At 59.7% G+C, this 115,343-nt stretch carries 104 protein-coding genes, 1 tRNA gene and 2 pseudogenes (1 of these 107 running past the window's edge); 51 read left to right on the plus strand and 56 right to left on the minus strand.

Annotated features, from left to right (window positions below; translation table 11 throughout):
• Positions 1-94: 94 nt before the first annotated feature.
• The gene (locus AC07YV_RS02860) at positions 95-958 is read right to left on the minus strand and encodes a DNA-3-methyladenine glycosylase family protein (protein WP_102698361.1); all 864 of its coding nucleotides are present in this window, start codon (positions 956-958) and stop codon (positions 95-97) included.
• The gene (gene arcD, locus AC07YV_RS02865) at positions 955-2,382 is read right to left on the minus strand and encodes an arginine-ornithine antiporter (protein WP_102698362.1); all 1,428 of its coding nucleotides are present in this window, start codon (positions 2,380-2,382) and stop codon (positions 955-957) included. The genes AC07YV_RS02860 and arcD (AC07YV_RS02865) overlap by 4 nt, the downstream gene beginning before the upstream one ends.
• Positions 2,383-2,825: 443 nt before the next feature.
• Here arcD (AC07YV_RS02865) and arcD (AC07YV_RS02870) point away from each other — a divergent pair, with 443 nt between their 5' ends.
• From arcD (AC07YV_RS02870) to AC07YV_RS02930, 13 genes and pseudogenes are all read left to right on the plus strand, one after another.
• Positions 2,826-4,253 (plus strand): arginine-ornithine antiporter, encoded by a 1,428-nt coding sequence (gene arcD / locus AC07YV_RS02870; protein ID WP_102698363.1) that lies wholly within the window; start codon positions 2,826-2,828, stop codon positions 4,251-4,253.
• Positions 4,254-4,286: 33 nt separating this feature from the next.
• Positions 4,287-5,543: an arginine deiminase gene (arcA, locus tag AC07YV_RS02875; protein WP_015096588.1), complete on the plus strand. Its 1,257-nt coding sequence runs from the start codon at positions 4,287-4,289 to the stop codon at positions 5,541-5,543.
• A gap of 68 nt (positions 5,544-5,611) precedes the next feature.
• Positions 5,612-6,622, plus strand: a complete 1,011-nt coding sequence (locus tag AC07YV_RS02880) for an ornithine carbamoyltransferase (protein WP_007974406.1) — start codon at positions 5,612-5,614, stop codon at positions 6,620-6,622.
• 191 nt (positions 6,623-6,813) lie between these two features.
• On the plus strand, positions 6,814-7,743 hold the full coding sequence (gene arcC, locus AC07YV_RS02885; protein WP_102698364.1) for a carbamate kinase: 930 nt from the start codon (positions 6,814-6,816) through the stop codon (positions 7,741-7,743).
• 12 nt (positions 7,744-7,755) lie between these two features.
• Positions 7,756-8,118, plus strand: a complete 363-nt coding sequence (locus AC07YV_RS02890) for a DUF5064 family protein (protein WP_102698365.1) — start codon at positions 7,756-7,758, stop codon at positions 8,116-8,118.
• 12 nt (positions 8,119-8,130) lie between these two features.
• Positions 8,131-8,220: pseudogene (locus AC07YV_RS02895) on the plus strand (metal ABC transporter ATP-binding protein); the annotation flags it as partial.
• Between the two features lie 99 nt (positions 8,221-8,319).
• Positions 8,320-9,828: a transcriptional regulator GcsR gene (gene gcsR, locus AC07YV_RS02900; RefSeq protein ID WP_102698366.1), complete on the plus strand. Its 1,509-nt coding sequence runs from the start codon at positions 8,320-8,322 to the stop codon at positions 9,826-9,828.
• A 431-nt stretch (positions 9,829-10,259) separates the two neighbouring features.
• Positions 10,260-10,643: a glycine cleavage system protein GcvH gene (gene gcvH / locus AC07YV_RS02905; RefSeq protein WP_007977291.1), complete on the plus strand. Its 384-nt coding sequence runs from the start codon at positions 10,260-10,262 to the stop codon at positions 10,641-10,643.
• A gap of 11 nt (positions 10,644-10,654) precedes the next feature.
• Positions 10,655-13,507, plus strand: a complete 2,853-nt coding sequence (gene gcvP / locus AC07YV_RS02910; RefSeq protein WP_102698367.1) for an aminomethyl-transferring glycine dehydrogenase — start codon at positions 10,655-10,657, stop codon at positions 13,505-13,507.
• Between the two features lie 205 nt (positions 13,508-13,712).
• The gene (locus AC07YV_RS02915; RefSeq protein ID WP_015096592.1) at positions 13,713-15,089 is read left to right on the plus strand and encodes an L-serine ammonia-lyase; all 1,377 of its coding nucleotides are present in this window, start codon (positions 13,713-13,715) and stop codon (positions 15,087-15,089) included.
• Between the two features lie 36 nt (positions 15,090-15,125).
• The gene (gcvT, locus tag AC07YV_RS02920; RefSeq protein WP_102698368.1) at positions 15,126-16,250 is read left to right on the plus strand and encodes a glycine cleavage system aminomethyltransferase GcvT; all 1,125 of its coding nucleotides are present in this window, start codon (positions 15,126-15,128) and stop codon (positions 16,248-16,250) included.
• A 403-nt stretch (positions 16,251-16,653) separates the two neighbouring features.
• Entirely contained in the window at positions 16,654-16,866 is a 213-nt protein-coding gene (locus AC07YV_RS02925; RefSeq protein WP_007977299.1) for a cold-shock protein, read from the plus strand.
• A gap of 95 nt (positions 16,867-16,961) precedes the next feature.
• The gene (locus AC07YV_RS02930; protein ID WP_102698369.1) at positions 16,962-17,450 is read left to right on the plus strand and encodes an RDD family protein; all 489 of its coding nucleotides are present in this window, start codon (positions 16,962-16,964) and stop codon (positions 17,448-17,450) included.
• 97 nt (positions 17,451-17,547) lie between these two features.
• Here the strand turns inward: AC07YV_RS02930 and nadA are convergent, their stop codons facing one another.
• The 18 genes from nadA to AC07YV_RS03020 form a co-directional block, all read right to left on the minus strand.
• A complete protein-coding gene (nadA, locus tag AC07YV_RS02935) occupies positions 17,548-18,606 on the minus strand; it encodes a quinolinate synthase NadA (protein ID WP_007995624.1) in 1,059 nt (352 codons plus the stop codon).
• Between the two features lie 270 nt (positions 18,607-18,876).
• Positions 18,877-18,952 (minus strand) — tRNA-Lys (locus tag AC07YV_RS02940).
• A 63-nt stretch (positions 18,953-19,015) separates the two neighbouring features.
• Positions 19,016-19,708 carry a 7-cyano-7-deazaguanine synthase QueC gene (queC, locus tag AC07YV_RS02945; protein ID WP_102698370.1) on the minus strand — a complete coding sequence of 231 codons (693 nt, stop codon included), beginning with the start codon at positions 19,706-19,708 and terminating at the stop codon, positions 19,016-19,018.
• Position 19,709: 1 nt separating this feature from the next.
• A complete protein-coding gene (queE, locus tag AC07YV_RS02950) occupies positions 19,710-20,357 on the minus strand; it encodes a 7-carboxy-7-deazaguanine synthase QueE (protein ID WP_102698371.1) in 648 nt (215 codons plus the stop codon).
• A 166-nt stretch (positions 20,358-20,523) separates the two neighbouring features.
• Positions 20,524-21,363, minus strand: a complete 840-nt coding sequence (ybgF, locus tag AC07YV_RS02955) for a tol-pal system protein YbgF (protein WP_102698372.1) — start codon at positions 21,361-21,363, stop codon at positions 20,524-20,526.
• A gap of 6 nt (positions 21,364-21,369) precedes the next feature.
• A complete protein-coding gene (gene pal / locus AC07YV_RS02960) occupies positions 21,370-21,867 on the minus strand; it encodes a peptidoglycan-associated lipoprotein Pal (RefSeq protein WP_003178634.1) in 498 nt (165 codons plus the stop codon).
• A gap of 52 nt (positions 21,868-21,919) precedes the next feature.
• Positions 21,920-23,200, minus strand: a complete 1,281-nt coding sequence (tolB, locus tag AC07YV_RS02965) for a Tol-Pal system beta propeller repeat protein TolB (RefSeq protein WP_256358771.1) — start codon at positions 23,198-23,200, stop codon at positions 21,920-21,922.
• Positions 23,201-23,217: 17 nt separating this feature from the next.
• Positions 23,218-24,297 (minus strand): cell envelope integrity protein TolA, encoded by a 1,080-nt coding sequence (gene tolA / locus AC07YV_RS02970; RefSeq protein WP_102698374.1) that lies wholly within the window; start codon positions 24,295-24,297, stop codon positions 23,218-23,220.
• Entirely contained in the window at positions 24,297-24,749 is a 453-nt protein-coding gene (gene tolR / locus AC07YV_RS02975) for a protein TolR (RefSeq protein ID WP_162130292.1), read from the minus strand. The genes tolA and tolR overlap by 1 nt, the downstream gene beginning before the upstream one ends.
• A 23-nt stretch (positions 24,750-24,772) precedes the next feature.
• Positions 24,773-25,468: a protein TolQ gene (gene tolQ, locus AC07YV_RS02980; RefSeq protein WP_007977321.1), complete on the minus strand. Its 696-nt coding sequence runs from the start codon at positions 25,466-25,468 to the stop codon at positions 24,773-24,775.
• Positions 25,458-25,925, minus strand: coding sequence for a tol-pal system-associated acyl-CoA thioesterase (gene ybgC, locus AC07YV_RS02985; protein WP_007990726.1), 468 nt, complete (start codon positions 25,923-25,925; stop codon positions 25,458-25,460). Before ybgC ends, tolQ begins: the two co-directional genes overlap by 11 nt.
• 127 nt (positions 25,926-26,052) lie before the next feature.
• The gene (gene ruvB / locus AC07YV_RS02990; RefSeq protein ID WP_015096600.1) at positions 26,053-27,114 is read right to left on the minus strand and encodes a Holliday junction branch migration DNA helicase RuvB; all 1,062 of its coding nucleotides are present in this window, start codon (positions 27,112-27,114) and stop codon (positions 26,053-26,055) included.
• Positions 27,115-27,723: a Holliday junction branch migration protein RuvA gene (gene ruvA / locus AC07YV_RS02995; protein WP_007995640.1), complete on the minus strand. Its 609-nt coding sequence runs from the start codon at positions 27,721-27,723 to the stop codon at positions 27,115-27,117.
• Positions 27,724-27,837: 114 nt separating this feature from the next.
• Positions 27,838-28,362, minus strand: a complete 525-nt coding sequence (ruvC, locus tag AC07YV_RS03000; RefSeq protein ID WP_102698375.1) for a crossover junction endodeoxyribonuclease RuvC — start codon at positions 28,360-28,362, stop codon at positions 27,838-27,840.
• Positions 28,363-28,504: 142 nt separating this feature from the next.
• Positions 28,505-29,251 carry a YebC/PmpR family DNA-binding transcriptional regulator gene (locus tag AC07YV_RS03005; protein ID WP_007977329.1) on the minus strand — a complete coding sequence of 249 codons (747 nt, stop codon included), beginning with the start codon at positions 29,249-29,251 and terminating at the stop codon, positions 28,505-28,507.
• Between the two features lie 128 nt (positions 29,252-29,379).
• Positions 29,380-31,155, minus strand: a complete 1,776-nt coding sequence (aspS, locus tag AC07YV_RS03010; RefSeq protein ID WP_102698376.1) for an aspartate--tRNA ligase — start codon at positions 31,153-31,155, stop codon at positions 29,380-29,382.
• 121 nt (positions 31,156-31,276) lie between these two features.
• Positions 31,277-31,498 (minus strand): FmdB family zinc ribbon protein, encoded by a 222-nt coding sequence (locus AC07YV_RS03015; protein WP_007977333.1) that lies wholly within the window; start codon positions 31,496-31,498, stop codon positions 31,277-31,279.
• A gap of 136 nt (positions 31,499-31,634) precedes the next feature.
• On the minus strand, positions 31,635-31,970 hold the full coding sequence (locus AC07YV_RS03020) for a ribbon-helix-helix domain-containing protein (RefSeq protein WP_102698377.1): 336 nt from the start codon (positions 31,968-31,970) through the stop codon (positions 31,635-31,637).
• 529 nt (positions 31,971-32,499) lie between these two features.
• Here AC07YV_RS03020 and AC07YV_RS03025 point away from each other — a divergent pair.
• Entirely contained in the window at positions 32,500-33,102 is a 603-nt protein-coding gene (locus AC07YV_RS03025) for a cold-shock protein (RefSeq protein ID WP_095965394.1), read from the plus strand.
• Between the two features lie 65 nt (positions 33,103-33,167).
• On the opposite strand, the gene AC07YV_RS03030 is transcribed toward AC07YV_RS03025, so the two are convergent.
• Entirely contained in the window at positions 33,168-33,374 is a 207-nt protein-coding gene (locus AC07YV_RS03030; protein WP_007977339.1) for a SlyX family protein, read from the minus strand.
• Positions 33,375-33,377: 3 nt separating this feature from the next.
• Complete coding sequence (locus AC07YV_RS03035) at positions 33,378-33,803, minus strand: HIT domain-containing protein (RefSeq protein WP_102698378.1); 426 nt, start codon at positions 33,801-33,803, stop codon at positions 33,378-33,380.
• Between the two features lie 908 nt (positions 33,804-34,711).
• On the opposite strand from AC07YV_RS03035, the gene AC07YV_RS03040 reads away from it, so the two are divergent.
• Positions 34,712-36,040 (plus strand): OprD family porin, encoded by a 1,329-nt coding sequence (locus AC07YV_RS03040; RefSeq protein WP_095965396.1) that lies wholly within the window; start codon positions 34,712-34,714, stop codon positions 36,038-36,040.
• Between the two features lie 141 nt (positions 36,041-36,181).
• On the opposite strand, the gene AC07YV_RS03045 is transcribed toward AC07YV_RS03040, so the two are convergent.
• Together AC07YV_RS03045 and AC07YV_RS03050 are read right to left on the minus strand one after the other, a co-directional pair.
• Positions 36,182-37,024 (minus strand): mechanosensitive ion channel family protein, encoded by an 843-nt coding sequence (locus tag AC07YV_RS03045; RefSeq protein WP_102698379.1) that lies wholly within the window; start codon positions 37,022-37,024, stop codon positions 36,182-36,184.
• Between the two features lie 138 nt (positions 37,025-37,162).
• Positions 37,163-37,648: a YajQ family cyclic di-GMP-binding protein gene (locus AC07YV_RS03050; RefSeq protein ID WP_007977344.1), complete on the minus strand. Its 486-nt coding sequence runs from the start codon at positions 37,646-37,648 to the stop codon at positions 37,163-37,165.
• Positions 37,649-37,783: 135 nt separating this feature from the next.
• On the opposite strand from AC07YV_RS03050, the gene AC07YV_RS03055 reads away from it, so the two are divergent.
• Genes AC07YV_RS03055 through AC07YV_RS03065 form a run of 3 tightly spaced genes read left to right on the plus strand, consistent with a single transcriptional unit; the run spans position 37,784 to position 41,367 of the window.
• Entirely contained in the window at positions 37,784-38,701 is a 918-nt protein-coding gene (locus AC07YV_RS03055; protein ID WP_102698380.1) for a putative 2-dehydropantoate 2-reductase, read from the plus strand.
• A gap of 45 nt (positions 38,702-38,746) precedes the next feature.
• Positions 38,747-40,783: a sensor histidine kinase gene (locus AC07YV_RS03060; RefSeq protein ID WP_102698381.1), complete on the plus strand. Its 2,037-nt coding sequence runs from the start codon at positions 38,747-38,749 to the stop codon at positions 40,781-40,783.
• A gap of 2 nt (positions 40,784-40,785) precedes the next feature.
• Positions 40,786-41,367 carry a cob(I)yrinic acid a,c-diamide adenosyltransferase gene (locus tag AC07YV_RS03065; protein WP_102698382.1) on the plus strand — a complete coding sequence of 194 codons (582 nt, stop codon included), beginning with the start codon at positions 40,786-40,788 and terminating at the stop codon, positions 41,365-41,367.
• Positions 41,368-41,494: 127 nt separating this feature from the next.
• Here the strand turns inward: AC07YV_RS03065 and AC07YV_RS03070 are convergent, their stop codons facing one another.
• The 4 genes from AC07YV_RS03070 to secA all read right to left on the minus strand — a co-directional run bounded on the left by AC07YV_RS03070 (position 41,495) and on the right by secA (position 47,282).
• Positions 41,495-42,439 carry a Nudix family hydrolase gene (locus AC07YV_RS03070; protein WP_102698383.1) on the minus strand — a complete coding sequence of 315 codons (945 nt, stop codon included), beginning with the start codon at positions 42,437-42,439 and terminating at the stop codon, positions 41,495-41,497.
• Entirely contained in the window at positions 42,436-43,068 is a 633-nt protein-coding gene (locus AC07YV_RS03075; protein WP_102698384.1) for a glutathione S-transferase family protein, read from the minus strand. Before AC07YV_RS03075 ends, AC07YV_RS03070 begins: the two co-directional genes overlap by 4 nt.
• A gap of 140 nt (positions 43,069-43,208) precedes the next feature.
• Positions 43,209-44,426 carry a bifunctional glutamate N-acetyltransferase/amino-acid acetyltransferase ArgJ gene (argJ, locus tag AC07YV_RS03080; protein ID WP_102698385.1) on the minus strand — a complete coding sequence of 406 codons (1,218 nt, stop codon included), beginning with the start codon at positions 44,424-44,426 and terminating at the stop codon, positions 43,209-43,211.
• A gap of 120 nt (positions 44,427-44,546) precedes the next feature.
• Positions 44,547-47,282: a preprotein translocase subunit SecA gene (gene secA, locus AC07YV_RS03085; RefSeq protein WP_102698386.1), complete on the minus strand. Its 2,736-nt coding sequence runs from the start codon at positions 47,280-47,282 to the stop codon at positions 44,547-44,549.
• A 307-nt stretch (positions 47,283-47,589) separates the two neighbouring features.
• Between secA and AC07YV_RS03090 the strand changes: the two genes are divergently transcribed.
• Positions 47,590-48,048 carry a DUF721 domain-containing protein gene (locus AC07YV_RS03090; RefSeq protein WP_102698387.1) on the plus strand — a complete coding sequence of 153 codons (459 nt, stop codon included), beginning with the start codon at positions 47,590-47,592 and terminating at the stop codon, positions 48,046-48,048.
• Positions 48,049-48,164: 116 nt separating this feature from the next.
• Here the strand turns inward: AC07YV_RS03090 and AC07YV_RS03095 are convergent, their stop codons facing one another.
• Positions 48,165-49,643, minus strand: coding sequence for a helicase HerA-like domain-containing protein (locus tag AC07YV_RS03095; protein ID WP_102698531.1), 1,479 nt, complete (start codon positions 49,641-49,643; stop codon positions 48,165-48,167).
• 188 nt (positions 49,644-49,831) lie between these two features.
• Between AC07YV_RS03095 and AC07YV_RS03100 the strand changes: the two are divergent.
• The 5 genes and pseudogenes from AC07YV_RS03100 to gpgF form a co-directional block, all read left to right on the plus strand.
• Positions 49,832-50,863 (plus strand): annotated as a pseudogene (locus AC07YV_RS03100) (HAMP domain-containing protein); the annotation flags it as partial.
• A 93-nt stretch (positions 50,864-50,956) separates the two neighbouring features.
• Entirely contained in the window at positions 50,957-51,721 is a 765-nt protein-coding gene (locus AC07YV_RS03105; protein ID WP_494990265.1) for a methyl-accepting chemotaxis protein, read from the plus strand.
• A 226-nt stretch (positions 51,722-51,947) separates the two neighbouring features.
• Positions 51,948-53,060, plus strand: coding sequence for an N-acetylglucosaminyl phosphatidylglycerol synthase (gene gpgS / locus AC07YV_RS03110; RefSeq protein ID WP_102698389.1), 1,113 nt, complete (start codon positions 51,948-51,950; stop codon positions 53,058-53,060).
• A complete protein-coding gene (gene gpgD / locus AC07YV_RS03115; protein ID WP_102698390.1) occupies positions 53,053-53,829 on the plus strand; it encodes an N-acetylglucosaminyl phosphatidylglycerol deacetylase in 777 nt (258 codons plus the stop codon). Before gpgS ends, gpgD begins: the two co-directional genes overlap by 8 nt.
• Positions 53,826-54,821, plus strand: coding sequence for a glucosaminyl phosphatidylglycerol flippase (gpgF, locus tag AC07YV_RS03120; RefSeq protein ID WP_102698391.1), 996 nt, complete (start codon positions 53,826-53,828; stop codon positions 54,819-54,821). Before gpgD ends, gpgF begins: the two co-directional genes overlap by 4 nt.
• On the opposite strand, the gene AC07YV_RS03125 is transcribed toward gpgF, so the two are convergent.
• Together AC07YV_RS03125 and purU are read right to left on the minus strand one after the other, a co-directional pair.
• Positions 54,808-55,035 carry a hypothetical protein gene (locus AC07YV_RS03125; RefSeq protein ID WP_102698392.1) on the minus strand — a complete coding sequence of 76 codons (228 nt, stop codon included), beginning with the start codon at positions 55,033-55,035 and terminating at the stop codon, positions 54,808-54,810. The genes gpgF and AC07YV_RS03125 overlap by 14 nt on opposite strands.
• A gap of 86 nt (positions 55,036-55,121) precedes the next feature.
• On the minus strand, positions 55,122-55,970 hold the full coding sequence (gene purU / locus AC07YV_RS03130; RefSeq protein WP_007993692.1) for a formyltetrahydrofolate deformylase: 849 nt from the start codon (positions 55,968-55,970) through the stop codon (positions 55,122-55,124).
• Between the two features lie 337 nt (positions 55,971-56,307).
• Between purU and mvaT the strand changes: the two genes are divergently transcribed.
• The gene (mvaT, locus tag AC07YV_RS03135) at positions 56,308-56,685 is read left to right on the plus strand and encodes a histone-like nucleoid-structuring protein MvaT (protein WP_007933316.1); all 378 of its coding nucleotides are present in this window, start codon (positions 56,308-56,310) and stop codon (positions 56,683-56,685) included.
• Positions 56,686-56,785: 100 nt separating this feature from the next.
• On the opposite strand, the gene sbcB is transcribed toward mvaT, so the two are convergent.
• Positions 56,786-58,216, minus strand: a complete 1,431-nt coding sequence (gene sbcB / locus AC07YV_RS03140; RefSeq protein WP_102698393.1) for an exodeoxyribonuclease I — start codon at positions 58,214-58,216, stop codon at positions 56,786-56,788.
• Between the two features lie 200 nt (positions 58,217-58,416).
• Between sbcB and AC07YV_RS03145 the strand changes: the two genes are divergently transcribed.
• The 4 genes from AC07YV_RS03145 to AC07YV_RS03160 are packed head-to-tail and all read left to right on the plus strand — an operon-like array spanning position 58,417 to position 62,807.
• Positions 58,417-59,142: an RDD family protein gene (locus AC07YV_RS03145; RefSeq protein ID WP_102698394.1), complete on the plus strand. Its 726-nt coding sequence runs from the start codon at positions 58,417-58,419 to the stop codon at positions 59,140-59,142.
• Positions 59,139-60,116 (plus strand): stage II sporulation protein M, encoded by a 978-nt coding sequence (locus AC07YV_RS03150; protein WP_102698395.1) that lies wholly within the window; start codon positions 59,139-59,141, stop codon positions 60,114-60,116. Before AC07YV_RS03145 ends, AC07YV_RS03150 begins: the two co-directional genes overlap by 4 nt.
• Complete coding sequence (locus AC07YV_RS03155; RefSeq protein WP_102698396.1) at positions 60,103-61,647, plus strand: DUF4129 domain-containing protein; 1,545 nt, start codon at positions 60,103-60,105, stop codon at positions 61,645-61,647. The genes AC07YV_RS03150 and AC07YV_RS03155 overlap by 14 nt, the downstream gene beginning before the upstream one ends.
• Positions 61,644-62,807: a DUF4350 domain-containing protein gene (locus tag AC07YV_RS03160; protein ID WP_102698397.1), complete on the plus strand. Its 1,164-nt coding sequence runs from the start codon at positions 61,644-61,646 to the stop codon at positions 62,805-62,807. Before AC07YV_RS03155 ends, AC07YV_RS03160 begins: the two co-directional genes overlap by 4 nt.
• A gap of 65 nt (positions 62,808-62,872) precedes the next feature.
• Here the strand turns inward: AC07YV_RS03160 and AC07YV_RS03165 are convergent, their stop codons facing one another.
• Both AC07YV_RS03165 and AC07YV_RS03170 read right to left on the minus strand, forming a co-directional pair.
• Complete coding sequence (locus tag AC07YV_RS03165) at positions 62,873-65,383, minus strand: putative bifunctional diguanylate cyclase/phosphodiesterase (RefSeq protein WP_102698532.1); 2,511 nt, start codon at positions 65,381-65,383, stop codon at positions 62,873-62,875.
• A gap of 84 nt (positions 65,384-65,467) precedes the next feature.
• The gene (locus AC07YV_RS03170) at positions 65,468-65,761 is read right to left on the minus strand and encodes a hypothetical protein (protein WP_146025332.1); all 294 of its coding nucleotides are present in this window, start codon (positions 65,759-65,761) and stop codon (positions 65,468-65,470) included.
• Positions 65,762-65,975: 214 nt separating this feature from the next.
• Here AC07YV_RS03170 and AC07YV_RS03175 point away from each other — a divergent pair, with 214 nt between their 5' ends.
• Positions 65,976-66,977, plus strand: coding sequence for an AAA family ATPase (locus AC07YV_RS03175; RefSeq protein WP_102698398.1), 1,002 nt, complete (start codon positions 65,976-65,978; stop codon positions 66,975-66,977).
• Between the two features lie 102 nt (positions 66,978-67,079).
• Complete coding sequence (locus AC07YV_RS03180) at positions 67,080-68,402, plus strand: DUF58 domain-containing protein (RefSeq protein WP_102698399.1); 1,323 nt, start codon at positions 67,080-67,082, stop codon at positions 68,400-68,402.
• A 12-nt stretch (positions 68,403-68,414) separates the two neighbouring features.
• Here AC07YV_RS03180 and AC07YV_RS03185 read toward each other — a convergent pair whose 3' ends face one another.
• Positions 68,415-68,774 carry a PilZ domain-containing protein gene (locus AC07YV_RS03185; protein ID WP_102698400.1) on the minus strand — a complete coding sequence of 120 codons (360 nt, stop codon included), beginning with the start codon at positions 68,772-68,774 and terminating at the stop codon, positions 68,415-68,417.
• 234 nt (positions 68,775-69,008) lie between these two features.
• Positions 69,009-69,392 (minus strand): tetratricopeptide repeat protein, encoded by a 384-nt coding sequence (locus AC07YV_RS03190; RefSeq protein ID WP_102698401.1) that lies wholly within the window; start codon positions 69,390-69,392, stop codon positions 69,009-69,011.
• 170 nt (positions 69,393-69,562) lie between these two features.
• Here AC07YV_RS03190 and pyk point away from each other — a divergent pair, with 170 nt between their 5' ends.
• From pyk to AC07YV_RS03205, 3 genes are all read left to right on the plus strand, one after another.
• Positions 69,563-71,014, plus strand: a complete 1,452-nt coding sequence (gene pyk, locus AC07YV_RS03195; protein WP_008052494.1) for a pyruvate kinase — start codon at positions 69,563-69,565, stop codon at positions 71,012-71,014.
• A 234-nt stretch (positions 71,015-71,248) separates the two neighbouring features.
• Complete coding sequence (locus AC07YV_RS03200) at positions 71,249-72,577, plus strand: NHL repeat-containing protein (RefSeq protein ID WP_102698402.1); 1,329 nt, start codon at positions 71,249-71,251, stop codon at positions 72,575-72,577.
• 265 nt (positions 72,578-72,842) lie between these two features.
• Positions 72,843-74,153, plus strand: a complete 1,311-nt coding sequence (locus AC07YV_RS03205) for a hypothetical protein (RefSeq protein ID WP_102698403.1) — start codon at positions 72,843-72,845, stop codon at positions 74,151-74,153.
• Between the two features lie 43 nt (positions 74,154-74,196).
• On the opposite strand, the gene AC07YV_RS03210 is transcribed toward AC07YV_RS03205, so the two are convergent.
• The 3 genes from AC07YV_RS03210 to AC07YV_RS03220 form a co-directional block, all read right to left on the minus strand.
• Positions 74,197-74,943 (minus strand): enoyl-CoA hydratase-related protein, encoded by a 747-nt coding sequence (locus AC07YV_RS03210; protein ID WP_102698404.1) that lies wholly within the window; start codon positions 74,941-74,943, stop codon positions 74,197-74,199.
• Positions 74,944-75,089: 146 nt separating this feature from the next.
• A complete protein-coding gene (locus AC07YV_RS03215; protein WP_102698405.1) occupies positions 75,090-76,025 on the minus strand; it encodes an iron-sulfur-binding ferredoxin reductase in 936 nt (311 codons plus the stop codon).
• Entirely contained in the window at positions 76,018-77,124 is a 1,107-nt protein-coding gene (locus AC07YV_RS03220; RefSeq protein ID WP_102698406.1) for a GGDEF domain-containing protein, read from the minus strand. The genes AC07YV_RS03215 and AC07YV_RS03220 overlap by 8 nt, the downstream gene beginning before the upstream one ends.
• Before the next feature lie 385 nt (positions 77,125-77,509).
• Here AC07YV_RS03220 and AC07YV_RS03225 point away from each other — a divergent pair, with 385 nt between their 5' ends.
• The 6 genes from AC07YV_RS03225 to AC07YV_RS03250 all read left to right on the plus strand — a co-directional run bounded on the left by AC07YV_RS03225 (position 77,510) and on the right by AC07YV_RS03250 (position 85,192).
• Positions 77,510-79,033, plus strand: coding sequence for a fumarate hydratase (locus AC07YV_RS03225; RefSeq protein ID WP_007993671.1), 1,524 nt, complete (start codon positions 77,510-77,512; stop codon positions 79,031-79,033).
• A gap of 145 nt (positions 79,034-79,178) precedes the next feature.
• Positions 79,179-80,945 (plus strand): sensor histidine kinase, encoded by a 1,767-nt coding sequence (locus tag AC07YV_RS03230; RefSeq protein WP_102698407.1) that lies wholly within the window; start codon positions 79,179-79,181, stop codon positions 80,943-80,945.
• A complete protein-coding gene (locus tag AC07YV_RS03235; protein ID WP_102698408.1) occupies positions 80,939-82,264 on the plus strand; it encodes a sigma-54-dependent transcriptional regulator in 1,326 nt (441 codons plus the stop codon). Before AC07YV_RS03230 ends, AC07YV_RS03235 begins: the two co-directional genes overlap by 7 nt.
• 292 nt (positions 82,265-82,556) lie before the next feature.
• Complete coding sequence (locus AC07YV_RS03240; protein ID WP_007978480.1) at positions 82,557-83,876, plus strand: MFS transporter; 1,320 nt, start codon at positions 82,557-82,559, stop codon at positions 83,874-83,876.
• A 223-nt stretch (positions 83,877-84,099) separates the two neighbouring features.
• Positions 84,100-84,291: a hypothetical protein gene (locus AC07YV_RS03245; protein ID WP_007978482.1), complete on the plus strand. Its 192-nt coding sequence runs from the start codon at positions 84,100-84,102 to the stop codon at positions 84,289-84,291.
• A 271-nt stretch (positions 84,292-84,562) separates the two neighbouring features.
• Positions 84,563-85,192, plus strand: a complete 630-nt coding sequence (locus AC07YV_RS03250) for a flavin reductase family protein (RefSeq protein ID WP_095965424.1) — start codon at positions 84,563-84,565, stop codon at positions 85,190-85,192.
• Here the strand turns inward: AC07YV_RS03250 and AC07YV_RS03255 are convergent, their stop codons facing one another.
• A complete protein-coding gene (locus AC07YV_RS03255; RefSeq protein WP_102698409.1) occupies positions 85,193-85,423 on the minus strand; it encodes a hypothetical protein in 231 nt (76 codons plus the stop codon).
• 41 nt (positions 85,424-85,464) lie between these two features.
• Entirely contained in the window at positions 85,465-85,818 is a 354-nt protein-coding gene (locus tag AC07YV_RS03260; RefSeq protein ID WP_102698410.1) for a putative quinol monooxygenase, read from the minus strand.
• 362 nt (positions 85,819-86,180) lie between these two features.
• Here AC07YV_RS03260 and AC07YV_RS03265 point away from each other — a divergent pair, with 362 nt between their 5' ends.
• The gene (locus AC07YV_RS03265) at positions 86,181-87,110 is read left to right on the plus strand and encodes an AraC family transcriptional regulator (RefSeq protein ID WP_102698411.1); all 930 of its coding nucleotides are present in this window, start codon (positions 86,181-86,183) and stop codon (positions 87,108-87,110) included.
• 130 nt (positions 87,111-87,240) lie between these two features.
• Here AC07YV_RS03265 and AC07YV_RS03270 read toward each other — a convergent pair whose 3' ends face one another.
• From AC07YV_RS03270 to AC07YV_RS03295, 6 genes are all read right to left on the minus strand, one after another.
• Complete coding sequence (locus tag AC07YV_RS03270; RefSeq protein ID WP_102698412.1) at positions 87,241-88,296, minus strand: ABC transporter ATP-binding protein; 1,056 nt, start codon at positions 88,294-88,296, stop codon at positions 87,241-87,243.
• Positions 88,297-88,314: 18 nt separating this feature from the next.
• Complete coding sequence (locus AC07YV_RS03275; protein WP_007978496.1) at positions 88,315-89,163, minus strand: ABC transporter permease; 849 nt, start codon at positions 89,161-89,163, stop codon at positions 88,315-88,317.
• Positions 89,160-90,068 (minus strand): ABC transporter permease, encoded by a 909-nt coding sequence (locus AC07YV_RS03280; RefSeq protein WP_102698413.1) that lies wholly within the window; start codon positions 90,066-90,068, stop codon positions 89,160-89,162. The genes AC07YV_RS03275 and AC07YV_RS03280 overlap by 4 nt, the downstream gene beginning before the upstream one ends.
• Positions 90,069-90,274: 206 nt before the next feature.
• On the minus strand, positions 90,275-91,378 hold the full coding sequence (locus tag AC07YV_RS03285; RefSeq protein WP_007978499.1) for an extracellular solute-binding protein: 1,104 nt from the start codon (positions 91,376-91,378) through the stop codon (positions 90,275-90,277).
• Positions 91,379-91,697: 319 nt separating this feature from the next.
• A complete protein-coding gene (locus AC07YV_RS03290) occupies positions 91,698-93,146 on the minus strand; it encodes an aldehyde dehydrogenase family protein (protein WP_102698533.1) in 1,449 nt (482 codons plus the stop codon).
• The gene (locus AC07YV_RS03295; protein ID WP_102698414.1) at positions 93,143-94,780 is read right to left on the minus strand and encodes a 5-guanidino-2-oxopentanoate decarboxylase; all 1,638 of its coding nucleotides are present in this window, start codon (positions 94,778-94,780) and stop codon (positions 93,143-93,145) included. Before AC07YV_RS03295 ends, AC07YV_RS03290 begins: the two co-directional genes overlap by 4 nt.
• 159 nt (positions 94,781-94,939) lie before the next feature.
• Between AC07YV_RS03295 and AC07YV_RS03300 the strand changes: the two genes are divergently transcribed.
• The gene (locus AC07YV_RS03300) at positions 94,940-95,815 is read left to right on the plus strand and encodes a LysR substrate-binding domain-containing protein (protein WP_102698415.1); all 876 of its coding nucleotides are present in this window, start codon (positions 94,940-94,942) and stop codon (positions 95,813-95,815) included.
• Positions 95,816-95,883: 68 nt separating this feature from the next.
• On the opposite strand, the gene AC07YV_RS03305 is transcribed toward AC07YV_RS03300, so the two are convergent.
• The 3 genes from AC07YV_RS03305 to AC07YV_RS03315 all read right to left on the minus strand — a co-directional run bounded on the left by AC07YV_RS03305 (position 95,884) and on the right by AC07YV_RS03315 (position 99,461).
• Positions 95,884-96,906, minus strand: a complete 1,023-nt coding sequence (locus AC07YV_RS03305; protein ID WP_102698416.1) for an alpha-xenorhabdolysin family binary toxin subunit B — start codon at positions 96,904-96,906, stop codon at positions 95,884-95,886.
• A gap of 28 nt (positions 96,907-96,934) precedes the next feature.
• A complete protein-coding gene (locus tag AC07YV_RS03310) occupies positions 96,935-98,164 on the minus strand; it encodes an alpha-xenorhabdolysin family binary toxin subunit A (RefSeq protein WP_102698417.1) in 1,230 nt (409 codons plus the stop codon).
• A 418-nt stretch (positions 98,165-98,582) separates the two neighbouring features.
• Entirely contained in the window at positions 98,583-99,461 is an 879-nt protein-coding gene (locus AC07YV_RS03315) for an MBL fold metallo-hydrolase (RefSeq protein ID WP_102698418.1), read from the minus strand.
• A 240-nt stretch (positions 99,462-99,701) separates the two neighbouring features.
• Between AC07YV_RS03315 and AC07YV_RS03320 the strand changes: the two genes are divergently transcribed.
• The gene (locus AC07YV_RS03320) at positions 99,702-100,607 is read left to right on the plus strand and encodes a LysR family transcriptional regulator (protein ID WP_102698419.1); all 906 of its coding nucleotides are present in this window, start codon (positions 99,702-99,704) and stop codon (positions 100,605-100,607) included.
• Positions 100,608-100,760: 153 nt separating this feature from the next.
• Positions 100,761-100,937 (plus strand): hypothetical protein, encoded by a 177-nt coding sequence (locus AC07YV_RS03325; RefSeq protein ID WP_172435705.1) that lies wholly within the window; start codon positions 100,761-100,763, stop codon positions 100,935-100,937.
• Positions 100,938-100,946: 9 nt separating this feature from the next.
• On the opposite strand, the gene AC07YV_RS03330 is transcribed toward AC07YV_RS03325, so the two are convergent.
• Positions 100,947-101,843 (minus strand): helix-turn-helix domain-containing protein, encoded by an 897-nt coding sequence (locus AC07YV_RS03330; RefSeq protein ID WP_102698421.1) that lies wholly within the window; start codon positions 101,841-101,843, stop codon positions 100,947-100,949.
• A gap of 182 nt (positions 101,844-102,025) precedes the next feature.
• Here AC07YV_RS03330 and pobA point away from each other — a divergent pair, with 182 nt between their 5' ends.
• Complete coding sequence (gene pobA, locus AC07YV_RS03335) at positions 102,026-103,219, plus strand: 4-hydroxybenzoate 3-monooxygenase (protein WP_102698422.1); 1,194 nt, start codon at positions 102,026-102,028, stop codon at positions 103,217-103,219.
• Between the two features lie 78 nt (positions 103,220-103,297).
• Positions 103,298-104,815, plus strand: a complete 1,518-nt coding sequence (locus AC07YV_RS03340; RefSeq protein WP_102698423.1) for an MDR family MFS transporter — start codon at positions 103,298-103,300, stop codon at positions 104,813-104,815.
• A 124-nt stretch (positions 104,816-104,939) separates the two neighbouring features.
• On the opposite strand, the gene AC07YV_RS03345 is transcribed toward AC07YV_RS03340, so the two are convergent.
• The 4 genes from AC07YV_RS03345 to AC07YV_RS03360 all read right to left on the minus strand — a co-directional run bounded on the left by AC07YV_RS03345 (position 104,940) and on the right by AC07YV_RS03360 (position 108,973).
• Positions 104,940-105,788 (minus strand): cache domain-containing protein, encoded by an 849-nt coding sequence (locus AC07YV_RS03345; protein ID WP_102698424.1) that lies wholly within the window; start codon positions 105,786-105,788, stop codon positions 104,940-104,942.
• Between the two features lie 255 nt (positions 105,789-106,043).
• A complete protein-coding gene (locus AC07YV_RS03350; RefSeq protein WP_102698425.1) occupies positions 106,044-106,916 on the minus strand; it encodes an ATPase in 873 nt (290 codons plus the stop codon).
• A gap of 116 nt (positions 106,917-107,032) precedes the next feature.
• On the minus strand, positions 107,033-108,025 hold the full coding sequence (locus AC07YV_RS03355; protein WP_102698426.1) for an NAD-dependent epimerase/dehydratase family protein: 993 nt from the start codon (positions 108,023-108,025) through the stop codon (positions 107,033-107,035).
• A 54-nt stretch (positions 108,026-108,079) separates the two neighbouring features.
• The gene (locus tag AC07YV_RS03360; RefSeq protein WP_102698427.1) at positions 108,080-108,973 is read right to left on the minus strand and encodes a LysR family transcriptional regulator ArgP; all 894 of its coding nucleotides are present in this window, start codon (positions 108,971-108,973) and stop codon (positions 108,080-108,082) included.
• A 96-nt stretch (positions 108,974-109,069) separates the two neighbouring features.
• Between AC07YV_RS03360 and AC07YV_RS03365 the strand changes: the two genes are divergently transcribed.
• The 3 genes from AC07YV_RS03365 to AC07YV_RS03375 all read left to right on the plus strand — a co-directional run bounded on the left by AC07YV_RS03365 (position 109,070) and on the right by AC07YV_RS03375 (position 110,841).
• Entirely contained in the window at positions 109,070-109,471 is a 402-nt protein-coding gene (locus tag AC07YV_RS03365; RefSeq protein ID WP_102698428.1) for an ACT domain-containing protein, read from the plus strand.
• Positions 109,472-109,477: 6 nt separating this feature from the next.
• On the plus strand, positions 109,478-110,080 hold the full coding sequence (locus AC07YV_RS03370) for a LysE/ArgO family amino acid transporter (protein ID WP_015096661.1): 603 nt from the start codon (positions 109,478-109,480) through the stop codon (positions 110,078-110,080).
• A 164-nt stretch (positions 110,081-110,244) separates the two neighbouring features.
• Positions 110,245-110,841: a superoxide dismutase gene (locus AC07YV_RS03375; protein ID WP_008022038.1), complete on the plus strand. Its 597-nt coding sequence runs from the start codon at positions 110,245-110,247 to the stop codon at positions 110,839-110,841.
• A gap of 204 nt (positions 110,842-111,045) precedes the next feature.
• On the opposite strand, the gene AC07YV_RS03380 is transcribed toward AC07YV_RS03375, so the two are convergent.
• Positions 111,046-111,312 (minus strand): DUF6124 family protein, encoded by a 267-nt coding sequence (locus AC07YV_RS03380; protein ID WP_102698535.1) that lies wholly within the window; start codon positions 111,310-111,312, stop codon positions 111,046-111,048.
• A gap of 1,153 nt (positions 111,313-112,465) precedes the next feature.
• Between AC07YV_RS03380 and AC07YV_RS03385 the strand changes: the two genes are divergently transcribed.
• The gene (locus AC07YV_RS03385; RefSeq protein ID WP_102698430.1) at positions 112,466-114,517 is read left to right on the plus strand and encodes a putative bifunctional diguanylate cyclase/phosphodiesterase; all 2,052 of its coding nucleotides are present in this window, start codon (positions 112,466-112,468) and stop codon (positions 114,515-114,517) included.
• 231 nt (positions 114,518-114,748) lie between these two features.
• Positions 114,749-115,343 carry the beginning of an imelysin family protein gene (locus AC07YV_RS03390; RefSeq protein WP_102698431.1) on the plus strand. 755 nt of this gene lie beyond the right edge of the window, so 595 of the gene's 1,350 nt are visible here — the first part of the coding sequence; its start codon is at positions 114,749-114,751; the stop codon falls past the right edge of the window.

Genomic DNA, 115,343 nt, shown 5'->3' on the forward strand with positions numbered 1-115,343 from the left:
GAGCAAGCCCGCTCCCACAGGTGACCGCGATCAAATGTGGGAGCGGGCTTGCTCGCGAAGGCGTCAAGACTATCGATACAAATTCCGGATCAACTCAATCCACCCGACTCAATGAAGTCCACAGCACCTGCGCCGCATACCCTCGATAAGGCCGCCACCCTTCAGCCCGCGCCAACAGCTGCTTCGCCGTCACCGGCCCACCCTCCAGCGCCACCAACGCATTGACCAGCCCTACATCGCCATTGGGAAATCCATCCATCTCCCGCAACTGGCGCAACGCAATGTATTGCGCCGTCCAGTCACCAATCCCGTGCAACGCCAGCAACCGCGCTACGCCCGCCTCCCGGCCGGGCTCGAACAATCGCGGGTCATCGAGCCATGCCTGAGCCACACCCGACAAGGTCCGCCCCCGGCTTTTCGGCATGCCCAACGCAGCCAGATCGGCCTGCGCCAACACCTGCGCCGTGGGGAACACATGACTCAAACCCGCTAACGGCTTACCCAGTGGCACGCCATATTGCGCCACCAGTTTCCCCGCGAGGCGAATCGCCGCGACCACCGTAATCTGCTGCCCCAGCACCGCGCGGATCGCCAGTTCCAGCCCGTCCCACGCCCCCGGCACACGCAGCCCGGGACGCTCGGCAATCAACCGGGCCATCAGCGGATCACCCGCTAAATGCCGATGGATGGTGGCGAGATCGGCATCAAGATCGAACATCCGTCGCACGCTTGCGACGATGTCGGGCACGGCGCTCGGGTCGGGAAAATCCAGCGTCAGCTCAAGGGCGTCAGACGTGGCAGGCCGGATAGAAAAGCTGCCGTGCATCCCCTTCAGATCGATGCTGCGCGAGTAGACGCCGTCGGCCACAGTTTCAAGTCCCGCAATCGCCCGTGCCGACAAAAATCCCAGCATCGCCGGCCAGTCATAGGGTGGCTGATACGCCAGCAACAGCTTCACAGACTCAGCAACCCGCTATACAGCCCATAAGCCGCCAGACCGGCGCCGCTGATGACCGCGGTGAAGATGCCTTTCTCGAGCGTCGTGAACAATGGCATGCCCTGTTCATGGCGGGCCTTGGCAAACAGGATCACACCCGGCGCATACAACAACGCCGACAGCAGCAAATACTTCAAGCCGCCGGCGTACAGCAACCACACCGCGTAACTCAAGGCGATGACGCCAACCAGCAAATCCTTGCTCCGCTCGGCGCTTGCCTGCTGGTAGGTTTCCCCGCGCACGCACAACAACACCGCATAGGCCGCCGACCACAGGTACGGCACCAGAATCATCGATGACGCCAGGTAAATCAGACTGGTGTAGGTGCCGGCGGAAAACAACGTGATCAGCAGGAACAGCTGGATCATCGAGTTGGTCAGCCACATTGCATTGACCGGCACACGGTTGGCGTTTTCCCTGGTCAGGAATGCCGGCATGGTCTTGTCTTTCGCCGTGGCGAACAGGATTTCGGCGCACAGCAGCGCCCAGGACAGCAACGCCCCCAACAGCGAGATCGCCAGGCCGACGCTGATCAGCACTGCCCCCCAGTGGCCGACGATATGCTCAAGCACCGCCGCCAACGAGGGGTTCTGCAGTTTCGCCAGTTCCGGCTGGGTCATGATCCCCAGCGACAACACGTTCACCAGCACCAACAGTGCCAATACCCCAATGAACCCGATCACCGTCGCCCGGCCCACGTCGGAACGTTTCTCCGCCCGGGCCGAATAGACACTGGCCCCCTCGATCCCGATGAACACGAACACGGTGACCAGCATCATGTGCCGAACCTGATTCATCACACTGCCGAATTCCGGGTTGTTACGCCCCCAGATATCGAGGGTAAAGATGTCCGCCTTGAACGCCACGGCGGCGATCACGATGAACATGATCAACGGCACGATCTTGGCCACGGTGGTCACCTGGTTGATGAACGCCGCCTCCTTGATCCCGCGCATCACCACAAAATGCACGGTCCAGAGCAGCACCGAAGCGCAGGCGATGGCGATTGGCGTGTTGCCTTCGCCAAAGACCGGAACGAAATAACCCAGGGTGCTGAACAGCAGTACGAAATAGCCGACGTTGCCCAGCCAGGCGCTGATCCAGTACCCCCAGGCGGACGAGAAGCCCATGTAGTCGCCGAACCCGGCCTTGGCATAGGCATACACCCCGGACTCCAGCTCCGGCTTGCGATTGGCCAGGGTCTGGAACACGAACGCCAGGGTCAGCATGCCAACGGCGGTGATCGCCCAACCGATCAGGATCGCCCCGGCATCGGCCCTGGCGGCCATGTTTTGCGGCAGGGAAAAGATCCCGCCACCGATCATCGAACCCACCACCAGGGCGATCAATGCGCTCAGGCGAAGCTTGCTCGGTGATTGCGACATCGTTGCATCTCCATTTTTTCGGGGGGCGACAACTGCCGCGAGATCGTCACATATCGGGCGTCAACTAAACTGTTGAAGCGTAATAACGTTTATTGGATAACGCCAACCTATGTCTTTTTACTTGCACAAAACGGCTATTAGAGGCGCCGATATAATCATTAGTTGTATACGTTTTTCCAATACATCCATTTCGTACAAAAAACCCGTGAGGAAGATTGGCGAATTCTGAAAAACCAACTAGCGTCATAATTCGAAACAAAGTACAAAAGTACTGAAATTATTCACAGAAAGGCTCTAGATCAAGCATTACAAGCAGCCGCCTTGCAAGTGATAGCACTCCGCCACGAAACTGGGAACGCTTTCATTTAGTGATCCAAGTCAGCTGATTGGATAGCCAACGGAATTAGTCTGTTGCCTCTCTTCTCCTGCATTGGAGTCATGCAATGTCTGAAGCTCCCGGAAAACTCAAACTCGGCGCACTGGTTGCATTAGTCGTCGGTTCGATGATTGGTGGCGGGATCTTTTCCTTGCCGCAAAACATGGCCGCCAGTGCCGATGTCGGTGCCATTCTGATCGGTTGGGCAATCACCGCCGTCGGCATGCTCACCCTGGCATTCGTGTTCCAGACCCTGGCCAATCGCAAACCCGACCTGGACGGCGGGGTCTACGCCTACGCCAAGGCCGGTTTCGGCGACTACATGGGCTTCTCGTCCGCCTGGGGGTACTGGATCAGTGCCTGGCTGGGCAACGTCGGTTACTTCGTCCTGTTGTTCAGCACACTCGGCTACTTCTTTCCGATATTCGGGGAGGGGAATACCCCTGCCGCCGTGATCGGTGCCTCGGTGCTGCTCTGGGCCGTGCATTTCCTCGTACTGCGAGGCATCAAGGAAGCGGCGTTCATCAACCTGGTGACCACCGTCGCCAAGATCGTGCCGCTGGTGCTGTTCATGTTGATCGCGTTGTTCGCCTTCAAACTGGACATCTTCACCGCTGACATCTGGGGCCTCAAGAACCCGGACCTGGGCAGCGTGATGGATCAGGTGCGCAAGATGATGCTGGTCACCGTGTGGGTGTTCATCGGCATCGAAGGCGCGAGCATCTTTTCGGCCCGGGCGGAAAAACGCAGCGACGTGGGTAAAGCCACCGTGATCGGCTTTGTCACCGTGCTGCTGTTCCTGGTGCTGGTGAACGTGCTGTCGCTGGGGATCATGACCCAGCCGGAACTGGCCAAATTGCAGAACCCGTCGATGGCGGCGGTGCTGGAGCATGTGGTCGGCCACTGGGGTGCAGTGCTGATCAGCGTCGGCCTGATCATCTCGCTGTTGGGGGCTTTGCTGTCGTGGGTGCTGCTGTGTGCGGAGATCATGTTCGCCGCTGCCAAGGACCACACCATGCCAGCGTTCCTGCGCAAGGAAAACGCCAACCATGTACCGGTCAATGCCCTGTGGCTGACCAACGCCATGGTGCAGATCTTCCTGATCATCACCTTGTTCTCGGCCAGTACCTACCTGTCGCTGATCTACCTCGCCACCTCGATGATCCTGGTGCCGTACCTGTGGTCGGCGGCCTATGCCTTGCTGCTGGCCGTGCGGGGCGAAACCTACGAGGGCGCATCAGGCGGTCGGCAGAAAGATCTCATCATCGGCGCCGTGGCCCTGGTCTATGCGGTCTGGCTGCTCTACGCCGGCGGCATCAAATACCTGTTGCTGTCCGCCCTGCTCTACGCCCCCGGCGTGATCCTGTTCGCCAAGGCCAAGCTGGAAATCAACAAACCGGTTTTCACCAACGTCGAGAAGCTGATTTTCGCTGCGGTGGTCGTCGGCGCCGTGGTGGCGGCCTACGGTCTCTACGACGGCTTCCTGACCCTGTAATGCACTTGTTTTGTCATCTGGAGGATCACTGTAATGACCACGGAAAAAGTTAAGTACGGCGTCCATTCCGAAGCCGGCAAACTGCGCAAAGTCATGGTTTGCTCCCCTGGACTTGCCCATCAGCGGCTGACCCCGAACAACTGCGATGAACTGCTGTTCGATGATGTGCTGTGGGTGGCCCAGGCCAAGCGCGACCACTTCGACTTCGTCACCAAGATGCGCGAACGTAACGTCGATGTGCTGGAAATGCACAACCTGCTGACCGACATCGTCGCCATTCCCGAAGCCCTGGACTGGATTCTGGAACGCAAGATCACCGCCAACTCGGTGGGCCTGGGCCTGATCAACGAAACCGCGTCGTGGCTGCGCAGCCTGGAGCCACGTCACATCGCCGAGTTCCTGATCGGCGGCGTATCGGGCGACGACTTGCCCACCAGTTTCGGCGGCAAGGCCATCGAGATGTTCCGCGACTTCCTCGGCCACTCCAGCTTCATCCTGCCGCCGCTGCCCAACACCCAGTTCACCCGCGATACCACCTGCTGGATCTATGGTGGCGTCACCCTCAACCCGATGTACTGGCCGGCGCGCCGCCAGGAGACCCTGCTGACCACCGCCATCTACAAATTCCACCCCGAGTTCACCAACGCCGACTTCCAGATCTGGTACGGCGACCCGGACAAGGACCACGGCAACGCCACCCTTGAGGGCGGTGATGTGATGCCGATCGGTAACGGCGTGGTGTTGATCGGCATGGGCGAACGCTCCTCGCGCCAGGCCATTGCCCAACTGGCGGTGAACCTGTTCAAGAACAAGGCCGTCGAGAAAGTGATTGTCGCCGGCCTGCCGAAATCCCGCGCGGCGATGCACCTGGACACCGTGTTCAGCTTCTGCGATCGCGACCTCGTCACCATTTTCCCGGAAGTGGTGAACCAGATTGTCGCCTTCACCCTGCGTCCCGATGAAAGCAAGGCCGGCGGCATCGACATCCGACGCGAAGAAACCAACTTCCTCGACACCGTGGCCCAGGCCCTCAACCTCAAAGCGTTGCGCGTGGTGGAAACCGGCGGCAACAGCTTCGCCGCCGAACGCGAGCAATGGGACGACGGTAACAACGTGGTGGCCGTGGAGCCGGGCGTGGTCATCGGCTACGACCGCAATACCTACACCAATACCCTGCTGCGCAAGGCCGGGGTGGAGGTCATCACCATCAGCGCCGGCGAACTCGGCCGGGGACGGGGCGGCGGCCATTGCATGACCTGCCCGATCATCCGCGATCCGATCGACTACTAACCTATTACCTTGGCCCGCACTTACCGAGTTCGGGCCAAGGGGATAACCGACACCTTAGGAGATCCAAAATGGCGTTCAACATCCATAACCGCAATCTGCTGAGCCTGGAACACCACACCCCTCGCGAATTGCGCTACCTGCTCGACCTGTCCCGCGACCTTAAGCGTGCCAAGTACACCGGCACCGAACAGCAGCATCTCAAGGGCAACAACATCGCGCTGATCTTCGAAAAAACCTCGACCCGCACCCGCTGCGCGTTCGAAGTTGCAGCCTATGACCAGGGCGCCAACGTCACCTACATCGACCCGAACTCCTCGCAGATCGGTCACAAGGAAAGCATGAAGGACACCGCCCGCGTGCTCGGGCGCATGTACGACGCCATCGAGTACCGTGGCTTCAAACAGGAAATCGTCGAGGAGCTGGCCAAGTTCGCCGGCGTCCCCGTGTTCAACGGCCTGACCGACGAGTATCACCCGACACAAATGATCGCCGACGTGCTGACCATGCGTGAACACGCCGACAAACCGATCCACGAAATCAGCTACGCCTACCTCGGCGACGCGCGCAACAACATGGGCAACTCGCTGTTGCTGATCGGCGCCAAGCTCGGCATGGACGTGCGCATCTGCGCGCCAAAAGCCCTGTGGCCGGCGGACGACCTGGTCGCCCGCTGCAAACAGTACGGTGAAGAAAGCGGCGCACGCATCACCCTCACCGAAGACCCGAAAGCGGCGGTCAAGGGCGTCGACTTCATCCACACCGATGTCTGGGTATCGATGGGCGAACCGGTTGAAGCCTGGGCCGAACGCATCCAGCAACTGCTGCCGTACCAGGTCAACGCCGAACTGATGAAAGCCACCGGCAACCCGCGCACCAAGTTCATGCACTGCCTGCCGGCGTTCCACAACTGTGATACCAAGGTCGGCAAGCAGATTGCCGAGCAGTACCCACACCTGAGCAACGGCATCGAAGTGACCGATGACGTGTTCGAGTCGCCGGCCTGCATCGCCTTCGAGCAAGCGGAAAACCGCATGCACACCATCAAGGCGATTCTGGTGTCGACGCTGGCTGATCTTTAACGGCTGACTCGGCTCCCACTGACGGAACACGCCCCCCTGTGGGAGCGGGCTTGCTCGCGAAAGCGGAGTGTCAGTCGACATCGAAGTTGACTGATGCACCGTCTTCGCGAGCAAGCCCGCTCCCACACTGGTCCGGGTTCCACAGATAGACCGCGTTGCTTGCAACCTCTTTGCTTAGAAGGACTGACACCATGCGTATCGTCGTTGCTCTGGGCGGTAATGCCCTGCTCCGCCGCGGCGAACCGATGACCGCTGACAACCAGCGCGCCAACATCCGGATCGCCACCGAACAGATCGCCAAGATCCATCCCGGCAACCAACTGGTCATCGCCCACGGCAATGGCCCCCAGGTCGGCCTGCTGTCATTGCAGGCAGCGGCCTACACCTCGGTTTCGCCCTACCCGCTGGACGTGCTCGGTGCCGAGACCGAAGGCATGATCGGCTACATCATCGAACAGGAACTGGGCAATCTGCTGGACTTCGAAGTGCCCTTCGCGACCCTGCTGACCCAGGTCGAAGTCGATGCCAATGACCCGGCCTTCAAGAACCCGACCAAGCCCATCGGCCCGGTCTACAGCAAGGCCGAGGCGGAGAAGCTCGCCGCCGAAAAAGGCTGGGCCATTGCCCCGGACGGCGACAAATACCGTCGCGTGGTCGCCAGCCCGAAACCCAAGCGCATCTTCGAAATCCGTCCGATCAAATGGCTGCTGGAAAAAAGCAGCATCGTGATCTGCGCCGGCGGCGGCGGCATTCCGACCATGTATACCTCGCCCGGCAAACTCGAGGGCGTCGAAGCGGTCATCGACAAGGATCTGTGCTCGGCGCTGCTGGCCGAACAGCTTGAAGCCGATCTACTGGTGATCGCCACCGACGTCAACGCCGCTTTCATCGACTTTGGCAAACCCACGCAGAAAGCCATCGCCCAGGCGCACCCCGACGAAATGGAAAAACTCGGCTTCGCCGCCGGCTCCATGGGACCGAAGGTGCAGGCGGCCTGCGAATTCGCGCGCCATACTGGAAAAGTGGCGGTGATTGGCTCGCTCGCGGACATCGAAGCGATCGTCCAGGGCAAGGCCGGCACGCGCATCAGCACGGCGACCGCCGGCATTACTTACTTGTAGAGAGAGGCGTTTATGGCAACGTTTGATCCAGGTCACTTGCACATCGAGCGCCATGCGCTGAACAAGGATGATGTGAGCTACAACATCCACCTAGACTATGAAGTCAGCAAGAACCCCAAAGGGGAAAAAGGCATTCAGTTCACCATGCATGGCAGCATTCAGGGCAAGGACCTGAAGGAGCCCTTCTTCCTGCCCAAGGAGGAAGCCTACAACTTCGCCAGCAATGTGACGAAAATCGCCGAGAAATATGGCATTCCCAAAGAAAAAATCGCCATTGGTTCGTCACACGAACATTACGACCTGATGTTCGAAGACATCCGCACGCAACTGAATATGAAATCCGGCGACCCGATAGATCTCGAGAAATTCGAGTAGCCCACATTCCCTGTGGGAGCGGGCTTGCTCGCGAAAGCGGAGTGTCAGACACCATCGTTGGCAACTGATACACCGCTTTCGCGAGCAAGCCCGCTCCCACAAAGGGATTATCGCCCTATGGAAGTCCGCGCAGGATTTCACCATTAGCCCGCCCCAAGGCATACTTGCCACCCTCCGCACTGCAGACCCCGAAACCGCCCCATGCGTATCCACGTCAGCTTCATCGACCGCGTCGGTATCACCCAGGAAGTCCTGGCCCTGCTTGGCGGGCGCAATCTGAACCTGGATGCGGTGGAAATGGTCCCGCCCAATGTTTATATCGACGCCCCGACCCTGAGCCCGCAAGTCCTTGAGGAACTGCGCGATGCCCTGTTCAGCGTGCGTGGCGTGCAAGCGGTGACGGTGGTCGACATCCTGCCCGGCCAGCGTCGGCACTTGCAGCTCGATGCGTTGCTGGCCGCCATGACCGACCCGGTGCTGGCACTGGACAGCGACGGCAAGGTGCTGCTGGCCAACCCGGCGTTGATCGCCCTGTACGGCCGCGAACCGAATGGTGAAAGTGTGGCCGAGCTGTTTGCCGACCCGGCCTTGCTCGACGCCCTGCTCGAACACGGCTTTCGCCTGCCCCTGCGGGAAATCATCGTCAATGGCCAGACCTTCCTGCTCGACGCCACACCGATCACTGACGCCGGCGCCCTGCTGACCCTGTACCAGCCGAACCGCATCGGCGAACGCCTGTCCGCACTGCACCATGACCACGCCGAAGGTTTCGATGCACTGCTCGGCGAGTCCCCGGTGATCCGCACCCTCAAGGCTCGCGCCCAGCGGGTGGCGGCCCTCGATGCACCGCTGCTGATCCAGGGCGAAACCGGCACCGGCAAGGAACTGGTGGCCCGTGCCTGTCACGCCATCAGCGCCCGGCACAGTTCACCCTTTCTGGCGTTGAACTGCGCGGCATTACCGGAGAACCTCGCCGAAAGTGAACTGTTCGGCTACGCCCCCGGCGCTTTCACCGGCGCGCAACGCGGTGGCAAGCCAGGGCTGATGGAGCTGGCCAACCAGGGCACGGTGTTTCTCGATGAAATCGGCGAGATGTCGCTGTATTTGCAGGCCAAGCTGCTGCGTTTCCTCAACGACGGCAGTTTTCGCCGGGTCGGCGGTGACCGTGAGGTCAAGGTCAACGTGCGGATCCTCAGCGCCACCCACCGCGACCTGGAAAAAATGGTCAGCGAAGGCCTGTTCCGCGAAGACCTGTTCTATCGCCTCAACGTCCTGAATGTTGAAGTGCCGCCGTTGCGCGAGCGCGGCCAGGACATTCTGCTGCTGGCCCGCTACTTCATGCAGCAGGCCTGTGCGCAGATCCAGCGCCCGATCTGTCGCCTGGCACCAGGCACTTACCCGGCGCTGCTGGGCAACCGCTGGCCGGGCAACGTGCGGCAATTGCAGAACGTGATCTTCCGCGCCGCGGCGATTTGCGAAAGCAGCCTGGTGGACATTGGCGACCTCGACATCGCCGGCACCTCGGTGGCCCGCCAGGGCGACCATGACGTCGACAGCCTGGAACAGGCCATGGATGAATTCGAGAAGACCCTGCTGGAAAAACTCTACGTCAGCTATCCCTCGACCCGGCAACTGGCGACCCGCCTGCAAACCTCCCACACCGCGATTGCCCATCGGTTGCGCAAGTACGGCATTCCAGGCAAGGCCTGAGGCCTGACACCGAACAACTGTGGGAGCGAGCTTGCTCGCGATTGCGGAGTCACATTCAACAAAAATGTCGACTGACACGCCCTCATCGCGAGCAAGCTCGCTCCCACAGTTTTTTGTGTTCGACATGAAATCGCGCCAAAAACGACCTCCACCTGTACTGAAAGCGCTACAGCGGAACGATATCGCTACACCCCTCTCCGATCACGGCTGTGCAAGGCTTTGATCCACCTCGGCTTTTATCATTGACATATGCCGTATCGATTTCGCTACAACGAATGAATTTCAGCCTTTGTCAAAACCGCCTAAATCATTGATCAATAACAACAAAAACAACGTTGGCCGCGTTCTTGCTATGTAGTTCTCCATAACCAGGGCATCGCCCAAGCATTCAATCGCGTCCACCAGACGAGTCTGGCCCCTTAGGAGTTTCCATGAGCGAGTTGCGTTTTACTGAAGATCACGAATGGCTGCGCACCGAAGCTGACGGCAGCGTCACGGTCGGCATCACCGCTTTCGCACAGAACGCCCTGGGCGACGTGGTTTTCGTTCAACTGCCTGAGCTGCAGTCCTACGACAAAGGCGCCGAAGCCGCCACCGTGGAATCGGTAAAGGCTGCCAGCGGCGTGTACATGCCATTGGACGGCGAAGTGCTGGAAGTGAACCCGGCGCTGGACAGCAGCCCTGAACTGGTCAACGAAGATCCGCTGGGCGAAGGCTGGTTCTTCCGTTTCAAACCTGCCGATGCCTCCGCTGTCGGCCAACTGCTGGACCAGGACGCCTACGACCGCCTGATCAAAGCCCAAGCCGAAGCCTGAGGAGCACTGACATGACCCAGATCAATCTGACCACTGCCAACGAATTCATCGCCCGTCACATCGGCCCGCGTGCCGGCGACGAGCAAGCCATGCTCAACAGCCTCGGTTTCGACTCCCTGGAAGCCCTGAGCGCCAGCGTGATTCCCGACAGCATCAAGGGCACCAGCGTCCTCGGCCTGGAAGACGGCTTGAGCGAAGCCGATGCCCTGGCCTTGATCAAGTCCATCGCGAGCAAAAACCAGCTGTTCAAGACCTTCATCGGCCAGGGCTACTACGGCACCCACACGCCGTCGCCGATCCTGCGCAACCTGCTGGAAAACCCGGCCTGGTACACCGCCTACACCCCGTACCAGCCAGAAATCTCCCAGGGCCGTCTCGAAGCGCTGCTGAACTTCCAGACCCTGATCAGCGACCTCACCGGCCTGCCGATCGCCAACGCCTCGCTGCTCGACGAAGCCACCGCCGCTGCCGAAGCCATGACCTTCTGCAAACGCCTGAGCAAGAACAAAGGCAGCCATCAATTCTTCGCCTCCGTGCATTGCCACCCGCAGACCCTCGACGTCCTGCGCACCCGTGCCGAGCCTCTGGGCATCGACGTGGTGGTTGGCGACGAGCTTGAATTGACCGACGTGACGCCGTTCTTCGGCGCCCTGTTGCAATACCCGGCAAGCAACGGTGACGTGTTCGACTACCGCGAGCTGACCGAACGCTTCCACGCCGCCAACGCCCTGGTCGCCGTGGCGGCCGACCTGCTGGCTCTGACCGTGCTGACCGCACCGGGTGAATTCGGTGCCGACGTGGCCATCGGCAGCGCACAACGCTTCGGCGTGCCGCTGGGCTTCGGTGGCCCGCACGCGGCCTACTTCTCCACCAAGGATGCCTTCAAGCGTGACATGCCGGGCCGCCTGGTCGGTGTTTCCGTAGACCGTTTCGGCAACCCGGCCCTGCGTTTGGCCATGCAGACCCGCGAACAACACATCCGTCGCGAGAAGGCCACGTCGAACATCTGCACCGCGCAAGTGCTGCTGGCCAACATCGCCAGCATGTACGCCGTGTACCACGGTCCGAAAGGCCTGACGCAGATCGCCAATCGCGTGCACCACCTGACTGCAATCCTGGCCAAAGGCTTGAGCGCATTGGGTCTGAACGTCGAGCAAGCGAACTTCTTCGACACCCTGACCGTGAAGACCGGCGCTCAAACTGCCGCCCTGCACGACAAGGCGCACGCCCAGCGCATCAACCTGCGCGTGGTCGATGGCGAACGCCTGGGCCTGTCCCTGGACGAAACCACCACTCAGGCCGACGTTGAAATCCTGTGGAGCCTGCTGTCCGACGGCAAGGCCCTGCCGGACTTCGCCGCCCTCGCCGCCTCGGTGCAGAGCGCCATCCCGGCCGCGCTGGTACGTCAGTCGCCAATCCTCAGCCACCCGGTGTTCAACCGCTATCACTCGGAAACCGAGCTGATGCGTTACCTGCGCAAACTGGCGGACAAGGACCTGGCGCTGGACCGCACCATGATCCCGCTGGGTTCGTGCACCATGAAGCTCAACGCCGCCAGCGAAATGATCCCGGTGACCTGGGCCGAGTTCGGTGCCCTGCACCCGTTCGCCCCGGCCGAGCAAAGCGCCGGTTATCAGCAATTGACCGACGAACTGGAAGCCATGCTGTGCGCTGCGACCGGCTACGACTCGGTTTCGCTGCAACCGAACGCCGGTTCCCAGGGTGAATACGCCGGCCTGCTGGCGATCCGCGCCTACCACCAGAGCCGTGGCGAAGACCGCCGCGACATCTGCCTGATCCCGTCGTCGGCCCACGGCACCAACCCGGCCACCGCTCAGATGGCCGGTATGCGTGTGGTCGTGACCGCGTGCGATGCCCGTGGCAACGTCGACATCGAAGACCTGCGCGCCAAGGCCATCGAGCACCGCGAGCACCTCGCCGCGCTGATGATCACCTACCCGTCGACCCACGGCGTGTTCGAAGAAGGCATCCGCGAAATCTGCGGCATCGTTCATGACAACGGCGGCCAGGTGTACATCGACGGCGCCAACATGAACGCCATGGTCGGCCTCTGCGCGCCGGGCAAGTTCGGTGGCGATGTGTCGCACCTGAACCTGCACAAGACCTTCTGCATCCCCCACGGCGGTGGCGGCCCGGGCGTCGGCCCGATCGGTGTGAAATCGCACCTGGCGCCGTTCCTGCCGGGCCACGCACAGATGGAGCGCAAGGAAGGCGCCGTTTGCGCGGCACCGTTCGGCAGCGCGAGCATTCTGCCGATCACCTGGATGTACATTCGTATGATGGGTGGCGCGGGCCTCAAGCGTGCTTCGCAGCTGGCGATCCTCAATGCCAACTACATCTCCCGTCGCCTTGAAGAGCACTATCCAGTGCTGTACACCGGCAGCAACGGCCTGGTGGCGCACGAATGCATCCTCGACCTGCGTCCATTGAAAGACAGCAGCGGCATCAGCGTCGATGACGTGGCCAAGCGCCTGATCGACTTCGGCTTCCACGCGCCGACCATGTCGTTCCCGGTAGCCGGCACGCTGATGATCGAGCCGACCGAAAGCGAATCCAAGGAAGAACTGGACCGCTTCTGCGACGCCATGATCCGCATCCGCGAAGAAATCCGCGCGGTGGAAAACGGCACCCTGGACAAGGACGACAACCCGCTGAAAAACGCTCCACACACCGCCAAGGAACTGGTGGGCGAGTGGTCGCACCCGTACAGCCGCGAGCAAGCGGTTTACCCGGTTGCGTCGCTGATCGAAGGCAAGTACTGGCCGCCGGTCGGTCGCGTCGACAACGTGTTCGGCGACCGCAACCTGGTCTGCGCCTGCCCGTCGATCGAAAGCTACGCTTAAACCAATGAGGGGGCGGTTGATCCCGCCCCCCTTTTGCAAAAACACCACAGTCCCCTGTGGGAGCGAGCTTGCTCGCGATAGCGGTCTTTCAGTCGACATCCATGGTGAATGTCAGACCGTCATCGCGAGCAAGCTCGCTCCCACAGTGAATTGCGCCAACCTTCCGATTCCGTGAATTCCTATAACAAGAAACCGGAGAACCACCATGTCGTTAAGCGTGTTCGACCTGTTCAAGATTGGCATCGGCCCCTCCAGCTCCCACACCGTCGGCCCGATGCGCGCCGCTGTGCGTTTCGTCGAAGGCCTGCGCCGTGAAGGGCTGCTGACGGCCACCACCTGCGTCAAGGTCGAGCTGTACGGCTCGCTCGGCGCCACCGGCAAAGGCCACGGCAGTGACAAGGCTGTGCTGCTGGGCCTGGAAGGCGAACACCCGGACACCGTGGACACCGAAACCGTCGCTGCGCGCCTGCAAGAGATTCGCAGCAACGCACGCTTGAACCTGCTCGGCGAACACAGCATTGCGTTCAACGAGAAAGAACACCTGGCGATGATTCGCAAACCCTTGCCCTATCACCCCAACGGCATGATTTTTCGCGCCTTCGACGCGGCGGGTTTGCAGATCCGCAGCCGCGAGTACTACTCGGTCGGCGGCGGTTTTGTGGTCGATGAGGACGCTGCCGGCGCCGATCGCATCGTCGAAGATGCCACGCCCCTGACCTTCCCTTTCAAAAGCGCCAAGGACCTACTCGCTCATTGCGCCAAATACGGCCTGTCGATCAGCCAGGTGATGTTGACGAATGAAAGCGCCTGGCGCCCGGAAGCGGAAACCCGCGCCGGCCTGCTGAAAATCTGGCAGGTCATGCAGGACTGTGTCGCCGCCGGTTGCCGTAATGAAGGCATCCTGCCCGGTGGCTTGAAGGTCAAACGCCGGGCGGCAGCACTGCATCGGCAATTGTGCAGCAACCCTGAATCCTCCTTGCGCGATCCGCTGTCAGTGCTGGACTGGGTCAACCTGTACGCCCTGGCCGTCAACGAAGAAAACGCCAACGGCGGCCGCGTGGTCACGGCCCCCACCAACGGTGCGGCCGGGATCATTCCGGCGGTGCTGCATTACTACATGCGGTTTATTCCCGGCGCCAATGACGACGGGGTGGTGCGCTTTCTGCTGACTGCCGCCGCCATCGGCATTCTGTACAAGGAAAACGCCTCGATTTCCGGCGCCGAAGTCGGCTGTCAGGGTGAAGTCGGCGTCGCCTGCTCGATGGCCGCCGGCGCCTTGTGCGAAGTGCTCGGTGGCAGCGTGCAACAAGTGGAGAACGCCGCGGAAATCGGCATGGAACACAACCTCGGGCTGACCTGCGACCCGATTGGCGGGCTGGTGCAGGTGCCTTGCATCGAGCGCAACGCCATGGGTTCGGTCAAGGCCATCAATGCCGTGCGCATGGCCATGCGCGGCGACGGGCAACACTTCGTCTCCCTCGACAAGGTCATCCGCACCATGCGCCAGACCGGCGCCGACATGAAAAGCAAATACAAGGAAACCGCCCGTGGCGGTTTGGCGGTCAACATTATCGAGTGCTGATGCGCGCTCATCTGCACCCTTCTTCAGGAGCTGAATATGTCCACCGAACAACTGTTGAAAACCCCGTTGCACGCACTGCACATCGAACTCGGCGCGCGCATGGTGCCGTTCGCCGGCTATGACATGCCGGTGCAATACCCGCTGGGCGTGATGAAAGAACACCAGCACACCCGCGACCAGGCCGGGCTGTTCGATGTCTCGCACATGGGCCAGATCCGCCTGACCGGCGCCGATGCCGCCAAGGCCCTGGAAACCCTGGTACCGGTGGACATCGTCGACCTGCCGGTGGGCATGCAGCGTTACGCGATGTTCACCAATGCGACGGGCGGCATCCTCGATGACCTGATGGTCGCCAACCTGGGCAACGACGAACTGTTCCTGGTGGTCAACGCCGCTTGCAAGGATCAGGACCTGGCCCACCTGCGCAAGCACATCGGTGAGCAGTGCACGATCGAGCCGCTGTTCGAAGAGCGTGCCCTGCTTGCTCTGCAAGGCCCGGCTGCAGTGACCGTGCTGGCACGCCTGGCCCCGGAAGTTGCGAAGATGACCTTCATGCAGTTCGCCCGCGTGAAGCTGCTGGGCGTGGACTGTTTTGTCAGCCGCTCGGGCTACACCGGCGAAGACGGTTTCGAAATTTCCGTCCCCGCCGCCAACGCCGAAGCCCTGGCTCGCGCCCTGCTGGCCGAACCGGAAGTGGCCGCCATCGGCCTCGGCGCCCGCGACTCCCTGCGTCTTGAGGCGGGCCTGTGCCTGTACGGGCATGACATGAACACCGAGACCAGCCCGATCGAAGCGAGCCTGCTGTGGGCGATCTCCAAGCCGCGTCGCGCCGATGGCGCTCGGGCCGGCGGCTTCCCTGGCGCCGAAACCGTGTTCGCCCAGCAACAGGCAGGTGTCAGCCGCAAACGCGTCGGCCTGTTACCGCAGGAACGCACGCCGGTGCGCGAGGGTGCGGAGATCGTCAACGAAGCCGGCGACATCATCGGTAGCGTCTGCAGCGGCGGTTTCGGGCCGACCCTGGGCGGCCCGCTGGCCATGGGTTATGTCGACAGCGCCTATATCGCACTGGACACACCCGTCTGGGCGATTGTGCGTGGGAAAAAGGTACCTTTGCTTGTAAGCAAAATGCCATTTGTTCCACAACGCTACTATCGCGGCTGATTGAATGTTCCTATAAGTAACGCGGTTGCGTTAACTGTGCACTAATGTGTAACGCAACCGCCATAAAATAGTGCATTGTTTGGCTCTAAGCTTCGATTATGAACTTTGCTTATAACGATCGAAAACATTTGAACAGCGCTCGCGTATAAGGCCCCACTAGTGGACTGACTTTGCCATCAACCTGAGGAAATACGGGGCCTTCACAGGGCTTGTTTTTTCTCCTGTAGTTGGCGTAGAGTTTGTTCACTGTGTTTGCATGGGTCGCTTGGAATCGTGACCTGGGCAGTAGCCTACAAGTTAGCTACATCCCGTTCGACGTCTTCTTACTCTCCTGCAACCAGCCCCAGTACTCTTTCATGAGAAGGAGACTGTCATTAATTTTTTGCGTCAAAGGAAATAAGAAATGTCCCAACGTCAGAGCGGTACCGTCAAGTGGTTTAACGACGAGAAAGGTTTTGGTTTTATCACTCCTGAAAGCGGTCCGGATCTGTTCGTGCATTTCCGCGCCATCCAGGGCAACGGCTTCAAGAGCCTGAAAGAAGGCCAGAAAGTGACTTTCATCGCCGTGCAGGGCCAGAAAGGCATGCAGGCTGACGAAGTACAAGCAGAAGCCTAATCTTCTGTAACGAAAAAGCCCCTGATGCTGACATCAGGGGCTTTTTTGTGCGCGTAAATCCGTAAAATGGCTTCTTTTTCCGCCGAGAGCCTGCCATGTCGAAACACCTGCTTACTCCCCAGGGCGACTTTCCTGCCGCTGGCCTGGGTCGTCGCCTGGCAGCCATGTTCTATGATTTCCTGCTGTGCACCGCGCTGCTGATCGTCACCAGCGGCATCTACAAGATGATCCAGATGGCGATCATCGGCGAAGAAAGGATGCGCACCCTGACCGAAGCCGGCGCGCTGGACGGCGACCCCCTGCTCTCCACCGTCCTGCTGTTCGTACTGTTCGGCTTCTTCGCCAAATTCTGGACCTGGTCGGGTCAGACCCTGGGCATGCAGGTCTGGTGCATTCGCGTCCAGAACGCCGACGGCTCATCCATCAGCCTGTGGCAGGCGCTGTTGCGCTTTGTGGTGTCGATCGCTTCCTTGCTGTGTGTTGGCCTTGGGTTCTTCTGGTCGCTGTTCGACAAACAGCAACGCAGCTGGCATGACATCTATTCCAACACGCAACTGGTGCGGATTCCAAAGAAGACCAAGTAACACCCACAAAAAAGATCGCAGCCTTCGGCAGCTCCTACAGGGTTTCGTTTACACCTGTAGGAGCTGCCGAAGGCTGCGATCTTTTGCTTTCTGGCTTTTAAGCGTTCCCGGCCAGTTTCATCCGCGCCGCCTGGGTGAAGTCCAGCATGCGCTTGAGCGGTCGAATTGCCTGCGGGATCAGCGCCGGATCGACAAAGATCTCGTTCGCGCCTTCTTTCAACGCCTTGAGCGTGCGCTCAAGGGTGTTCATGGCCATCCACGGGCAATGTGCACAACTGCGGCACGCCGCACCGTTACCCGCCGTTGGGGCTTCGATAAAGACCTTGTCCGGGCACAGCTGCTGCATCTTGTAGAAGATGCCGCGGTCGGTGGCAACGATCAGCGTCTTGTTCGGCAGGCTCTGAGCCGCCGCGATCAACTGGCTGGTGGAGCCCACGGCGTCGGCCAGTTCAATCACCGAAGTCGGCGACTCCGGGTGCACCAGGATCGCCGCATCCGGGTACAGCGCCTTCATGTCCTCAAGCTGCTTGGACTTGAACTCTTCGTGAACGATGCAGGCACCGTCCCACAGCAGCATGTCGGCACCGGTCTGGCGCTGGATGTAGGTCCCCAGGTGCTTGTCCGGGCCCCAGATGATGGTCTCGCCGTTGTCCATCAGGCTTTCGACGATTTCCAGCGCACAGCTTGAAGTCACCACCCAATCCGCGCGGGCTTTTACCGCAGCGGAAGTATTGGCGTACACCACGACCGTGCGCTCCGGGTGTTGATCGCAGAACGCGGAAAACTCGTCCACCGGACACCCCAGGTCGAGCGAACAGGTCGCTTCGAGGGTCGGCATCAGCACGCGTTTTTCCGGATTGAGGATCTTGGCAGTCTCCCCCATGAACTTCACGCCGGCGACCACCACGGTCTTGGCCGGATGGGCGTTGCCGAAGCGGGCCATCTCCAGCGAGTCGGAGACACAGCCACCCGTCTCTTCGGCCAACGCCTGAATGACAGGGTCACAATAGAAGTGGGCCACCAGTACCGCGTCCTGAGCCTTGAGCTCGGCAGCGATGGCGGCACGGTAGTAAGCCTCTTCATCGGCGGTCAGCGGTTTGGGCTGTTTGGCGTCGAGGTGGGCTTGAACCAGAAGACGTTCGGATATTTGCGTCATGTTCGCAAGACCTGCAAGCGCATTCGCGCGAAAGTCGAGTATACACCCGGCTCCGGACCCTTCAGGGTACCGCCGGGAAAGTGAGTATTCATCAGGCACGGACAGCGTTGAAGCTGCGCAAGGCTACAGAATATCCGACAGATGCAAAAGATGATTCTGACCTGCGCCTTGCGCAGCAGCCCGGAGCGAGGCGGACGTTAATCGCGGGCAAAAAAAAACCCGGAAATCCTCACTTTCGTGGGCCTTCCGGATTTTCTAAACCGCCAAAAATGGTGGGTCGTGTGGGATTCGAACCTACGACCAATTGGTTAAAAGCCAACTGCTCTACCAACTGAGCTAACGACCCGCTGTGTGGTGGCGCGTATAATACTGATTTTTAAGGACTATTCAACACCTATTTTAAAAAAAATCAAAAATAAGGTGTTGGATCGCTGATTCCGGCCGCCGCAAAGCCTTCTGCGCGCAGTCGGCAGCTGTCGCATTTGCCGCACGCACGGCCATCATCGTCGGCCTGATAGCAGGAAACGGTCAGCCCGTAGTTCACGCCAAGCTTCACGCCCGCCTGGACGATCTGCGCCTTGCTGAGGTTTTGCAGCGGCGCCTGGATGCGGAAGCCATTGCCTTCCACGCCGGCTTTGGTCGCCAGGTTGGCCATGCGCTCGAACGATTCGATGAACTCGGGGCGGCAGTCCGGGTAACCGGAGTAATCCACTGCATTGACGCCAATGAAGATGTCCCGCGCACCGAGCACTTCAGCCCAGCCCAGGGCCAGGGACAGGAACACCGTGTTACGCGCAGGCACGTAAGTGACAGGAATGCCCTCACCCAGCTCCTCCGGAATATCGATGCTGCTGTCGGTCAGCGCCGAACCGCCCATGCCGTTCAGGTTCAGGCCGATCACCTTGTGCTCGACCACACCCAGGTCCCGCGCCACGCGCTCGGCGGCGTGCAGTTCGGCGTGAGAGCGCTGACCGTAGTCGAAGCTCATGGTGTAGCAGCTGTAGCCTTCAGCGCGCGCCATGGCTACCACGGTCGCCGAGTCCAGGCCACCGGACAGCAGGATGACCGCCCGTTTTTCAGCGGTGTTGAGTTGTTCAGTCATTTCAGCGCCCCGGCTCGTCATTCCATAGATATTTATGCAGCTGCAATTGCAAACGCACTGGCAGGTTGTCCGCCACCACCCAGTCCGCCAGGTCCCGGGCGTTGAGATCATGGTGGCTTGGCGAAAACAGGACTTCGCCGGCGCGCTGGTCCAGACCGTACTGGATCAACTTGGATACGGACCAGTCATAGTCCTCCCGCGAACAGATGACAAACTTCACCTGATCGTTGGGCGTGAGCAGCTCGATGTTTTCGTAGCGATTGCGGTGCGCTTCTTTCGAACCCGGGGTTTTCAGGTCGACAACGCGACTGACCCGGGAATCTACCGGCGAGATATCGATAGAGCCACTGGTTTCCAGTGACACTTCGTAACCGGCATCGCACAAGCGCTTGAGCAAGGGAACGGCGTTGGGTTGCGCCAGGGGCTCGCCGCCCGTGACACAAACATAACGCGGGCGGAAACCGGCGACCTGCTCGAGGATGTCGTCGAGGGTGCGAATGGTTCCGCCGGTGAACGCGTAGGCGCTGTCACAGTATTGGCAACGCAACGGGCAACCGGTCAGGCGCACAAAAACCGTGGGCAGGCCGGCAGTCCGAGTTTCACCCTGCAACGAGTAGAAAACTTCGGTGATTCTCAATGTGTCTTGCATAGTCGCCACGGGCGTAACAGCTAAACAGGCTGTCCGCCTCCGTCAGGCACTTCAAGGGACCCCGGCAATGCGCAGATCCCAAAAAGCGTGTTTCAGAAAAAGGGGGTGAATTCTAACGAAAAAACCCGCGACAAGCGCGGGTTTCTTTGAAACGGCTCAAGCCGCCTTACATTTTCTGCAGATCACGCTGTGCCAGCTGAGCAGCGGAAGTGCCCGGATACTGGGACACGACCTGCTGCAGAATGCCCTTGACCCGGTCGGTATGACCGAGACGGCGCTCTACATCAGCGAGCTTGTACAGCGAATCAGGCACCTTGGCGTGCTTGGGATACAGCTGCGAAACCTTGGCAAACGCCTGACCTGCACCTTGCAGATCGCCTTTGGCCAGGTTCACTTCGCCCAGCCAGTACTGGGCGTTGCCCGCGTACTGACTGTTCGGGTATTTGCGCAGGAATGCGGCGAAAGCCTGGCTGGCTTTGTCGAAATCCTTGGCCTTGATCAGGTCGAAGGCAGCATCGTAATAGAGCTTTTCCTTCGCCGGATCTGCCGGTTCGCTACCCGCGGCAGGTGCTTGAGCGGCGGCTGCGCCAGCTGCTGCACCTGCGGCTGCACCGGGGGCGTTCGTTTCACCACCGGTGGAAGAATTTTCAGGAGTCGCGGCTGGTGCAACGCCGGTTCCTATGCGCCGATCAAGATCCTGGTATCGCTCCAGGTTTTCCTGCTTCATGCGCGCTACATCATTTTGCAGTTCTTCGATCACACCCTGTTGGCGCGAGATCTGCTCCTGCATTTGTTGCAGTTGGTTGAACAGCTGGCCCTGTGCCGAGACAGGGGTCGAAACCCCTCCCCCGGCATAGGCGCCGTTCGTACCGTAACCTGCAGGCGGATAACTGCTCCCGCTATTGTTATAGCCGGAGTCATTATCGACCACAGGAACCGCAGCCCACGCCGCAAGCGGCGCGAGGCTGAGAGCCAGAACAGTTACAGCACGACGGCACGTTCGCATGACGAATTACTTACGCAGTTCGACGCGACGGTTTTGAGCCCAGGACTGCTCGTCGTTGCCGGTAGCAACTGGACGCTCTTCGCCGTAGGAAACCAGTTCCAGCTGAGCTGGGGAAACACCTTGCAGTACCAGGTAGCGCTGAACGGCTTTCGCACGACGCTCGCCCAGTGCCATGTTGTACTCACGAGTACCACGTTCGTCGGTGTTGCCTTCCAGAACAACGCGAGCGCCGTTTGCTTTCAGGTCTTTGGCGTGAACGTCCAGAGCGCGCATGGCTTCTGGCTTCAGGTCCGAACTGTCGTATTCGAAGTAGAAAGTGGTGATAGCGCGCAGTGCAGCTTCTTCGCTCAGGGAGCCGTCAACTGCACCAGTGTTTGCGCCGTAACCAGCGTTTGGATCTACCGCGCCTTCACCGGCATTGTCGCCGCCTTTGGACGAGCAACCTACAGCTACAGCCATGGCCAGTGCCAGCGCAGCAAATTTACCAAACTTCAGCATTTCCATCGTGAAACTCCTAATGAACCCCAGTGTGTTAAGTAAAACGTATAGCGCCGCGTCAGTTCAGGTAAGGGGACCAGGAAGGTTCTCTGACTTCGCCTTGTGCGGTAGGAAGCGGGAGCCTTACGCGTCCATTGATGGACACGAGCATCAAGACTCCCCGGCCCTGCTGGCGGGTGGCGTAGATTACCATGGTGCCGTTGGGCGCGACAGTAGGCGACTCGTCCAGAGTGCTATCAGTGAGGATTTTTACACTACCGCGCTGCAAATCCTGGGCCGCCACCTTGAAATTGGTGAAGCCATCCTGACGGTGAATCATGACAAGCGTCTTTTCATCAGCCGACAATTTAGGATTGGCGTTGTAGTTACCGACGAAAGTCACGCGTTCGGCACCGCCGCCACCTGCGCTGGTCTTGTAGATCTGCGGTTTGCCGCCACGGTCGGAAGTGAAGTAGATGGTCGAGCCATCCTTGCCCCAGAACGGTTCGGTGTTGATACCAGGACCGTTAGTGACACGGCTGATCTGACGCGAGCCCAGGTTCATCACATAGATGTCCGGGTTGCCGTCCTTGGACAGCACGAACGCCAGGCGATTGCCATCCGGAGACCAGGCAGGTGCACCGTTCAGGCCTTCGAAGTTGGTGATCTGCTCACGGCGACCGGTGTCGATGTTCTGCATGAAGATACGCGGACGCTTCTGCTCGAAGGAGACATAAGCGATGCGCTTGCCATCCGGTGCGAAACGCGGCGACAGGATCGGCTCACGCGATTGCAGCAGGGTCACGGCGCGGGCACCGTCGTAGTCCGAACGCTGCAGGGTGTAGCGAGTGTTGTTCTCGGAGAAACGCTCGGCCGTTACATACAGCAGGCGAGTCGAGAAGGCACCCTTGATACCCGTGAGTTTTTCGAACGACTGGTCAGAGATGTAGTGCGCCATGTCGCGCAACTGATCGACACCGCCCGACACGCTGCCGGTCAGCACTTGCTGCTCGGTGGCTACGTTGAACAGTGCATATTGCACCTGCAGGCGACCGCCCGCCGGAACAATGCTGCCGACCATGACGTACTGGGCACCCAGTGCCTTGAAGTCACGGAAGATGATTTCGCCGGCCTGGCTCGGCTGGCTGATCATGTTCTGCTTTGGAATCGGCGAGTAGTAACCCGAGTTGCGCAGGTCGTTACCGATGATTTCCGCCATGTCGTCCGGCAGCACGCTACCGCCCTGGAAGCCGAACGGTACAACGGCGATCGGGGTCGCCCGATCGCTGCCGCTGGTAACCAGAATGTTTTTCTCATCTGCCATCGCCATCCCTGCCAAGCAGCAGATAGCGACCAGCATTCCTCGAAGAAGGTTTCTCACAAGGCTAGATCCTCAGGTGTGAATGTCATCTTGAATGAACGATACGGAGCGAAATCACTCGGCTTCATTCCCTGCATTTCTGTCAAACGTCCAATATTCTTCACTGCTGCAACAGCCGAGGCGTCAAACGGGCCGTCGCCACTGGACTTGGACACGCTGACCGAGGTCACCGTACCGTCCGGCAACATGCCGATTTGCAACACGACCGTCATGCCTTTGCGTGCCGAAGGTGGACGAGCCCAGCCTTCCGCTGCACGCGCACGAATCAGGTCATCGAAACTGCCGGCGACTTCGTCGCCCTGCTCATCGGCCAAGGCCTGCTGACGCTGCGGCGTGTCGGAAAGCAAATCTGCCAGGGCCTGAGCCTTTTTGTCTTCGGCGGATTTACGTGCCGCGTCCTGCGATTTCTTCTTCGCAGCATCGGCAGCAGCTTTCTTCTTCGCTTCCTCGGCGACTTTCTTCTTCGCCTCTTCAGCCTCGGCTTTCTTCTTGGCGTCTTCCGCGGCTTTCTTCTTCGCGTCTTCGACGATCTTTTTCTTGGCTTCTTCAGCGGCCGCTTTCTTGGCCTCTTCTTCAGCAGCCTTCTTGGCTTCTTCTTCAGATTTCTTCTTGGCTATATCAGCCAATTGTTTCTCTTCTGCCTTCTTGGCTTCCGCGGCTTTCTTCGCGTCGTCGGCTTTCTTGGCTTCATCAGCCTTTTTCGCCTCGTCCGCTTTCTTCGCCTCGTCGGCCTTCTTGGCTTCCTCGGCCTTTTGAGCCGCCTCTTCTTTCTTTTGTTCCGCAGCCTTCACCGCTTCCTGCTCGACCTTTTTCTGCTCCATCTGCTCGACTTCGGTCTGACGTGCAGCAGATTTCTGCGCCTCACCGGCAATCTTCTGATTGGTCTGGGTGGTCGCCCGACTTTTCGATTTCAGCTGGTACAAGGTCGCCTGGACAATCGGCTTGGCCGGCGGCAGCTCCGGGGTAAAGGCAAAACTGACGAACAACATGCCGAACACCAGCACGTGCAAGCCAATCGCCCAGACACTAGGCCAGAAGTAGCTTTCCGAGGCGGACGGCTCTCGCTGTTGCTGCATCAGGGCGCCTCGGTAATCAAGCCAACATTACCGACCCCGGCTTTCTGCAACCCGCCCATGGCCCCCATGACGGAACCGTAATCGACGGATTTGTCGCCGCGAATGAAGACCTGGGTGTGCTTGCCGTTTTCATTGCCGACGCGAATGATCTTGGTCACGGCGTCAGTCATCTGCGGCAACGTCATGGCCCGGTCCTGCTGCTTGTCCGTGTCGACTTCGCTGCCAAGGTTCCAGTAGTAGGTCTTGTCGGATTTGATGGAAATGGTCAGGACCTGGGTGTTGTTGTCCTGCGGCAAGGCTTCGCTGGAAACCTTGGGCAGATCAACTTTCACGCCCTGATTGAGCATCGGCGCGGTCACCATGAAGATGACCAGCAGCACCAACATCACGTCGATGTAGGGCACCACGTTCATCTCGGCGACCGGCTTGCGCTTTTTGCGAGCTCGAGCGATTAAAGCCATTGGGAATTACCTGCTTATTCTTCGCTGGTGTGCACTTTGCGGTGCAGGATCGCCTGGAACTCGTCGGCGAAGGTGTAGTAGCGGCCCAGCAGGGTTTCGCTGCGAGCAGCAAAACGGTTGTAAGCGATAACGGCTGGAATGGCCGCGAACAGACCGATGGCCGTGGCGATCAGTGCTTCGGCGATACCCGGGGCCACAGTGGCCAGGGTCGCTTGCTGAGCGGTGGCCAGGCCACGGAAGGAGTTCATGATCCCCCAGACGGTACCGAACAGACCGATGTAGGGGCTGACGGAACCGACAGTGGCGAGGAAGGGCAGGCTCTGCTCGAGCTTTTCTTCCTCGCGGGAAATCGCAACGCGCATGGCACGGGCCACGCCTTCCATGACCGCTTCCGGGTCAACGCCTGACTGCTGGCGCAGGCGGGAGAATTCCTTGAAACCGGCGCGGAAGATTTGCTCGACACCCGAATCAGGGTCCGGGTTGCTGCCGGCTTGACGGTACAGCTTGGACAGGTCGATACCCGACCAGAAGCGCTCTTCAAAGCTCTCCAGGGCACGTCGACCGGCGCGCAGCAAGTTGCTGCGCTGAAAGATCATGATCCACGAGGTCACCGATGCGGCTACCAGGGTCAGCATTACCAGTTGCACCACGATACTGGCATTGCTGACCAGGCTCCACATGGAGGAATGGTCGACGACGTTAGCTTCCACGCTTTATCTCCTGCTTTGAGTGTGTACCCGCGCCGCTCACGTCGGCAAAGGCCGCTCGTAGAGCTTCGGGAATGGCCCGGGGTTTCAAACTTTCAGTGCGCACACAGGCCACCAGAAACTGCCCTTCGCAGAGCAGCACATTATCCGTTGCCCGCCTGACCTGCTGCTTGAAGCGCAGGCTGGCACGGTTCAATTCGATTACTTCAGCGCTTACCAGCAGTTCGTCGTCCAGTCGCGCCGGCGCGTGGTAGCGCGCTTCGCTGGAATGCACGACGAACAACAGGTCCTCCCCTGCCAGTTGCGATTGGGCAAAGCCCAGGTCTCGCAGCCGCTCGGTTCGAGCCCGTTCCATAAACTTGAGGTAATTGACGTAATACACGATGCCGCCCGCATCGGTGTCCTCGTAATAAACGCGACACCGATGTGCGAAAGGCTCAAGCCCGTTTTGCGCGCGCATACTCTAGTGCTTACTCCTCAGGTTGCCAATCCGGCCAGGCAACTGTTTTTCATTGATCTGCGGCTTTCTTGCGAAAGTACGGTGCTGGGACCCTACATTGCCCGAAAAAATCAGCACGCAACGTTAATTAATCGTCACTGGCACCGAGGAACTCGTCTGCCACGGGCATTTCGCCCAATCGTGACGGAATGTTTAAACCAAAATGCAGATAGGCATGCCGCGTCACCACTCGCCCCCTTGGCGTGCGCATGATGTAACCCTGCTGGATCAGGTAAGGCTCAAGTACGTCTTCAATGGTGTGACGCTCTTCGCTGATGGCGGCGGCCAGGCTGTCGACCCCGACCGGCCCGCCGTCGAACTTCTCGATCATGGTCAGCAACAGACGCCGGTCCTGGTGATCGAAGCCGCGTTCGTCGACGTCCAGCAGGTTCAGCGCCAGGTCGGCAATCGGCTTGGTGATATGCCCCTTGGCGCGAACTTCGGCGAAATCACGCACCCGGCGCAACAGTCGATTGGCAATCCGGGGCGTGCCACGGGCACGGCGGGCGATCTCAAAGGCGCCTTCCGGGTCAAGCGGCAAACCGAGGATGCTCGCCGAGCGACTGACAATCGTCGACAGGTCGGCGTTATTGTAGAACTCAAGACGCTGAACGATACCGAAACGGTCACGCAACGGGTTGGTGAGCATCCCCGCCCGGGTCGTTGCGCCGACCAGGGTGAACGGCGGCAGATCCAGCTTGATCGACCGCGCGGCCGGGCCTTCACCGATCATGATGTCGAGCTGGAAATCCTCCATGGCCGGGTACAGCACTTCTTCAACGATGGGCGACAGGCGATGAATTTCGTCGATGAACAGCACATCGTGAGGCTCAAGGTTGGTCAACAGTGCGGCGAGATCACCCGGACGCTCCAGCACCGGCCCCGAAGTACTCTTGATCGACACCCCCATTTCCTGGGCGATGATGTTGGCGAGGGTGGTCTTGCCCAGGCCCGGCGGCCCGAAGATCAGCGTGTGATCCAGGGACTCGTTACGACCGCGAGCGGCCTGGATGAACAACTCCATCTGCTCGCGAACGGTCGGCTGGCCAATGTACTCCGCCAGGCTGACCGGGCGGATCGCCCGGTCCTGGACTTCTTCGCGCTCACGCGGACTGTGCGTGGCTGCGATCAGACGATCAGCTTCAATCACTTAGATCATTCCCTTCAAGGCGCGACGGATCATGTCTTCACTGCTCAAGCCTTTTTCCTTGATCGCAGATACCGCCTTGCTGGCTTCCTGCGGTTTGTAGCCCAGGGAGATCAAGGCGCTGACGGCGTCATTTTCAGCCGTGTTCACCGGGGCCGGTCCATCCGGCTGGTTCGGCACCAGGGCGAACATGGCCGGTACGGTTTCCCAGGCCTTGAAGCGATCCTTGAGTTCCACCAGCAAACGCTCGGCGGTTTTCTTGCCCACACCTGGCACCTTGGTCAGCGCTGAAGTGTCCTGGGACTGCACGCAACGAACCAGTTCGTCGACTTCCAGGCTCGACATCAAGGCCAGCGCCAGTTTCGGCCCGACACCATTAAGGCGGATCAACTCGCGGAAAAAATCGCGCTCACGCTTGCCGACAAAACCATAGAGTAACTGTGCGTCTTCACGCACGACCAAATGAGTGTGCAACGTCAGCGGCTCACCGACCGACGGCAAGCGATAGAGGGTCGTCATCGGCACTTCGAGTTCATAACCCAGGCCGTTTACATCCAGAATCAGGTGTGGAGGCTGCTTCTCAGCCAGGGTGCCGCGCAAACGTCCAATCACGTTACAAATCCTTGAGCGTTGGCCAGCTCTGGGCCAGCGACTGATAGAGCAAGGGAGTAGCGCCGACAACCCAGGCGAAACGCCCTCACCCCATGAAAATGATTGCTGATGCTATCAGAGACGCAGGCGCCCGCCACGACTGCGTGCCGCCCCGAGGCCATGGGGCAGCAGACTGGAGCGGGTATGAGCATGGCAGATGGCAATGGCCAGGGCGTCCGAAGCATCGATCTGTGGTTTGCTGGTCAGCTTGAGCATGTGCATGACCATCATCTGCACCTGCTCCTTATTGGCCGCGCCGGTACCGACCACCGCCTGCTTGACCTGGGTTGCGCTGTATTCGGCAATTTCCAGGCTTTCCTCGGCACCCGCCACGATCGCTGCGCCACGGGCCTGCCCCAGTTTCAGGGCGGAATCGGCGTTACGGGCCATGAACACCTTTTCGATCCCCATGGTCACCGGATGGTAGGTCTGAATGATCTCCCGCACCCCGCGATAGACAATCTGCAGTCGCTCAGCCAGCTCGCCGGCACCGGTGCGGATACAACCGGAGGCGACGTACTCGCAGCCACGGCCGGTATCACGAACCACACCGTAACCGGTGATGCGCGAACCGGGGTCGATACCAAGAATTAAAGTCATAACGCCTGCAAAAGGAATTCGCGGTTGCCTGAGGATAACCGTGTAGGAGCTGCCGAAGGCTGCGATCTTTTGATTTTAAAAGCGAAGATCAAAAGATCGCAGCCTGCGGCAGCTCCTACAGGGCTGCGATCTTTATCGACCATCAACCGAGCTGCGCGGCCACCGATTCCGGGATTTCCGCGTTGGAGTAGACGTTTTGCACGTCATCCAGGTCTTCGAGCATGTCGATCAGCTTGAGGACTTTCTCGGCGCCTTCCAGATCGAGCTCGGCGCTGGTGGTCGGCAGCATGACGATTTCCGCGTCGTCACCCTTGAAACCCGCCGCTTCCAGTGCGTTACGCACGGAATAGAATCCGGCAAACGAGGTGAACACATCGATCGAACCGTCTTCGTTGGTCACCACGTCATCGGCGTCGGCCTCCATGGCCGCTTCCATCAGCGCGTCTTCGTCAACGCCGGCGGCGAAAGAGATCTGCCCCTTGCGTTCGAACAGATAGGCCACCGAACCGTCAGTCCCGAGGTTGCCACCGCACTTGCTGAACGCATGGCGAACCGCGGCGGCGGTGCGATTACGGTTGTCGGTCATGCATTCGACCATCACCGCCACGCCACCAGGACCGTAACCTTCGTAGGTCAGCTCGACCACGTCGTCGGTGTCGGCAGCGCCGGTACCGCGGGCGATGGCACGATCGATGATGTCACGGCTCATGTTCGCACCCAGAGCCTTGTCCAGGGCCAGGCGCAGACGCGGATTGGAGCCTGGATCACCACCACCCTGACGGGCAGCGACGGTCAGCTCACGAATCCACTTGGTGAAGATCTTGCCCCTCTTGGCATCCTGACGTTCTTTGCGGTGCTTGATGTTCGCCCACTTGGAATGACCTGCCATAACTCGCTCCGAATTCTCTTTGAAACATTGCCCGCTGCGCTGTATTGCGCCGGCCGGCAAACAAAAATCTTGAACAGCTCTGCCTATAAAGAAAGGGCGCATCCGCAGATGCGCCCTTCGGGTCAGCCTTACTCGGCCTTAGGCGTTTCACGCAGACGAATGTGCAACTCGCGCAATGCCTTGGCATCCACCTGGCCCGGCGCCTGGGTCATGACATCGGCCGCGCTCTGGGTTTTCGGGAAGGCGATCACTTCACGGATCGACTGGGCGCCGGTCATCAGCATCACCAGACGGTCCAGACCGAAGGCCAGGCCACCGTGCGGCGGTGCGCCGTATTTCAGGGCGTCGAGCAGGAAGCCGAATTTCTCTTCCTGTTCCGCTTCGTTGATGCCCAGCAGACGGAAGACCGCCTGTTGCATCTCTTTGCGGTGGATACGAATCGAACCGCCACCCAGCTCGGTGCCGTTCAACACCATGTCATAGGCACGGGACAGAGCGCCCGCCGGGTTGGCTTCCAACTCCGCCGGGGAGCACTTCGGCGCGGTGAACGGGTGGTGCAAGGCGCTGAAGCTGCCGTCGTCGTTCTCTTCGAACATCGGGAAGTCAACGACCCACATCGGAGCCCATTCGCAGGTCAGCAGGCTCAGGTCGTGACCGAGCTTGATGCGCAATGCACCCAGCGCTTCGCTGACGATCTTGGCCTTGTCGGCACCGAAGAACACGATGTCGCCGTCAACTGCACCAACACGATCCAGGATCACGTTGAGGTTGGCTTCAGGGATGTTCTTCACGATCGGCGATTGCAGACCGTCAACGCCATTCGCGCGCTCGTTGACCTTGATGTACGCCAGGCCCTTGGCACCGTAGATGCCGACAAACTTGGTGTAGTCGTCGATCTGCTTGCGCGGCATGCTCGCGCCGCCAGGCACGCGCAGGGCGGCAATGCGGCATTTCGGGTCGTTGGCCGGGCCGCTGAACACCTTGAAGTCGACTTCCTTGAGCTGGTCGGCCACGTCAACCAGTTCCAGCGGGTTACGCAGGTCTGGCTTGTCGGAACCGTAGCGGCGCATGGCTTCTTCGAAGGTCATGTGCGGGAACTCGCCGAATTCCAGGCCCAGCACTTCCTTGAACAGGTTGCGGATCATTTGCTCGGTCAGGCCCATGATCTCTTTTTCATCGAGGAAGCTGGTTTCGATGTCGATCTGGGTGAATTCCGGCTGGCGGTCGGCGCGCAGGTCTTCGTCGCGGAAGCACTTGGCGATCTGGTAGTAACGGTCGAAGCCGGCCACCATCAGCAGTTGCTTGAACAGCTGCGGCGATTGCGGCAAGGCGAAGAACGAACCGGCATGCGTACGGCTCGGCACCAGGTAGTCGCGCGCGCCTTCCGGGGTAGCACGGGTCAGGATCGGCGTCTCGACGTCGAGGAAGCCGTTCTCGTCCAGGAAGCGACGGATGCTGGTGGTCATGCGCGAACGCAGACGCAGCTTCTCGGCCATTTCCGGGCGACGCAGGTCGAGGAAGCGATAGCGCAGGCGGGTTTCTTCGCCGACGTCGGAGAACTCGTTCAGCGGGAACGGCGGGGTTTCCGATTCGTTCAGCACTTCCAGTTCGTAGCCGAGGACTTCGATCATGCCCGACGCCATGTTGGCGTTGGTCGCACCGGCCGGACGCAGGCGAACCTTGCCGGTGATCTTCACGACGTACTCGCTACGCACGCGATCGGCTGCGGCGAAGGTTTCAGCGCGGTCCGGATCGAACACGACCTGGGCCAGACCATCACGATCACGGATATCGAGGAAAATCACCCCACCGTGGTCACGGCGACGGTGAACCCATCCGCAAAGGGTAATTTCCTGGCCGTCCAGGCTTTCGTTCAGTTGGCCGCAATAATGGCTGCGCATCATGGTCGTGGTTTCACTTCTCGTAATTCGAAATTCGGTTGGAGATCCTACAGCAGCCCCGCCTTTGAAAAGTCGCCGGGTGATGCAAGAACTCGCGTGTGTCGTTCAATTCAGGTTCAGGACCTTAGTCAGCTTTGTCGCCGCCGGCCAGGTTCTTCTTGGAACCGGTCTTGAAATCGGTTTCGTACCAACCCGTGCCGCTGAGGCGAAAGCCCGGCATGGACAGCATTTTCTTAAGCTCTGGCGCCTGACAGGCAGGGCAGTCGACCAGCGGTGCATCGCTGATCTTTTGAATGGCTTCCAACTGATGACCACAGGAAGCACATTGATAATCGTACATCGGCATGGAGGTTGTCTCGGCGATCAGATTGCTACCGCACACGCTGGGTTTCGCGGCAAAGAGCGGGATTATATCCATTAAATGCGGCCTGTGCAGCCGTAAGACTGCACAGACCGACACTCTGCCGTTTTCACCGCCCAGACTAGGCAGTGACGATGCAACCCCCTTCCTTGAGGCTGTGTACGACACAGACGACCCGCACCAATCCACTGAAATTCCTTACTCCGCCATGCCGCAAGTGGACTTCGCGATCCACATGGGATAGCAGGCGACTGACCGAGCAACCGTTGGCCCGGGCCATCGCTCCCAAAATATCCCAATAAACCTGCTCAAGCCGCAAACAGGTAGCAAAGCCATTCAATCGTACGGAGCGGGACAACGGCTGGGCCAATCCCATATCGAACTCACGAACAAACGGATCAACCCTTACATCCCTGTGCGAACCGTATCGCCCCTCTTCTTGCCTCTCATAAACCATAACGCTGACACTCCTTTGCCATCCTGGTTTCTTAAAGCGCAACTGCCTGTCGACTTATAAAAACGCAGGTGCAAAGGTGTTTTCCAGCCGACTTTATGACCCTCGGCGTAGGATAAGCCAACAACTTATGGCAGACCCTGGAGATCGTCCTACTCCGGACGTTTTCCCACACAGCGAAGCGATGCCCCCTTCAGAAGCACCTACGGAACGGCGTAGGAAAGAAGAGCACCATGCATCCACGCCACTTTTTCATGCACCTGCCTACGCGGATCAGCAAGTCACTTGCCTTACGCCGCCCCGGAACTTCGGGCAACCTGCGGCAAACGACCGCCAAAGAGCCACCGGACGCCCTGATTTGAGTAGCCTGCGGCTTTGCTGTTAAATAGACGACGTGTCGCCAGTGCCTATTTTTCCGGGCCTGGCGCATAGGCTGATAACGGGCACGTGTCCAACGCCTCTTTATTGTCTTGAAGCGAACCGTGCGCCATCAGCTCTTCCTTGTGAGCTGTCTTAACGTGAGTTAATCAAAATGTTGAAAATCGTCCATCTGTTGATAGGCGCAGCAGCCTTGCTGCTGTCCTTCATCCCTAGCCTGCACCCTGAAGCCTTGCCTTACCTGCAACAACCTGACGCGCTGTACCTGGCCTTTTTCGGCCTGCTCAATCTCACGCTTGCACCTGTCATCCCTTACTGGAACAAAGGTCCGCGCCACCAACTGCAAAACCTGGTCAGCGTCCTGCTGGCTCTGGCGGTAGTCCTGCAGACCCTGACGCTGATCGCGCCGATGCCTGTCATCGCCGGTCAACCTGCCGTTCTGTTCAGCCTGGTCGCCGCCCTGATCGCTGTTGCCCTGCATCTGGGCATCAGCTTCTACAAATCGTCACCGGTCGCTGCCTCGCCAAGCTACGACATGAGCAACCGCGATACCGGCACCGTCAAGTGGTTCAACACATCCAAGGGCTTCGGCTTCATTTCCCGCGACTCCGGCGACGATATCTTCGTCCACTTCCGGGCCATTCGCGGTGAAGGCCACCGCGTCCTGGTAGAAGGCCAGCGCGTGGAGTTCTCTGTCATGAATCGTGACAAGGGCCTGCAAGCCGAAGATGTGATCGCCGCACTGCCGCGTCGCTGATTCAAGGCTGAAAAAAAACCGCGCACAGCCTGGCTGTACGCGGTTTTTTCATGCCTGCACATTGATTAGTAGTGCGGCGGTGGCGCTTCCTCTTCGAACGATTCGAACTGGCCGACCATTTCCTCCTGCCGCTTGAGCAACGCAGCCATTTGCAGTTGAAGACGCTCGACCACCCGCTGCTGCGCGACCAGCACATCATTCAATGCCTGGATGGTGTCATCCTGAAAGGCCAGGCGACTTTCAAGGTCGGTAACGCGTTCTTCCAGGCTCATGGTTCAGCCCTCCAGAAACGTAAAGTCATCGGTCAATATCAGGCGCAAACGCTCGCGAATGGCGGCAACCTGCTCCGAACCGTAGGGTTTTGCCGGGTGCCGGCCCCAAACGGGTGCTGGCCAGGCGGCATCTTCACGCTTGCGCACAATCACGTGCATGTGCAACTGGCTGACGACATTGCCCAGCGCCGCAACATTCAATTTGTCCGCATCGAACGAGTCCTTGAGCACTTGCGAAAGCGCCGTCGTCTCTTGCCAAAGTTGTCGCTGGTCCGCGACATCCAACTGAAACATCTCGCTGATAGCCTCACGACGAGGTACCAGGATGAACCAGGGATAGTTCGAGTCGTTGGACAACAGCAACCGACAGAGCGGAAAGTCCCCTATCGGTAACGTGTCTTGTTGAAGTCGTGGATCTAGAGCGAACACTGCGCGTACTCCCGCCGGGTCATCAATTTCAGCTTAGCGTCCATCCAGAGGAGCAGCGCACCAAGCGACCGGACGGCAGCATACCTGTGAACGGCGCATGCTTCACGGCGAACCTTGCACTGACGCCACGAATACCAGCGTAAAGCTGACAGCCCGCCCCCGGATGAGACACTTTTCGACGCCACGCACCAGCACAGAACCGGCCGACCGAAAAAAACACCGAAATGACTGATTAACAACGAAGAGTTCGCGCCAGACACACGATCAACAGGAATGAATTCAGCACAAGGTTAAAATTTTTTGCACCAAAACCGCACAGTGGGTCTACGCTGGATGCTTCGACATCCGCCATTTACTCACTGGCGGGGTGAACCGGTAACATTTTTGGTTGTCAGGCAGTCGACCAGAAGGGTGCAACATGATGAGAGGCAAAGCGTCAAGCCCACACCAAGGACGCTTGAACCCCCCGGTTTTATGAGGTTTTTACAGCGCCAGACAATCAATTTTAAAAAACCGTAGCAAAACATGATTTTGTGCACGCTTGTTGCATACGTACCCAACATCACCTGAGTGACACCCGCTGGAAGTGGGGGGCATTCAGGCAAAAAAGACAGTGGCAAGGTAGCCCGATGGAGATTCAAACGTTTCACCAGGACTCTTTTTACCGACACCAAGGCTCAGAAAACAGCATTAAAGTTGTCAGCCCGGTTGCGTCGGAGCTCGAAATTTGCGACATCTACCTCGCTGTTTGCGACATGGTCGTAAAGAACGCGAAAGGTTAGATACGCAAGTATCGCCAACATTGTCGGCGTGATATAAGTTTGCGCCGACACAAAAAGAAAGAGCCGCCCAGATAATAAAACAGGTGGGACGGCAGTACTCTTCTAAAACCAAAGGAGCAAATCACGATGCGCGTGATGAAGTGGAGCATGATCGCACTGGCAGTTGCAGCAGCAGCCAGTACCCAATTGGCTACGGCCGCCCCTTTCGTAAGTGACCAGGCTGAAGCCAAAGGTATTGTTGAAGACAGCACCCTGAACTTGCTGGTTCGCAACTACTACTTCAACCGTGATAACAAAGATGGTGCCAACGACCAGAAAGACTGGACCCAAGGCATCTGGGGCAATTTCAGCTCCGGTTACACCCAAGGCCTGATCGGTGTTGGCGTTGACGCTTTCGGTTACCTGGCAATCAAACTGGACGGCGGTGATGGCACCGGCGGCACCGGCAACATGAGCCGCGACGCCGATGGCGAAGTTAACGACAGCCAGGGTAAAGCCGGCGGCGCCGTTAAATTCCGCGTATCGAAAACCGAGCTGAAAGTCGGCGACATGCAGCCAAGCACTGCTCCAGTGTTCGCTGTTGGCGGTTCCCGTATCCTTCCTCAAACTGCCAGCGGTATCCAACTGCAAAGCAGCGAAGTCAAAGACCTTGACCTCGAAGCCGGTCACTTCTACTCGGCGACCAGCCAGGACCGTAACGCTCGTGACGGCGGCCTGTTTGCAACCTACGCTGGCGTAGAAGCCAACTCCATCGACTACTTCGGTGGCAAATACGGCATCACCGACAACCTGTCGGCATCGCTGTACGGCGCCAAGCTGGAAGACATCTGGAACCAGTACTACGCCAACCTGAACTACACCATCCCGCTGGGCGGCGACGAGTCGCTGAACCTGGACGGTAACATCTACAACACCAAAGACACTGGTGATGCCAAAGCGGGCGAGATCAGCAACACCGCTTACTCCCTGGCAGCCGCTTTCTCGTTCATGAAAGCGCACACCATCACCCTCGCCTTCCAGAAGATCAACGGTGACACTCCGTTCGACTACATCGGTGTGGGCAAAAACAACCGCGGCGGCGACTCGATCTTCCTCGCCAACTCCATCCAGTACTCTGACTTCAACGCTCCGAACGAGAAGTCTGCCCAGGTTCGTTACGACCTGAAAATGGCTGAGTACGGCGTTCCAGGTCTGAGCTTCATGACCCGTTACGTGAAAGGTTGGGACATCGACGGCACCAAAGCCCCAGTTGGCGGCGCTTACGAAGGCATCTACGGTGCAGACGGCAAGCACAACGAAACCAACTTCGAAGCCAAGTACGTTGTTCAGACTGGCCCGGCAAAAGACCTGTCCTTCCGTATTCGTCAAGCATGGCACTTCGCTAACGCTGACGAAGGTGAAGGCGACGTGAAAGAGTTCCGTTTCATCGTCGACTACCCGCTGTCGGTTTTGTAATCGCATCCAGTTAGTTTGCGGTAACAAAATAAAAGGCCCATCTTCCGATGGGCCTTTTTTGTTGCCTGTGCAAATTGTTCAATTATTGAACAGTAACCCCACATGCCTGACCGAAAAGTCAGACATATATGGCAAAGTCAATCACTGCACTGCGGACTCCTGAACCACGCGAATAACCCGCTGTGGAAATGGAATATCGATGCCGGCCTCTCTCAGGCGATCACGGGACAGTTCGTTGAACATGAACATCACATCCCAATAATCCGCTGTCTTCACCCAGACACGCAGGGAAACAGTGATAGAACTGTCACCCAATGTCGAAATGACTGCCTGAGGTTCCGGATCAGTCAATACACGCGGATCCTTGGCCAACTCCAGCAACACCTGCCGGGCTTTCTGCAAGTCCGCTTCATAATCGACGCCTACATCAAACACGACTTTGCGGGTCGGCTGGCGATTGGTGTTGGTGATAATGCCGTTGGACAGATTACCGTTGGGCACGATGATGGTCTTGTTGTCACCGGTGCGCAGTACGGTATGGAAAATCTGGATGCTGTCGACGGTGCCGGCAATCCCCTGGGCTTCGATCCAGTCACCGATACGAAACGGACGGAACAGCAAAATCAACACGCCGCCAGCGAAGTTCGCCAGGCTGCCCTGCAATGCAAGGCCAATGGCCAGGCCCGCCGCACCAATCGCTGCCACAAACGAAGTGGTTTCCACACCGATCATCGAGGCCACGCTGACGACCAGCAGGATCTTGAGGATGATGTTCGCCAGGCTGCTGATAAAGCCCTGCAACGCCAGGTCGGCATTGCGCAATGCAATCAGACCGCCGAGCTTTTTCGTGACTTTGTTGATCAGCCACCAGCCGATGGCCAGGGTGATGACCGCCAGCAGTACGCGACTGCCGTATTCCATGATCATCGGGATCCAGGTTTGGGATACCTTGACCAGGTTGTCTACCTCAGCGCTTAAGTCCATCTACTTTCTCCTGTTTTTCCGGCTATGCGGCATGCGTAAAAAAAGCGGCAGAAAGATCGAACCGCGACGGGTTCAATCGTTTCTGCCGTTGCTTGGGCCTCCGACGTCACAAACGCCAGGAGGTTCCCGCTTTCAAGATCAGTCGCGGAAGTTGTTGAACTGCAGCGGCATTCCGAACTCCTTGGCCCGCAGCACAGCAATGGCTTCTTGCAGGTCATCGCGCTTCTTGCCGGTAATACGAACCTGCTCGCCCTGAATGGCCGCCTGGACCTTGAGCTTGGCATCTTTGACGTGAGCAACGATTTTCTTCGCCAGCTCCTTGTCGATGCCTTCCTTGAGGACGGCTTCCTGCTTCATCAGCTTGCCCGACGCGAAGGCATCCTTGACTTCGAGGCACTGCACGTCGATCTTGCGCTTGACCAGAGCCAGCTTGAGGATCTCAATCATCGCTTCGAGCTGGAAATCCGCTTCTGCGGTCAGGTTGACGGTCAGGTCTTTTTCCTTGAACTCGAAGCTGCCTTTGCCTTTCAGGTCATAACGACGATCGAGTTCCTTGACGGCGTTCTCGACCGCGTTGGTGACTTCGTGTTTGTCCAGTTCGGATACCACGTCGAACGACGGCATGTAATCTCTCCAAATTTAAAGGCGCACCGATGGAGCGCGCCTGGCTTGCGGTTAAAATCCGCGCTGATTATAACGGGTCTTTCCCATCATTCACTGTGAGCTGCCGATGCACGCCATAAACAGAGCAAAAAGCTGATGTCCACCACCTGGCATGTACTCGGCGCCGGCAGCCTCGGCACTTTATGGGCGACTCGCCTGGCCCGGGCTGGCGTGCCGGTCAGGCTGATCCTGCGGGACACCGCGAGACTGCAGGCCTATGAGACTGCAGGCGGATTGACACTGGTGGAACACGGCCAGGCGCAACACTACGCCGTGCCCGCCGAAACAGCGGACAGCCGCCAGCCGATCAACCGCCTGTTGGTGGCGTGCAAGGCCTACGATACCGAGAGCGCGGTGGCCCGACTGGCGTCACGCCTGGCCCCCGGCGCCGAACTGATCCTGCTGCAAAATGGCCTGGGCAGTCAGGACGCGGTGGCCGCACAGGTTCCCCAGGCACGCTGCATCTATGCCTCGAGCACCGAAGGCGCCTTCCGTGATGGCGATTGGCGCGTGGTGTTTGCTGGACATGGCTTCACCTGGCTGGGGGATGCGAGCCATCCCGTCGCGCCGATCTGGCTCGATGACTTGAGCGCTGCCGGCATCCCTCACGAGTGGAGCACCGATATTCTGACCAGGCTGTGGCGCAAGCTGGCGCTCAACTGTGCGATCAACCCGCTGACGGTGCTGCACGATTGCCGCAACGGCGGTTTGCAGCAACATCAATGCGAAGTGGCCACCCTGTGCGGTGAACTGGTGGAGTTACTTGAGCGTTGCGGTCAGCCGGCGGCGGGCGAAAACCTGCAGCAAGAGGTCGAACGGGTGATTCACGCCACCGCGGCCAACTACTCGTCGATGCATCAGGACGTCACGAGCCAGCGCCGCACGGAAATCAGCTACCTGCTGGGCTACGCCTGCAAAGTGGCCGGGCGTCATCAACTGAACCTGCCTCACCTCAATCAACTTCAGGCAAGGTTGATCGCTCGCCTGCAAAGCCTTGGATTGCCCAGCGACTGAGCAGCGGCTACGCTGGCCACTTGTTCCTTGTCTGCGATGAATCCGATGCCATTGCGCCAGCGCCTTGAAAACCTGCCCGTCGGCCAGAAACTGCTGGCCGCCCTGCTGGTACTGATGGTCACCGTCCTGCTGGTTGCCAACCTGACCTTTATCAGCGCCGCGTACTACATCTCCCAGGAAAGCATGGCGCCCCAGGCCCTGCAGACCATCGGCCGGCTGGTATCCAACCCCAGCCTGGCCTCCGAAGCCCTGGCGTCCCCCCAAAGCGCCGAGCGCCTGCTGAATGAACTCAATAGCTATTCGCCGTTGCGCGCGGCCGCCCTGTATGACGCAAAGGGTGAGCGGTTGGCGCAATTGCAGCATGGCGACAATCTCGAGCTACCCAAACATTTCCGGCATATCGAAGACTGGCAGGTCACCGAGTTTCGCACCAATCAAGTCATCACCTTGGCCCGCCCCGGCGCTGCACCGGGACATTTGCTGCTGGTCGCCAGCAGTGAACTGCCCGTGGCGTTCTACACCGGGACCCTGACGGCCAGCCTGGGCATTCTGATCTTCAGTGTGCTGCTGTGGCTGATCATTGCCCGCCAGATCAAGCGCCTGATCACCCGGCCGATCCACCAGCTTGAAGAGTTGTCGCGGCAGGTCACCCGTGAAGAAAACTACGCACTGCGTGCTTCGCGAGGGAACCACGATGAAATCGGCAGCCTGGCCGAGGCATTCAACACCATGCTCTCGCGGATCGAGGCCAGGGAGCAGCAACTCAAGCGGGCTCGGGACGACTCCCAGGCCGCATACGACCAGGCCCAGGGCCTGGCGGAAGAAACCCGTCATACCAACCGCAAACTGGAGCTCGAAGTCCAGGTGCGCAGCAAGATCGAGAAAAAGCTCACCGGCTTCCAGAACTACCTCAACAGCATCATCGACTCCATGCCGTCGGCGCTGATCGCCCTCGACGAACAGCTCTACGTGACTCAATGGAACCAGGAAGCCAGCGCCCTGTCCGGCACACGCCTCGATGAAGCCCTGAACCAGCCCATCTTCCTCGCCTTCGAACCGCTCAAGCCGTTCTTGCCGCAACTCAAGGAAACGGTCGAACAGCATACGGTGGCCAAAATCGAACGTGTCACCTGGCTCAAGGACGACGAGCCCCGCCACTACGCCCTGACTTTCTATCCACTGATGGGCGGTGCCGGGCGTGGCGTGGTGATCCGGATCGACGACATCACCCAGCGCCTGTCCCTGGAAGAAATGATGGTGCAGTCGGAGAAAATGCTGTCGGTCGGCGGTCTTGCCGCTGGCATGGCCCACGAGATCAACAACCCGCTGGGTGCGATCCTGCACAACGTGCAAAACATTCGCCGACGCCTGTCCCCCGACCTGCCGAAGAACCTTGAGGTCGCCGAACAGGCTGGTATCGAACTGGCGACGGTCAATCAGTATCTGAAAATCCGCGAAGTGCCACAGTTGCTCGACGGTATCCAGCAGGCCGGTGCCCGGGCCGCCAAAATCGTCACCCACATGCTCAGTTTCAGCCGTCGCAGCACCCGCCAGATGGCCCCGTGCGATCTGCCCGCCCTGATTGATCAGGCAGTGGAAATCGCCGGCAACGATTTCGACCTGGCGATCGGCTTCGACTTCAAGGGCCAGGCCATCATTCGTCAGTTCGACCCGGCGCTGGGCCCGGTCCCCGGCACCGCCAACGAACTGGAGCAAGTACTGCTCAACCTGCTGAAAAACGCTGCGCAAGCCATTCACCAGCGCGAAGACGACAGCGAGCCAGGGCGGATCATTCTGCGCACCCGGCTGAACCCGCCGTGGGCGGAAATCCAGGTCGAGGACAACGGCATCGGCATGAGTGAAAACGTGCGCAAACGGACTTTCGAACCCTTCTTCACCACCAAGGAAATCGGCCAGGGCACCGGACTTGGGCTGTCAGTGTCGTACTTCATCATCACCAATAACCACAAGGGGCAGATGGAAGTGCAATCGACCCTGGGCCAAGGCACTTGCTTCACCTTGCGCCTGCCCCTGGCGAGCACGGCACCTGTCGCGCAAGAACTCAATCTGCTATCGAGGTAACCATGGGCTTTCGTTTGTCGAAGATTTACACCCGCACTGGCGACAAAGGCGAGACCGGGCTGGGCGATGGCCGTCGCGTCCCCAAGGATCACCCGCGGATCGAGGCCATTGGCGAAGTCGATACGCTGAACAGTCAGGTGGGCGTGTTGCTGGCCGGGTTGGCGGCACAAACGGATACTTTTGCAGGCCTGCAGGAAGTGGTCGAGGTTTTGGCGCCTTGCCAGCATCGATTGTTTGATCTGGGTGGTGAGCTGGCAATGCCGGTGTATCAGGCCTTGAATGCAGCGGAAATCGAGCGCCTGGAAGCGGCGATCGATGTGTGGAATGAAGAGCTGGGACCACTGGAAAATTTCATCTTGCCCGGCGGTTCGGCGCTGATTGCCCAGGCCCATGTCTGCCGTAGCCTGGCGCGCAGTGCCGAGCGGCGGTGTCAGCAATTGAATGCGATTGAGCCGTTGACCGGGGTTGGCCTGGCGTACATCAATCGGTTGTCGGATTTGTTGTTCGTGGTGGCGCGGCTGATTGCCAAGCGTCAGGGCGTGGCCGAGATTCTATGGCAGCCGGCGGCGAAGCCTGAGATTTAGCCGGCGTCTGTCAGGACCCCTTCGCGAGCAGGCTCGCTCCCACAGGTGACCGCATTGTTACTGAAGAAATGCGATCAAATGTGGGAGCGAGCCTGCTCGCGAAGGCGTCAGAAGCTACAGCACAGAATCAGCCCTCAGGCCAAAACGCCCGAATCCCCGCCACACCCTGCGCGCCGGCAGCCCAGGCTTTCTCGACCTCGGCCGGGCCAACGCCACCCAGCAGGAACACCGGCTTGCTGAAGCCCTCGATCAAACTCGACGCCTGCTCCCATCCCAACGGCTCGACACCCGGGTGAGTCAGAGTGGGTTGCACCGGCGACAGGGTCACAAAGTCCACCCCCATCTGTTCGGCCAGCACCAGTTCTTCAGCGTTATGGCACGACGCCGCCAGCCAGCGCGATGCCGGTAGCGGTCGGCCAGCCGCTGCGTATTTGCGCAACTGCGCCGAGGTGATGTGCCAACCCGCGGACGGGAAGTCGCCCAACCACTCGAACGGCCCCTTGAGCATCAATTGGGCCTTGCCGGCACACAGGCCCACCGCATCGACAGCCAGGTCGCGATATTTGGGATCGTAACCATTCGGTGCACGCAGCTGGATCAGCTTGATGCCACCGGCAATGGCTTTCTGGATGCCACGCAGCAACGCCGGGGTTTCCAGATCTTCCGGGGTAATCAGGTACTGCGATGACAATCGGGCCGCCGCGACGATCGGCTGATTGGCCGCCGGGAACTCGTAATCTGGCAGATCACGGGGCGACACCCAGGCCAGCGGTTGGCCTTCGGCGCCGTGGGGCTCGCCGCTAAACGCCGAGACCTCCCAGACATCCAGCAACACCTGCTTGTCCGGATAATCGTGCCGGACCTTGATCAGCGGGCGCGCCGCATCGACCACGATGCCCAGCTCCTCATGGAGCTCGCGGGCCAGTGCGGTTTCGACCGACTCGTCGGCCTCGACCTTGCCCCCCGGAAACTCCCACAGGCCGCCCTGGTGCTGTGAATCGGCACGGCGGGCGATCAGGATCTGGCCACTGCCATCGCGGATGACGGCGGCGGCGACATGGACTCGCTTCACTTTTCCAACTCCTCCAGTCCGGCCTTCTGCCAGGCCTTGAACGCCGGCCATTGGTAGAGGGTTTCAACATAGGCTTCGTCAGCCGCGGACAGCTTCACCCGATAGGTGCGCAGGCGTACGGCGATGGGTGCAAAAAACGCGTCGGCCAACGTGAGGCGGCCAAACAGGTACGGACCGCTCTCGGTCGCAGCGGCACGACACTCGGCCCACAACGCCGACATGCGCTCGATGTCCGCCTGGACATCGGCCGGGACCGGCGACAGCGCTGCGTCATGGCTCAGGTCGAACGGCATGTTGCCACGCATGGCGAAAAAGCCACTGTGCATCTGCGCGCACGCCGAACGCGCCTGGGCACGGGCGGCGGTGTCTTTGGGCCACAGGTTCGCATCGGGGAACCGTTCTGCCAGGTATTCGGCAATCGCCAGGGAGTCGGCGATGGTGCCGTGTTCGGTCTTCAGCAGCGGGACCTTGGCGGTCGGCGAATGCTTGAGCAGACGCTCGCGGGTGTCCGGCTGGTTCAGCTTGATCAGTTCTTCGGTGTAGGAGGCGCCAGCCAGATCGAGGGCCAGAGCGCCGCGCAGGGACCAGGAGGAATGCAGTTTGTCGCCGATGATCAGGTGCAGGCTCATGTGCGGGGTGCCTTCTCGTCAGGGTAACAAGCCAGAATATCTAGCGTCTGGTCGTCAGCCTTCGCGAGCAAGCCCGCTCCCACAGTGTCACCATTGAACCCTGTGGGAGCGGGCTTGCTCGCGAATGGAGCGACTCGGTCTTAAGTACGGTACTCGGCGTTGATCTTCACGTACTCGTGGGACAGGTCGGTGGTCCAGATGGTTTCGCTGCAATCGCCACGACCCAGCTCGATACGAATGGTGATTTCTTCCTGCTGCATCACCGCCGCACCCTGGGCTTCGGTGTAGGTCGCGGCGCGCGCGCCACGGCTGGCAATGCACACGTCACCGAGGAATACGTCGATCTTGCTCACGTCCAGGTCCGGCACACCGGCACGGCCAACGGCTGCCAGGATACGGCCCCAGTTCGGATCGGAAGCAAACAGCGCCGTCTTGATCAACGGCGAGTGAGCCACGGTGTAGCCGACATCCAGGCACTCCTGGTGATTGCCGCCGCCGTTGACTTCAACGGTCACGAACTTGGTCGCGCCTTCGCCGTCGCGAACGATGGCCTGGGCCACGTCCATGCACACTTCGAACACCGCCTGCTTCAACTTGGCGAACAGTTCGCCCTCAGCGCGGGTGATTTCCGGCAGCGCCGCCTGCCCCGTGGCGATCAGCATGCAGCAGTCGTTGGTCGACGTATCACCATCGATGGTGATGCGGTTGAACGACTTGTTGGCGCCATCGAGCATCAGGTTTTGCAACACATCGCGGGAGACTTTGGCGTCGGTGGCGATGTAGCCGAGCATGGTCGCCATGTTCGGGCGAATCATGCCGGCGCCTTTGCTGATACCGGTCACGGTGACGGTCACGCCGTCGTGCTGGAACTGACGGCTGGCACCTTTTGGCAGGGTGTCGGTGGTCATGATGCCGGTGGCGGCAGCTTCCCAGTTGTGGATCGACAGGTCATCAAGGGCCGCTTGCAGTGCGCCTTCGATTTTCTCCACAGGCAACGGTTCGCCGATCACACCGGTGGAGTACGGCAGCACCTGGCTGGCTTCGACGCCGGTCAGCTCCGCCAGTTTGGCGCACGTGCGCTCGGCGGCGGCCAGGCCTGGCTCGCCGGTACCGGCGTTGGCATTGCCGGTGTTGGTCAGCAGGTAACGCACAGGGCCTTGTACGCGTTGCTTGGCCAGGATCACCGGGGCGGCGCAAAAGGCGTTCAGGGTGAACACGCCGGCTACCGTGGAGCCTTCGACACAGCGCATGACCACAACATCCTTGCGCCCCGGGCGCTTGATGCCAGCCGAGGCGATACCGAGTTCAAAACCGGCAACCGGGTGCAACGTTGGCAAAGGACCAAGACCAACAGCCATGAATGCGCTCCTTTATAAATGATGTCAGCACCGTTTCAGGAAGACGGTGGTTCGAATGGTAAAACGCCGCGACGGCAGAAGCCGGTCGCGGCGCGGGTATTTCAGCGATTGAAACGGGTTTTACTGGATCTGCCCGTGGCAATGCTTGAACTTCTTGCCCGAACCGCAGTAGCACAGCTCATTGCGACCCAGTTTATGCTCGCTGCGAACCGGGGCAGCGGCGAGCGCCACATCGATCTCTTCACCCAGCACTTCCGGTTGCTCCAGGCCTGGCGCTTCTTCATGCAGGAACTGCATGCGAGCGGCCAATGCCTCGGCTTCCTGGCGCAGGCGCTGCTCTTCCTCGATAGGATCTTCGCGGCGAACCTGAACGTGGGACAGCACACGGATCGAGTCGCGCTTGATCGAGTCCAGCAACTCGGAGAACAGGGTAAACGACTCGCGCTTGTATTCCTGTTTCGGGTTCTTCTGGGCATAACCACGCAAGTGGATACCGTGACGCAGGTGGTCCATGGTCGACAGGTGGTCTTTCCACAGGTCGTCCAGAACGCGCAGAACGATTTGCTTCTCGAAGGTGCGCAGCGCTTCGGCGCCCGCCTGGTCTTCTTTCTCGTTGTACGCCGCGACGAGCTCGTTCATGAGCTTCTCGCGCAGGGTTTCTTCGTACAGGTGATCGTCTTCGTCGAGCCATTGCTGGATCGGCAGCGTCACACCGAAGTCGCTCTGCAACGCTGCTTCCAGACCGGCCACGTCCCACTGTTCAGGCAGCGACTGCGGAGGGATGTGTGCGCTGACGGTGGCGTCGAGCACGTCCTGACGGAAGTCAGCGATGGTCTCGCCGATGTTGTCGGCGGCCAGCAACGTGTTACGCATGTGATAGATCACTTTACGCTGTTCGTTGTTGACGTCGTCGAACTCGAGCAGTTGCTTGCGGATGTCGAAGTTGCGGCCTTCAACCTTGCGCTGGGCCTTTTCAATGGCGTTGGTGACCATGCGGTGCTCGATCGCCTCGCCAGGCTGCATGCCCAGGGCCTTCATGAAGTTCTTCACCCGGTCAGAGGCGAAGATGCGCATCAGGCTGTCTTCCAGCGACAGATAGAAACGGCTGGAACCGGCGTCGCCCTGACGACCGGCACGACCACGCAACTGGTTGTCGATACGGCGCGATTCATGACGCTCGGATGCAATCACCTGCAAACCACCCGATTCGAGCACTTGCTGGTGACGCTTCTGCCAGTCGGCCTTGATCTGGGCAATCTGCTCAGGGGTCGGGTTTTCCAGGGAAGCCACTTCCACTTCCCAGTTACCGCCCAACAGGATGTCGGTACCACGACCGGCCATGTTGGTGGCGATGGTCAGTGCGCCCGGGCGACCGGCCTGGGCAATGATCTCGGCTTCCTTTTCGTGGAACTTGGCGTTCAGAACCTTGTGTTCGATGCCTTCCTTCACGAGCAGGCTGGACATGTGCTCGGAGGTTTCGATGGTGGCGGTACCCACCAGCACCGGACGACCGGCGGCCATGCTTTCCTTGATGTCGGCCACGATTGCCGCGTATTTCTCGTCGGCGGTCAGGAACACCAGGTCGTTGTAGTCTTTACGTGCCAGCGGCTTGTTCGGCGGAATCACCATGACCTGCAGGCCATAGATCTGGTGGAATTCGAACGCTTCGGTGTCGGCCGTACCGGTCATGCCGGACAGTTTGTTGTACAGACGGAAGTAGTTCTGGAAGGTGGTCGACGCCAGCGTCTGGCTTTCGGCCTGGATGTTCAGGTTTTCCTTGGCTTCGATGGCCTGGTGCAGGCCTTCGGACAAACGGCGACCCGGCATGGTACGACCGGTGTGTTCGTCGACCAGTACGACCTGACCGTCCTGCACGATGTATTCGACGTTGCGATGGAACAGCTTGTGCGCACGCAGGCCAGCGTAGACGTGAGTCAGCAGGCTCAGGTTGTGCGCCGAGTACAGGCTTTCGCCTTCAGCCAGCAGGCCGATGCGGGTCAGCGTTTCTTCGACGTACTGGTGACCGGCTTCGTTGAGTTCGACCTGACGGGTCTTCTCGTCGACGGTGAAGTGACCGGCCTGGGTCACTTCGCCTTCGACTTCCTCAACGTGCAGCTTGAGCTGCGGGATCAGCTTGTTGACTTCGATGTACAGCTTGGAGCTGTCCTCGGCCTGACCGGAGATGATCAGCGGCGTACGGGCTTCGTCGATGAGGATGGAGTCGACTTCGTCGATCACGGCAAAATTGAGTTCGCGCTGGAATTTTTCTTCCATGCTGAACGCCATGTTGTCGCGCAGGTAATCGAACCCGAATTCGTTGTTGGTGCCGTAGGTGATGTCGGCGGCGTAGGCAGCACGCTTCTCTTCCGGCGGCTGGAACGGCGTGACAACGCCGACCGTCAGGCCGAGGAATTCATACAGCGGGCGCATCCAGTTGGCGTCGCGGCGGGCCAGGTAGTCGTTCACCGTCACAACGTGCACACCGTTGCCGGACAGCGCGTTGAGGTAAACGCCCAGTGTTGCCACCAGGGTCTTGCCTTCACCGGTACGCATTTCCGCGATCATGCCTTCATGCAAGGTCATGCCGCCGATCAGCTGGACATCGAAGTGGCGCATGCCCATGACACGCTTGCCGGCTTCGCGGGCGACCGCAAAGGCTTCTGGCAGGAGCTTGTCGAGGGATTCCCCTTTGGCGATGCGGGCCTTGAACTCGCTGGTCTTGGCACGCAATTGATCGTCCGAAAGGGCCACCATTTGCTCTTCGAAGGCATTGACGAGTTGCACCGTCTTGAGCATGCGTTTGACTTCACGCTCGTTCTTGCTTCCAAAAAGTTTCTTTAACAAAGGCGCAAACATATCGGCAGGATCTTCCACACTAAAGGGATGGAGGGCGGCCCCGTGAGTCGCCCGTGCAGCCCTCATGGCCGCATGCGAACGAGCATTCTACCCGGAAACGGTGGTGAGGAAAGTGGCGATATTCCACGATGCTGGCACAGCGCTTTGACGGGGCTCACTTAAAATAGGGGCGTTTTGCTCAACTTCAAGCCGTTCAAGGCAGAAGTTAGTCGTTGATTTAATGGGTAAAGCGCCCACAAAAGCAATGGGCGGGTGCATCCGGTGCTTTCTGCTACCATGGCGGCTCTGTTACTTCAGGTGTCTGATCATGGCATTTCGCCCACTTACGGCCAAAGTACCCGCCGTTCTACTACGCGAAGCCAAGCCGCTGAAAGCCATTCTAGGCCACGCTCAACGCCTGGGTCATTTGCAACGTTTGCTCGAAAGCCAATTGCAACCCGCCGCTCGCGAGCATTGCCACGTGGCGTCCTGGCGCGAAGGCAGTTTGTTGCTAATTGTCACCGACGGCCATTGGGCAACCCGCCTGCGCTACCAGCAGAAGCGCCTGCAACGGCAACTGCAACTGTTCGACGAGTTTGCCAACCTGACGCGAATCCTGTTCAAGGTGCAGCCACCGACCGTCCAGCGGGGCGCGGCCGGGCACACCATGGATCTGTCGGACGATGCGGCCGCGACCATACAGGCCACGGCCGACGGGATCAGCGACCCGAATCTGCGGGCAGCGCTGGAGCGACTGGCGGCGCACGCCAAGACCAGAACCTCATAGGCGCCCTGTGTGGGAGCGAGCCTGCTCGCGAAGGCGGCATAACATTCAACAATGATGTTGCCTGACACACCGATTCGCGAGCAGGCTCGCTCCCACAGTTAGATTGTGTCCACTCACTAGCGACGTTTGCTGCCACCCAGCAATGAACCCATCAAGCCGCGCACCAACTGTCGGCCAAGCTGGTTCGCCGCCTGTTGCATCGCCGATTTCAGCGCCTTCCCTGCTGCCGTGCCGAGGAACTCACCCGCCTGCTCGGTGAAACTCGGCTCCTGTTTGCCCTTCTCCGCTTCGGGCTCGGGCGCCAGGCCCTTGCGCCCCATCAGCACTTCATAGGCCGATTGACGGTCAATCGGCTTGTCATAGCGGCCCTGCAACGGCGAACCGGCAATCAGCGCCGTACGCTCGGCACCGGTCAAAGGCCCGATCCGCGATTGCGGCGGCGCGACCAGCACCCGCTGAACCATTTCCGGGGTGCCTTTTTCCTGCAGCGTGCCGACCAGCGCCTCGCCGATCCCGAGTTCGGTCAACACCGACAACGTATCGAACGCCGGATTCGGCCGGAAACCTTCGGCCACTGCGCGCAGGGACTTTTGCTCCTTGGCGGTAAACGCACGCAGACCGTGCTGGATGCGCAGGCCCAGCTGAGCCAGCACATCATCCGGCAGGTCACCCGGCGACTGGGTGACGAAATACACGCCCACGCCTTTTGAACGAATCAGCCTCACGACTTGTTCCAGGCGATCACGCAATGCCTGGGGCGTGCCGTTGAACAACAAGTGGGCCTCGTCGAAGAACAGCGCCAGCAAGGGCTTGTCGGCATCGCCACGCTCCGGCAGTTGCTCGAACAGTTCGGCCAGCAGCCACAGCAGGAACGTCGCGTAGACTTTCGGCGCTTCATGCACCAGACGGCTGGCATCCAGCAAATGGATGCGCCCGCGGCCATTGGCAGTGGGTTGGAGGATGTCTTCAAGTTGCAGCGCCGGCTCACCGAACAAGGCATCGGCGCCCTGTTGCTCCAGGGTCGCCAGACGTCGCAGCAGCGCCTGGCTGGAGCCGGTGGTCATCAATGCCGCATCGTCGCCCAGCAACTCGGGGTTGTCCCGCAGGTGATTGAGCAACGCCTTCAGATCCTTGAGATCGAGCAACAACAGGCCTTCGCGGTCCGCCACCTTGAACGCCGCGTACAGCGCCGACTGCTGACTGTCGGTCAGTTCCAGCAGGCTGCCCAACAGCAGCGGCCCCATTTCACTCAAGGTTGTGCGTAAAGGATGACCGGACTGGCCCTGTACGTCCCACAACGTCACCGGATAAGCCTGAGGCTTGTGGTTGAGCCACGGCATACCGGCAATCCGCTCGGCGACCTTGCCCTGGGGATTGCCCGCGGCGCCAAGGCCGCACAGGTCACCCTTGATGTCGGCGGCGAACACCGCCACGCCGGCATCGCTGAAAGCCTCGGCCAGTCGTTGCAACGTCACGGTTTTTCCGGTGCCGGTCGCGCCCGCGATCAAACCGTGGCGATTGGCCAGGCGCATGGCCTGGGCAATCGGCTGCCCCTTGAGGTCGGCGCCGATAACGAGTTGCAGTGAGTCAGGCATTTGGTCACCCATGATTAATCTTTGGTCCTACACGGCCGATAGAGATAACGACAAAGCAGTCAGACACGATCTGGTAGGAAATTTCCCTAAGGAGAGTCGGAAAATTCAATTGCTTTCAACCTTGCCCGTCGTGCGTCCCTTTATAAAAGCACGCGCTGGACATTAAGACCTTAGCGGAACCCCAAGCCATGAACAAAAATCTGCGTTTCAGCCATAAAATCCTGCTTGCCGCCGCCCTCATTGTTATTGCCGCCTTCGCCTCATTCACGCTGTACAACGACTACTTGCAGCGCAATGCCATCCGCGAAGACCTCGATAACTATCTCAACGAGATGGGTGACGTCACCGCCAACAACATCCAGACCTGGCTGGCCGGGCGTATTTTGCTGATCGAGAACCTCTCGCAAAACATCGCCATCAACCCCGAACAAGCCAATGTCGCCAGCCTACTTGAGCAGAAAAGCCTGACGTCGACCTTCATGGCGTCCTACCTGGGTGATGCCACCGGACACTTCACCATTCGTCCGGACGCGAAGATGCCGGACGGTTTCGATCCGCGTGTTCGCCCCTGGTACAAAGGCGCTGAAAACAGCAGCACGCCGACCCTGACTGAACCCTACATCGATGCGGCAACCGGTCAACTGATCATCTCGATGGCCACGGCTTCGAAAAAAGCCGGACAGAGCGTCGGTGTGGTGGGTGGCGACCTGAGCCTGCAAACCCTGATCGCGACCCTCAGCGCCCGCGACTTTGATGGCATGGGCTACGCATTTCTGGTCAGCGCCGACGGCAAGATCCTGGTTCACCCGGACAAAGCGCTGGTGATGAAGTCCCTGAGCGAGGCGTATCCGAAAGACACCCCGCGCATCGGCAACGGCTTCAGCGAAGTGGACGTCGACGGCAAGACCCGCATTGTCAGCTTTACCCCGATCAAGGGCTTGCCTTCGGTCAACTGGTACATCGGTCTGTCGGTCGACAAGGAAAAAGCCTACTCGATGCTCAGCGAGTTCCGTACCTCGGCTGTGGTTGCAACCCTCATTGCCGTGGCCATCATCATCGCCCTGCTCGGCATGTTGATTCGCATCCTGATCCAGCCGTTGCACGTCATGACCCGCGCCATGGCCGACATCGCCGACGGCGAAGGTGATCTGACCAAACGCCTGACCATCCAGAACAATGACGAATTCGGCACCCTGGGCACCGCGTTCAACCGTTTCGTCGAGCGCATTCACGGCTCGATCCGCGAAGTGTCCTCGGCCACCGGGCAAGTCAACGAAGTGGCGTTGCGCGTGGTCGCGGCTTCCAACTCGTCGATGCTCAACTCCGACCAGCAAGCCTCGCGTACCAGCAGTGTCGCGGCCGCCATTAATCAGCTCGGCGCCGCCGCGCAGGAAATCGCCCGCAACGCCGCCCAGGCTTCGAGCCAGGCCAGCGATGCCCGCAGCCTGGCCGAAGACGGCCAGCAAGTGGTGGACCGCAGTATCGTGGCGATGAATCAACTGTCGAGCATGCTCAGCGCCTCGAGCACCAACATCGAATCGCTGAACAGCAAAACGGTGAACATCGGGCAGATTCTCGAAGTGATCACCAGCATTTCCCAGCAAACCAACCTGCTGGCACTCAATGCCGCGATTGAAGCCGCCCGTGCCGGTGAAGCCGGTCGGGGTTTTGCCGTGGTGGCGGACGAGGTGCGCAACCTGGCACACCGCACGCAGGAATCGGCGCAACAGGTGCAAACCATGATCGAGGAGCTGCAAGTCGGCGCCCGGGAATCGGTGAGCACCATGAGCGACAGTCAACGCCACAGCCAGGACAGTGTGGAAATCGCCAACCTCGCGGGCGAACGCCTGAACAGCGTGACCTTGCGTATCGGGGAAATCGACGGCATGAACCAGTCGGTGGCCACCGCGACCGAAGAACAGACCGCCGTGGTGGAGTCGATCAACGTCGACATCACCGAGATCAACACGCTGAACCAGGAAGGCGTGGAAAACCTGCAATCGACCTTGCGCGCGTGCTCGGACCTTGAGCAGCAGGCGGCGCGATTGAAGCAGTTGGTGGGTAGCTTCAGGATCTGAGGCGCTCTTGCGGGCCCCTTCGCGGGCAAGCCCGCTCCCACAGGGATCTGCGTCGAACACCTATGTTGTGTTCGACCAGGTCAAATGTGGGAGCGGGCTTGCCCGCGAAGGCGGCCGGTCAAACGATACATCCCCCCGCTGACACCCCACCCGCACAACCCCAACCGAACATCTATCCTTCATAAAGGTCAACCAAGGGAATACCGGGACCGGAGGATCGTTCATCGTGCATATCGCTGACATCACCATGTTCTACGCCCCTGCCAGCGGTGGCGTGCGCACTTATCTGGATGCAAAGCACCGTCGCCTGGGCATCAAGCCGGGCATTCGCCACAGTTTGCTGATCCCCGGATCGTCCTTGAGCGAGCAGGATGGCATCTTCACCGTTCCGGCCCCTGCCCTGCCTTTCGGCAAAGGCTATCGCTTCCCTCTGCGTCTCGCGCCCTGGCGCAATGTCCTGCAGGATTTGCAACCTGACCTGATCGAGGTCGGCGACCCCTACCTCACCGCATGGGCAGCGCTGGACGCGCGGCGGCAACTCGATGTACCGGTCATAGGTTTCTATCATTCGGACCTGCCGCTGCTGGTCAGCAACCGCATGGGCAACTGGGTGACCAATAACGTCGAGGCCTATGTCAGCAAGCTCTACGGCAACTTCGACCGGGTGCTGGCGCCCAGTCGGGTCATGGCCGACAAACTCACCGGGCTCGGGGTCAGGAATGTGTTCGTGCAACCCTTGGGCGTCGACCTGCAAACCTTCAATCCCGATGCCAGAGACCCCGGGCTGCGGGCCGAGTTGGGCCTGGACGATAACACCCGGCTGCTGATCTTCGCCGGGCGCGGCTCCAAGGAAAAAAACCTGCCAGTGCTGCTCGACTGCATGAAACGCCTGGGCCGACGCTATCACCTGCTGCTGGTTGGCTCATCGATGCCGACGGCCGTGCCGTCCAATGTGACGGTGATCGACCAGTTCTGCCCGGCGCCGCAGGTGGCCCGCCTGATGGCCAGCGCCGACGCATTGCTGCACGCCGGCGATCAGGAAACCTTCGGTCTGGTGATACTCGAAGCCATGGCCAGCGGTATTCCGGTGGTGGCCGTGGCGGCCGGGGCATTCGAGGAAATCGTCACCGAGGACTGTGGCCGGCTCTGCGCGCCGAACGATCCAGCCGCGATGGCCACCGCTGTTCGAGAGCTGTTCGGCTCGGGCAGCGTAGCGCTGGGCCGCCAAGCGCGGTTACATGTCGAACGACATTACGCCTGGGATGAGGTGGTCACCAGCTTGCTGTGCCACTACCACGCCGTGTTGGGCAGCCAATGGCCGCTGACTGCCAATGGTTGAGCCCATGAACAGGCCCGCTTTACTGCTGGTGCTGCACGACGTGGCACCTCCCACCTGGGCCGACTACCAACCGTTCGTCAAAGCCGTCGATGCCTTGGGGGGCGTGCCGATCACCTGGCTGGTGGTTCCGGATTACCACAAACACAACAATCTGGACGTCCATCCGCCGTTATGCCGCCAACTCAGTGCCAGGGTCGCCCGAGGCGACGAACTGGCACTGCATGGCTATTTCCATTGCGACGAAGGGCCGATGCCCCTCAATCCCCGCGACTGGTTCATGCGTCGGGTCTACACCCACGAAGGCGAGTTTTATCGTTTGTCACAAGAAGCCGCCCTCGCCCGCCTGCGTTCGGGCATCGAGATGTTCCAGCGGCATGACTGGCCGCTGGAAGGGTTCGTCGCCCCGGCCTGGTTGATGAGCCAAGGCACTCGCCAGGCATTGCGCCAACTGCCGTTGAGTTACACCAGCGACTCGCAGCATTTATACCGTTTACCGGATTTCACCGCGATCGAGGCGCCGGGGCTGGTCTGGAGTGCGCGCAGTGCCTGGCGCCGGGGGGTATCGAAGCTCGTCAGCGACCGTCGTGAACAACGCTGGCAGCATGCCCCGGTGATTCGCCTGGGCTTGCATCCGGTGGACATGCGCCATGAGTTCTCGCACCGATACTGGCTGCGAACCCTTGAGCGCCTGCTCGATAATGGACGCGTTCCAATGACCAAGTCCCAGTGGCTGGCGCTGCAAAACAACCGAATGGGCTGTGCCGCATGAGTCGTGCCCTGCTGTTGCTTGTCGGCCTGCTCGCGGCGGTGCTGATTCCACTGCTGTTGGGCGGCAGCGAAATCGGCTCCCGGCTGGGCGCCTTTCCGCTGCCGTGGTTGTTGATCATGTTCGGCATGATCCTGCTGTGCTGGGGCGTGAACACCCTGCGTTTGCGCCTGTTGCTGGGGGATCAATGCCACAGGGTCAGCCGGCTCAGGAGCCTTGGCGTGGTGATGGCCGCCGAATTTGCCTACTGCGCCACGCCCGGCGGCAGCGGCGGGCCGCTGACGATCATGGCGTTGCTGGCACGTCACGGCGTGCGTCCGGCCAGGGGCAGTGCCGTGTTTGCCATGGACCAATTGAGCGACTTGTTGTTTTTCCTCTGCGCCCTGAGCGGGATTCTTGTTTACGCCCTGTTCCAGCACCTCAGCCAGCGCATGGAATGGATGCTGATGGTCAGCGCTGTCTCGCTGTTCGGTGGCTTGATCACCTGCGCCATGGTCGCCCGCTATCACCGCTCGTTGATTCGCCTGAGCGGTCGATGGCTCGCCCGAGCCAATGTCAAAGCGGCCACTCGAATGCGCTGGGCGCGCAAGCTCCTGCAGTTTCTGGCGGCGTTTACCGACACGCTGAAATTGCCCGTGCAGACCTTGATCAAGGTATTCGTCCTGACCTGTGTGCATTGGCTCCTGCGCTACAGCGTGCTCTATCTGGCGTTGCGCGGGCTCGGCGCGGATTTGCAGTGGGCCTGGAGTTTTCTGATCCAGATGCTGGCCCTCAGCGCCGGGCAATTCAGCCTTCTGCCGGGCGGAGCCGGGGCGGCGGAGCTGACGTCGGCGGCGCTATTGGCCCCCATGGTCGGGAAATCCACGGCCGCCGCGGCGATTCTGATTTGGCGGGCGGTGACGTATTACTTCTACTTGCTGGTCGGTGGGCCGGTGTTTTTGCTGATGCTGGGGCGGCCGCTGCTGAAGAAATTGATGAAAATCAGGCAGGCCTGAAAAGATCGCAGCCTGCGGCAGCTCCTACAGGGTACGCAGGCTGCGATCTTTTTAATTCGTCAGACTCCTGCTGCAGCTGCTCCCACAACTCGGCTGCCCCCGCAAACTCCGTACCGTCTTCAGGCCCCATGTCATCCGGGTCGTAGCGGCTCAGGCAACCCTCGCCCAGCGTGGCGGGAGCCCTGGATGTGGCTTTGTCCAGTGGATCGGCCATGGTCATGTCCTCGGTGCAGAAACGGCGAAGGGCCTGGAGCGATTGAACGCCCAGGCCCTTCGAATTTCAACCGCGTTGTGCGTCTATCAGAAGACAACGGTTTTGTTGCCGTGCACCAGCACCCGGTCTTCCAGGTGATAACGCAGGCCACGGGCCAGCACCATCTTCTCGACATCGCGGCCGAAACGCACCATGTCTTCGATGCTGTCGCTGTGGCTGACACGCACCACGTCCTGCTCGATGATCGGGCCGGCATCCAGCTCTTCGGTCACATAGTGGCAAGTCGCGCCGATCAGCTTCACACCGCGCAGGGAGGCCTGGTGATACGGCTTGGCACCGACGAACGACGGCAGGAAGCTGTGGTGAATGTTGATCACCTTGTGCGCGTATTCGCTGCACAGCTCGGGCGGCAGGATTTGCATGTAACGGGCCAGCACCACCACTTCGGCGTCGTGCTGTTTGACCAGGCGCGACACCTCGGCGAAAGCCGGCTGCTTGTCCTGGGGATTGACCGGGACGTGGTAGTACGGAATGCCGTGCCACTCCACCATGCTGCGCAAGTCATCATGGTTGGAAATCACGCAGGAAATTTCGCAGTCCAGTTCATCGCTGTGCCAGCGATGCAGCAAGTCGGCCAGGCAGTGCGACTCGCGGCTGGCCATCAGCACCACACGCTTCTTTTGTTCGGTATCGGTGATGCGCCAGTCCATCGAGAATTCTTCGGCGATCGGGGCAAAGGCTTCGCGAAACGCTTCGATACCAAATGGCAGGGAGTCGGCACGGATTTCGTGACGCATGAAGAACCAGCCACTGAGATTGTCCGAGTGATGGCTCGCTTCAGTGATCCAACCGTTGTGTGATGCCAGAAAGTTACTGACTTTGGCAACGATGCCAACACGGTCCGGGCAAGAAATCACCAGACGAAAAGTGCGCATGAGGGGGAAACTCCAGAACTTCGCAAAGGCCGCCATTCTAGCGATTGCGCAGCAAAACTGCAGTATTGTTGACGTTTCGCCCTGCCGGAAGGTCGGTGTGGCTGGACGGCCAACACCCGCGCCGGTTCGTCCGGATGCTCTAGCGCTGCCGGGCAATTGTTAAATTATGTATATCTGACGGACCTGGATCACACTAAATAACGGCATTACCAATGTGCGCCCAAGACAAGGCAACTAAATCAAATAAAGTTGGCTTATATGTTTACTTGATGAAACACCGTGACTATTATTGCCGCACTGTCACCTGCCATCCAGCGTACAACATAAGGTAGTTCCCATGTCCTTGATCAACGAATATCGCGCCACCGAAGAAGCTATCAAAGAGCTGCAAGCCCGTTTGAAGAACCTGTCCCAAGACGACAAACTGCAAACCGAGCTGGAATTCGAAGGCAAACTGCGCACCTTGATGGGTGAATACTCCAAGTCCCTGCGTGACATCATCGCGCTGCTGGATCCAGAGTCGAAAACCAAGGCACCACGCGGCGGTGCAGTGAAAACTACCGGCACCAAGCGTGCTCGCAAAGTTAAACAATACAAAAATCCGCACAACGGCGAAGTCATCGAAACCAAAGGTGGCAACCACAAGACTCTGAAAGAGTGGAAAGCCAAGTGGGGCGGCGACGTGGTAGAAGGCTGGGCTACCCTGCTGGGCTAAGCCTCAGAGCTTGTCGCAGATGGATCCGTGACAAAAAAAGAACGCCAGCAAATGCTGGCGTTTTTTTATGCGCGGGGTTTAAGCAGCGGCAGGTTCGATTTCAAAGGTGCAAACGCTGACGCAGTCCCAGGACATAATCCTGCCATTCACCGAGCACCCCCTGCTGAAATGGAGTGGCACTAACGCTCAATTGGGCCGCGGCCTCTACAAAACTTTCGAGGGTATTTGGCGCCCCCCATCCGGGGTCTGACAAACGTTTCTGACAGAATATTCGCCAGCGCTCTTGCTCCTCGGCATTCAACGTATCGGGAAAGTTGCGTGCGCGATATCGAAACAATAATTCAGGCAAGCGTTCGTCATCGAACGGCCACTGCTCTTGTGCCAACTGCATCGGGTCGACGGTTCTGACTTGTTCGCACAAACGCCGGTCCCGATCACCGATGAATCCATCGTATAACTGTTGCTCCGGATCCTGGCTCTGGGAAAAGTCTTCGCGGGCATAAATCGCCAGGACTTTATCCAGCCAAACTTTCCGCGCGTCATTTAGCCGCAGCACTCGCTGCTGATACAGCGCCATGTCCAGACCCAGGCGCTGCTGATCCTCCTGGCGAAGTACCGACAACGGGGCCACCACCGGGCACTTGTTGATGTGAATCAACTTCAACGGTACCGGCAATTCCCCCTCGGCCAGTTCGTCGTGACGGGTATACAAGCGCTGACGCAAACTTTCGGCATCCAGGTCGAGCAGGCCCTGGGGGTCGAGGTGCAAGTCACAGACAATCAGAGCGTTCTTGTTGCGTGGGTGCCAGGCCAGCGGCAACACCACCCCCACATAGCTGCGCGCCGCCGAAAAGCGCCCGGAAACATGCACCAGCGGTTGCAGCAGGCGTATCTGGTCCATGACTTTCTGCTTGCTGCGCAGTTGAAACAGCCAGGCGTAGAGCTTGGGTTGTTTTTCCCGAATGAGGCGCGCCAGGGCAATCGTCGCGCGAACGTCCGACAGCGCCTCATGGGCATTGCCATGATCGATGCCATTGGCCGCGGTCAGGCGCTCGAGCTTGAGCGTGACCCGCCCTTCGTCGTCCGTCGGCCATTGCAGGCCATCGGGGCGCAAGGCATAAGCAGCACGCACCACATCGATCAGGTCCCAGCGGCTGTTGCCGCCCTGCCATTCCCGCGCATAAGGGTCGAAAAAGTTTCGGTACAGGCTGTAGCGGGTCATCTCGTCATCGAAACGCAGCGTGTTGTACCCCGCGCCACAGGTGCCCGGTGCCGCGAGCTGGGCATGCACCCGTGTCATGAAATCGGCTTCGCTCAAGCCCTGCGCCTGCAGTTGCCCGGGCGTGATTCCCGTGATCGCACACGCGGCCGGGTGCGGCAGGATGTCGTCGCTGGGCTGGCAATACAGATTGACCGGCTCGTCGATTTCATTGAGATCGAAGTCGGTGCGCAGGCCGGCCATTTGCAAGGGACGGTCGCAACGGGGATTGATGCCAGTGGTTTCGTAGTCGTACCAGAAGATGGAGGTCACGGGCGATTCCTGAACTGAAGATCGGCAAAGTCTAGGCGTTCACCTCCCGCCAGGGCCAGTAGTCTTGTCATTCAAGCAGCTTGCCCGGCTCACCATGCAATACATAGTTATGTCGCTTCCCTGCGCCCCCGCCCCTCGAATAGGCTGCTAGCATCGGATAGACAGAGAATCCCGATCCAGGCCACATCATCAGGTTGCCCATGCTCGAGACCACAGCACTGCCAGGGAATGCGCCGCTGTCACCGCCACTGGACACGCGATACCAGGTCGAAACGCCGGAGGGCGTCGACCTGCCACTGCGCCCGGCCGGGTTGATGGTTCGTGCGTTGGCGTTCGCCATCGATCTTGGATTGCGCGGCCTGGTCCTCGGTGTGCTGTTCATTGCGCTGGCGATGCTCGGCAAATTGGGCGCCGGGCTCGGGTCGATCCTGCTGTTCGGGGTGAGCTGGTGGTACATGGTGCTGTTCGAGGTGCTCAACCAGGGACGCTCGCCGGGCAAGCAATGGATGGGACTGCGGGTGGTGCACGACGACGGGACCCCGGTCGGCTGGTCCGCTTCGCTGCTGCGCAACCTGCTGCGCGTTGTCGACCTGTTGCCCTTCGGTTACTTCCTCGGGGCCATCAGTTGCCTGCAACACCCCCACTTCAAGCGCCTTGGCGATATCGCCGCCGGGACCCTGGTGATCTACCGCGAACACTCGCACACCCGCCCCGAACTCCCCGAAGCCCAGCCCCGCCGCACGGCATTTGCCCTGACGCTCAGCGAGCAACGGGCCATCCTCGGGTTTGCCGAACGCCAGGGCGAACTCTCCCGGGCACGGGCCGATGAACTGGCCGCCATTCTCGCCCAACCCTTGCAGGTCCCGGCCGCGCAGGCGGTGACCGAGCTCAACGGCATCGCCCGCGGCTTGTTGGGGCCGACATGAAGCAAAGCCTTTTCGAACGTCGGCACAAGGCCGAGTGGGAACGTTTCTGCGAGCTGCTCGAGCAATTGGAACGGGACGGCAAGGTCACCGACGCTGGCAGTTTCCCGAAGGATTACCGACGCCTGTGCCAACACCTGGCACTGGCACGGGAGCGTGGCTACAGCAGTTTTCTGATCGACTCGTTGCAGCAACAGGTGCTGCGCGGGCATCAACAGCTTTACCGTCACCGCAGTCGCCTGGGGGCCAATGCACTGGCTTTCATCCTCGCGGATTTCCCGCGCCTGGTACGCGAACAGTGGCGTTTCGTGCTCGCCGCCAGCCTGATGTTCTTTGTCAGCCTGGCCGGTTTCGCGCTGCTGGTGTACCTGTTCCCGGACCTGATCTACAACCTGATCCCCGCCGAACAGGTCAGCGAAATGCAAAGCATGTACGACCCCGTTGCCGGTCACCTCGGGCGCACGGCGGAACGGGCCGCCAGTGAAGACTGGGTGATGTTCGGTTACTACATCATGCACAACATCGGCATTGCCTTTCAGACCTTCGCCAGCGGCTTGCTGTTCGGCCTGGGCAGCGTGTTCTTCCTGATCTACAACGGCCTGATGATTGGTGCGGTGGCCGGGCACCTGACCTACGTCGGCTACGGGCAGACCTTCTGGTCATTCGTGATCGGCCATGGCGCTTTCGAACTCAGCGCCATCGCCCTGGCAGGCGCCGCCGGTCTGAAGCTGGGCTGGGCGTTGGTCGCCCCGGGGCGCCTGCCCCGTGCCGAGTCCTTGCGATTGGCGGCGCGCAAGAGCGTGCTGCTGATCTGCGGGGTCATGCTGTTTCTGTTGATCGCGGCGTTTATCGAAGCCTACTGGTCATCGATGACTCGCCCGTCGCCCCAGACCAAGTACCTGGTTGGCGCGGCGCTCTGGTTGCTGGTAGTGGTTTATCTCGTATGCGCCGGACGTCGCCGCCATGCGCCTGAATGACGCCAGCGTGGTCATTCGCCCGCGCTCGACCTGGGAAGCCATGGACCTCGGCGTGCTCCTGAGCCAGCGCCACCGACGCCTGCTGATGACCAGTTGGGCTTTGCTCACCTTGCCGGTGTTCGCGTTGCTCAGTTGGGGGCTCTGGGACTCGCCGTCTCTCGCCGTGTTGATTTTCTGGTGGCTGAAACCGGCATTCGACCGCTTGCCCTTGTATATCCTGTCCAAAGCCATGTTCGGCGAAACACCCACGCTCAAGCAGGCCCTGCGGCAATGGCCGCGGCTGCTCAAAGGGCAATTGCTCGCCAGCCTGACCTGGCGACGCCTGAGTCTGCAGCGCAGTTTCGTGATGCCGGTGGCGCAGCTCGAAGGCCTCGACGGACAACAGCGCCAGCAGCGTTTAGAGGTGCTGCTACAGCGGGACGCCGGCGCCGCACGCTGGCTGACGATCATCGGGGCGCACCTGGAAGGCGCGCTGTGGATCGGCTTGATGGTGCTGTTCTATCTGCTGCTGCCACAACAGGTCGCGCTCGACTGGAGCTGGCAGTCGCTGATCTCTGCGACCACCCAGGACTGGCGCTGGCTGGAACACCTGACCAACCTGTTTTATGCACTGGTGCTGGTGGTCTGGGAACCGATCTATGTCGCCTGCGGTTTCAGCCTTTATTTGAACCGGCGCACCGCGCTCGAGGCCTGGGATATCGAACTGGTGTTCCGCCGGATGCGCCAGCGTCTGATCAGTGCAAGCAGCGTGCTGTTGATCGCCGTGATGTTGCTGATGTCACCGACACACAGCCTGTGGGCCGCCGAACCGGCCATTTCACCCGAAAGCCCGCGCCTGCTGGACCAGCCCCTGAACACCCAGGTCGCCAGGGACAGCATCAAGACGATTCTTGAGCAGCCGCCCTTCAAGAACCGGGAAGCGGTGACACGCTATCGCTTCAGCGAAGACCCGCCGGGCGCTGAAGCGTCGGGCGACGGGCAGACACCGCAATGGTTGAAGTCCCTGTTGCAGCTGTTTGAAGGACAGAGCTTCAGAGCCTTGGCGAACCTGATTGAAATCGCGCTGTGGGGCATCGTCATCGGTGCTGTCGGCCTGTTGATCTGGCGCTATCGCGACTGGGTGCAGGCGTTCGTCAGCCGACGACCGACCCTCGGCGCCAAAGCCGTGCGCCCCTTGCCGCAGCAGGCGTTTGGCCTGGACCTCAAGCCCGAGTCCCTGCCCGCCGACATTGCCACCCGCGCCGAAAGCCTCTGGCAGAGCCATCCGCGCGAAGCCCTCGGCTTGCTCTATCGCGCCCTGCTCAGCCGCCTGTCACACGACTTCAACGTCGTGCTCGAGGCCGCCGACACTGAAGGGCAGGTGCTGCAGCGCATCGAGCGATTAGAGCAACCGGCCTTGCTGGCCTACAGCAAAAACCTGACCGGGCACTGGCAAGGCATGGCCTACGGTCACCGCCTGCCCCCCGAACAGGTGCGACAGGAACTGTGTGACGGCTGGCGCGTGTTGTTCGACCCGGAAGTACTCCATTGAGTCGGCGCCGGGGGACGATCGCCATTGCGTTGCTCGCCGTGCTGGTGGCGGCGCTGGGTGTTTATCTGTACCTCAAGGCGACCCCTTATCAGGTCGAAATCGACCACGGCCCTTCTCCCGAAGCCAGGGCCAACCCTTATCTGGCGGCGCAGCTGTTCCTGCGTCAGCACGGCCTGAGCGTCGATCACGCCAACAGCCTGGACATCCTGCCCAGCCTCGATCCGCATCGACACAGCCTGTTGTTGCTCGGGGACCGCTACAACATGACGCCACGGCAGATCGACCAGGTGATGAACTGGACCCGGGCCGGCGGGCGGCTGCTGTTCGTCGCCGAGTCGTTGTGGGATGAAAAACTCGGCCACAGCAATGACCTGCTGCTTGACCGGGTACAACTGCGCCAGTCCTTGAGCAAAGACCTCAAGGAGCCGCCACCGGATGTCGGTGACGATCCTTACCCACAACTGACCAAGCTCTATCTGGAAGACGAAGACGCCCCGGCCTATGCCGGTTTCGATACCGCCTTCCATCTCGAGGACCCGAAAAACCTCGCCCAGGCCTGGGCCAACAGCGCCAGGGCGACGCACATGATGCAACTCGATTACGGACTCGGCTCGATCATCGTGGTCACCGATGCCGACCTGTGGAAAACTCCAGCCATCGAACAGTACGACAACGCCTGGCTGCTCTGGTACCTGACCGCCGACACCCGCGTGACGCTGATCTTCAACACCGATCACGACAGCCTGCCGACCTTGCTGCTGCGTGACTTCCCCCAGGCGCTGGTCGCGTTGTTCGCCTTGATCGTCCTGGGTTTCTGGCACTTTGGCGTGCGTCAGGGGCCGTTGCTGGAGCCGGCACCGAAAGCACGCCGGCAACTGCAGGAGCACCTGCGCGCCAGTGCCGACTTTCTGTTGCGCCGCAACGGTCAAGCCGGCCTCCTGCAAGCCTTGCAGCAAGACATTCTGCGGCGTGTACGGCGTCGCCACCCCGGCTTTGAACAACTCCCCGTCGCCGAACAATGGTTGGTGCTCGCACGCCTGACCGGCCAACCGACACGCGCTATCAGCCAGGCCATGAGCCCGCGTCCGAACCAACGGCTTTCCAGCGTTGAATTCAGCCGTCAGGTCGCCCACCTGCAATCCCTGAGGAACGCCTTATGAGCTGACACCTTGCAAGCGTTGGATTCCCATTGTCTTGGAAGACAGCCCCTGACGGGCTTACGAAGTTATGGCGATTCAGTCTTGGTCCGTGGGAAATCAGTGCTCGCCATTACTCTTTCGTGAACATACGCCTCAAATTGTTCGGCTGGCAGTGGCGGGGAAAACAGGAATCCCTGGTAGGTCTGGCAGCCATGCTTGACCAGAAAGGTGCGCTGAGCTTCTGTCTCCACACCTTCTGCAATCACCGAAAGCCCCAATATCTGGCTCAGGCTCACAATCGCGCAGGCGATGGCGGCGTCGTTGGAATCAACCAGCACATCTCTGATGAAGGACTGGTCGATCTTGAGTTGATCCAGCGGAAGGCTCTTCAGGTATGACAGTGACGAGTAGCCGGTTCCGAAATCATCCAGCGAAAGGCCTATGCCGATCTCTTTCAACTCGATCATTTTGGCGACTGTACCTTCCATATCCTCGATCAGCAGGCCTTCGGTCAGCTCCAGTTTCAATTTCTTCGGATCGGCCCCCGTGAGTCTCAGTACTTGCAGTACCTCCTCGACGAAGTCCGGATGGTGAAACTGACGGGCGCTGACATTCACAGCCATACCCAGTCGGGCGGTTTCCGAATGCTTTGCCCAGGCAACCAGCTGAGTGCAGGCAGCCTGCAGCGCCCAACGGCCTAACGGCAGAATCAACCCCGTTTCCTCTGCCAATGGAATGAACTCGCCTGGAAACACGACTCCGCGCTCAGGGTTCTGCCATCTCATCAGTGCCTCTGCGCCAATGATACGGCCCTCACTATTCACTTGCGGCTGGTAATGAAGAAGGAATTCGTTGTCCTGCAAGCCTTGGCGCAAGTCTACTTCCAGCCTGGCGCGTGCCGTGGCAACCGCCTGCATTTCCGGATCGAAGAAGCGCATGGTATTGCGGCCCGCCGCCTTGGCGCGATACATCGCCAGGTCAGCGCGCTTCATAATATCGTCCACTGTGCTCAGCTGCCCCTGGAACAGCGCAATGCCGAGGCTGGGGGTGCTGTGGTGCTCATATCCATCCAACTGGTAGGAAATGTTCAGAGAGTTGAGAATCTTCTCGCCAATAGCCTTGGCCTGGATAGCTGCTTCTCGAGGATTCTCATTAAGGCCATCCAGCAGGACGACGAATTCGTCTCCGCCCAGGCGAGCCACGGTGTCGCTCTCACGTATGCAGCCGCAAAGGCGCAGAGCCACTTGCTGCAGCAACATGTCGCCTCTGTCATGCCCCAGCGTGTCGTTCAGTGCCTTGAAGTTATCCAGGTCAATCAGAATTATCGCGTACGTATGCAGGCTACGGGAGCTGCCCGCCAGCAGATGCTGTAACCGGTCCAACATGAGCCGCCTGTTGGCCAGCCCGGTCAACTGATCGTAGAAGGCCAAACGCTGGACCTCTTGCTCAGCGGTCTTACGGTGAGTGATGTCAGTATTGATCGACAGAATGGATTGCGGCTGACCATCATCGTCTCGCACCAGGGTTCGATGACTTTCGAGCGTGATAGTGCAGCCATCCCGGCGTCGAAGTGTCACTTCGTCCGCCCAGTCACCCGTTTCTATCAGGCTGTTAGTGGCCACATTGAAAGCGGCGCTACCCTGGTAGATCAACTCCTGTGCCGATTTGCCGAGTGCCTCTTCCTTTGACAGGCCGTAGAGACGCTCGGCACTTTTGTTCCAATACAGGATGCGGTTATCCATCCCGTGAACGACAATGGCGTCCTGGGCCTTGTCCAGCAGCGATGCTTGCTGGCGGGCCTGCTTCTCGCTTTCGCGCAGCACGGCCAGATAACCTTCCCTTTCAGCTGCTTGCGACTCCATTTCGCGCCTGATCTTGCCCCCGTAGATCATGGCCGCACTGACCATCAACAGCACGAACACCATGATCGCGTATTCGACCCGGCGCAGTTCTTCGACCGACTCAAGCTCCTCCTCCAGGAGCTTGCTTTGAATCAGGCCAACGCGATCCCGCACGGTACTGAGTGAGGCGAGCAACAGGGAAAACTTCCTGTCCATCGTTGCCATGCGTTTACCGGCATTATCCGACTGCCCCTCCCTGAAGTAGGAAAAGATCAGCAAGGCCTCGTTCACCATTTCGACCATCGCGGCATCAACTGCACCCACCTCATCCTTCAATGCAAGGGTAAAGGCTTGGATATCTGCACTGTGTTCAGCCTCATGGGCGATCCGTACCTCCAACTGTTTTTTGGCCATTGCCAAATGCTCGTTGAAGGCGCGCAAGGCTTCATTCATGTTCCGCGATTCGGCTTCAACATTATGTGTATCGAACACATTATTGCCCGGCGCATTGACTGTGGAAGCCAGGCTGCCCAGCGTTGAATAGCTCGACAGCTGTTGTACCCACGACTGGTTTGCCTTGATGGAGCGGTGATAGGTATCGACGATCAGGTGATTCAATAGCACGCTTAGCACAACAACCAGCACGTCGAATCCCGCAAGAAAAAAGTACATGCGGTGCCATTTGGTCGAGCGCGGCTTATTTGAGCTGGTGGGTATGGCTTGCTTTGCGGTGCTTTTATTCCTGAAAGAATCCATTTCCACAATCTCCAAACATAATCCTTCTAAACTGACCAATAGAAGCGGTATTCGGAAACCACCCTGCGCCTGCAAGTGCGGGGTTTACTCCATGTCTTCCCGAGTGTTGTTGCGGATTTGCGCCCCAGAACTGGATGCTTCACGCAGAATAATCGGGTGACATAGGGCACGTTGCGAGTCATTTCCGCGCAGCCTGCCGGACTGCCTGATCAGTTTCGACAACAGACAAAGCATAGCCACTAATTTGCAATTATTCTGTTCGCCGACTGCTCCAGTTCGGTAGCAGCCCTTGATGATCGGCAGCTTTCGGGCCAGAAGCTGACCTTCGATCGAGGCGGTAATGTCGGCAGTTGCACTACAGGCCGAACGGCGGGTCATTCAAATGAGATCGCGTGCCCTCTGACCGTCTTGGACTAACCTCCACCTCTGACGAATGCTCAAATGTGGGGTTGCCATGGGATTGCAATGAGGCAGATTGGCAGTCACTCACTCGTTCCACGCATAAAAAAATACGTGAACAACGTTGGATTAGGTAAGTGACTGATTTATGGAAGATAAAACCAATGCAACAGTTTGTAAGGCTCCGGAACCAATGAATGAACCGATCGAGCCCGATGCTGCGAGCCATGCCGCTCAGCAGCGTCAGCGTGCCGGCCATCTGGCCCAGGCCGTACGCAAAGAATTGCAAAAAGCCGTGATTGGCCAGGCCAGCGTGATTGACGACGTGCTGACCGCGCTGATCGCTGGCGGCCATGTATTGCTCGAAGGCGTGCCGGGGCTGGGCAAGACCCTGTTGGTACGCGCCCTCGCCCGTTGCTTCGGCGGTGAGTTCGCGCGCATCCAGTTCACCCCGGACCTGATGCCCAGCGACGTCACCGGGCACGCGGTGTATGACATGCAGACCGAGCAATTCAAACTGCGCAAGGGGCCGCTATTCACCAACCTGCTACTGGCCGACGAGATCAACCGCGCCCCGGCGAAAACCCAGGCGGCGCTGCTCGAGGCCATGCAGGAACGGCAAGTCACCCTCGAAGGCCAGCCATTGCCGATCGCGCAACCCTTCATGGTGCTCGCCACGCAGAACCCGATCGAACAGGAAGGCACTTACCCACTGCCGGAAGCCGAACTGGATCGCTTCATGCTCAAGGTGCGCATGGATTACCCGGACGCCGAGCAAGAGCTGGACATGGTCCGTCAGGTCAGCCGCTCGACCCGGGCCGACATGCTCGATGTCCAGCCGATGCGCACCTTGTTGCAGGCCCGGGATGTGCTGGCCCTGCAACGCATCGCCAGCGACCTGGCGCTGGACGATCAGGTGCTCGATTACGCCGTGCGCCTGGCCCGCTCCACCCGCAGTTGGCCCGGCCTGATCCTCGGCGCCGGCCCGCGCGCGTCCATCGCGCTGGTGCGGTGTGCCCGGGCCCGTGCGCTGCTGCGCGGCGGGGAGTTCGTGATTCCGGATGACATCAAGGGTTGCGCCCTGGCTGTGTTGCGTCATCGTGTGCGCATCGCGCCGGAACTGGACATCGAGGGGCTGGATGTCGATCAGGTGCTCCGGCAGATGCTCGACCAAGTACCGGCGCCGCGGCAGTGAAACCGTGCTGATACGAAAAGATCGCAGCCTTCGGCAGCTCCTGCAGGCGTACACGATCGATGTAGGAGCTTTCGCAGGCTGCGATCTTTCAGGTGCCCAATCATGAAACCCTCGCGCCTGCTATTGATCTGGTTAACCTCGCTACTGGCCATCGGCATCGTGCTCGGCAGTCTGCAGGCACTGGAGCTGGCGATGCCGGCGAGCGTCACGCAGATCAATTGGGGACTGCTCCTGGCATTGCTGGTCCTGGCCCTGCTCGATGCTTTTCGGCTGAAGCGACGACCCTCGCCCCGGCTGAGCCGTGAGATACCCGGCAGTCTGGCCCTCGGTCGCTGGAGCGATGTGCAACTGATCCTTGAGCACGACTTTTCACAACCGCTGAGCGTACAGATCTTCGACCATGTACCGTCGGGCCTGGACTTCGAACACCTGCCGCTGACCGTCCAATTGCAACCGGGCCAGCACAGCCGAATCGACTACCGGCTACGTCCGCTCAAACGCGGGCACTTCAGCTTTGAGCACTGCGAAATCAACCTGCCGAGCCCATTGGGTTTGTGGTCCGACAAACGCATTCTCGATGTCGCGGACAACACCCGCGTCTATCCCGACTTCTCCCGCCTCTATGGCGGCCAGTTACTGGCTGTGGATAACTGGCTCAGCCAGCTCGGCGTACGTCAACGCCAGCGTCGAGGCCTGGGTCTGGAGTTTCATCAGCTACGGGAATTTCGCGAAGGCGACAGCCTGCGTCAGATCGACTGGAAAGCCACCGCCCGCCAGCGCTCGCCCATTGCCCGGGAGTATCAGGACGAACGCGACCAGCAGATCATCTTCATGCTCGATTGCGGCCGGCACATGCGCAGCCAGGACGGCGAGCTGTCGCACTTCGACCATGCACTCAATGCCTGCTTGCTACTCAGCTACGTCGCGCTACGCCAGGGCGACGCGGTGGGCCTGAGCACCTTTGCCAGCGAGCAGCCGCGCTACCTCGCCCCGGTTAAGGGCACCAGTCATCTCAACACACTGCTCAATCGCGTCTATGACTTGAACAGCAGCCAACGCAGCGCCGACTACCAGGCCGCCGTAACGCAACTGCTGGCACGGCAAAAACGCCGGGCACTGGTGGTGCTGGTGACCAACTTGCGCGAAGAGGACGACGATGAATTGCTACCGGCGGTCAAGCGCCTGAGCCAGCAGCACCAGGTGCTGGTCGCGAGCCTGCGCGAGGACGTGCTCGACACCCTGCGTCAGTCACCGGTACAGACCTTGCCCGAGGCGCTGGCCTATTGCGGGACCGTGGACTACCTCAATGCACGCGCCGAACTCCATGATCGCTTGAACGCTCATGGAGTGCTGGTGATGGATGCGTTACCCGGCGAGTTGGGGGCGGCGTTGGTGACGCGGTATCTGGGCTGGAAAAGAGCTTGAGCCTGAGTGATTTCAAGCCGAAGCCGGCAACGACTGAAAACTGAAGTACTGCTTCAATGCCTTCACCAATTGCCCATACTCCGGCGGTGCCCGTTGCAGGCTGAAACCGGCGTCGTAATGTTGGGGGGTCGCGTCTTCGTGGCACCATAGGCAACAGGCCTGCAGGTCGATGATCCGCTGGCCGCCTTCGGTCGCTGGAATTTTGAGGCGCAGGTTGAAGTCCGCGCCGATCATCATCGGCAGGTGGCTGATCAGCATCAGGCCGTCTTCGGAGACATTGCCCAGGTAGCCGATGGGTTTGCCGGTGATACCGTTGAACACTTTCAAGAAATACGGCAGTTGATGCCGCTCGATTCGGCGGTCGGTGAACATGTGCGTTTTCGCTATGCAAGGCTCTTAAGCAGAGCCGCACTAATGCTTCGGAACGGGTGCGTATTGAATAGTGGCCCGCTCTCCCCGTTCCCGGTGCGCCAATCCTTACGGCGCTGAGTCCTGCTAATGCCGGTCACAGGTGTTGCCCCGGTTCAGAGGCAAGGCTCTAAAACCGGTTCCTTGGACTATAGCTCACCACCACCGGGGAGCCAGCGATGGAGTGCTCGCCTGCCATCAGAACTGCGTCGGTTTTACCGCCGCGGCACTGCGCAGCGGGTAGTGGCCCAGGCTCTGCAAGGTTTCCAGGCGGGCGCGGGCGCGGTAGGCGTATTCGCTTTGCGGATAGGAGGCAATAATGAACTGGTAGGTCTGGGCCGCGTCGATAAACATCTTCTGCCGCTCCAGGCACTGGCCGCGCATCATCGACACTTCCGGCCACACGTAAGGCCGCGCGCGGCTGTCGCGTTCGACCTTGGACAGTTCGAGCATCACCTGCTCGCAATTGCCCCGGTCATAGGCGCTGTAGGCATTGTTCAAGTGATGGTTCATTGCCCAACGGGTGCAGCCCGTGGCACTGAGGGCGCCGACGGCAAGGGCAGCAATGAGTACGAATCGCATGGGGATCTCCTGTCTTGAACGCTGTATCGACCCGTGGGCGGAAATCTTCAGGCTGCCTGGCGCAAAGTTGTCAGGTTCAATAAAGAAAGAAAAAAGTAGTGCATACGAACAATGACTACACCTTCGGAGCATAGTAGCCTCACTCAGCGCTTGAACTCAGGAGTCTTTGCATGTCCGTCCGTCGTACCAAAATCGTCGCCACCCTTGGCCCGGCCAGTAACTCGCCGGAAGTTCTCGAACAGCTGATTCTGGCTGGCCTGGACGTCGCCCGCCTGAACTTCTCCCACGGCACTCCCGACGAGCACAAGGCTCGCGCGAAGCTGGTGCGTGACCTCGCGGCCAAGCACGGCCGCTTCGTCGCCCTGCTGGGTGACCTGCAAGGCCCGAAAATCCGTATCGCCAAATTCGCCAACAAGAAGATCGAGCTGAAGATCGGTGATCAATTCACCTTCTCCACCAGCCATCCCCTGACCGAAGGCAACCAGCAAGTGGTCGGCATCGACTACCCGGACCTGGTCAAGGACTGCGGCGTGGGCGACGAGCTGCTGCTCGACGACGGTCGCGTGGTGATGCGCGTCGATACCGCCACGGCTACCGAACTGAACTGCACCGTGACCATCGGCGGCCCGCTGTCCGACCACAAAGGCATCAACCGTCGCGGTGGCGGCCTGACCGCTCCGGCCCTGACTGAAAAAGACAAGGCCGACATCAAGCTCGCTGCGGAAATGGAAGTCGACTACCTCGCGGTGTCCTTCCCGCGTGACGCCGCCGACATGGAATACGCCCGTCAACTGCGCGACGAAGCCGGCGGCACTGCCTGGCTGGTGGCGAAGATCGAACGCGCCGAAGCCGTGGCCGACGACGAAACCCTCGACGGCCTGATCAAGGCGTCCGACGCGGTGATGGTTGCCCGTGGTGACCTGGGTGTGGAAATCGGCGACGCCGAGCTGGTGGGCATCCAGAAGAAGATCATTCTGCACGCACGCCGCCACAACAAGGCGGTGATCGTCGCGACCCAGATGATGGAGTCGATGATCCAGAACCCGATGCCGACCCGCGCCGAAGTGTCCGACGTGGCCAACGCCGTGCTCGACTATACCGACGCCGTGATGCTCTCGGCCGAAAGTGCCGCCGGCCTGTACCCGCTGGAAGCCGTTCAGGCCATGGCGCGTATTTGTGTCGGTGCCGAAAAGCACCCGACCAGCAAGACCTCCAGCCACCGCATCGGCAAGGAGTTCGAGCGCTGCGACGAGAGCATTGCGCTGGCGACCATGTACACCGCCAACCACTTCCCGGGCGTGAAGGCGATCATCGCCCTGACCGAAAGTGGCTACACCCCGCTGATCATGTCGCGCATCCGTTCCTCGGTGCCGATCTACGCGTTCACCCCGCACCGCGAAGCCCAGGCTCGCGCGGCGATGTTCCGTGGCGTGTACACCATCCCGTTCGACCCCGCTTCGCTGGCGCCGAACGAAGTCAGCCAGAAGGCGATCGACGAGCTGGTCAAGCGCGGCGTAGTACAGAAAGGCGATTGGGTCATCCTGACCAAGGGCGACAGCTACCACACCACCGGCGGCACCAACGGCATGAAGATCCTGCACGTTGGCGACCCGATGGTCTGAGTGACTAACCGCTGAAAACAAAAGCCCCGGTATGTGAGTACCGGGGCTTTTTGTTGTCTGCTAACACTCATTGCATGGGCCCACAACTGTCAAACCTGACAGTTGTGCTCACTCCCTTGGACGACTCTAATCAAACCTCGTCCGGTCATTAATCTCCAGACTTTTATGTTTTCGCCTATTGAGCAATGAGCTGACGACTTCGCTGCATCTTCTCATTTAGACGAGTTCTGAAAAATGACTACTCTAGAAAATCCTCTCGCTGGAACGCTTGACCCCACCTTTAATGTTACTGGCATGTTAACCATCGACTATGGAGATCCTGAAATGGGAGGCATCTATATTCGACAGATTAAGGCCAAGGAAGAGGGACCGAATACAGGAATCTATTTTGCCGGGCTCTCCCGCCACTTTTTTAACGGCATCTCTATTGCTGTGGGCCGACTGCACTTTGACGGCACGCCTGACACATCCTTTGGACCGACAGCAAACGGTTTGGTCCAAGTCAAATTTCCGAAGGGCATTGACGCAAATGTCAGGTCTTTTGCCATTCAGTCTGATGGCAAAATACTCATTGAAGCGATTGGCACAGCGCAGCCCATGTCCTGTTTCGCTCGGTTCAAACCCGATGGGTCACTTGATTCGGATTTCGGCAAGGATGGCTTTGCAATCATACCGCTACAGGGTAATGGCAAAAAAAACCTGCCGCCTCCGGAGGATTCGGACACCGACCCCCGCCACAGCGCCGGCGGCCTGATGGGTCTGGAGTTATTGCCGGATGGAAAAATACTGGCGTGCCACTTTCACGGTGTAATCCTGCGTCTAACCAAAGACGGTGAACTGGACAAGAGTTTCAACGGAACAGGATTCCTCGAGGTCGTTCACCCTGACTACCCCACAAATGCAGCGTCGCTCAATGGAATTCTGAGGCGTGACGATGGAAACTATGTGGCAGCAGGCACTCTTAAGGGCGATCAAAACGACGCGATGTTTGTGTGCTGTGACACTAACGGGACCCTCGACACGTCATTTGGCTCAAATAAAAACGGTTTTGTCGTAATCAAAGGAACTCCGGAACCCCGGGGGCTAGGCATCGAGCGTCTGGCCAAACAAACCAATAAGCGGATACTCGGTATCGGTGCCGATTATGCGAATCCATATGAATCAGGGCTATTGATCAGCCTCGAATCCGATGGCAAGCCCAACATCGAGTTCAACCAGGGCAAACCTCTTTACACGCGTCTGGCTGACGAAAAGATGCGAACCCTTTGGTGGGGGGGCGACTCTGACTCTGAAAATGACAAGGTGGTGGTCGCGGGCGGGCTGGGTAGCTCCGCCTTTAATGACAATCTGATTGTCGTTGCGCGTTTCAACGCCAACGGAGAAATGGACACAACCTTTGGTAAAGAGCAAGGCTGGGTAAAAACGCGTTTACCAACGGAAGGAGGAGGCTATGCAACCAACATGACCTTGCAGAAGGACGGAAAAATCCTAGTTTGCGCTATACCGAGCACTGTAAACGGCATCGAACGCAAGGACCCGACGATCTTGCGCTATTTGTCCTAGTGTGTGGCAATGCCCCCCAGATGCACCATTGAGTCTGCAGCTGAAATATAAAAGCCCCGCCATGTGAATGGCGGGGCTTTTTCATACCTGGGATATAGAGCAAAAAAATATAAAAACCTGTCAGATTTGACAGTAGACAGCTTTTTCTACTCCTTACTTAATACAGTTGAACTTTAGTAAAACAAGATGATGACCAGTCTGCAACCTGCAGACATTTAATCAACTTGCTGACACTCAACAGCTTTTAACTAAAGGAATAGAAGAAATGAATACAAGTTCGTCACTCAAACCCGGTGCGTTCGACCCAACTTTTGGGCCAAATCACGATGGCGAGCTATTTCTGACTTATAGCGATTACGTGACAACGACCGGCCGATTGGTTTCGCAAGCCCCCAATGGGAAGATCTATATCGGAGGAACCAGCTGGACGCGTGAAAGCCCTTTACCTGAACATTTCAGTCTGACGCGAGTTTTAAGCGACGGCACACTCGATTCCGGGTTCGGTATTGCCGGTACTGCTCACATAAAACTCAAAATTCCTGATATCGAATCCTTGGGGACGACACCTATTCAACTGTTCTACATAACCCATGAAGGAGAGGACAAACTCCTCATCTCCGTAGGGAGGTACACCATGGGAGTCAATGCGCCCACAATGGCGGAGGCGTTGATCCGATTGAACGACAAGGGAGAGTTGGACAAGAACTTCGGCACCGATGGAATCCTGCTCATCCCCCGTCCTTTCAAAATCGAGGATTTTCAGCACTCAGCATTGGACGTGCTGCAGGTCGGCAGCTCTGCTTCCAGTCGTGCAGTGCATGCAACGGACGGCAAGATTTACATTATTTCCACAGGCAGTGATCCGGACTTTGGATTTGTAGGTGTCGTGATGTGTTTCGACTACGACGGAGTTCCTGACCATTCATTTAACAACTCCGGTTACGCATCGCTTTCCGAAGTACTCCGTGTCCGTAGCTCGTTCAACGACATCGTAGTGCATAATGGAAAAATCACCGTATGTGGCTGGGCTGGCAATAGCGCGGTACTGGCCAGACTCAATATCGATGGTAGTTTTGACAAAACTTTTGCGGAAGCCGGTTACAAGCTGTTGGACGGAGAAAGTTTTCAATTTACTTCCCTTGCAGTGCTAGCTGATGAACGAACCATCGCCACAGGTTTTGGTTTCACTCCACGTAAAGGTTTAATAGCCGCTTATACGGCCAGCGGTCTGATTGACCGGAGCTTTCACCAGGGCGCGCCCATTTACGAAAACTTTGATGCGTCCGATAACGTCATGTTTTTTGGGGTGGGTTCTCAAGACGAAAAGATCATTGTGTCAGGAAGATACATCATTGGTCAGACCCCGCACTTTGTTACCGCGCGATACCTCGGTAATGGCTGTCGTGATACGACTTTTGGGGATGAGGGCTGGGTTATTCACGAGTCCGATTTCGATCGAGCTCTCGCTCATGGGATGAATTTACAATCGGACGGAAAAATACTGGTAATCGGTAATGATTATGACGGTGTTTATAGCAGAACTGTCATCGTCAATCGGCTGCTGAACGGGGCCTGAAATTACGTCTTTTCATAAGGCAACCCGAGCAGTTGCCTTTAATTTACCTACTGAGAAACCCCGCCAACGCCGCCATCGCTTCCGGCGAACGTAGACGCTGGGTGAACAACACGCCCTCTTCTTCTATCACCTTGCGCAACACTTCCCGGTCCGGCGCTTTCATCAATTGTTTGCTGATGCGCACTGCCTCTTTTGGCAGCGATTCAAAGCGCATCGCCATCTCCTTCGCCTTGGCCAACGCCTCTTCGCCACTGCCCAAGGCCTCGGACGCAATCCCCCACGCCGCCGCTTGTTCACCATTGAAACCTTCACCCAACAGCAACAACTCCGCCGCTTTAGCCTGCCCGAGCAAGCGCGGCAGGATCAGGCTGGAACCAAACTCAGGGCACAAGCCGAGATTGACGAACGGCATGCGCAGGCGCGCATCGCGACTGACGTAGACCAGATCGCAATGCAGCAACATCGTCGTGCCGATGCCCACCGCCGCCCCGGCCACGGCGGCGATCACCGGTTTGCGGCATTCGAGCAGGTTGAGCATGAACTGGAACACCGGGCTGTCGAGGCTGGTCGGCGGTTGCTGGATGAAATCGGCGATGTCGTTGCCGGCGGTGAAGCATTCGGCAGAGCCGCTGATCAGTACGGCATTGATCCCGGGGTCGCTGTCGGCCTGTTTCAACGCCTCGGCCAGTTGGCTGTACATGGCGCGAGTCAGGGCGTTTTTCTTGTCAGGGCGATTCAGGCGCAGGGTCAACAGGCCGCGTTCGCGTTCAACTTGGATGGCTTCGGTCATGGCAGGTCTCAGCGGTGCGAGGTCAGAAGATTTCATTGTGGCGAGCGAGCTTGCTCGCGCCGGGCTGCGCAGCGGCCCAAAAAACCTGTGAGCGCTGCGCACTCAAGCGCGAGCAAGCTCGCTCGCCACAACAGCGGATTCAGCGCTCAACCACGGGGCAGGAACACATCGGCCAGCAGTTGATTGCGCGGCAATCCCGCCAGGTACAGGCGCCGGGCAAAGGCATCGACACTGTCGGGGGCTCCGCAGAGTAAGGCCAGGGTTTGCCGGGAAACAAGCCGCAGTTGCGCCAAAGCCGCTGGCAACTCGGCCGGGGTCCAGAATTCGACACTCAGGTTCGGACGGCTGGCGACCATGGCCTGCAGAGGCTTGGCCAGGTAGTGCTCATCGGCATCATGGGCCAGGTGGATGACACGGATGGCGCCCTGGTGATCCTGGCGCAGCGCTTCGCGCAACACACCAAACAGTGGCCCCAATCCGGTGCCGGCCGCCAGCAACCACAATGGCCGGTTATGCCAGTCCGGATCGTAATGCAAGGCACCGCCGCGCAATTCACCGAGACGAATCGGATCGCCGATGCGCAATTGCCGGGCGGCATCGCTGAATTCCCCGGGCTTGCGGCAATCGAGATGAAACTCCAGAAAACGGTCTTCCTGCGGCAGGCTGGCGAGGGAATACGGCCGCGCCACGTTGCCCGCCCACAACACCAGATGCTGGCCGGCGCTGTAACGCAACGGTCGCTGCGCGATCACCCGCAAGCGCAACACCGTGGTGCTCAGCCAATCGACGGCGGCGACCTCGGCCGGTTGACCATCGACCTGCGGGTCGAAAGCATGCACCTGCAAGTCCTCGACTACCTGGCACTGGCACGCCAGGCGCCAACCCTGTTCTCGCTGCTGCGCACTCAGGGCATCGGGGCGGCTGTCGCTCGGCAGGCCCCGCACACATTGCACCAGGCACGCATGGCAACTGCCGGCACGGCAACTGTAAGGCACCGGCACGCCGCTCTGATTCAGCGCATCGAGCAGATTGCTGCCCGCCGCTACCGACCAGTGGCGCTCGCCAACCCGCAGTTCAGGCATCGACGTTCTCCCACGCCGCCGCGCATCGGTTGCGCCCGTCACGCTTGGCACGATAGAGCGCCTGATCGGCCCGTTGCAGCGCGTCATCGAGGTCGCAGCCCAGTTCCAGCAGGGTCATGCCGGCGGACAGGCTGAGATTGCGCACATTCAGACCGATCAACTCGACATCGGTGAAGGCGATGCGCAGCCGTTCGCAGCACGAAGTCAGACTGTCGGCATCGCAGTCGGGCAGCAGCACCACGAACTCTTCGCCGCCGTAGCGGGCCAGTACATCGCTGTCGCGCAGGCACGCGGTGGCAACGCCGGCAAAGGCTTGCAGCACCTGATCGCCGGCGGCATGCCCGTGCAGATCGTTGATGCGTTTGAAATGATCGAGGTCGATCAGCGCCAGGCCATGTACGACACCGGCTTCCATGGCGTTCAACTCGCGGGAAGCCAGGCGCAGGAAATGCCGGCGATTGAACAGGCCCGTGAGCTCATCGGTGGCCACCAGGTCTTCGAGCTGGCGCATCATCCCGCGCAAGGTGTCCTGGTGCGCCTGCAAGGCAAAACGCCGCTGACGCATACGTTGTCGTGAAGCCTGGACGTAGCGGGCATACAACACCAGCCACACCAGCACGATGAACAGCACGCACACCTGCAACACCGCCATGGCCGGGTCGGGCAACTGGAAGTGGTAGCCCTCCCACAGGGTGATCGCGCTAAAGCTGAAGAACACCAGCAATGCGCATCGCACAAAGGACCGACGTGACAGATGGAACAGGCCGAATAGCAGGATAAGAACGTAAAACACCAGGAATGCACCCCGGGCTTCGTCCAGATGGGCGATCAGCCAGGTTTGCCAGCCAAGCCCCAACAACACTTGCGCCTCGGTCAGGCTGGGGTCGGCGAAACGCAGGTTGCAGCCGCTGTAGAACACCGCGAACAGGATGGCCTGGCTGGTCACCACCAGTGCGCTGCCGATGGCGACACTGGCCAGCGGCGCGTCGTAGTGACCGGTAAAAAACGCCAGCCACAGCAACAGCAATGCCAGGGAATAGGTGCCGGCCGCGAGGGCGAAACGTTTGAGCAACAGGCGCTGGATGGCGTTATGGGTCAATCGTTGACTCACCAAATGAAAGGAGACTGACAGAGCGTCCTACTCTACAGACCGTATGTCACTTTAGTGGCGTGGCCGATAAATGACCATTCAATTTTCGGGATGACCCGATTCCCCTGTAGGAGCTGCCGAAGGCTGCGATCTTTTGATCTTGATCTTAAAAGATCGCAGCCTTCGGCAGCTCCTACAGGGACCGGGTACGACAATGAGACCAAGGTTTGACCACCGGCGGGTGTTTACGGAACCGAGGCGCGGTATACTGCCGCGCCTTTTTAGCGTCGCGCCAGCATGCCCGGCGTGCCTTGAAAGGTGCTTGCAACCGACCGATGCACCCAAGCTGCAAGCACCTTATTGAATGTTCCCGTCTTTTAGAGGAGCGCGACTCATGACCGTGATCAAGCAAGACGACCTGATTCAGAGCGTTGCCGACGCCCTGCAGTTCATTTCCTACTACCACCCCGTGGATTTCATCCAGGCGATGCACGAAGCCTACCTGCGCGAAGAATCGCCAGCGGCCCGTGACTCCATGGCGCAGATCCTGATCAACTCGCGCATGTGCGCCACCGGCCACCGCCCGATCTGCCAGGACACCGGCATCGTCACCGTGTTTGTCCGTGTCGGCATGGACGTGCGCTGGGATGGCGCCACCATGGGCCTGGACGACATGATCAACGAAGGCGTGCGTCGCGCCTACAACCTGCCGGAAAACGTCCTGCGTGCTTCGATCCTCGCCGACCCGGCGGGCGCTCGCAAAAACACCAAGGACAACACCCCGGCCGTCATCCACTACTCCATCGTTCCGGGTAACACCGTGGAAGTGGACGTGGCGGCCAAGGGCGGTGGTTCCGAGAACAAGTCGAAGATGGCCATGCTCAACCCGTCCGACTCGATCGTCGACTGGGTGCTCAAGACCGTCCCGGAAATGGGCGCCGGCTGGTGCCCACCGGGCATGCTCGGCATCGGCATCGGCGGTACCGCCGAGAAAGCCGCCGTCATGGCCAAGGAAGTGTTGATGGAATCCATCGACATTCACGAGCTGAAAGCTCGCGGCCCGCAGAACCGCATCGAAGAAATGCGCCTGGAGCTGTTCGAGAAGGTCAACCAGCTGGGCATCGGCGCCCAGGGCCTCGGTGGCCTGACCACCGTGCTCGACGTGAAGATCATGGACTACCCGACCCACGCCGCCTCGCTGCCGGTGTGCATGATCCCGAACTGCGCCGCCACCCGTCACGCGCACTTCGTGCTCGACGGCTCCGGCCCGGCCTCGCTGGAAGCGCCTCCACTGGACGCCTACCCGGAAATCGTCTGGGAAGCCGGCCCGTCGGCCCGTCGCGTCAACCTCGACACCCTGACCCCGGAAGACGTACAGAGCTGGAAGCCGGGCGAAACCGTCCTGCTCAACGGCAAGATGCTCACCGGTCGCGACGCTGCGCACAAGCGCATGGTCGAGATGCTGAACAAGGGCGAAACCCTGCCGGTGGACCTCAAGGGTCGCTTCATCTACTACGTCGGCCCGGTCGATCCGGTCGGTGACGAAGTGGTTGGCCCGGCAGGCCCTACCACCGCCACGCGGATGGACAAGTTCACCCGTCAGATCCTCGAGCAGACTGGCCTGCTGGGCATGATCGGCAAATCCGAGCGCGGCCCGACCGCGATCGAAGCGATCAAGGACAGCAAGGCCGTGTACCTGATGGCCGTCGGCGGCGCCGCTTACCTGGTCGCCCAGGCGATCAAGAAGTCCAAGGTGTTGGCGTTTGCCGAACTGGGCATGGAAGCGATCTACGAGTTCGAGGTCAAGGACATGCCGGTGACCGTAGCGGTCGACAGCAAGGGTGAGTCCGTACACATCACAGGTCCTGCCATCTGGCAGAAAAAGATCAGTGAAAGCCTGGCGGTAGAAGTGCAATAAACGGCACCCGGCTCCGCTGAAAAAACCGGTTTGTCGGCAACGACAGACCGGTTTTTTTTTCGGCCGGATAACGGTACTCCGGCGAGAGAAGAGCGCCCTTCGCATGCTATGGTGCCTTCCCCCATTCTGGCCTGTTGTTCACTGCATGCTGACGACCTCCCGCCCCCTGCGCCTGGCGCTCTACACCCTGTTGATCATCGCCGGTGCCGCCATCGCCGCGACCCTGGCCATGCGCCACACCGTGCGCCAATCGATGGTCGAAGACGCCGCACGCGCCAATCAGCAACTGGCGCTCTATGCCACCTCGCTGCATACCCTGATCGAACGTTACCGCGCCCTGCCCGCCGTGCTGGCGCTGGACCCGGAGTTGCGCTCGGCGCTCAAGGGAGCGGTAAGCCCCGGGCAGCAGGATGCGTTGAACCGCAAACTGGAAAAAATCAACGGCGCCGCCGACTCCTCGACCCTGGAATTGCTCGATCGCACCGGCCTCGCCGTGGCGGCGAGCAACTGGCGTTTGCCCAGCAGTTATGTCGGCCATAACTACGGATTCCGTCCCTATTTCAACCAGACCCGCACCCAAGGCACCGGGCGTTTTTACGCGGTAGGCGTGACCAGCGGGATTCCCGGCTACTTCCTCTCCAGCGCGGTCAGCGATGACGACGGCCAATTCCTCGGCGCCATGGTGGTGAAACTGGAGTTTCCCGAACTGGAACGCGAGTGGCGCCAGGGCAGCGACACGCTGTTGGTCAGCGACGCGCGCGGGATCATCTTCATCGCCAACCAGCCGGGCTGGCGCTATCGTCTGCTCAAGCCGCTGAGCGACAGCGATCACGCCGAACTCAAGGCCACCCGCCAGTACGACAAGCAGCCCCTGACGCCACTGGAGTTTCAATCGTTGCGGCGTTTCGACGACAACAGTGACCTGACTCGGGTCGATGGCCCGGACGGCAAGGCGGATTACCTGTGGGAATCCCTGCCGCTGAGCGCCGAAGGCTGGACCCTGCATCTGCTGCGGCGTCCGCAAGTCGCCTTCGAAGACAGCCGCAATGCCGCCCTCGCTGCGGCCGGCTTGTGGCTGACCCTGGTGTTCCTGCTGCTGTTTCTCAATCAGCGCTGGCGCCTGGCCAAGCTGCGCCAGCGCAGTCGTGAAGAACTCGAACAACTGGTGGAAGAGCGCACCCGCGACCTGCGCACCGCCCAGGAAGGCCTGGTGCAGTCGGCCAAACTCGCGGCGCTGGGGCAGATGTCCGCCGCCCTGGCACACGAGATCAACCAGCCGCTCACCGCCCAGCGCATGCAGCTGGCGACCTTGCGCCTGCTGCTCGACCACGGCCGGGTCGACGACGCCTACAAGGCGCTCAAACCGGTGGATGAAATGCTCACGCGCATGGCGGCCCTCACCGGCCACCTGAAAACCTTCGCCCGCAAAAGCCCCAGCGGTTTGCGCGAACGCCTGGACCTGGCGGCGGTGGTGGACCAGTCGCTGCAACTGCTCGACACCCGGCTGCGCGACGAACAGGTCAGCACCGTGTTGCACCTGACCCGCCCGGCCTGGGTGCGCGGCGATGCGATTCGCCTGGAACAGGTGCTGATCAACCTGCTGCGCAACGCCCTCGATGCGATGCAGGACAAACCCTGCAAACGCCTGGAGATCCGCCTCGAAGCCGACGAACAATTGTGGCGCCTGAGCGTGATCGACAACGGTGGCGGTATCGCCGAAGAGAACCTGCCCAAAGTCTTCGATCCGTTCTTCACCACCAAACCGGTGGGCGATGGCCTGGGGATCGGTTTGGCCGTATCGTTTGCCATCATCCACGAATCCGGCGGGCGCCTGACTGCCGACAATCATGACAAAGGTGCCGTGTTTACCGTGACCTTGCCCATCGACCAGGAGGTGCATGAAGCATGCTGAACTCAGTGATGGTGGTCGACGACGAAAGCAGCATCCGCAGTGCCGTCGAGCAATGGTTGAGCCTGTCGGGTTTCGAGGTGCAGTTGTTCAGCCGCGCCGATGAATGCCTGGCGCAATTGCCCAGGCACTTTGCCGGGGTGATTCTCAGCGATGTGCGCATGCCCGGCATGACCGGCCTGGAACTGTTGGCCGAGGTGCAACGCCGGGACGCCGATTTGCCGGTGATCCTGTTGACCGGCCATGGCGACGTACCGATGGCCGTCGAGGCCATGCGCGACGGCGCCTACGATTTCCTCGAAAAGCCCTTCAGCCCGGAAACCCTGCTCGGCAGCCTGCGCCGCGCCCTCGACAAGCGCCGGCTGGTGCTGGAAAACCGCGCGCTGCACGAGCAGGCGGACAACCGCGCCAAACTCGATGCCACGCTGCTCGGCGTGTCCCGGGGCCTGCAAACCCTGCGCCAGCAGGTGCTGGACCTGGCAACCCTGCCGGTGAACGTGCTGATTCGCGGGGAAACCGGTAGCGGCAAGGAACTGGTCGCACGCTGCCTGCATGACTTCGGGCCGCGAGCCGACAAGCCCTTTGTCGCACTCAATTGCGCGGCCATCCCCGAGCAGCTGTTCGAGGCCGAACTGTTCGGTCACGAGAGCGGTGCGTTCACCGGGGCGTCCGGCAAGCGCATCGGCAAACTCGAATACGCCGACGGCGGCACGCTGTTTCTCGATGAAATCGAAAGCATGCCGCTGGCGCAACAGGTGAAATTGCTGCGGGTGTTGCAAGAGCAAAAGCTTGAGCGACTGGGTTCGAACCAGAGCATTCGCGTGGATTTGCGCATCATTGCCGCGACCAAACCGGACCTGCTCGACGAAGCGCGGGCCGGACGTTTTCGCGAAGACCTGGCCTATCGCTTGAACGTCGCAGAACTTCGCCTGCCGCCCTTGCGCGAGCGCCGTGAAGACATCCCGTTGCTGTTCGAATCCTTCGCGCAAAACGCTGCCGAACGGCTGGGACGTAAATTTCCACCGCTGAGCGGTGCGCAGTTGAGTCACCTGCTGAGTCACGACTGGCCGGGCAATGTGCGCGAACTGGCGAACGTCGCCGAGCGTCAGGTGTTGGGGCTTGGCGAGCCTGTACCGGCAGGGATCGAGCCCGGTCAGTCACTGGCGGCGCAGCAGGAAGCCTTTGAAGCACAGTGCCTGCGCGCGGCGTTGACCCGGCACAAGGGCGATGTGAAAGCGGTGCTCGAAGAACTGCAACTGCCACGCCGGACCTTCAATGAAAAGATGCAGCGGCATGGGTTGAGCCGGGAGATGTTCCTGTAGCGTCTGAACAGGCCCTTTCGCGAGCAGGCTCGCTCCCACATTGGTGTTGCGTACACCGATCCCTTGTGGGAGCGAGCCTGCTCGCGAAGAGGCCGGCACAAACACAGCAACTCTTGCGGGCAGATGAGCAACTTTCCGCTCACCACCACCCGCAGATAAGCGGATTTCCGCTCACCAAAACACCACCACCCCTCTAAACCGGCCCTCTCCCCCTTGGCACAGCTCCTGCTATAGCCCCTGCAGGCTGCGTTTAACCGCGCTCCACAAAAACAATTAAATGAAGGATCCTTCAATGGATAACTCCAACTCCCTGCCGCTTGGGTCGGCTGCCGTGCCGGCCAAAGAAAGAACTACGTCCAGCCGCATCAAATCGATCTTCAGCGGTTCCGTCGGCAACATGGTCGAGTGGTACGACTGGTACGTCTACGCCGCCTTCTCCCTGTACTTCGCCAAGACATTCTTCCCCAAAGGCGACACCACCGCCCAACTGCTCAACACCGCCGCGATCTTCGCCGTGGGCTTCCTGATGCGTCCGATCGGTGGTTGGCTGATGGGGCTGTATGCCGACAAGGTCGGGCGCAAAAAGGCCCTGATGGCCTCGGTGTACCTGATGTGCTTCGGTTCGCTGCTGATCGCCCTGAGCCCGAGTTATGAAGTCATCGGCATCGGTGCGCCGATCCTGCTGGTGTTCGCGCGCTTGCTGCAAGGCCTGTCGGTGGGTGGCGAATACGGCACCTCCGCCACTTACCTCAGCGAGATGGCGACCAAGGAACGTCGCGGCTTCTACTCCAGCTTCCAGTACGTGACCCTGATCTCCGGCCAGCTCATCGCCCTGGCGGTGTTGATCGTGCTGCAACAACTGCTGACCACCGAAGAGCTGTACGCCTGGGGCTGGCGCATCCCGTTCGCCATTGGCGCGCTGTGTGCCGTGGTGGCGTTGTACCTGCGTCGCGGCATGGAAGAGACCGAGTCCTTCACCAAGAAAGAAAAAGCCAAGGAAAGCGCGATGCGCACCTTGATGCGTCACCCCAAGGAACTGATGACCGTGGTCGGCCTGACCATGGGCGGTACCCTGGCGTTCTACACCTACACCACCTACATGCAGAAATACCTGGTGAACACTGTCGGCATGAGCATTTCCGACTCCACCACCATTTCCGCCGCCACGCTGTTCCTGTTCATGTGCCTGCAACCGATCGTCGGCGGGCTCTCGGATAAAATCGGACGCCGGCCGATCCTGATTGCCTTCGGCATCCTGGGCACCCTGTTCACCGTGCCGATCCTCACCACCCTGCACACCATCACGACCTGGTGGGGCGCGTTCTTCCTGATCATGGCGGCGCTGATCATCGTCAGCGGCTACACCTCGATCAACGCCGTGGTGAAAGCCGAACTGTTCCCGACCGAAATCCGCGCCCTGGGCGTGGGCCTGCCGTACGCACTGACCGTCTCGATCTTCGGCGGCACCGCTGAATACATCGCGCTGTGGTTCAAGAGCATCGGCATGGAAACGGGTTACTACTGGTACGTGACCGCCTGTATTGCCGTGTCGTTGCTGGTGTACATCACCATGAAAGACACCCGCAAACATTCGCGGATCGTCACCGACTGATCGCCGACCGGCGCTCACTGCAACGGTGAGCGCCAGGCCCTTCGCGAACGGGTTCGCGAAGGGCACCATTCGTCTCCCCCTCCACCCGGATAATCATCGGTTAATGCACCGGCAGCAGCCTGCAGCTGAGTGCATCCAGATCGACAGGACGCACGTATATCCGTTACAGGCCTCGAAGGAGTGCCTGAACGTACCCATAGCGAACGTACCTGGAGTACCTGTCATGAAAACCCGATTGATCCTTGCCCTGACCCTTTCCGTGCTGGCTGCCAATGCCTTTGCAGCCGACGGCTACGACAAGACCGGTTCGGCCTCCTACGGCTCTGGCACCAGCGCGGCCATCGAACGCAGCCACTCTGACGCCTATGCCTCTGACGGTTTCGACAAAACCGGCAGCGCAGAAGCTATCGGCTGAATGTGGAGGGAAATTCACAGCCCGGCTTCGGCCGGGCCTGGTCAATGTTGGGGGAACACAAAGTCTGGCAATCACTTAAAACCTGTGGGAGCGAGCTTGCTCGCGATGACTGACATTCAGTCAACATCTATGCTGAATATCGGTCCGCAATCGCGAGCAAGCCCGCTCCCACAGAGCGATCTAATCATTCCAGGTACCGAATCCGACTGGAAATCTGCGGCGCGTGCTTGCACCATGCACGTCTCCCCGCAAGCTCTGGAAATCCCACCTGATGCCCGACGATATCCACTTCTACGAACCCGCCAACGGCCACGGCCTGCCCCACGATCCGTTCAACGCCATCGTCGGCCCGCGTCCCATCGGCTGGATCTCTTCACAGGATGCCGAGGGCCGCTTGAACCTCGCGCCCTACAGCTTCTTCAACGCCTTCAACTACATCCCGCCGATCATTGGTTTTTCCAGCGTCGGACGCAAAGACAGCCTGAACAACATCGAACAGACCGGCGAATTCGCCTGGAACCTGGCCACCCGTCCGCTGGCCGAGCAGATGAACCAGAGCAGCGCCATGGTCAGGCCTGAGGTCAACGAATTCGAACTGGCCGGCCTGACGACCGTTGCCTCGAAGGTCATTCAGGTACCACGGGTGGCCGAAAGCCCGGTGTCCTTCGAGTGCAAGGTCACGCAGATCATTCAGTTGCAGCGGGCGGACGGCAATGTGGTGCCGAGCTGGCTGATCCTCGGCGAAGTGGTCGCCGTGCATATCGCCAAATGGCTGTTGAAGGATGGGGTATACGACACCGCCGCGGCAGAACCGATTCTGCGCGGCGGCGGGCCGGCGGATTACTTCCAGCTGGGGCCTGAGGCGTTGTTCAAGATGTACCGCCCGGGGGCGGTGAAGTGATCACCAGAGCAGGTCGGTGTTTTCCTTGACGTCCTTGAGGCGGGTCAGCTCCCTGGCGGCCGCATCATCGGCCTCGTGGGCAGTCTTGAAGGTCTGGCCTTCCAGCACTTTGTGAAACCGCGGGGCGCCGGCACCACCCAGCGCCTTGACGGCGATAGCGGCGTGATAACCCCCCTCGCCCGGTACTACAGCGGAAACAGCTTCGAAGTGATCAAAGGCTTTACGTGCCATGTCGCGAATCCTGGCTGGTTGAGAATGCCGTCATTAAACCCTCAACCGGCCAGTTTGTGTACCGTCAGTCCGGACTGACCGAGGGCCTGCGCCGCCGACACCTCCTTGAACGTGTGGAAATCCAGACTGTTGACCACCAGTTCCTGCACCAGCTCGGCAAAAATCTCCATCGCCGGCGTGCTGAAGTAGGCGGTCATGGCCTGTTGATCGCTCCAGAAACCGGACACCAGCCACAGTTCCGGATCGCACTGCGAATGCTGCAAGGCAAAGTTCAGGCAGCCTGGCGCTGCGCGGGACGGTTCGATCAGGGCGCTGAGACGCACACCGAGTTCCGCCGAGCGCCCGGTGCGCGCCCGAACGAAGGCCATATGACTGACGGGGATCTGCTTGGACATGTTCAACCCTCCCGGGGAGTCGCGTGGCAGCCGTGGGACGGGCTGCGACAGGATCAAAGGTTAAGGGCCACGGCCCGGGTGCCGTTAGTCGATTCCTGCCGGCGCATTGCACGATCCTGCGAAACTTCCTGCAGGAGCTGCCGAAGGCTGCGATCTTTTGATCTTGAAAACAAAATCAAAAGATCGCAGCCTTCGGCAGCTCCTACAGGGGTTGGTGGGTGGCAGGCACTGGCGTCATGCACTGGCATGGAAGTCACCCCAGGCAGAATCAGGCAAGCATCCGGCAGGATGTGTCTACCGCTGCCACTTGCACAAACATATGCTCTGCTCCATTCCCTCCATGCCTGCCGAGGATGCCGCGCATGACGTCGCTCGATCACTTTCAAGCCCCGCTGGACACCGACATGGAAAAGCAGCGCGCGGAACTGGCGGCGATCATCCGCCGTAACACCGCCGAAGATGGCAGTTATGCCACGGCCATCGGCTCGCTGTTCATGTCCCGCCACAGCCAGTCCCACGAGTTTGCCCCGGTGCTCGCGCAACCGGCACTGTGCATCATGGCCCAGGGGCGCAAGGAAGTTCAGTTGGCCAACGAGTACTTCAACTACGACCCGTTGAACTACCTGGTGGTCTCGGTCTCGATGCCGCTCAGCGGACGGGTGGTGGATGTCTCGGCCGAGGAACCGATCCTGGCCCTGCGCCTGGACATCGATCCGGCGGAAATCACCGCACTGATCGCCGACGCCGGCCCCCTCGGCGTGCCCACCCGGCCGACCGGGCGCGGGCTGTATGTCGAGCGGCTCGACACGGCCATGCTGGATGCCGTGCTGCGCCTGGCACGGCTACTGGACACGCCGAAAGACATCGCCATGCTCGCGCCGCTGATTCGCCGGGAGATTCTCTATCGCCTGTTGCGCAGCAAACAGGGGCATCGACTGTACGAAATCGCCATCGCCAACAGTCAGAGCCATCGCGTCAGCCAGGCGATCAAATGGCTCAATGGCCATTTCGAACAGCCGTTGCGCATTGATGATCTGGCGAAGGAAGTGAACCTGAGCGTGTCGACCCTGCATCACCGCTTCAAGGCGATGACGGCGATGAGTCCGTTGCAGTATCAGAAGCAGTTGCGCCTGCAGGAAGCACGGCGGTTGATGCTGGCCGAAGGGCTGGAAGCTTCGGCGGCGGGGTTTCGCGTCGGGTATGAAAGCCCTTCGCAGTTCAGCCGGGAGTACAGCCGGTTGTTCGGGGCGCCGCCGTTGCGGGATCTGGCGCGGTTGCGGCTATCTGTTTGAGCTTGTTTCTTTGCAAGCAGTACCGGCCTCATCGCGAGCAAGCTCGCTCCCACAGGGTCCAGCGTACACCGTCCAATGTGGGAGCGAGCTTGCTCGCGATGAGGCCAGTACAAACAGCATCAAACCTGGATCAGGCCCCAAGTACCCGGCAAGCCTCCGCCGGCAAGGTCACCGACACCGGATGACCGACGCTCAGGCCAAAGCCCTGGCATGGCGTGCTCAGCGCGGTAAACGACACCCCGGAACACTCGACCGTGGTCTCGATGGTCGCGCCGATATCGCGCACGAAGGTCACCTTGCCCAGCAAGCGGTTGCCCGCCGTCGCCTGTGGCGCCGACAGTTGCAGGTCTTCCGGACGAATCAGCATCTTCACCTTTTCCCCTGCCGCAACGCTCGTGCAGATCGGCACTTGCAGCGCATCGCCACCTGGCAGGCTGACCTTGCCGTTGCCCAGCGCCGTGGCCGGGAAGATGTTGCCCGAGCCGATGAAGTCCGCGACGAACTCGTTGGCCGGGTGCCGGTAGATTTCAATCGGCGTGCCGACCTGCTGCACCCGGTGTTCACCCAGCACGACCACGATATCGGCCATGGTCATGGCTTCACGCTGGTCGTGGGTCACCATGATGGTGGTGATGTTCAGGCGCTGTTGCAGTTGACGGATTTCCACCTGCATCGATTCGCGCAGCTTGGCGTCCAGCGCCGACAACGGTTCGTCGAGCAGGAGGATTTTCGGGTGGTTGGCAATCGCCCGGGCTATCGCCACACGCTGGCGTTGCCCGCCAGAGAGCTTGGCCACCGGACGATCAATCATTTGCTGCAACTGGATCAGCTCCAGTAACTCCACCACCCGCGCCTGCTGGTCAGCCTTGTTGACCCCGCGCAGTTTCAGCGGATAGGCAATGTTTTCACCCACGGTCATGTGTGGGAACAGCGCCAGGGACTGGAACACCATGCCGAAGTTGCGCAGGTGCGCCGGGGTGTGGCCGATGTCTTCACCGTCCAGGCGGATCTCGCCGCCGGTCAGGGTTTCAAGGCCGGCAATCATGCGCAGCAGCGTGGTTTTGCCACAGCCCGAAGGGCCGAGGAAACACACCAGTTTGCCCTCGGGCAAATGCAGGTTCACATCGGTTACCGCGCAGGCCGAGCCGTAATGTTTCTCGACGTTTTCCAGAATCAGACCAGACATTTGAAGTACCTCAAGAAATCAGAACGAAACGCCGCCTTCACCAACCAGCTTCTCCAGCGCCCAGATCAGGACGAAGTCGATCAGCACGATCAGCACGGCAAACGAAAATACGGTTGGGTCGAGCGAAGACACGGTGCGGCTGTACATCCAGATCGGCACGGTCATCACATCGATGGTGTAGAGGAAGTAAGTCACGGTGAACTCGTTGAACGAGACGATGAACGCCAGCAGCATGCCCGCCAGGATTCCCGACTTCATCAACGGCACCACCACATCGACAATCGCCCGCAGCGGTGAAGCACCGAGCATCTGCGCGGCCTCCTCGACTTCGCTGCCGATGGAGAGCATCGCCGCCGTGCAGTTCTTCACCACGAACGGCAGTGCCAGGATCACGTGGGCAATCACCAGGCGCGAGGTCGTCATGTGGAACGGCAGGCTGTCGAACACCAGCAGCAACGCCAGACCCAACACCACCATCGGGAACACCAGCGGCAACGACATCAGTTGCAGGGCCACGGCCTTGCCGCGGAACTCGCAACGGGTCAGCGCGTAGGCCGCCGGCACTGCGATGATCGTGGCGAAAATCATGGTCAGGCACGACACCAGCAGGCTGGTGCTCATGGCCTGGCCGAGGCTCAGGACATCGCTGGCGTCCGGCGACACGAAGGTGTGCCAGGCGGCCTTGTACCATTGCAGGCTGTAGCTGCTCGGCGGGAAGTCGAGGTTCGACGCGCCGCTGAACGACATCACGATCATGGTCAGGATCGGCAGCACCGCCAACAGCAGGATGAAGCCGGAGAGGATGCCGGCGAACTTGCCGGTCTCGCCAGGCAACAGCCCATAGCGCTTCTTGGTCAGGGTACTCATTGGGAAGCCTCCAGCATGCGGCGACGACGGCCAGTGATGTATTCGGACAGGGTCATGATCGCGAGTGTGGTGACGATCAGCACCACGCCGGCAGCGGATGCGGCAGGCCAGTTCATCAGCGGGGCGATCTGGTCATGCACCATCACCGCCAGCATCGGTACGCGCCGGCCACCGAGCAGCAAGGGCACCACGAAACTGCTGGCGTTGTAGGCGAACACCAGGGTCGCACCGGTAATGATCCCCGGCAGACTCATCGGCAAGACCACCTGGCGGAACACCTGGAAGCGACTGGCGCCGAGGGTGGCGGCGGCTTCTTCGTAGCTGCGCGCGACGCCGCGCATGGCGCTGGCGATCGGCAACACGGCCAGCGGGAAGGCGGTTTGCACCAGGCCCATCAACACGCCGTTCTGGTTGTACAACAGCATGATCGGGCGCTTGATCAGGCCCAGGCCCATCAAGGCCTGGTTGAGCATGCCGCCTGGACCGAGGATCACCAGCCAGCCGTAGCTTTGCAGCAGCAGGTTGACCAGCAACGGCAGCAACACCGCCGCCAGGAAGATCCGTCGCACGAACGGCGAGGTCAGGCGCGACATGGTGTAGGCCACCGGGATCGCCAGAATCACTGCGATCACCGCACTGATCAGCGCCAGGCGCAGGGTCAGCATCAGGGATTTGAGGTAATAGGGTTCCAGCAACTGGGCGTAGCTGGCCAGGCTGAACCCGGACCATTCCGCGCCTTTGGTGCCCACGCTCATGCGCAGTACCAAGAGGCTCGCGGCAATCAGTACGCCAAGAAACAGCATCGACGGCGTGAGGAAAAACCAGGCGCGCGTCGTTGGCGAAACACCCCGAGCGGCGCGCACGGGGGCGGCACTCACCGGATGGGTCAGAGGTTGGTGTTCCATAGCAAAGGGTCTCGTCAATGGAAGATCAAGCGCAGGAATGCGGGTGTGGTAACCGGTCCCTGTAGGAGCTGCCGAAGGCTGCGATCTTTTGATTTTCAAAGATCAAGATCAAAAGATCGCAGCCTTCGGCAGCTCCTACAGGGGTATCCGGTCAACCTTCAGACCTGTGCCGCGATGAGGTTCGAAGAACCTCCCCGCTATTCAGATCAGGAAGAAAAGATTTCCGTGTAACGACGAATCCATTGGTCATGCACAGTCGCCAGGAAGGCGTTGTCGTGCATGATCGCCTTCTCGGCAATCTGCTCCGGCGTGAGGATGTACGGGCTCTTGCGCGCTTCGGCGGAGATGATCGCCTTGGCGTTGACCGGGCCGTTGTAGATGTCTTCAGCCATCTTGCCCTGCACCAATGGGTCCAGGGAGTGGTTGATGAAGGCATAGGCCATGTCGGTATCGCCCGGACGGTTCTTCGGCATCACCGAGAGCATCAGGTCGGTGTAGAAACCTTCCTTCATGCCAAAGGTCGCGCCCAGACCGTAGTTCGGATCGCGGATCTGTTTCGGGAAGAACGCCGGTGCGTACAGGCCGCCCATGTCCAGGGAACCGGTGCGGAACAGTTCGGCGATCTGGTTCGGGTTTTCACCCAGGGTCACCACACGATCTTTCAGCTCGGCGAGTTTCTTGAAGCCAGGTTCGATGTTGTGCTCGTCACCACCGGCCAGTTTGGCGGCGATGATGATCAGGTCCATGGCCTCGGTCCAGTTCGGCGGCGGCAGGAAGATGTTCGGCGCCGCGTCGGCATCCCACAGGGAGGCGTAGCTGGTCGGGGCTTCTTTCTGGGTGCGGGTGCTGTAGACCAGGCTGTTGCACCACAGCAGGTAACCGATACCGTGGCCATTGGCGCCGGTGCGGTATTTCTCCGGGACATCGACCAGGTTGGGAATGCGGTTGAGGTCGGGTTTTTCCAGCAGGTTGGCGGCGGCCAGACCTTCGGCGCCAACGCCTGCCAGGGTGATGATGTCGTACTGCGGACGATCACCGCCGGCCTTGAGTTTGGCGACCATTTCCGAGGTACTGCCGGTGCGGTCAGCGATGACCTTGCAGCCGTACTTGTCTTCGAACGTCGCGGCGATATTGCGCAGTGCAGCCAGGCCTGTGTCATCGGACCAGGTCAGCAAACGCAGGGTCTTGCCGGCAAAACGTGTGTCGCTGGCATTGGCCTTGATGAACGGCATGCTCATGGCTGCCGCTGCAACCGAGGCTACGCCCACGGTCTTGATAAATTGACGTCTGTTCAGATCATGCTCGCCCATTACGGACTCCCTTTGTTTTTGTAGGTATAAGGCAGGTCGAAACTGTTGCATCCGCGCGACCGGATCAGCGTTAGCCCTCGTATTTTCGGGGCTTGGCTGAGCCAGCGAGTTCATCCTGAGGTTGTGTAAAACAGCTGACTATCGATAAAAACTCATTGAAGCCATGACGCCAGTGCATGCCTTCTTTCGGGGCATGCGGATAGGTTTCCTGTAGGAGCGAGCCTGCTCGCGATGGACGCAAGGGCACCGCGCTCATTCAGGTACCCCGCGTTATCGTTGACGTCCATCGCGAGCAGGCTCGCTCCTACAGAGATCGGCGTCAGACAGCCCGGATCACGTGTTTGATTTCCTGGAAAGCCTGCAAGCCCCAGGGCCCCAATTCGCGGCCGATGCTGCTCTGCTTGTAGCCGCCCCAGGCGGTCTGCGGGAAGATCACCTGCGGTGCGTTGATCCACACAAGCCCTGCCTGCAAAGCATTGGCGACGCGGTCGGCAGCCTCGGCATTACGCGTGACCACACTGGCGACCAGGCCGAACTGGCTGTCGTTGGCCAGGGCAATCGCCTCGGCTTCAGAGGCGAAACTGCGCACGCAGATCACCGGGCCGAAAATCTCTTCACACCACAGCGCACTGTCGAGGGGCACTTCGGTGAAAACCGTCGGCTGCAAAAAATATCCGCGCGGCAGGTCCGCCGGGCGATTGCCACCGCAAACCAGTTTGGCGCCGGCGCTCAAACCACGATCGATGTGGCCCAGTACACGCTGGTATTGCGCCTGATTGACCAGCGCACCCATTTCCACGTTGGGGTCGAACGGGTCGGCCACACGAATCGCTTCGGCACGGGCCTTCACGCGGCTGAGGAATTCATCGGCCAGCTCATCGGCGACCAGCACGCGGCTGGTGGCGGAGCACATCTGCCCGGCGTTGAAGAAACCACCGCCGCAAGCCACTTCCACTGCCAGGTCGAGGTCGGCATCGGCCAGCACCAGCAGCGATGATTTGCCGCCCAGTTCCAGGCTCACGCCTTTGACGGTTTCCGCCGCCCGCTGCATGACTTGCACGCCAACGGCGTTGCTGCCAGTGAAGGAAATTTTCGCGATCCGCGGATCCGCCGATAATGGCGCGCCAACGGCCAGGCCGGTGCCACACACCAGGTTGAACACGCCCGCCGGCAAGCCGGCTTCAGCAATGATCGTTGCCAGTTCCAGCTCCGGCAGCGGCGTGACTTCCGAAGGCTTGAGCACCACGCAGCAACCGGCGGCCAGGGCCGGGGCGAGTTTCCACGCGGTGGTGACCATCGGGAAGTTCCACGGAACGATCAGGCCGACCACACCGCACGGCTCACGGCGCAGGCGAGCGCTGAAATCGTCGCTCGGCAGTTCGATGGCGCTGTCCTGTTTCGCGTCCAGCCCTTCGGCCAGACCGGCGTAATACTCGAACGTGGCGATTACGTCATCGACGTCGATCGCGGCTTCGAATTGCGGCTTGCCGTTGTTGCTCGACTGCAAGTGCATCAGTTTTTCACGGCTGGCCTGCACGCCCGCGGCGATTTTGCGCAGGATGGCAGCGCGTTCGGCACCGGTGGTTTTCGACCAGCCGGCGAACGCCTGGGTCGCCGCGCTCACCGCTTGATCAACTGCACGCTCATCGCCGCCATTGACCGTGGTCAACAGGGCTTCGGTCGCCGGGTTGATCACCCGCAGGTGTTCATTACCGGCCGACCATTGGCCGTTGATGTACAGGCCATCCAGGGTAGTCGGGAACGTCATTTCGACACCGCCTTCATCCATTCGGCCTGGTCGATTTCAATCAGGGTCGGGCCCTGGCGATCGTGAGCCACACGCAATGCGCCGCGCAATTGCTCGACACTGCTGACGGCTTCGGCCGCGCAACCCAAGGCCTTGGCCACACCGATGAAGTCCGGGGTGTAGATGTCCACGCCGACCGGCTCGATGGCACGGTTGACCATGTATTTCTTGATCTCTTCGTAACCCTGGTTATTCCACAGCAGCACGATGACCGGGGTACGCGCTTCGACGGCACTGGCCAGTTCCGGCAGGGTGAACTGCAGGCCGCCGTCACCGATCAGGCACACCACTGGCGGGCGAGCACCGTTTTCAGCGCTGCCGCCGAGCCAGGCGCCAATCGCCGCCGGCAAGGCGTAACCGAGGGTGCCGTAACCGGTGGACGAGTTGAACCAGCGACGCGGGCGCTCCGGGTTGAACGTCAGGTTGCCGGTGTATACCGGTTGGGTCGAATCACCGACGAACACCGCGTCCGGCAGCTCGTGCAGGACGGTTTCGAGGAAACGGGTCTGGGCCAGGGTCGGCGCGTCCCAGGTCACGGCCAGGTCTTCACGCAGACGAGCGGCCCGTACCTGGCCCCAATCGTTGCGGCGTTCGGCCAGGGATTTGTGCGACAAGGCGCTGAGCAAGGCCTGGGCAGCGTTGCGCGAGTCGGCCACCAATGCCACGTGCGGCGGGTAGTTGCGCACGGTCTGGTCCGGGTCGATGTCCACGCGCAGCAACTTGCCAGGAATCTCGAAGCCACCGGCGAAGGTCACGTCGTAGTCGGTCTCGGCCAGTTCGGTGCCTATGGCCAGGACCACGTCGGCCTCGGCGACCAGCGCACGGGTGGCGACCAGGCTCTGGGTCGAGCCGATCAGCAGCGGGTGGCCGGAGGCAAGCATGCCCTTGGCATTGATGGTCAGGGCGACCGGTGCGTCCAGCAGTTCGGCCAGTTCGGTCAGCTCGGGCGCCGCGTCGATGGCACCGCCACCGGCGAGAATCAGCGGACGCTTGGCGTTGGCCAGCAATTCGGTCATGCGCGACACGGCACTCGGCGAAGCACCGGCGCGGTCGATGTTGACCGGCAGGCTGCTGAGCAGCTCGTCAGCGTCTTCGACCAACACGTCCAATGGAATTTCAATGTGCACCGGACGCGGACGGCCTGCCTGGAACAGCGCAAAGGCGCGAGCCAGCACACCCGGCAATTCCGACGCCGACATCAGGGTGTGGGAGAACGCCGCGACACCGGCGCACAGTGCGCCCTGGTTCGGCAGTTCATGCAGCTTGCCGCGACCGCCGCCCAACTGGCTGCGCGATTGCACGCTGGAGATCACCAGCATCGGGATCGAATCGGCGTAGGCCTGGCCCATGGCGGTGGTGATGTTGGTCATGCCTGGGCCAGTGATGATGAAGCACACGCCCGGTTTGCCGCTGGTGCGGGCGTAGCCGTCGGCCATGAAGCCGGCGCCCTGCTCATGGCGCGGCGTCACGTGGTTGATGCTCGAACGGGCCAGCCCGCGATACAGCTCCACGGTATGAACCCCCGGAATGCCGAATACCTGCTCGACTCCGTAGTTTTCGAGTAACTTGACCAATACTTCGCCGCACGTCGCCATGTCTTTGCCCTTCTTGTTCGTTTGAGACGCCGGGCATGCGCTGTGTTTATGATGGATTGGCAGGCCCGGGAATGGCCTCATTGGAACGGGCGACACGTAGCCGCAACAATGGATAAAAAGTCATACTAGCCATGTCCTCACGTCATACCTTGGATCCCAATGAAACGACTGCCTCCCCTGCCGGCGCTGCACACTTTTCTGATTACCGCGCAGTGCTGCAATTTCACCCGGGCCGCCGAACAACTGCACATCACCCAGGGCGCGGTCAGCCGGCAGATCGCCGGGCTGGAAGATCACCTGGGTTATGAACTGTTCATTCGCCAGGCCCGAGGCCTGGACCTGACCGCCGAAGGACGGGAGTGGCTGCCACGGGTGCAGCAGATTTTCGGCCTGATCGACGAGGCCGTGGAGCAGATCGGCGAGAAGCGCGAAACCCTGCAACTCAAGGCACCGACCTGCGTCATGCGCTGGTTGCTGCCGCGCCTGCTGCAATGGCAAAGGGAACGCCCGGACGTGCCGGTGGAACTGACCACCACGGTCAAGCACGGCGTGGATTTTCATCTCGAGCAGTTCGATGCGGCGGTGATGTACGGCGCACCGCCGGACAATTCATTGATGTCGCAAAAACTCTTCGACGAGCAACTCACGCCGGTGTGTTCCAGACCGATGCTCGAAGGCCCCATGCCCCTGCAGACACCTGCCGATCTGCAACAACACCTGCTGCTGCACCCGACCCGCGATGAACGGGACTGGAAGGCCTGGTTGAAAGCCGCGGATGTGAATTTGACCAATGTCGGCAAGGGCCAGCATTTCGAAACACTGGACCTGGCAATGTCGATGGCGTCCCAGGGAACGGGGGTGGCGATTGGCGACTGGTCGCTGATCGGCGATGACCTGAGTGCCGGGCGGCTGGTCATGCCATTCGAATTGAAGGTGAAAACAGGTCTTGCGTATTACCTGGTGTTCCCGGAAAAACCCGGGCCTTCGCCCAAACTGCGCGAGCTGATGGCGTGGTTGGTGGAACAGGCGCGATGAACCTTGGCGTTGGCCCAATCAATCGAACCGGCCATGCACGAAGCATGGCCTTTTGCTGATATCAGCATTCAGCTTTTTTTGATGGACTTCAAGTAATTCAAGAATACGTCATAACGCTCGGCAGTGTCCTTCAATGTCGGCACATCGACGATCAATTTTGGGTTGTTTATCCGGAGAAAATTCGAGTATGCCTCAGCGACCTTTGCGACTTGCTCCGACCAACTTAAAAGTACCGAATCCAATGCGCCCAGTTCATCCAACGCGCCGAGCTTGCACTGCAACTCGCGTACTTGCAATTTATCCGACTTGATGCTGTCGTTCAGCTCGCTCATTCTATCACGCACTGCGTCCCGCGCTTGGGCGAGGTCGGTGAATTGACGCCCTTGGTCGAGCGCTTCAAAGTTACCTTGAAGCTTGTTCAATACTAGTTTCAAGAATTCCTTATCCGGTTTCCCGGTGGCAACCAACTTTATTGCGGCCTCGATTTCTTCTGCACTCGGCAGCAGACTACTGACAATATCGCGCCAGCCCGGGGCCTTGAACTTCTGGATAGCGTCGTCGATAAACTGCTTGTCCTTCTTTAACATTCCCAGGTCGCCCTCGTCAGCCCCGATGCGCTGTTCAATAGCGTTCACTTCACTATCAAAGGTACGACGCAAACCAATGGTTGACTCGGCAAAACGGATCGTAACAAAATCTTCAGCTACCCGAGCCAAATAATTATTGGCAACCACTAATGCGATCTGAGACTCAGCAATCCGTGCGACCCCATGTTCGAGCAACCGGTTAACGTGTTCATCTTTCTTCAAGGCAGACAATACAGTATTGCTACGCATTTTCTCAATGCTCGCCAGCGTTGCTTCCAAGCCAGAGTTGGCCAATAACGCAGTGATTTTCTTGACATCCTCAAACAACTGCTGATGTGCATCATTCAGGTCACTACTGACACTCAATAATTTCTCTTGTGATGAGGGCAAAAAATCGAATCTCCCATCACTCACACTCATATTCAATCGATCCTTGGCACGTCTCATTGCGCCGGTATCGGGCACCACATAATGATTACTTGTAATAGCTTCATGGTCTTTCATAGCAGAGTTCCTCCTTGAACCAAAATATTTACTTACCCTCAACGACCTGATTAAAAACCGTGGACAAGGCGTGAGCATGCCCTTGAATGGTTTTCCATGGATTAAAAATCGCCTGAAGGTTCAGCACCAACAAAATCAAATCCAGGTCACTCGCTCCGTCTTCGAACTCACCCAAAGACACACCCAGACTATTCCAGACAATACCGAGCACATCCTCGATGCACTTGATACCATTTTCAGCATCTTTCATTAATGCGCGCATCTCGGAAAAATTTGTCGTCAGCGTTATTAAATTTTGAGACAGGCGAGCAGACGACATCTGGGTAACCAATCGGTTCTTTTGCTCTAGCAACTCATTTTTCTGCGCTCTGGTTTTTTCAGCTTCGGCGCCGAATATACCGCCTGTCACTATCAGACCCAGTGGGCCGAATACCAAACCGGTAAAGGCATACCCTACCTGATAGTCATACTCTGTTTGCTTTTCAGCAATTGCCTCATCAAGATCTTTTATTTGTTCACGAAGCTTATCAATACCTTCATGCTTGTCGATGCTCACCTCATCGACAGCCTTCAGCTTATGTTCCAGCTTGATCAATAACCCATCCGATATCTTGCGAGAAAACTCAACAGCCATAGCATTAACATCAGCAACCGCGAGATAAAACTCCGCAACATCTTTTTTGGCGTACTTAAGCGCCTTACGAAGGCTTTCAACACGCTTTGTGTCGGTACTACTCAGTGGAATGGACGCTAGTTGTGTTTTTTCATCATCGTTCAGTGAATCTATATTGCCTTCCACGCGCCTGTAGGTTTCGGTTTCCTTCAAGAGATTAATGATCGCCGAACCGCTTTCAAAAAAACTTCTGGCAAACAAGTCCAGTCTGTTTCCGATGTTTTTTGTCTCTCGCTCCAAGGTTGCCCAGGATAAAGCATGCGAATGAATTTCCTGATAGAACTGCTGCATGCTTGTCGGTTCAAGCAGCGGGTGACCCGCGTTCTTGTACCCAAGATAATCTTCAATCTCGCCGAGATTGACTGGCAACGAAAGCCCGGCGCGAACATAGCGCTTAATCATTACCACATGACTTTTTTTGACAATGAATGTTTCATCATCAATATTTTCCACCTTTTTTTCAAAGTATTGCACAGGTACAAATCTAGCGGCATTAACTATGCCACTTATACCTTCCAACTGTGAAAAAACCTGCTCCCCCCTGACCTCCAATTCCTTGGCAGCCGTCTCCAGATCAATTTCCATATATTCTCCACGCTTGAGTTAATATTCATACGCATCACAAAGCAACGAATAGAGCTCATGACCAGAAAACAATACGCCCCCAACAACCGACCTACTATCATCCGTCTACGTCAAGTCACGTAGGACTTATCGCCCCCGATTAAAAATGCCAAAACCAAAACAGCCTCAAAGCTAACCACATCAGCGATACTTATATACCCCACCAATACACACGCAACTTTTTATCATTTATGCTATTTTTCAAGACGTTCAAAAAACACCCACCCAACAAAAAAACACGAAGCCCATTTCATTGTCGACAGGGACAATAAACTGAGCTTCGAGCTATTGTTGAATTTGATGTTTTCTACGCGAACACCCCGAACATTCGAGGTGTTTGTACAAGTCTATTCCCACCTGCGTGAGAACAATTAACGACTTACCACTTCATCTCACCTTTGGCGACCTTGGCGCTCAGTTCCAGGGAGCTTTCATCACCCAGTGCCGGGAAGCGTTTTTTCATTGCCGCAATCAGTTCAGCGGAATCCCTGGCCTTGGCGGTTTCTTCGTCGAAGGCCTTGATGTAAGCGGCGGTGAACTGCACAGCTGCCAGGGAACGATCGCTCTTGCCGAGGTAATGCCCCGGCACCACGACCTGAGGTTTCAGGGTTTCAATGGAATGCAGCGTAGCCAACCAATCGGCATGGGACTGCGGCGTTTGCGTGTCGGCCATCCACACATGGATGTTTTGCGCCACCACGACACCACCGACGACCGCCTTGATCGACGGAATCCACACAAAGCTGCGATCCGGCTGCGGCCCCTCAAGACCCAGCACCTGCAACTTCTGCCCTTCGAGGATCAGACTGTCGCCCTTGAGCACGTCCGGCACGATGGTTTTGGCCGGCACATCGGCGCCCATTTTCGGGCCCCAGAAGGCCAGTTTGCCGTCGACGGTTTGCTTGATGTGGTCGACGGTCGGCTGCGAGGCCAGGACCCTGGCCTTGGGGAACGCGGCCGTCAGGGTGTCGAGGCCGAAGTAGTAGTCCGGGTCGCCGTGACTGATGTAGATGGTGGTCAATTGCTTGCCGCTGGCGCGGATTTTTTCCACCACCTGCTCGGCCTGGGATTTGCCGAATTGGGCATCCACCAGGATCGCTTCCTTTTCGCCGCTGACCAGCACCGAGGTCACCGGGAAGATGGCTTTTTCGCCGGGGTTGTAGACATCCAGTGTCAGGGGCGAGGCAGCTGCATGGGCGACGAAACCGAAGGCGGCACTTGCCAGTAAAACGCGCTTGAGGGTGGTGAAACCGATCATCTGTTGCTCCGTTGTTCGAATGCCGTGCGTGGCGGATGCCCTTTTTTTGTAGGAGCGAGCTTGCTCCGGGCGGCGTTCCGACGATGGACTTGAAGACGCCGCGTTTAACCGACAACCCGCGTTATCGTTAACGTCCATCGCGAGCAAGCTCGCTCCTACAGGGGAACAGAGCTTAGTTGCCTGACTCGGTACAAAAAATGCGATGCTTGAACATAGTTTGTTTCTGAAAGCGGGCAAATCATGGATCGTCTTCAAGCAATGCGGGTGTTCGTCACGGTGGTCGACCTCGGCAGCCAGTCGGCCGCCGCCGATCACCTGGAGCTGTCACGGCCGGTGGTGTCGCGGTATCTGGCGGAACTGGAAGATTGGGTCGGCGCGCGCCTGATGCACCGCACCACACGCAAGTTGAGCCTGACCGCCGCCGGCAACGAGATCCTGCCCCGCTGCCGACAGATGCTCGACTTGTCCAGCGACATGCAAGCCGCCGTCAGCGAACCGGATGACGCACCGCGCGGCCTGCTGCGGATCAGCGTCAGCACCTCGTTCGGCCAGGCGCAACTGGCCGATGCCATGGCCGCGTACGTCAAGCGCTACCCCGGCGTCAGCGTCGACATGCAGATGCTCGACCGCACCGTGAACCTGGTGGACGAGCGCATCGACCTGGCGATCCGCACCAGCAACGACCTGGACCCGAACCTGATCGCCCGCCGCCTGACGGTTTGCCGCTCGGTGATCTGCGCTTCCCCTGCTTACTTGCGCGAACATCCGGCGCCGCAACGGGTCGAGGACCTGAGCCTGCACAACTGCCTGACCCATTCCTACTTCGGCAAAAGCCTCTGGCATTTCGATCAGGACGGCGAGCAGGTTTCAGTACCGGTGCAGGGCAACATCAGCGCCAACGAGGCCAGCACACTGTTGCGCGCAACGATCGCCGGCGCCGGGGTGGCGATGCTACCCACCTACCAGGCCGGCGTGCACATTCACAGCGGCGAATTGATTCGCCTGCTGCCGACGGCCGAACCCCGGCAAATGAACGTGTACGCGGTGTATGCCTCACGCAAGCACATGCCGGCGGCGCTGCGCAGCTTGCTGGATTTTCTGGTGCTCAGGTTTCCACAGGAGCCCGAATGGGACATCGGCCTGTAACCCCGCCCGTGTAGGAGCTGCCGAAGGCTGCGATCTTTTGATTTTAAGAAGCAAGATCAAAAGATCGCAGCCTTCGGCAGCTCCTACACAACTCACCAGCGCTGACCTATGCTCAATGTAATACCGAAAGGTATTCGTTCAGAGGTCAACGCCATGAACATCAGAACAAGAAGATACCTCGCGATCTTCATCACCTGCGCGGTCACGCTCGGGCTGTATGGCGCTGCCGCCTGGCGCGTCGAGCAACTGCGCAACCAGCCCCGTGAAGCCGCGAGCTGCAACTTCGAGCGATGCATCCCCCACAACGCCACCCTCAACGCCCTCCGGTAAGGAAGGGGGTCAGGCTTCGTTGTCCTGATCGGCCTTCAAGCGGTCACGGAAGGCCTTGGGCGAAATCCCCACACGACGCCGGAACAGGCGCGTGAAGTTGGTCGGATCGGAAAACCCCAACACGTCGGACATTTCATAAATGGTCATGCTGGTGTAGGTCAGCAAGCGCTTGGCCTCCAGCAATTGCCGTTCGTGCATGATCTGCAACGCCGGTTGCCCCGCCAGCTCACGACAGGTGCCATTGAGGTGCGACACGGAAATCCCCAGCCGGTGCGCCAGATCCTCGACCTTGACGTGCTGGCGATAAGTCTCTTCCACCAGTTGAATAAAGCCGTTGAGGTATTCCCGGGCCCGCTGCGGTCGCGCCATGGCGGTGCGACGCTGGATCACCTGGCGGCTGACCCACACCACAATCACGCTGACCAGCGAATGCATGAGCATTTCCCGCGCCGGTTGATGGCTGTTGTATTCGCTCTGCAAGGCACTGAACAGGCTGTTGAGGTAATCGGCGTCCTTGCCTGCCGGGTAACTTTCGGCCTGGGCCAGGGCGTTGACCGAGTGTCCCAACTGCATCTGCAGATGGGCGATCAGCGGCGCGGCCAGGGTCACGACAAAGCCTTCCACGTCTTCGGAAAAGCGAAAGCCATGTACCGACAGCGGAGGCAGGATCTGGATCCCCGGTTCCACCAGTTGTGTACGTTGGCCTTCGATTTCAAGCTCTGCCTGGCCTTTGAATACGAAGAGCAGTTGGCATAAATCAGCGTGGCGGTGGGGTTTGATTTCCCAATGATGTTCGCGGCTGCGTTTGGAAATGGTCTCACAGTGCAGCAAGTCCGGGGTTGGCCAATCCAGGCTTTCACCGTAGAGCTTGAACACCGGAATCGAAGGCAGGTCAGGCTTGTTCATCACTTCAATCCAGGCCTCGGAGTTTGATGGCGGGCGATAATCGCACCGATTGGCAGAATGTACAGCTTTCGGCTCAGTTTTCACCTTCAATTGACAGACTCGCAAGGGAAAAATGCAAGCACTCGATCCATAAAAATCATTCACCGCCCCTGGTCGCGTGAAGCTTGCGAGTCATAAAAACAATGAAAACGCTGAAAACCCAGGTCGCCATCATTGGTGCCGGCCCTTCAGGCTTGTTGCTCGGCCAATTGCTGCACAACGCCGGTATCGACACCCTCATTCTCGAACGTCAGACCCCGGACTATGTACTGGGCAGGATCCGCGCCGGCGTGCTTGAACAAGGCATGGTAGAGCTGTTGCGTCAGGCCGGCGTGAGTCAGCGCATGGACGCCGAGGGGCTGGTGCATGGCGGCTTCGAACTGGCCCTAGACGGGCGCCAGGTGCACATCGATCTGCACGCCCTCACGGGTGGCAAAACCGTGATGATCTACGGCCAGACCGAAGTCACCCGCGACCTGATGGCCGCCCGTCGGGAGGCCGGCGCGCAAACGATTTACCAGGCAGCCAACGTTGTTCCCCACGGTATGAAAACCGACGAAGCCTTTGTCACTTTTGAGAAGGAGGGTGAGACCTGGCGACTCGATTGCGACTACATCGCCGGTTGCGATGGCTTCCATGGCGTGGCGCGGCAGTCCATTCCCGCCGACAGCCTGAAAGTCTTCGAACGGATCTACCCCTTCGGCTGGCTCGGGATCCTGGCCGATACCCCGCCGGTCCACGACGAACTGGTCTACGCCCGCCATGAACGCGGTTTTGCCCTGTGCAGCATGCGCTCGCCGACACGCACCCGTTACTACCTTCAAGTGCCCACCAGCGATCATGTCGATAACTGGTCGGATCAACGCTTCTGGGATGAACTCAAGACGCGGTTGCCACAGGCGTTGGCAGACAAACTGGTGACCGGCCCGTCCATCGAAAAAAGCATCGCGCCGCTACGCAGCTTCGTGGTCGAACCGATGCAATACGGGCGGATGTTCCTGGTCGGCGATGCCGCGCACATCGTTCCGCCCACCGGCGCCAAGGGCCTGAACCTGGCAGCCAGCGATGTGAGTACGCTGTTCAATATCCTGCTCAAGGTTTACCGTGAAAACCGCCTTGATCTGCTGGCGAAATACTCGCAAATCTGCCTGCGCCGGGTATGGAAGGCCGAGCGGTTTTCCTGGTGGATGACCTCGATGCTGCACCGTTTCGAGGAGCACGATGCCTTCAGCCAGCGCATTGCCGAGTCGGAACTGGACTATTTCATCGACTCCGAGGCGGGTCGGAAAACCATTGCGGAAAACTACGTCGGGCTTCCTTATGAGGCTATCGAATAGCCTGCTATCGACTTACACTGGCGAGCATCCCCGCTCGCCTTGCCTCGTGCGGGTCAATCACTGCCCGCAGGTTTTCCCGTGACCAATCTCCATCAGCCTGAAACGCCCAAACCCGCCATCCGCAGCGTGCTGATCGCGCTGATGCTGGCGATCTTTCTCGGGGCGCTGGACCAGACCATCGTCGCCGTGTCGATGCCGGCCATCTCCGCACAATTCAAGGACGTCAGCCTGCTGGCCTGGGTGATTTCCGGCTACATGGTGGCCATGACCGTGGCGGTGCCGATCTACGGAAAACTGGGTGACCTGTACGGGCGGCGCAAGTTGATGCTGTTCGGCATGGGCCTGTTCACCCTGGCGTCGGTGTTCTGCGGCATGGCCCAGAGCATGGAGCAACTGGTTCTGGCGCGGATCTTCCAGGGCATCGGGGCCGGCGGAATGATTTCGGTGAGCCAGGCGATCATCGGTGACATCGTGCCGCCACGGGAACGCGGTCGTTATCAGGGCTATTTCAGCAGCATGTACGCGGTGGCCAGCGTGGCCGGCCCGGTGCTCGGCGGTTACATGACCGAATACCTGTCCTGGCGCTGGGTGTTCCTGATCAACCTGCCGCTGGGCCTGGGTGCCTGGCTGGTGGCCCATCGCACGCTGGTAGGCCTGCCGGTTCCGCAACGCAAACCGGTCATCGATTACCTGGGCACCGTGTTGATGATCATCGGGCTGACGGCATTGTTGCTGGGCATCACGCAGGTCGGTCAGGGTCATTCCTGGCGCAGTGCCGAAGTGCTGGCGCTGCTCGCTTGTGCGGTACTGGTGCTGGGGCTGTTCGTCGTTCATGAACGGCGGGCACGGGAGCCGCTGCTGCCCATGCATCTGTTCGCCAACCGCAATGCGATCCTGTGCTGGTGCACGATTTTCTTCACCAGTTTCCAGGCCATCTCGCTGATCGTGTTGATGCCGTTGCGCTTCCAGAGCGTCACCGGCGCCGGGGCCGACAGCGCCGCCCTGCATCTGCTGCCGCTGGCCATGGGCTTGCCGATTGGCGCGTACTTCGCGGGCCGCCGCACCTCGGTGACCGGGCGCTACAAACCAATGATCCTCACCGGTGCCGCGCTGATGCCCATCGCGATTTTCGGCATGGCGTTCAGCCCGCCGCAGGCATTCGTCGTGAGCAGCTTGTTCATGCTGCTCTGCGGGATTTCCTCCGGCATGCAGTTCCCGACATCGTTGGTCGGCACGCAGAACTCGGTGGACCAGCGGGACATCGGCGTCGCCACCAGCACCACCAATCTGTTCCGCTCGCTGGGGGGTGCCGTGGGTGTGGCGTTGATGTCGGCGCTGCTGCTGGCCTTGTTGCAGGATTCAAGCTTCGCACACCTGGCCGGCTCGTCGCTGATTGCCGAAGGCAGTTCGGGGAATGTGTTGCTCGACGGATTGAACGCCGCACCAGGTGAGGCGCAGAACGCCTTGCGTGCTGAATTGCTGCTGACGTTCCGGCACTTGCTGACAGTCAGTGCGGTGGTGTCGTTGCTGGGGTTGGCGGCGGCGATTGCCATGCCGAACATGTTGTTGCGCGGGCGTGAGGACAAGGTTCGATAGGTGGACCGCGTTGCCTGTATTCGCGAGCAAGCCCGCTCCCACAGTTGACCGCGTGCTGATGAAGAACTCGGTCTAATGTGGGAGCGGGCTTGCTCGCGAAGACGTCCTCATTGAAACCCTAAAATCAAGGGCTGTAATACCCCACAGCCACCAGAAAATGCCCGACCTTCTTCAGGTAGGCATGCTTGTTCTCGACCTTGCCGGTCACCGGGTTTTTCCAGCGGTATTCGTATTCGCCGTAATCCTGTTTGGCCATCAACGCCAGAATCGGCTCGCCCACCGGCTTGCCTTCCGGGTCTTCGATCTTGCTGAAGTCGGTGTTGATCAGCCGCAGGTTGGTGCCGTGGGCCACATAACGCCGGGTGTCCAGGTCGACGACAAACACATACAGGTCATCCTGCAGGTAGCCGCCCTTGAGGGAATTGATCGCCGTCAGGGTGCCCTTTTCGTCCTTGGCCAGATCGGTTGCCGCTTTGTTCAGCAAGGCCATGGCCTGTTCAGCGGAGGCCCGGGGCAGGTAATAACCGACCGCCAGAATCCGCTGGCCGATGCGCTGGTAGTAGACATGCTTGCGCTCGACCTTGCCGTCGCTCCAGTTCTGCCAGCGATACTCCGCCTGCTGAATGCCATTGCCCTCCGGCACTTTCAGGGCGTCCTTGAAGGTTTTCTGCAAGTCCGGCCCAAGCACCTCCGACACGTCCCGGCCAATCAACGCCGACGACGGTCCGCCGCTGGCAAGCATCACGCCCTTGGTGTCGAGCACAAAGACGTAACGGTCCTTGTCGACAAACTCGCCCTGGCGACTGAACGCCGCAAAGGCCTTGTCGCCGTTCTGGTGGTAGTAGGCCAAGGCTTTTTCCAGCAGGGCGATGGCCGCCTTGCTGTCGTCCTTTTCCGTCCCGGCGGCTTGTGCCTGACCCAGGCACAGTAAAAACATACCGCATAGCAAGGCGAACTTATGCAGAAACCCCATTGCGCATCCCTCGTTCCTGATGGTGTTTCAAGAGCGTAGACGGCAATGGGGGGAGGCATGGATATTCAGGAAAACGCTGAGTGCTGTGGTGCGATGGGGCTTGTGTGGCGAGGGAGCTTGCTCCCGCTGGGTGGCGCAGCCGCCCCAAATCCATTCGCCGCGATTGCACAGGTAAACCGCGGTGCCCGATTTACGACTGCTGCGCAGCCGAGCGGGAGCAAGCTCCCTCGCCACAAATGCTTCTGGAGCAGTCGATTACTGCCGGGCGCGCAACTGCTGTTGCAGGTTCTGGATCTGCGCCTGAAGGGTATTGATGTTGCGGGTGACCTGGCTGCGGAAGGCATCGAACTCGGCGGTATTGGTCGCGCCCGGTGCGGCGGCCGGCCGGTTGTCCTGCACGCTCTTGAGCACGACGATATCTTGCTCGAGGCGCTCGATGGCAGCGCTCGGGTTGCCTTGCTTCTTCAGGGCGACGATGTCGGCACCCAGGCTTTTCAACTGTGCATCGAATTTTTCCGAGTCGGACGGGGCACTTTTCAGGGCGGCCACTTCAGCACTCAAGGCTTTGACCTCGGCCTGCAACTGCGTATTGACCGTCTGATGTTCGGTGCCCTGGGCGGCCATCAGTGCAAGGCGCTTGTCCACTTCGGTGGTTTGCGCAGTCATTTGCGCCAGTCGCTTGTCCAGGTCCGAGGCCTGGCCGGCCACACCTTGCTGTTGGGTGCTCTGGTCCTGGAGCTTGCCTTCCAGTTGGCGGATTTGCAGCTTCAGGGCCTCGCTGTCGGAGGTGACACTGGTCTGGCTGGCCACAACCTTTCCGGAAATATCCTGCAGGCGCCCTGCCGCTTCCTCGCTGATCCGCGCGAAGCTTTCCTGGGTCGCCACCAGTTGCTGTTCCATCAGGGAGATCTGCTGAAAGCTCCACCAGGCCAGGCCCGCGAACGCAAAGAACAACGCCCCGACCAACGCCCACAGGGGACCGGTACTCGCCGCCTTGACCTTCACCACCGGCGCCGTGCGCGAATGCACGACCGTGCGAGCAGTCGGCGGATAATCGTCATCGAGAACGTCTGCACGCAGGCTCGGTACATCGTCGAAGTCGTCGTTGGCATCGTTTCGCATGGACATTGAATCAACCTTAATGAATCACATAATGGCTTTATGCCGCGCAGTATAAACCCCACAGCCGCAACCATTGACCCTGAAGCCCGTATCCGGTTCAGAAATGGCACGTTGTTCGAGCCTCAGCGAATATCCTGCGCCTTCCACCAGCCACAGAATTCATCGAGCGCCGTCCAGAGGCTGACCTTGGGATCGTAATCCAGATAATGCCGGGCGCGGCTGATGTCCAGGGTGAAATTTTTGTTCATGACTTGCATGCCCAGGCGCGACAGCGTCGGTTCGGGACGCCCCGGCCAAATCTTGCACACGCCCTCGTTGAGCGCCGCCACGCTGTAGCCCAGGCCGTAGGAGCGGTAGCGGGTAACCTGTGGGACGTCCATTTTGCGCATGACGTAATTGACCACGTCCCACAACGGAATCGGCGTGCCGTTGCTGATGTTGTAAGCCTTGCCCAGCGCGGAACCGCTGGCCAGCAGACTGCTGAGCAACGCCTCGTTGAGGTTTTGCACGCTGGTGAAGTCAACTTTGTTCAGACCGTTGCCGATGATTGCCAGGCGCCCCTTGCGCTGCATGTTCAACAGGCGCGGGAAGATGCTCATGTCGCCGGCCCCGGTCACGAAGCGCGGGCGCAGGGCCAGGGTTTCGAGACCGAACTCCTGGGCGCCGAAGACTTTTTGCTCGGCCAGGTACTTGGTGGCGGCGTAAGGGTGTTTGAAGCGCTTGGGCACCTGCTCTTCGGTCAGGCCCAGGTGATCTCGACCATCGAAATAGATCGACGGCGACGACAAATGCACCAGCCGCCGAACCCGTTGCTTCAGGCAGGCTTCGACCACGTTCTCGGTGACCTGGACGTTGCCCTGATGGAAGTCCTGATAACGTCCCCACAAACCGACGGCACCGGCGCAATGCACCACGGCCTCGACGTCCGAACACAGTTCGCGCGCCAGTTCCGGGTCGCTCAAGTCGCCCTGGATGAACTCCGCTCCGCGGCGTACCAGATGCTCCACACTCTCGGCCCGGCGACCGTTGACCCGCACATCCAGGCCCTGCTCCAGGGCAAAACGCGCAAAGCGTCCGCCGATGAAGCCGCTTGCGCCGGTAACCAGAATCTTCATGAATTGCTCCGAATATTTCGTTTTGCGTATTACGTGAGGTCTTGACGCTGCGCGTCAGTCCAAGGGCACCAGCCATTGCTTCGATGCGCTGACCAATTGATCGGTGAGCAGCCCCAGCAACTGACCGCCATTACGCCAATGATGCCAGTACAGCGGCACATCGATCGGCTTATCTGGCAATAACTCCCGCAACACGCCCCTTTCAAGCTGCTCGCGTACCTGCAGTTCCGGAACCAGCCCCCAGCCCAGACCGGCTTCGGTCAATCGAATGAAGCCTTCCGACGACGGGCATAAATGGTGTTCGAAACCACCCTCGACACCGAGGGACGCAAGGTAGCGGTGCTGCAGGAAATCGTCCGGGCCAAACACCAGCGCCGGGGTGCGGGCCAACTGATCGGCGCGTACGCCTTGCGGAAAATGCCGGGCAATAAAGGCCGGGCTGGCCAGCGCACGGTAACGCATGGCCCCCAGCAGCACGCTGCGCGCGCCCGCCACCGGACGCTCGCTGGCGCAGACACAGGCTGCCACCTCGCCGGCGCGCATGCGCTTGAGGCCGACGGTCTGGTCTTCGACCACCAGATCCATCAACAGATGCTGTTGCGCGCAAAACTCCCCCACCGCCTGCGCCCACCAGGTGGCCAGGCTGTCGGCGTTCAGGGCGATCCGCAGGCGTTCCGGCAGGCCCTCTTCATCCAGTGCCGGCACCTGGCTTTGCAAATCCCGTTCAAGCAAGCGCACCTGCTGCACGTGGTTGAGCAACCGCCGACCGATTTCCGTCGGTGTTGGCGGTGTGGCCCGCACCAGCACCGGCTGGCCAACCCGCGCTTCCAGCAGCTTGATGCGCTGGGATATCGCCGACTGCGACAAGCCCAGCACCTGGGCTGCCCGTTCAAAACCGGCCTGTTCGACCACGGCGGCCAGGGCAGAAAGCAATTTATAGTCGAACATCAGTTTTCCTAATGAGCGATCAGCAAGATTGTTTTTTCTTATACATCCTTCACAGGGACAATGACCAGCAAGAACTCTTGAACAAGGATCACCCACATGGCTGGCGAAACTTCACTGGCAACGCTGCTGCGCAGCATGAGCCCGCAACTCAATGCCGGCGAATACGTGTTCTGCACCCTGCGCGACGGCCAGTTGCCTGCGGGGCTGGAGATTGTCGGCAGCTTCCGTGAGCAGGAAGGCCTGACCGTGATCCTCGAACGCTCCCACGCCGAACAAGCCGGGTTCAGCTTCGACTACATCGCCGCCTGGATCACCCTGAACGTGCATTCGGCACTCGAAGCGGTAGGCCTGACTGCGGCATTCGCCACGGCATTGGGCAAGGCCGGCATCAGTTGCAACGTGATTGCCGGCTACTACCACGACCATTTGTTTGTCGGCCAGGCCGACGCCGACCGTGCCCTGCAGGTGCTGCGGGATCTGGCAGCCAACGCGGAGTAAAAAATCATGTGGCAAAGTTATATGAACGGCCTGTTGGTGGCCTTTGGCCTGATCATGGCGATCGGCACCCAGAATGCGTTTGTCCTCGCGCAAAGCCTGCGGCGTGAACATCACCTGCCGGTCGCGGCACTCTGCGTGGCCTGCGACGCCCTGTTGGTGGCGGCGGGGGTATTCGGCCTGGCGACGGTATTGGCACAGAACCCGACATTGCTGGCCATCGCCCGCTGGGGCGGTGCAGCGTTTCTGTTGTGGTATGGCACCCAGGCACTGCGCCGGGCCTTTTCGAAACAGAGCCTTGAGCAGGGCGAGGGTCAGACCGTACGCTCGCTGCGGGCGGTCATGCTCAGCGCGCTGGCGGTGACCTTGCTCAACCCGCACGTCTATCTGGACACCGTTTTGCTGATCGGCTCCCTGGGCGCACAACAAACCGAGCCCGGCGCTTATGTGGTCGGCGCGGCCAGTGCCTCGCTGCTGTGGTTCTTCACCCTGGCGCTGGGTGCGGCATGGCTGGCTCCCTGGCTCGCCCGCCCCGGTACCTGGCGAATTCTCGATCTGTTGGTGGCGGTGATGATGTTTGCCGTAGCGCTGCAGTTGATCGCGGCCATCTGATTCGCGGAACCTCTATTCCACACAGTTGTTGCGTGGTTATGCCGCCCCCCCGGTGCTATGATCCGTCTCCCTGCGCCGCAAAGAGTACAAACTCCCCGGCGCTTGTCTGGCCGCCCGTGATCGGCCTTGCGCTCACCGCAACTGACCTGATTAGGAGAATCATCATGGCTTTCGAATTGCCGCCGCTGCCGTACGCACACGATGCCCTGCAGCCGCACATTTCCAAGGAAACTCTGGAATTCCACCACGACAAGCACCACAACACCTACGTCGTGAACCTGAACAACCTGGTGCCAGGCACCGAGTTCGAAGGCAAGACCCTGGAAGAAATCGTCAAGACTTCCTCGGGCGGTATCTTCAACAACGCCGCACAGGTCTGGAACCACACTTTCTACTGGAACTGCCTGGCGCCAAACGCCGGCGGTCAACCAACCGGCGCACTGGCTGAAGCCATCAACGCAGCTTTCGGTTCGTTCGACAAGTTCAAGGAAGAGTTCAGCAAGACTTCCATCGGCACCTTCGGTTCCGGCTGGGGCTGGCTGGTGAAGAAGGCTGACGGTTCCCTGGCCCTGGCCAGCACCATCGGCGCCGGCAACCCGCTGACCAACGGCGACACCCCGCTGCTGACCTGCGACGTCTGGGAACACGCTTACTACATCGACTACCGCAACCTGCGTCCGAAGTACGTCGAAGCGTTCTGGAACCTGGTCAACTGGAAATTCGTGGCTGAGCAGTTCGAAGGCAAAACCTTCACCGCTTAAGCTCGACGCCAGTCAAAAAAACCCGGCTTTTGCCGGGTTTTTTTATGCGTTCGGGAAAGTGGCCACATCAATGAAAAATGTATCGATTATCCGGCCGTCTTCGCGAGCAAGCCCGCTCCCACACTGGATCGTGTCGTATACAGATCAAATGTGGGAGCGGGCTTGCTCGCGAAGAACGATGACGCGGTCAACCTGAATGAATACCTATCCCTGCGGATCGAGGTTATCCAACGCTCGACTCACCGCCAGCTCCGCCAACATGACAATCTGCGAAATGGCCAACGCTGTGTTGCGCTGGGGGCCATTCAGGTAGGTGGCGAAATCACTCGCCAGGACATTGGCTGAAGCCAGTGATTCACAGGCGTGGGCAAGAAGGGTTTCAGTGTCCATGTCGGGAACGATCATGAACATGGTGTGGGGGCTGTAGGGTTTGGTGGTGTTGCTGGGGGGATCGGGGATTAACTTATCCAAAATATGCTCCTTATCGATTGGAGCCATCTCTCGCCGTTTCTCACGCGAGCGAAGAGGTGGCAGCTATGTGCGGAGTGAGAAACCGGCAAGAGAGCAATCCGGCCAGACCGAGGTCTGCCCGCACACAGCCGCCATAAAGCATTGCTGGCAGCGGATAAGCTGGCGGCAATTATGGTGGTACTGGCGCTGGATTAACACTCTCTTGCGGGTTCTCACACCCGATCGCTGAAGCATTTCAGCGATCACCAAAGGTTATTCAGCCCGCTTCCGACGGACAACCTGAAAACTGCGTGGGAAACTTCTGGCGCTTTCCTACACCGCGCCATCTCGCATAAACGTAACGCGGAGCGTCCCTGGCAGCACTCCCACGCGGGAGCGTGGGAGTGGTCATCTTGGAGGCGTGGGAGATTGGTCGGTTGACAGGCCGTCATCGCTGGCAAGCCAGCTCCCACAGGGTCAAAGTACATCCGCCAGATTCAGGTCGGCTGTCAGGCCGCCTTCGCGAGCAGGCTCGCTCCCACAGAAGAGCAAAGGCAGAGCGGCGTACACCTTCGCTCTTCACCACTCAACAGGCCGAGCGTTAGCTCGCCTGCAGCTTTTGATCTACCCGCCCCCTCGGCAGGCTGAGTGGAGGCGTTCATCCGGGGGTGGGCGCGCAGCGCCGTTCGGCGAAGCCGAACACATCGAGAGGAGGTCGAAGCGAAGCCGACCGGAGGCGATGCCCCCGGATGAATGCCGGAGCGAAGGAACCCCGAGCCTAAGCGAGGGGCCGTACGTAAGGGGCGAGACCTTTGGTTCCTTTGGGGCGTTTGCCAAAGGGACTCGCCGTAAGGGCGAAACCATAAGTCGCCGTTACCGCAGTAACGGATATGTACCCGGTTAAAAACCCAACAACGAAACAAACCTCGAGCCCCTTGCCCCCCCGCCACAGACGGCTAACATCAAACAAAAGGAAAATATCTCCACCCCGCCCCTCAAGTTGAAGGACTCGACAACCGACACAGTGCGAATAGGCTAACTCGTCAAGACAACTGCAAATCAGCCAAGCTGCAGGCAAAATCCCCCAAGGATGATTGTCCCTTTGACTGCCATCACGGGATTGCCAATACTCATGGCAACTTGATACTACCCGCACGGAACAAGGAATATCCCTTTGAAGCTGGAACTCAAGAACAGCTTGTCGGTGAAGTTGCTCCGGGTCGTGCTCCTGTCGGCATTGATCGTCGGCGTGGTCTTGAGCTGCGCACAGATCGTGTTCGATGCCTATAAAACACGCCAGGCCGTCGCCAACGATGCCGAACGCATCCTCGACATGTTTCGCGACCCCTCGACCCAGGCCGTCTACAGCCTGGACCGGGAAATGGGCATGCAGGTGATCGAAGGCCTGTTTCAGGACGCCGCCGTGCGCAAGGCCTCCATCGGCCATCCCAACGAAGCCATGCTCGCGCAAAAAACCCGTGAATTGCAGCACTCCCACAGCCGCTGGCTGACCGACGTGATTCTCGGCCAGGAACGCACCTTCACCACCCAGCTGGTCGGTCGCGGGCCCTACAGCGAATATTACGGCGACCTGAGCATCACCCTCGATACCGCCACCTACGGCCAGGGGTTCATTGTCAGCTCGGTGATCATCTTCATTTCCGGCGTACTGCGCGCGCTCGCCATGGGGCTGGTGTTGTATCTGGTCTATCACTGGCTGCTGACCAAGCCGCTGTCGCGGATCATCGAGCACCTCACGGAAATCAATCCGGATCGTCCCAGCGAACACAAGATTCCGCTGCTCAAGGGCCACGAGAAAAACGAACTGGGCATCTGGATCAACACCGCCAACCAGTTGCTCGAATCCATCGAACGCAACACCCATCTGCGCCACGAGGCGGAAAACAGCCTGTTGCGCATGTCCCAGTACGATTTCCTGACGGGACTGCCGAACCGGCAGCAATTGCAGCAGCAACTGGACAAGATCCTCATCGACGCCGGCAGGTTGCAGCGCCGGGTCGCGGTGTTATGTGTCGGCCTCGACGATTTCAAGGGCATCAACGAGCAGTTCAGCTACCAGACCGGCGACCAGTTGCTGCTGGCCCTGGCCGATCGCCTGCGCGGCCATAGCGGTCGCCTGGGCGCCCTCGCCCGCCTCGGTGGCGACCAGTTCGCCCTGGTCCAGGCCGATATCGAACAACCCTACGAGGCCGCCGAACTGGCACAAAGCATTCTCGATGATCTGGAAGCGGCGTTTGCCCTCGACCATCAGGAAATCCGCCTGCGCGCCACCATCGGCATCACCCTGTTCCCCGAGGACGGCGACAGCACCGAGAAGCTGCTGCAAAAGGCCGAGCAGACCATGACGCTGGCCAAGACCCGCTCGCGCAACCGCTATCAGTTCTATATCGCCAGCGTCGACACCGAAATGCGCCGCCGTCGCGAGCTGGAAAAAGACCTGCGCGATGCGCTGGTCCGCAATCAGTTCTACCTCGTCTACCAGCCGCAGATCAGTTACCGCGACAACCGCGTGGTGGGCGTCGAAGCCCTGATTCGCTGGCAACACCCCGAGCACGGCATGGTGCCACCGGACCTGTTCATTCCGCTGGCCGAACAGAACGGGACCATCATTGCCATCGGCGAATGGGTGCTGGACCAGGCCTGCAAACAATTACGCGAGTGGCATGACCAGGGCTTCAGTGACCTGCGCATGGCGGTCAACCTGTCCACGGTTCAATTGCACCACGCCGAACTGCCACGGGTGGTCAACAACCTGCTGCAAATGTACCGCCTGCCGCCACGCAGCCTGGAACTGGAAGTCACCGAAACCGGCCTGATGGAAGACATCAGCACCGCAGCCCAGCATCTGCTCAGCCTGCGCCGCTCCGGTGCGCTGATCGCCATCGATGACTTTGGAACCGGCTATTCATCCTTGAGCTATCTCAAGAGCCTGCCGCTGGACAAGATCAAGATCGACAAGAGTTTCGTTCAGGACCTGCTCGATGACGACGACGATGCGACCATCGTTCGCGCCATCATCCAGCTGGGCAAGAGCCTGGGCATGCAGGTGATTGCCGAAGGTGTGGAAACCGCCGAACAGGAGGCCTACATCATTTCCGAAGGCTGCCACGAAGGTCAGGGTTATCACTACAGCAAGCCATTGCCGGCGCGGGAACTGGGCGTTTACCTCAAGCAGGCCCAACGCAGCAACGCGGCTATTTTGTAACCCCCCTGTAGGAGCGAGCCTGCTCGCGATGAACTTGAGAACACCGCGGGGTATCTGGTTCCCAGCGTTATCGTTCACGTCCATCGCGAGCAAGCTCGCTCCTACAGGGGGCCGTGAATAAGAAATATTTCCACCTACAACCCTTTACACATAATGCGAAAGATTTGCATTATGTCGCAGTTTTGCGTGCGCACAGCGCCACTCCACCCCTATCGAAGCAGGATGTTCGCCATGATTCGTATGCCTCTGGCTACCGCCAGTCTGTTGGCCATCGCTATTTCCCTCGCCGGTTGCGGCGAAGGTGACAAAGAAAAAGCTGCCGCGCCTGCACCTGCGCCAGCCGCCAGCACCGCGGCCGCCCCGGCTGCTGCGCCTGCCGCTGCCGGTAAAGTCGACGAAGCCGCCGCCAAAGCCGTTGTCGCTCACTACGCCGACATCGTTTTCGCCGTTTACAGCGATGCCGAATCCACCGCGAAGACCCTGCAAACCGCCGTAGACGCCTTCCTCGCCAAGCCGAACGCCGACACCCTGAAAGCCGCCAAGGCTGCCTGGGTTGCCGCTCGCGTGCCTTACCTGCAGAGCGAAGTGTTCCGCTTCGGCAACACCATCGTTGACGACTGGGAAGGTCAGTTGAACTCCTGGCCACTGGACGAAGGCCTGATCGACTACGTCGACAAGTCCTACGAACACGCCTTGGGCAACCCGGGCGCCACCGCCAACATCATCGCCAACACTGAAGTGCAGATCGGCGAAGACAAGGTCGACGTCAAAGACATCACCCCGGAAAAACTCGCCAGCCTGAACGAGCTGGGCGGTTCCGAGGCCA

It is taken from the genome of Pseudomonas sp. GW456-E7 (assembly GCF_059424105.1).

Bases quoted from the DNA above. Each gene is read 5' to 3' on its own strand.
- gcvH (WP_007977291.1), top strand. From the start codon at position 10,260: ATGAGCGAGTTGCGTTTTACTGAAGATCACGAATGGCTGCGCACCGAA.
- AC07YV_RS03325 (WP_172435705.1), top strand. From the start codon at position 100,761: ATGAACATCAGAACAAGAAGATACCTCGCGATCTTCATCACCTGCGCG.
- AC07YV_RS03360 (WP_102698427.1), bottom strand. From the start codon at position 108,973: ATGTTCGACTATAAATTGCTTTCTGCCCTGGCCGCCGTGGTCGAACAG.
- AC07YV_RS02930 (WP_102698369.1), top strand. From the start codon at position 16,962: ATGTCGAAACACCTGCTTACTCCCCAGGGCGACTTTCCTGCCGCTGGC.
- AC07YV_RS03320 (WP_102698419.1), top strand. From the start codon at position 99,702: ATGGATCGTCTTCAAGCAATGCGGGTGTTCGTCACGGTGGTCGACCTC.
- AC07YV_RS03200 (WP_102698402.1), top strand. From the start codon at position 71,249: ATGACTACTCTAGAAAATCCTCTCGCTGGAACGCTTGACCCCACCTTT.
- secA (WP_102698386.1), bottom strand. From the start codon at position 47,282: ATGTTTGCGCCTTTGTTAAAGAAACTTTTTGGAAGCAAGAACGAGCGT.
- AC07YV_RS03090 (WP_102698387.1), top strand. From the start codon at position 47,590: ATGGCATTTCGCCCACTTACGGCCAAAGTACCCGCCGTTCTACTACGC.
- gcvP (WP_102698367.1), top strand. From the start codon at position 10,655: ATGACCCAGATCAATCTGACCACTGCCAACGAATTCATCGCCCGTCAC.
- AC07YV_RS03175 (WP_102698398.1), top strand. From the start codon at position 65,976: ATGAATGAACCGATCGAGCCCGATGCTGCGAGCCATGCCGCTCAGCAG.
- AC07YV_RS02915 (WP_015096592.1), top strand. From the start codon at position 13,713: ATGTCGTTAAGCGTGTTCGACCTGTTCAAGATTGGCATCGGCCCCTCC.
- AC07YV_RS03365 (WP_102698428.1), top strand. From the start codon at position 109,070: ATGGCTGGCGAAACTTCACTGGCAACGCTGCTGCGCAGCATGAGCCCG.
- AC07YV_RS03345 (WP_102698424.1), bottom strand. From the start codon at position 105,788: ATGGGGTTTCTGCATAAGTTCGCCTTGCTATGCGGTATGTTTTTACTG.
- AC07YV_RS03305 (WP_102698416.1), bottom strand. From the start codon at position 96,906: ATGAAAGACCATGAAGCTATTACAAGTAATCATTATGTGGTGCCCGAT.
- AC07YV_RS03225 (WP_007993671.1), top strand. From the start codon at position 77,510: ATGACCGTGATCAAGCAAGACGACCTGATTCAGAGCGTTGCCGACGCC.
- AC07YV_RS03170 (WP_146025332.1), bottom strand. From the start codon at position 65,761: ATGACCCGCCGTTCGGCCTGTAGTGCAACTGCCGACATTACCGCCTCG.
- AC07YV_RS03190 (WP_102698401.1), bottom strand. From the start codon at position 69,392: ATGCGATTCGTACTCATTGCTGCCCTTGCCGTCGGCGCCCTCAGTGCC.
- AC07YV_RS03265 (WP_102698411.1), top strand. From the start codon at position 86,181: ATGACGTCGCTCGATCACTTTCAAGCCCCGCTGGACACCGACATGGAA.
- AC07YV_RS03210 (WP_102698404.1), bottom strand. From the start codon at position 74,943: ATGACCGAAGCCATCCAAGTTGAACGCGAACGCGGCCTGTTGACCCTG.
- arcD (WP_102698363.1), top strand. From the start codon at position 2,826: ATGTCTGAAGCTCCCGGAAAACTCAAACTCGGCGCACTGGTTGCATTA.
- AC07YV_RS03075 (WP_102698384.1), bottom strand. From the start codon at position 43,068: ATGAGCCTGCACCTGATCATCGGCGACAAACTGCATTCCTCCTGGTCC.
- AC07YV_RS03150 (WP_102698395.1), top strand. From the start codon at position 59,139: ATGAAGCAAAGCCTTTTCGAACGTCGGCACAAGGCCGAGTGGGAACGT.
- AC07YV_RS03180 (WP_102698399.1), top strand. From the start codon at position 67,080: ATGAAACCCTCGCGCCTGCTATTGATCTGGTTAACCTCGCTACTGGCC.
- tolA (WP_102698374.1), bottom strand. From the start codon at position 24,297: ATGCAGCAACAGCGAGAGCCGTCCGCCTCGGAAAGCTACTTCTGGCCT.
- AC07YV_RS03050 (WP_007977344.1), bottom strand. From the start codon at position 37,648: ATGCCGTCGTTCGACGTGGTATCCGAACTGGACAAACACGAAGTCACC.
- gcsR (WP_102698366.1), top strand. From the start codon at position 8,320: ATGCGTATCCACGTCAGCTTCATCGACCGCGTCGGTATCACCCAGGAA.
- AC07YV_RS03155 (WP_102698396.1), top strand. From the start codon at position 60,103: ATGCGCCTGAATGACGCCAGCGTGGTCATTCGCCCGCGCTCGACCTGG.
- AC07YV_RS03230 (WP_102698407.1), top strand. From the start codon at position 79,179: ATGCTGACGACCTCCCGCCCCCTGCGCCTGGCGCTCTACACCCTGTTG.
- AC07YV_RS03125 (WP_102698392.1), bottom strand. From the start codon at position 55,035: ATGGCCGATCCACTGGACAAAGCCACATCCAGGGCTCCCGCCACGCTG.
- AC07YV_RS03055 (WP_102698380.1), top strand. From the start codon at position 37,784: ATGTCCACCACCTGGCATGTACTCGGCGCCGGCAGCCTCGGCACTTTA.
- AC07YV_RS03005 (WP_007977329.1), bottom strand. From the start codon at position 29,251: ATGGCAGGTCATTCCAAGTGGGCGAACATCAAGCACCGCAAAGAACGT.
- AC07YV_RS03375 (WP_008022038.1), top strand. From the start codon at position 110,245: ATGGCTTTCGAATTGCCGCCGCTGCCGTACGCACACGATGCCCTGCAG.
- AC07YV_RS02890 (WP_102698365.1), top strand. From the start codon at position 7,756: ATGGCAACGTTTGATCCAGGTCACTTGCACATCGAGCGCCATGCGCTG.
- AC07YV_RS03185 (WP_102698400.1), bottom strand. From the start codon at position 68,774: ATGTTCACCGACCGCCGAATCGAGCGGCATCAACTGCCGTATTTCTTG.
- AC07YV_RS03165 (WP_102698532.1), bottom strand. From the start codon at position 65,383: ATGGATTCTTTCAGGAATAAAAGCACCGCAAAGCAAGCCATACCCACC.
- AC07YV_RS03015 (WP_007977333.1), bottom strand. From the start codon at position 31,498: ATGCCGATGTACGATTATCAATGTGCTTCCTGTGGTCATCAGTTGGAA.
- AC07YV_RS03045 (WP_102698379.1), bottom strand. From the start codon at position 37,024: ATGGACTTAAGCGCTGAGGTAGACAACCTGGTCAAGGTATCCCAAACC.
- pal (WP_003178634.1), bottom strand. From the start codon at position 21,867: ATGGAAATGCTGAAGTTTGGTAAATTTGCTGCGCTGGCACTGGCCATG.
- AC07YV_RS03030 (WP_007977339.1), bottom strand. From the start codon at position 33,374: ATGAGCCTGGAAGAACGCGTTACCGACCTTGAAAGTCGCCTGGCCTTT.
- gpgD (WP_102698390.1), top strand. From the start codon at position 53,053: ATGGTTGAGCCCATGAACAGGCCCGCTTTACTGCTGGTGCTGCACGAC.
- AC07YV_RS03350 (WP_102698425.1), bottom strand. From the start codon at position 106,916: ATGTCCATGCGAAACGATGCCAACGACGACTTCGACGATGTACCGAGC.
- arcC (WP_102698364.1), top strand. From the start codon at position 6,814: ATGCGTATCGTCGTTGCTCTGGGCGGTAATGCCCTGCTCCGCCGCGGC.
- arcD (WP_102698362.1), bottom strand. From the start codon at position 2,382: ATGTCGCAATCACCGAGCAAGCTTCGCCTGAGCGCATTGATCGCCCTG.
- AC07YV_RS03285 (WP_007978499.1), bottom strand. From the start codon at position 91,378: ATGGGCGAGCATGATCTGAACAGACGTCAATTTATCAAGACCGTGGGC.
- AC07YV_RS03025 (WP_095965394.1), top strand. From the start codon at position 32,500: ATGTTGAAAATCGTCCATCTGTTGATAGGCGCAGCAGCCTTGCTGCTG.
- argJ (WP_102698385.1), bottom strand. From the start codon at position 44,426: ATGGCTGTTGGTCTTGGTCCTTTGCCAACGTTGCACCCGGTTGCCGGT.
- ybgC (WP_007990726.1), bottom strand. From the start codon at position 25,925: ATGCGCGCGCAAAACGGGCTTGAGCCTTTCGCACATCGGTGTCGCGTT.
- AC07YV_RS03330 (WP_102698421.1), bottom strand. From the start codon at position 101,843: ATGAACAAGCCTGACCTGCCTTCGATTCCGGTGTTCAAGCTCTACGGT.
- AC07YV_RS03290 (WP_102698533.1), bottom strand. From the start codon at position 93,146: ATGACGTTCCCGACTACCCTGGATGGCCTGTACATCAACGGCCAATGG.
- mvaT (WP_007933316.1), top strand. From the start codon at position 56,308: ATGTCCTTGATCAACGAATATCGCGCCACCGAAGAAGCTATCAAAGAG.
- pobA (WP_102698422.1), top strand. From the start codon at position 102,026: ATGAAAACGCTGAAAACCCAGGTCGCCATCATTGGTGCCGGCCCTTCA.
- aspS (WP_102698376.1), bottom strand. From the start codon at position 31,155: ATGATGCGCAGCCATTATTGCGGCCAACTGAACGAAAGCCTGGACGGC.
- AC07YV_RS03300 (WP_102698415.1), top strand. From the start codon at position 94,940: ATGAAACGACTGCCTCCCCTGCCGGCGCTGCACACTTTTCTGATTACC.
- AC07YV_RS03060 (WP_102698381.1), top strand. From the start codon at position 38,747: ATGCCATTGCGCCAGCGCCTTGAAAACCTGCCCGTCGGCCAGAAACTG.
- AC07YV_RS03315 (WP_102698418.1), bottom strand. From the start codon at position 99,461: ATGATCGGTTTCACCACCCTCAAGCGCGTTTTACTGGCAAGTGCCGCC.
- ybgF (WP_102698372.1), bottom strand. From the start codon at position 21,363: ATGCGAACGTGCCGTCGTGCTGTAACTGTTCTGGCTCTCAGCCTCGCG.
- ruvC (WP_102698375.1), bottom strand. From the start codon at position 28,362: ATGACTTTAATTCTTGGTATCGACCCCGGTTCGCGCATCACCGGTTAC.
- pyk (WP_008052494.1), top strand. From the start codon at position 69,563: ATGTCCGTCCGTCGTACCAAAATCGTCGCCACCCTTGGCCCGGCCAGT.
- purU (WP_007993692.1), bottom strand. From the start codon at position 55,970: ATGCGCACTTTTCGTCTGGTGATTTCTTGCCCGGACCGTGTTGGCATC.
- AC07YV_RS03355 (WP_102698426.1), bottom strand. From the start codon at position 108,025: ATGAAGATTCTGGTTACCGGCGCAAGCGGCTTCATCGGCGGACGCTTT.
- arcA (WP_015096588.1), top strand. From the start codon at position 4,287: ATGACCACGGAAAAAGTTAAGTACGGCGTCCATTCCGAAGCCGGCAAA.
- AC07YV_RS02880 (WP_007974406.1), top strand. From the start codon at position 5,612: ATGGCGTTCAACATCCATAACCGCAATCTGCTGAGCCTGGAACACCAC.
- AC07YV_RS03040 (WP_095965396.1), top strand. From the start codon at position 34,712: ATGCGCGTGATGAAGTGGAGCATGATCGCACTGGCAGTTGCAGCAGCA.
- nadA (WP_007995624.1), bottom strand. From the start codon at position 18,606: ATGACGCAAATATCCGAACGTCTTCTGGTTCAAGCCCACCTCGACGCC.
- AC07YV_RS03245 (WP_007978482.1), top strand. From the start codon at position 84,100: ATGAAAACCCGATTGATCCTTGCCCTGACCCTTTCCGTGCTGGCTGCC.
- gcvT (WP_102698368.1), top strand. From the start codon at position 15,126: ATGTCCACCGAACAACTGTTGAAAACCCCGTTGCACGCACTGCACATC.
- AC07YV_RS03275 (WP_007978496.1), bottom strand. From the start codon at position 89,163: ATGAGTACCCTGACCAAGAAGCGCTATGGGCTGTTGCCTGGCGAGACC.
- queC (WP_102698370.1), bottom strand. From the start codon at position 19,708: ATGACTGAACAACTCAACACCGCTGAAAAACGGGCGGTCATCCTGCTG.
- tolB (WP_256358771.1), bottom strand. From the start codon at position 23,200: ATGCTGGTCGCTATCTGCTGCTTGGCAGGGATGGCGATGGCAGATGAG.
- AC07YV_RS03260 (WP_102698410.1), bottom strand. From the start codon at position 85,818: ATGTCCAAGCAGATCCCCGTCAGTCATATGGCCTTCGTTCGGGCGCGC.
- AC07YV_RS03250 (WP_095965424.1), top strand. From the start codon at position 84,563: ATGCCCGACGATATCCACTTCTACGAACCCGCCAACGGCCACGGCCTG.
- gpgF (WP_102698391.1), top strand. From the start codon at position 53,826: ATGAGTCGTGCCCTGCTGTTGCTTGTCGGCCTGCTCGCGGCGGTGCTG.
- AC07YV_RS03310 (WP_102698417.1), bottom strand. From the start codon at position 98,164: ATGGAAATTGATCTGGAGACGGCTGCCAAGGAATTGGAGGTCAGGGGG.
- AC07YV_RS03235 (WP_102698408.1), top strand. From the start codon at position 80,939: ATGCTGAACTCAGTGATGGTGGTCGACGACGAAAGCAGCATCCGCAGT.
- queE (WP_102698371.1), bottom strand. From the start codon at position 20,357: ATGCAAGACACATTGAGAATCACCGAAGTTTTCTACTCGTTGCAGGGT.
- AC07YV_RS03255 (WP_102698409.1), bottom strand. From the start codon at position 85,423: ATGGCACGTAAAGCCTTTGATCACTTCGAAGCTGTTTCCGCTGTAGTA.
- AC07YV_RS03205 (WP_102698403.1), top strand. From the start codon at position 72,843: ATGAATACAAGTTCGTCACTCAAACCCGGTGCGTTCGACCCAACTTTT.
- AC07YV_RS03020 (WP_102698377.1), bottom strand. From the start codon at position 31,970: ATGGTTTATGAGAGGCAAGAAGAGGGGCGATACGGTTCGCACAGGGAT.
- AC07YV_RS03295 (WP_102698414.1), bottom strand. From the start codon at position 94,780: ATGGCGACGTGCGGCGAAGTATTGGTCAAGTTACTCGAAAACTACGGA.
- AC07YV_RS03370 (WP_015096661.1), top strand. From the start codon at position 109,478: ATGTGGCAAAGTTATATGAACGGCCTGTTGGTGGCCTTTGGCCTGATC.
- AC07YV_RS02925 (WP_007977299.1), top strand. From the start codon at position 16,654: ATGTCCCAACGTCAGAGCGGTACCGTCAAGTGGTTTAACGACGAGAAA.
- AC07YV_RS03095 (WP_102698531.1), bottom strand. From the start codon at position 49,643: ATGCCTGACTCACTGCAACTCGTTATCGGCGCCGACCTCAAGGGGCAG.
- AC07YV_RS03105 (WP_494990265.1), top strand. From the start codon at position 50,957: ATGCTCAACTCCGACCAGCAAGCCTCGCGTACCAGCAGTGTCGCGGCC.
- AC07YV_RS03215 (WP_102698405.1), bottom strand. From the start codon at position 76,025: ATGCCTGAACTGCGGGTTGGCGAGCGCCACTGGTCGGTAGCGGCGGGC.
- AC07YV_RS03145 (WP_102698394.1), top strand. From the start codon at position 58,417: ATGCTCGAGACCACAGCACTGCCAGGGAATGCGCCGCTGTCACCGCCA.
- AC07YV_RS03270 (WP_102698412.1), bottom strand. From the start codon at position 88,296: ATGTCTGGTCTGATTCTGGAAAACGTCGAGAAACATTACGGCTCGGCC.
- AC07YV_RS03240 (WP_007978480.1), top strand. From the start codon at position 82,557: ATGGATAACTCCAACTCCCTGCCGCTTGGGTCGGCTGCCGTGCCGGCC.
- AC07YV_RS03280 (WP_102698413.1), bottom strand. From the start codon at position 90,068: ATGGAACACCAACCTCTGACCCATCCGGTGAGTGCCGCCCCCGTGCGC.
- AC07YV_RS03065 (WP_102698382.1), top strand. From the start codon at position 40,786: ATGGGCTTTCGTTTGTCGAAGATTTACACCCGCACTGGCGACAAAGGC.